This is a genomic window from Arthrobacter alpinus (assembly GCF_900105965.1).
GTDB lineage: Bacteria > Actinomycetota > Actinomycetes > Actinomycetales > Micrococcaceae > Specibacter > Specibacter alpinus.
Genome location: NZ_FNTV01000001.1, coordinates 2643820 through 2759162 on the forward strand (window position 1 = coordinate 2643820; position 115343 = coordinate 2759162).

General features: G+C 59.8%; 96 protein-coding genes, 1 tRNA gene and 2 pseudogenes (2 of these 99 only partly in view). 48 read left to right on the plus strand and 51 right to left on the minus strand.

Going from position 1 to position 115343, the window contains the following annotated elements; all coding sequences use genetic code 11:
* From BLV41_RS12065 to BLV41_RS12085, 5 genes are all read right to left on the minus strand, one after another.
* Positions 1-159 carry the 5' end (the start) of a FecCD family ABC transporter permease gene (locus BLV41_RS12065; protein ID WP_244516881.1) on the minus strand. It extends 918 nt beyond the left edge of the window, so only the first 159 of its 1077 coding nucleotides appear in the window; it begins with the start codon at positions 157-159; its stop codon lies off the left edge, out of view.
* Positions 156-1244: an iron chelate uptake ABC transporter family permease subunit gene (locus tag BLV41_RS12070; RefSeq protein ID WP_074711811.1), complete on the minus strand. Its 1089-nt coding sequence runs from the start codon at positions 1242-1244 to the stop codon at positions 156-158. Before BLV41_RS12070 ends, BLV41_RS12065 begins: the two co-directional genes overlap by 4 nt.
* Before the next feature lie 26 nt (positions 1245-1270).
* Positions 1271-2344 (minus strand): ABC transporter substrate-binding protein, encoded by a 1074-nt coding sequence (locus BLV41_RS12075; RefSeq protein ID WP_074711812.1) that lies wholly within the window; start codon positions 2342-2344, stop codon positions 1271-1273.
* Entirely contained in the window at positions 2341-3417 is a 1077-nt protein-coding gene (locus tag BLV41_RS12080) for an ABC transporter substrate-binding protein (protein ID WP_074711813.1), read from the minus strand. Before BLV41_RS12080 ends, BLV41_RS12075 begins: the two co-directional genes overlap by 4 nt.
* Positions 3418-3566: 149 nt before the next feature.
* A complete protein-coding gene (locus BLV41_RS12085; RefSeq protein WP_211481627.1) occupies positions 3567-4397 on the minus strand; it encodes a helix-turn-helix domain-containing protein in 831 nt (276 codons plus the stop codon).
* Between the two features lie 99 nt (positions 4398-4496).
* Here BLV41_RS12085 and BLV41_RS12090 point away from each other — a divergent pair, with 99 nt between their 5' ends.
* From BLV41_RS12090 to iolB, 13 genes are all read left to right on the plus strand, one after another.
* A complete protein-coding gene (locus tag BLV41_RS12090; protein WP_074711815.1) occupies positions 4497-5285 on the plus strand; it encodes a siderophore-interacting protein in 789 nt (262 codons plus the stop codon).
* 111 nt (positions 5286-5396) lie between these two features.
* Positions 5397-7133: an ABC transporter transmembrane domain-containing protein gene (locus BLV41_RS12095; protein WP_083360754.1), complete on the plus strand. Its 1737-nt coding sequence runs from the start codon at positions 5397-5399 to the stop codon at positions 7131-7133.
* Positions 7123-8949, plus strand: a complete 1827-nt coding sequence (locus BLV41_RS12100; protein WP_074711816.1) for an ABC transporter ATP-binding protein — start codon at positions 7123-7125, stop codon at positions 8947-8949. Before BLV41_RS12095 ends, BLV41_RS12100 begins: the two co-directional genes overlap by 11 nt.
* A 295-nt stretch (positions 8950-9244) precedes the next feature.
* On the plus strand, positions 9245-10267 hold the full coding sequence (locus BLV41_RS12105; protein WP_083360755.1) for a LacI family DNA-binding transcriptional regulator: 1023 nt from the start codon (positions 9245-9247) through the stop codon (positions 10265-10267).
* A gap of 99 nt (positions 10268-10366) precedes the next feature.
* Complete coding sequence (locus BLV41_RS12110; RefSeq protein ID WP_074711818.1) at positions 10367-11686, plus strand: ABC transporter substrate-binding protein; 1320 nt, start codon at positions 10367-10369, stop codon at positions 11684-11686.
* A 93-nt stretch (positions 11687-11779) separates the two neighbouring features.
* Positions 11780-12844 (plus strand): carbohydrate ABC transporter permease, encoded by a 1065-nt coding sequence (locus BLV41_RS12115; RefSeq protein WP_074711819.1) that lies wholly within the window; start codon positions 11780-11782, stop codon positions 12842-12844.
* Positions 12841-13755 carry a carbohydrate ABC transporter permease gene (locus BLV41_RS12120; RefSeq protein WP_083360756.1) on the plus strand — a complete coding sequence of 305 codons (915 nt, stop codon included), beginning with the start codon at positions 12841-12843 and terminating at the stop codon, positions 13753-13755. The genes BLV41_RS12115 and BLV41_RS12120 overlap by 4 nt, the downstream gene beginning before the upstream one ends.
* Positions 13752-15413 carry an alpha-amylase family glycosyl hydrolase gene (locus BLV41_RS12125; protein ID WP_244516883.1) on the plus strand — a complete coding sequence of 554 codons (1662 nt, stop codon included), beginning with the start codon at positions 13752-13754 and terminating at the stop codon, positions 15411-15413. Before BLV41_RS12120 ends, BLV41_RS12125 begins: the two co-directional genes overlap by 4 nt.
* Positions 15414-15680: 267 nt before the next feature.
* The gene (locus tag BLV41_RS12130; protein ID WP_074711820.1) at positions 15681-15869 is read left to right on the plus strand and encodes an antitoxin; all 189 of its coding nucleotides are present in this window, start codon (positions 15681-15683) and stop codon (positions 15867-15869) included.
* A gap of 67 nt (positions 15870-15936) precedes the next feature.
* On the plus strand, positions 15937-18315 hold the full coding sequence (locus BLV41_RS22785) for a hypothetical protein (RefSeq protein ID WP_139244310.1): 2379 nt from the start codon (positions 15937-15939) through the stop codon (positions 18313-18315).
* 30 nt (positions 18316-18345) lie between these two features.
* A complete protein-coding gene (locus tag BLV41_RS12140) occupies positions 18346-19326 on the plus strand; it encodes a DUF4436 family protein (RefSeq protein ID WP_074711822.1) in 981 nt (326 codons plus the stop codon).
* Between the two features lie 398 nt (positions 19327-19724).
* The gene (locus BLV41_RS12145) at positions 19725-20465 is read left to right on the plus strand and encodes a GntR family transcriptional regulator (protein ID WP_044578877.1); all 741 of its coding nucleotides are present in this window, start codon (positions 19725-19727) and stop codon (positions 20463-20465) included.
* A gap of 19 nt (positions 20466-20484) precedes the next feature.
* Positions 20485-21378, plus strand: a complete 894-nt coding sequence (gene iolB / locus BLV41_RS12150) for a 5-deoxy-glucuronate isomerase (protein WP_074711823.1) — start codon at positions 20485-20487, stop codon at positions 21376-21378.
* A gap of 195 nt (positions 21379-21573) precedes the next feature.
* On the opposite strand, the gene BLV41_RS12155 is transcribed toward iolB, so the two are convergent.
* From BLV41_RS12155 to BLV41_RS12205, 10 genes are all read right to left on the minus strand, one after another.
* A complete protein-coding gene (locus BLV41_RS12155; RefSeq protein WP_074711824.1) occupies positions 21574-23010 on the minus strand; it encodes a sugar porter family MFS transporter in 1437 nt (478 codons plus the stop codon).
* A complete protein-coding gene (locus BLV41_RS12160) occupies positions 23007-23882 on the minus strand; it encodes a sugar phosphate isomerase/epimerase family protein (protein ID WP_074711825.1) in 876 nt (291 codons plus the stop codon). The genes BLV41_RS12155 and BLV41_RS12160 overlap by 4 nt, the downstream gene beginning before the upstream one ends.
* A gap of 83 nt (positions 23883-23965) precedes the next feature.
* Positions 23966-24979 carry a Gfo/Idh/MocA family protein gene (locus BLV41_RS12165; RefSeq protein WP_074711826.1) on the minus strand — a complete coding sequence of 338 codons (1014 nt, stop codon included), beginning with the start codon at positions 24977-24979 and terminating at the stop codon, positions 23966-23968.
* 28 nt (positions 24980-25007) lie between these two features.
* Complete coding sequence (locus BLV41_RS12170) at positions 25008-25919, minus strand: sugar phosphate isomerase/epimerase family protein (RefSeq protein ID WP_074711827.1); 912 nt, start codon at positions 25917-25919, stop codon at positions 25008-25010.
* 204 nt (positions 25920-26123) lie between these two features.
* Positions 26124-27635, minus strand: coding sequence for a CoA-acylating methylmalonate-semialdehyde dehydrogenase (locus tag BLV41_RS12175; protein WP_074711828.1), 1512 nt, complete (start codon positions 27633-27635; stop codon positions 26124-26126).
* Between the two features lie 53 nt (positions 27636-27688).
* Positions 27689-29617: a 3D-(3,5/4)-trihydroxycyclohexane-1,2-dione acylhydrolase (decyclizing) gene (gene iolD, locus BLV41_RS12180; protein ID WP_074711829.1), complete on the minus strand. Its 1929-nt coding sequence runs from the start codon at positions 29615-29617 to the stop codon at positions 27689-27691.
* A gap of 42 nt (positions 29618-29659) precedes the next feature.
* Complete coding sequence (locus BLV41_RS12185) at positions 29660-30595, minus strand: Cgl0159 family (beta/alpha)8-fold protein (RefSeq protein ID WP_044578895.1); 936 nt, start codon at positions 30593-30595, stop codon at positions 29660-29662.
* Positions 30592-31608 (minus strand): 5-dehydro-2-deoxygluconokinase, encoded by a 1017-nt coding sequence (gene iolC, locus BLV41_RS12190; protein WP_074713293.1) that lies wholly within the window; start codon positions 31606-31608, stop codon positions 30592-30594. Before iolC ends, BLV41_RS12185 begins: the two co-directional genes overlap by 4 nt.
* Positions 31609-31842: 234 nt before the next feature.
* Entirely contained in the window at positions 31843-32247 is a 405-nt protein-coding gene (locus BLV41_RS12195) for a tautomerase family protein (RefSeq protein ID WP_074711830.1), read from the minus strand.
* Positions 32248-33024: 777 nt separating this feature from the next.
* Entirely contained in the window at positions 33025-34362 is a 1338-nt protein-coding gene (locus tag BLV41_RS12205; protein WP_050070417.1) for a glycoside hydrolase family 27 protein, read from the minus strand.
* Positions 34363-34650: 288 nt separating this feature from the next.
* On the opposite strand from BLV41_RS12205, the gene BLV41_RS12210 reads away from it, so the two are divergent.
* On the plus strand, positions 34651-35667 hold the full coding sequence (locus BLV41_RS12210; RefSeq protein ID WP_044578900.1) for a LacI family DNA-binding transcriptional regulator: 1017 nt from the start codon (positions 34651-34653) through the stop codon (positions 35665-35667).
* A gap of 40 nt (positions 35668-35707) precedes the next feature.
* On the opposite strand, the gene BLV41_RS12215 is transcribed toward BLV41_RS12210, so the two are convergent.
* The 6 genes from BLV41_RS12215 to BLV41_RS12240 form a co-directional block, all read right to left on the minus strand.
* Positions 35708-36922, minus strand: a complete 1215-nt coding sequence (locus tag BLV41_RS12215; protein WP_074711831.1) for an endo-1,4-beta-xylanase — start codon at positions 36920-36922, stop codon at positions 35708-35710.
* Between the two features lie 32 nt (positions 36923-36954).
* Positions 36955-37911 carry a glycoside hydrolase family 43 protein gene (locus BLV41_RS12220; protein WP_074711832.1) on the minus strand — a complete coding sequence of 319 codons (957 nt, stop codon included), beginning with the start codon at positions 37909-37911 and terminating at the stop codon, positions 36955-36957.
* Complete coding sequence (locus BLV41_RS12225) at positions 37908-39470, minus strand: glycoside hydrolase family 43 protein (protein WP_211481628.1); 1563 nt, start codon at positions 39468-39470, stop codon at positions 37908-37910. Before BLV41_RS12225 ends, BLV41_RS12220 begins: the two co-directional genes overlap by 4 nt.
* Entirely contained in the window at positions 39463-40152 is a 690-nt protein-coding gene (locus BLV41_RS12230) for a DUF624 domain-containing protein (RefSeq protein WP_074711833.1), read from the minus strand. The genes BLV41_RS12225 and BLV41_RS12230 overlap by 8 nt, the downstream gene beginning before the upstream one ends.
* Positions 40149-42512 carry a beta-xylosidase/alpha-l-arabinosidase gene (locus BLV41_RS12235; protein WP_074711834.1) on the minus strand — a complete coding sequence of 788 codons (2364 nt, stop codon included), beginning with the start codon at positions 42510-42512 and terminating at the stop codon, positions 40149-40151. The genes BLV41_RS12230 and BLV41_RS12235 overlap by 4 nt, the downstream gene beginning before the upstream one ends.
* 78 nt (positions 42513-42590) lie before the next feature.
* On the minus strand, positions 42591-43451 hold the full coding sequence (locus BLV41_RS12240) for a carbohydrate ABC transporter permease (RefSeq protein WP_244517019.1): 861 nt from the start codon (positions 43449-43451) through the stop codon (positions 42591-42593).
* Here BLV41_RS12240 and BLV41_RS22790 point away from each other — a divergent pair.
* On the plus strand, positions 43393-43521 hold the full coding sequence (locus tag BLV41_RS22790; protein WP_280138650.1) for a hypothetical protein: 129 nt from the start codon (positions 43393-43395) through the stop codon (positions 43519-43521). The genes BLV41_RS12240 and BLV41_RS22790 overlap by 59 nt on opposite strands.
* 1 nt (position 43522) lies before the next feature.
* On the opposite strand, the gene BLV41_RS12245 is transcribed toward BLV41_RS22790, so the two are convergent.
* The 4 genes from BLV41_RS12245 to BLV41_RS12260 form a co-directional block, all read right to left on the minus strand.
* Complete coding sequence (locus BLV41_RS12245) at positions 43523-44557, minus strand: ABC transporter permease (protein ID WP_139244311.1); 1035 nt, start codon at positions 44555-44557, stop codon at positions 43523-43525.
* 77 nt (positions 44558-44634) lie between these two features.
* The gene (locus BLV41_RS12250; RefSeq protein WP_074711836.1) at positions 44635-46305 is read right to left on the minus strand and encodes an ABC transporter substrate-binding protein; all 1671 of its coding nucleotides are present in this window, start codon (positions 46303-46305) and stop codon (positions 44635-44637) included.
* A gap of 453 nt (positions 46306-46758) precedes the next feature.
* Complete coding sequence (locus BLV41_RS12255) at positions 46759-47631, minus strand: SMP-30/gluconolactonase/LRE family protein (RefSeq protein ID WP_074711837.1); 873 nt, start codon at positions 47629-47631, stop codon at positions 46759-46761.
* Between the two features lie 38 nt (positions 47632-47669).
* Positions 47670-48698 (minus strand): LacI family DNA-binding transcriptional regulator, encoded by a 1029-nt coding sequence (locus tag BLV41_RS12260; RefSeq protein ID WP_074713295.1) that lies wholly within the window; start codon positions 48696-48698, stop codon positions 47670-47672.
* A gap of 133 nt (positions 48699-48831) precedes the next feature.
* Here BLV41_RS12260 and BLV41_RS12265 point away from each other — a divergent pair, with 133 nt between their 5' ends.
* Together BLV41_RS12265 and BLV41_RS12275 are read left to right on the plus strand one after the other, a co-directional pair.
* Positions 48832-50745 carry a glycoside hydrolase family 127 protein gene (locus tag BLV41_RS12265; protein ID WP_074711838.1) on the plus strand — a complete coding sequence of 638 codons (1914 nt, stop codon included), beginning with the start codon at positions 48832-48834 and terminating at the stop codon, positions 50743-50745.
* 516 nt (positions 50746-51261) lie between these two features.
* Positions 51262-52455 carry an AI-2E family transporter gene (locus BLV41_RS12275; RefSeq protein ID WP_083360963.1) on the plus strand — a complete coding sequence of 398 codons (1194 nt, stop codon included), beginning with the start codon at positions 51262-51264 and terminating at the stop codon, positions 52453-52455.
* 806 nt (positions 52456-53261) lie between these two features.
* Here BLV41_RS12275 and BLV41_RS12280 read toward each other — a convergent pair.
* Entirely contained in the window at positions 53262-53513 is a 252-nt protein-coding gene (locus BLV41_RS12280; RefSeq protein ID WP_074711840.1) for a hypothetical protein, read from the minus strand.
* 256 nt (positions 53514-53769) lie between these two features.
* Here BLV41_RS12280 and BLV41_RS22935 point away from each other — a divergent pair, with 256 nt between their 5' ends.
* Positions 53770-53928 carry a hypothetical protein gene (locus BLV41_RS22935; RefSeq protein ID WP_170835464.1) on the plus strand — a complete coding sequence of 53 codons (159 nt, stop codon included), beginning with the start codon at positions 53770-53772 and terminating at the stop codon, positions 53926-53928.
* A 718-nt stretch (positions 53929-54646) separates the two neighbouring features.
* Entirely contained in the window at positions 54647-55498 is an 852-nt protein-coding gene (locus BLV41_RS12295) for an NAD-dependent epimerase/dehydratase family protein (protein ID WP_074711842.1), read from the plus strand.
* A 125-nt stretch (positions 55499-55623) separates the two neighbouring features.
* Here BLV41_RS12295 and BLV41_RS12300 read toward each other — a convergent pair whose 3' ends face one another.
* The 8 genes from BLV41_RS12300 to BLV41_RS12340 all read right to left on the minus strand — a co-directional run bounded on the left by BLV41_RS12300 (position 55624) and on the right by BLV41_RS12340 (position 65340).
* On the minus strand, positions 55624-56277 hold the full coding sequence (locus BLV41_RS12300) for a GNAT family N-acetyltransferase (protein WP_244516884.1): 654 nt from the start codon (positions 56275-56277) through the stop codon (positions 55624-55626).
* 522 nt (positions 56278-56799) lie between these two features.
* Positions 56800-58356 carry a glycoside hydrolase family 32 protein gene (locus tag BLV41_RS12310; RefSeq protein ID WP_074711844.1) on the minus strand — a complete coding sequence of 519 codons (1557 nt, stop codon included), beginning with the start codon at positions 58354-58356 and terminating at the stop codon, positions 56800-56802.
* On the minus strand, positions 58353-59438 hold the full coding sequence (locus tag BLV41_RS12315) for an ATP-binding cassette domain-containing protein (protein ID WP_074711845.1): 1086 nt from the start codon (positions 59436-59438) through the stop codon (positions 58353-58355). The genes BLV41_RS12310 and BLV41_RS12315 overlap by 4 nt, the downstream gene beginning before the upstream one ends.
* Positions 59435-60394, minus strand: a complete 960-nt coding sequence (locus BLV41_RS12320) for an ABC transporter ATP-binding protein (RefSeq protein ID WP_074711846.1) — start codon at positions 60392-60394, stop codon at positions 59435-59437. Before BLV41_RS12320 ends, BLV41_RS12315 begins: the two co-directional genes overlap by 4 nt.
* Complete coding sequence (locus tag BLV41_RS12325; protein ID WP_074711847.1) at positions 60391-61347, minus strand: ABC transporter permease; 957 nt, start codon at positions 61345-61347, stop codon at positions 60391-60393. Before BLV41_RS12325 ends, BLV41_RS12320 begins: the two co-directional genes overlap by 4 nt.
* 8 nt (positions 61348-61355) lie before the next feature.
* Positions 61356-62333 carry an ABC transporter permease gene (locus BLV41_RS12330; protein ID WP_074711848.1) on the minus strand — a complete coding sequence of 326 codons (978 nt, stop codon included), beginning with the start codon at positions 62331-62333 and terminating at the stop codon, positions 61356-61358.
* 178 nt (positions 62334-62511) lie between these two features.
* Positions 62512-64188: an ABC transporter substrate-binding protein gene (locus BLV41_RS12335; RefSeq protein ID WP_074711849.1), complete on the minus strand. Its 1677-nt coding sequence runs from the start codon at positions 64186-64188 to the stop codon at positions 62512-62514.
* 81 nt (positions 64189-64269) lie between these two features.
* A complete protein-coding gene (locus tag BLV41_RS12340; RefSeq protein WP_074711850.1) occupies positions 64270-65340 on the minus strand; it encodes a LacI family DNA-binding transcriptional regulator in 1071 nt (356 codons plus the stop codon).
* Positions 65341-65593: 253 nt separating this feature from the next.
* Between BLV41_RS12340 and BLV41_RS12345 the strand changes: the two genes are divergently transcribed.
* Complete coding sequence (locus BLV41_RS12345; protein ID WP_074711851.1) at positions 65594-66169, plus strand: hypothetical protein; 576 nt, start codon at positions 65594-65596, stop codon at positions 66167-66169.
* Between the two features lie 611 nt (positions 66170-66780).
* Here the strand turns inward: BLV41_RS12345 and BLV41_RS12350 are convergent.
* A complete protein-coding gene (locus BLV41_RS12350; protein WP_170835465.1) occupies positions 66781-66963 on the minus strand; it encodes a hypothetical protein in 183 nt (60 codons plus the stop codon).
* Between the two features lie 197 nt (positions 66964-67160).
* Here BLV41_RS12350 and BLV41_RS23040 point away from each other — a divergent pair, with 197 nt between their 5' ends.
* The 6 genes from BLV41_RS23040 (at position 67161) to BLV41_RS22795 (ending at position 74262) form a co-directional block, all read left to right on the plus strand.
* Positions 67161-68945 carry a sigma-70 family RNA polymerase sigma factor gene (locus BLV41_RS23040; protein WP_074711853.1) on the plus strand — a complete coding sequence of 595 codons (1785 nt, stop codon included), beginning with the start codon at positions 67161-67163 and terminating at the stop codon, positions 68943-68945.
* A 554-nt stretch (positions 68946-69499) separates the two neighbouring features.
* Entirely contained in the window at positions 69500-71986 is a 2487-nt protein-coding gene (locus tag BLV41_RS12365) for a DUF7507 domain-containing protein (RefSeq protein WP_074711855.1), read from the plus strand.
* Positions 71987-72098: 112 nt separating this feature from the next.
* A complete protein-coding gene (locus BLV41_RS12370; protein WP_139244313.1) occupies positions 72099-72509 on the plus strand; it encodes a hypothetical protein in 411 nt (136 codons plus the stop codon).
* A 603-nt stretch (positions 72510-73112) separates the two neighbouring features.
* The gene (locus BLV41_RS12375) at positions 73113-73319 is read left to right on the plus strand and encodes a hypothetical protein (protein WP_074711857.1); all 207 of its coding nucleotides are present in this window, start codon (positions 73113-73115) and stop codon (positions 73317-73319) included.
* Positions 73320-73625: 306 nt separating this feature from the next.
* Entirely contained in the window at positions 73626-74036 is a 411-nt protein-coding gene (locus BLV41_RS12380) for a hypothetical protein (RefSeq protein WP_074711858.1), read from the plus strand.
* A gap of 97 nt (positions 74037-74133) precedes the next feature.
* On the plus strand, positions 74134-74262 hold the full coding sequence (locus BLV41_RS22795) for a hypothetical protein (RefSeq protein ID WP_280138614.1): 129 nt from the start codon (positions 74134-74136) through the stop codon (positions 74260-74262).
* Positions 74263-74961: 699 nt separating this feature from the next.
* On the opposite strand, the gene BLV41_RS12385 is transcribed toward BLV41_RS22795, so the two are convergent.
* A complete protein-coding gene (locus BLV41_RS12385; RefSeq protein ID WP_342028198.1) occupies positions 74962-75420 on the minus strand; it encodes an aquaporin in 459 nt (152 codons plus the stop codon).
* 336 nt (positions 75421-75756) lie between these two features.
* Between BLV41_RS12385 and BLV41_RS22555 the strand changes: the two are divergent.
* The 5 genes and pseudogenes from BLV41_RS22555 to BLV41_RS23050 form a co-directional block, all read left to right on the plus strand.
* Positions 75757-75906 (plus strand): annotated as a pseudogene (locus BLV41_RS22555) (IS30 family transposase); the annotation flags it as partial.
* Between the two features lie 96 nt (positions 75907-76002).
* A complete protein-coding gene (locus tag BLV41_RS22940; RefSeq protein WP_342028199.1) occupies positions 76003-76134 on the plus strand; it encodes a recombinase family protein in 132 nt (43 codons plus the stop codon).
* A 15-nt stretch (positions 76135-76149) separates the two neighbouring features.
* Positions 76150-76350, plus strand: a pseudogene (locus tag BLV41_RS22945) (recombinase family protein); the annotation flags it as partial.
* 418 nt (positions 76351-76768) lie between these two features.
* On the plus strand, positions 76769-77425 hold the full coding sequence (locus tag BLV41_RS23045; RefSeq protein ID WP_425284277.1) for an alpha/beta hydrolase: 657 nt from the start codon (positions 76769-76771) through the stop codon (positions 77423-77425).
* Positions 77426-77683: 258 nt separating this feature from the next.
* Positions 77684-78439, plus strand: a complete 756-nt coding sequence (locus tag BLV41_RS23050; protein WP_074711860.1) for an SDR family NAD(P)-dependent oxidoreductase — start codon at positions 77684-77686, stop codon at positions 78437-78439.
* Between the two features lie 52 nt (positions 78440-78491).
* Here BLV41_RS23050 and BLV41_RS12410 read toward each other — a convergent pair whose 3' ends face one another.
* The 3 genes from BLV41_RS12410 to BLV41_RS12420 form a co-directional block, all read right to left on the minus strand.
* A complete protein-coding gene (locus BLV41_RS12410) occupies positions 78492-78986 on the minus strand; it encodes an NUDIX hydrolase (RefSeq protein WP_074711861.1) in 495 nt (164 codons plus the stop codon).
* Between the two features lie 80 nt (positions 78987-79066).
* Positions 79067-80437: an MFS transporter gene (locus BLV41_RS23055; RefSeq protein ID WP_074711862.1), complete on the minus strand. Its 1371-nt coding sequence runs from the start codon at positions 80435-80437 to the stop codon at positions 79067-79069.
* A 46-nt stretch (positions 80438-80483) separates the two neighbouring features.
* Positions 80484-81746: a condensation domain-containing protein gene (locus BLV41_RS12420; RefSeq protein ID WP_074711863.1), complete on the minus strand. Its 1263-nt coding sequence runs from the start codon at positions 81744-81746 to the stop codon at positions 80484-80486.
* A gap of 915 nt (positions 81747-82661) precedes the next feature.
* Between BLV41_RS12420 and BLV41_RS12425 the strand changes: the two genes are divergently transcribed.
* Together BLV41_RS12425 and BLV41_RS12430 are read left to right on the plus strand one after the other, a co-directional pair.
* Positions 82662-83627, plus strand: coding sequence for a DUF2599 domain-containing protein (locus tag BLV41_RS12425; protein ID WP_083360760.1), 966 nt, complete (start codon positions 82662-82664; stop codon positions 83625-83627).
* A 14-nt stretch (positions 83628-83641) separates the two neighbouring features.
* Positions 83642-83896, plus strand: a complete 255-nt coding sequence (locus BLV41_RS12430) for a hypothetical protein (protein ID WP_074711865.1) — start codon at positions 83642-83644, stop codon at positions 83894-83896.
* Between the two features lie 813 nt (positions 83897-84709).
* Here BLV41_RS12430 and BLV41_RS22090 read toward each other — a convergent pair.
* Positions 84710-84859 (minus strand): hypothetical protein, encoded by a 150-nt coding sequence (locus BLV41_RS22090; RefSeq protein ID WP_170835468.1) that lies wholly within the window; start codon positions 84857-84859, stop codon positions 84710-84712.
* Positions 84860-84923: 64 nt separating this feature from the next.
* On the opposite strand from BLV41_RS22090, the gene BLV41_RS12435 reads away from it, so the two are divergent.
* Both BLV41_RS12435 and BLV41_RS12440 read left to right on the plus strand, forming a co-directional pair.
* The gene (locus BLV41_RS12435) at positions 84924-85139 is read left to right on the plus strand and encodes a hypothetical protein (protein ID WP_074711866.1); all 216 of its coding nucleotides are present in this window, start codon (positions 84924-84926) and stop codon (positions 85137-85139) included.
* A gap of 100 nt (positions 85140-85239) precedes the next feature.
* Positions 85240-85866 (plus strand): Helicase associated domain protein, encoded by a 627-nt coding sequence (locus tag BLV41_RS12440; protein ID WP_074711867.1) that lies wholly within the window; start codon positions 85240-85242, stop codon positions 85864-85866.
* Positions 85867-86076: 210 nt separating this feature from the next.
* On the opposite strand, the gene BLV41_RS12445 is transcribed toward BLV41_RS12440, so the two are convergent.
* The 5 genes from BLV41_RS12445 to BLV41_RS22800 form a co-directional block, all read right to left on the minus strand.
* Positions 86077-86562: a hypothetical protein gene (locus BLV41_RS12445; protein WP_074711868.1), complete on the minus strand. Its 486-nt coding sequence runs from the start codon at positions 86560-86562 to the stop codon at positions 86077-86079.
* Between the two features lie 1465 nt (positions 86563-88027).
* Positions 88028-90454 carry a CHAT domain-containing protein gene (locus BLV41_RS12455; RefSeq protein WP_083360761.1) on the minus strand — a complete coding sequence of 809 codons (2427 nt, stop codon included), beginning with the start codon at positions 90452-90454 and terminating at the stop codon, positions 88028-88030.
* Between the two features lie 310 nt (positions 90455-90764).
* On the minus strand, positions 90765-92258 hold the full coding sequence (locus tag BLV41_RS12460) for a hypothetical protein (protein ID WP_074711871.1): 1494 nt from the start codon (positions 92256-92258) through the stop codon (positions 90765-90767).
* 112 nt (positions 92259-92370) lie between these two features.
* Positions 92371-92829, minus strand: a complete 459-nt coding sequence (locus tag BLV41_RS12465) for a hypothetical protein (RefSeq protein WP_074711872.1) — start codon at positions 92827-92829, stop codon at positions 92371-92373.
* A gap of 809 nt (positions 92830-93638) precedes the next feature.
* The gene (locus BLV41_RS22800; protein ID WP_280138615.1) at positions 93639-93767 is read right to left on the minus strand and encodes a hypothetical protein; all 129 of its coding nucleotides are present in this window, start codon (positions 93765-93767) and stop codon (positions 93639-93641) included.
* A gap of 903 nt (positions 93768-94670) precedes the next feature.
* Here BLV41_RS22800 and BLV41_RS12470 point away from each other — a divergent pair.
* The 4 genes from BLV41_RS12470 to BLV41_RS22095 all read left to right on the plus strand — a co-directional run bounded on the left by BLV41_RS12470 (position 94671) and on the right by BLV41_RS22095 (position 101109).
* Positions 94671-96404, plus strand: coding sequence for a type I restriction-modification system subunit M (locus tag BLV41_RS12470; RefSeq protein ID WP_074713299.1), 1734 nt, complete (start codon positions 94671-94673; stop codon positions 96402-96404).
* Positions 96401-97606: a restriction endonuclease subunit S gene (locus BLV41_RS12475; protein WP_074711873.1), complete on the plus strand. Its 1206-nt coding sequence runs from the start codon at positions 96401-96403 to the stop codon at positions 97604-97606. The genes BLV41_RS12470 and BLV41_RS12475 overlap by 4 nt, the downstream gene beginning before the upstream one ends.
* Positions 97606-100803, plus strand: coding sequence for a type I restriction endonuclease subunit R (locus BLV41_RS12480; RefSeq protein ID WP_074711874.1), 3198 nt, complete (start codon positions 97606-97608; stop codon positions 100801-100803). Before BLV41_RS12475 ends, BLV41_RS12480 begins: the two co-directional genes overlap by 1 nt.
* A 159-nt stretch (positions 100804-100962) precedes the next feature.
* Positions 100963-101109, plus strand: a complete 147-nt coding sequence (locus BLV41_RS22095) for a hypothetical protein (protein ID WP_170835469.1) — start codon at positions 100963-100965, stop codon at positions 101107-101109.
* Positions 101110-101521: 412 nt separating this feature from the next.
* Here BLV41_RS22095 and BLV41_RS12490 read toward each other — a convergent pair whose 3' ends face one another.
* From BLV41_RS12490 to BLV41_RS12500, 3 genes are all read right to left on the minus strand, one after another.
* Positions 101522-102493 carry a DUF4238 domain-containing protein gene (locus BLV41_RS12490; RefSeq protein WP_083360762.1) on the minus strand — a complete coding sequence of 324 codons (972 nt, stop codon included), beginning with the start codon at positions 102491-102493 and terminating at the stop codon, positions 101522-101524.
* 453 nt (positions 102494-102946) lie between these two features.
* Positions 102947-103321: a hypothetical protein gene (locus BLV41_RS12495; RefSeq protein ID WP_074711877.1), complete on the minus strand. Its 375-nt coding sequence runs from the start codon at positions 103319-103321 to the stop codon at positions 102947-102949.
* 4 nt (positions 103322-103325) lie between these two features.
* On the minus strand, positions 103326-103640 hold the full coding sequence (locus BLV41_RS12500) for a hypothetical protein (RefSeq protein WP_139244315.1): 315 nt from the start codon (positions 103638-103640) through the stop codon (positions 103326-103328).
* A gap of 318 nt (positions 103641-103958) precedes the next feature.
* Between BLV41_RS12500 and BLV41_RS12505 the strand changes: the two genes are divergently transcribed.
* The 4 genes from BLV41_RS12505 (at position 103959) to BLV41_RS12520 (ending at position 107252) form a co-directional block, all read left to right on the plus strand.
* Positions 103959-104984 carry a DUF4192 domain-containing protein gene (locus tag BLV41_RS12505; protein ID WP_074711879.1) on the plus strand — a complete coding sequence of 342 codons (1026 nt, stop codon included), beginning with the start codon at positions 103959-103961 and terminating at the stop codon, positions 104982-104984.
* A gap of 47 nt (positions 104985-105031) precedes the next feature.
* Positions 105032-105268: a glutaredoxin domain-containing protein gene (locus BLV41_RS12510; RefSeq protein WP_074713300.1), complete on the plus strand. Its 237-nt coding sequence runs from the start codon at positions 105032-105034 to the stop codon at positions 105266-105268.
* A 496-nt stretch (positions 105269-105764) separates the two neighbouring features.
* Positions 105765-105980: a helix-turn-helix domain-containing protein gene (locus BLV41_RS21440; RefSeq protein ID WP_170835470.1), complete on the plus strand. Its 216-nt coding sequence runs from the start codon at positions 105765-105767 to the stop codon at positions 105978-105980.
* A gap of 24 nt (positions 105981-106004) precedes the next feature.
* Positions 106005-107252 carry a tyrosine-type recombinase/integrase gene (locus BLV41_RS12520; protein ID WP_074711880.1) on the plus strand — a complete coding sequence of 416 codons (1248 nt, stop codon included), beginning with the start codon at positions 106005-106007 and terminating at the stop codon, positions 107250-107252.
* A 177-nt stretch (positions 107253-107429) separates the two neighbouring features.
* On the opposite strand, the gene BLV41_RS12525 is transcribed toward BLV41_RS12520, so the two are convergent.
* A tRNA-Thr gene (locus tag BLV41_RS12525) sits at positions 107430-107503 on the minus strand.
* Between the two features lie 186 nt (positions 107504-107689).
* Positions 107690-108589, minus strand: a complete 900-nt coding sequence (locus BLV41_RS12530) for a DsbA family protein (RefSeq protein WP_074711881.1) — start codon at positions 108587-108589, stop codon at positions 107690-107692.
* A gap of 192 nt (positions 108590-108781) precedes the next feature.
* Here BLV41_RS12530 and BLV41_RS12535 point away from each other — a divergent pair, with 192 nt between their 5' ends.
* The 5 genes from BLV41_RS12535 (at position 108782) to BLV41_RS12555 (ending at position 115026) form a co-directional block, all read left to right on the plus strand.
* Positions 108782-110233 carry an alpha,alpha-trehalose-phosphate synthase (UDP-forming) gene (locus BLV41_RS12535; RefSeq protein WP_244516888.1) on the plus strand — a complete coding sequence of 484 codons (1452 nt, stop codon included), beginning with the start codon at positions 108782-108784 and terminating at the stop codon, positions 110231-110233.
* Positions 110230-111030, plus strand: a complete 801-nt coding sequence (gene otsB / locus BLV41_RS12540) for a trehalose-phosphatase (protein ID WP_074711883.1) — start codon at positions 110230-110232, stop codon at positions 111028-111030. Before BLV41_RS12535 ends, otsB begins: the two co-directional genes overlap by 4 nt.
* Positions 111031-111041: 11 nt before the next feature.
* The gene (locus BLV41_RS12545; RefSeq protein WP_074711884.1) at positions 111042-112256 is read left to right on the plus strand and encodes an amidohydrolase; all 1215 of its coding nucleotides are present in this window, start codon (positions 111042-111044) and stop codon (positions 112254-112256) included.
* A gap of 183 nt (positions 112257-112439) precedes the next feature.
* Positions 112440-113540 carry an ABC transporter ATP-binding protein gene (locus tag BLV41_RS12550; RefSeq protein WP_044579011.1) on the plus strand — a complete coding sequence of 367 codons (1101 nt, stop codon included), beginning with the start codon at positions 112440-112442 and terminating at the stop codon, positions 113538-113540.
* A 118-nt stretch (positions 113541-113658) separates the two neighbouring features.
* Positions 113659-115026, plus strand: coding sequence for a DUF4032 domain-containing protein (locus tag BLV41_RS12555; protein WP_044578949.1), 1368 nt, complete (start codon positions 113659-113661; stop codon positions 115024-115026).
* A gap of 179 nt (positions 115027-115205) precedes the next feature.
* Here the strand turns inward: BLV41_RS12555 and BLV41_RS12560 are convergent, their stop codons facing one another.
* Positions 115206-115343 carry the final stretch of an FAD-binding oxidoreductase gene (locus tag BLV41_RS12560; RefSeq protein ID WP_074711885.1) on the minus strand. The gene runs 1257 nt beyond the window's last position, so 138 of the gene's 1395 nt are visible here — the last part of the coding sequence; its start codon lies beyond the right edge, outside the window — the gene reads right to left on this strand; the stop codon is at positions 115206-115208.

Genomic DNA, 115343 nt, shown 5'->3' on the forward strand with positions numbered 1-115343 from the left:
GCCAATGATCAGAATCAGCACCACCATGACCAGGCCCACGGTGAGTGCCCGGCGGTCGAATCGCATCGAGACGGGCGGGCGCGAGGAACGCAGCAGCCATTGCGGGCGGCCGTTTCCTGGCGGTGCATGCTCCACTAGTTGTGTTTGTTCGTGCGTCACAGTCCACTCACCTTCTTGCGCCGTGCCAACAGGATCAAGATGGGGGCACCGACCACGGCGGTCACCAACCCCACGCGCAACTCTCCGCTGGGCAGAATGATCCTGGCAAGGATGTCGGCCAGCAGCAGCAGGATCGGCGAGACCACCAGGGTGTAGGCCATGATCCACCGCTGGTCAGGGCCAACAATCCAGCGAACCATGTGCGGCACCATCAACCCGATGAAACCGATGGGGCCTGCCAGGGCCGTTGCACCACCGGCCAGCACGGTGACGGCCACCACCACCACCACCCGGGTGCCCACAACGCTGACGCCAAGGGCTTTGCCCACGTCATCGCCCATGGCCAAGGCGTTCAGTGGCTTGGACACGAGCAGGGCCAGGACCACGCCGATGAAAATCAGCGGAGCGATCGCAGCAACAACCTCCAGGTCCCGGCCGCCAATTGATCCGGCACCCCAGTACCGCATGTTGTCGAACGCCTGCGGGTTCTTCAGGCTGATGCCCGAGGCCACACCGCCCAGCACTGCACTCAGTGCCACGCCGGCAAGCGTCATCTGAACCGGGTTGGCCACGCCGGTGCCCACCGAGCCGATCAAATAAACCAGCACCGTCACCACGGCAGCGCCCGCCAGTGCGAACCACACGTAGCCGCGGGCGTCGGTGAATCCCAGAACTCCGACGGCGATCGTGACAAAGAAGCCCGCCCCGGCATTGACGCCCAGGATGCCGGGATCGGCCAAGGGGTTTCGGGCGAAGGCCTGGATGAGGGCGCCGGCAAGCCCCAGCGCCGGGCCAACCACCAGTCCAACCACTGTGCGCGGTACGCGCAGTTCCCAGATAATGAGGGCCTCCGTGGTGCCGTCCGGATTGAAAAGGGCATTCATGACGGTGCCCACGGTCAAGTCGCGGGCACCGACCATGATGCTTGCAATGGTGACCACCACCAGCAGGACGACGGCGGCCAACAGGCCCAGCGTCCGGAAGGTGCGGGTGCGCACGGCGCCACTGGGCAGTGTCGTGGACGGCGCTGTTTTGCGGGGCTGTGGCGGCGTGCCTTCACCGGCCAGCGCAGTTGTGCTGCTCACTGCTTGAATCCTGTTCCCTGCATTGGTTACTTGAGCTTGCCGATGGCGTCCGAAAGCGGCTCAACAAAGTTGGCCAGGCCCCATGGAATGCTCAGGGGGCTTGGTGAGGACAAGGACATGGTTTGCGCGTGGTCGCTGGTGACCACCACGGCCCCGCGCTCGACGGGGCCCCAGTTGGCGAAGATGCTGCTGGACGTCAGCGCCTTCTTCCACTCCGCATCGTTTTCAACATTTGTCACGAAGAGGTCGGGTTTCAGGTCCGACATTTCTTCCAGGCTCACGTTGAAACTGGAGGATTCGCCGCTGGCCTTGGCAAGTTCGGGGATTCCCGGGGCCAGCACCATTCCCAACTGCTCCAGGAGTTGCACCCGGGTGTCTGTGGGGCCGTTGAACAGCACCGTGCCATCGTCTGAAGGCACCGTTCCATAGGCGAACGTGACGCCCTGGAACTCGGGGTGGTCCTTCGCAGCAGCTGCGATGGTGTCGTTCAGCGAGGCCTGCAGCTTTCCTGCGCGTTCCGGCACGCCCAGGGCCTGTCCCACGAGCTTGATGTTGTCCTCCAGCGGCGTGGCCCACGGCGTTTCCGGGTAGGCGACGGTGGGGGCGATCGAACTCAGCCGGGCGTAGTCCTCGGCCGTGATGCCGGAATAGGTTGCCAGAATCAAATCGGGAGCGGTGTCCAACAGTTCCTCGAAATCAATCTCGCCGCGTTCCAGGCTCGGCAGTGCAAGGGGCAGCTGACCTTGCAGCGCCTTGACGCCATCGCGGAACCAGGGGAAGTACCCGCCGTCGTCCGCTCCGTAGCTGTTCTTGCCCACCGCAACGGGAACACGTCCCAGGGCCACCACAATGTCGGGCGTGGTCCAGCCGATGACGGCGATGCGTTGCGGCTCCTGGTCAATGGTCACCTCACCCAAGGCGTGTTTGACGGTGACGGGATATGCCCCTGCCTCGGCCTGCCCCACCGTGGCTGCATCGGCTGCCTTTCCGGCGTCGGCGCTGCCTGGGGCGCAGGCGCTCAGGGCAAGGGCTGCAATGAGGGCCAGTGCGGCCAGGGCCTTCTTCTTGGCGCCGACGGCGCGCATGGTCAACGTGCTCATGACTTGCCAATGGTGTCGGTGAGCTGCGGAACCAGAACGTCCATGCCCCACGGAATGCCGAGGACGCTGACGCGCTGCGTGGCGGAAGAGAGGGCCTTGTCGGTGAGCCACAGGTCCTTGCCGCCTGCGATGACGGACCACTTCGAGAAGAGCGGGTTCTTCAGGGAGTAATCCACCTCAGACTGTTCACTGGCCCAGCCAATGAAAATGTCGGCATCCACCGTGTCAAGCTTTTCCAGGCTCACCCCGAAACTGAACGAGTCGGCATCGGCCTTGGCTGCGCCGGCAACCACATCGGGTGCCACAGTCAGCCCAATGTCGCTGATGAACTTCACCCGGGGGTCTGCGGGACCGTAGACGGCGGCCTCGGTTTCGCCTTCTCGCAGGTAAGTGCCGTAAAGGAAGCTCACACCCTCAAATTCGGGATGTCCGGCCTTGACCTTCTCCACTGCGGCCTCGGTCTGGGTGACGAGTTCCGCCGCGCGTGCCGGCCGCCCGAGCGCCTGGCCAATGCTGGTGGTCATTTGCTGCCATGAGCTCGGCTGCCACGGCTTGTTGTCATAGGGCAGGGTGGGCGCAATTTCACTGAGCCGCGCATAGTCCTCCTGGGAGAAGCCCGAGTACGGGGCCAGGATGATGTCCGGCGCCTCGTCCAGGATCACTTCAAAGTTCAGGTCACCGCTCTCGGAATAGAACTGCTTGGTCTCCGGTGTTTCATCAACCAGCTTGTCCATGGCCTGGCGAGTCCAGGGGAAGTAGCCCTGCTCGTCGCCACCCCAGGTCTGCTTGGAGATGGATGTGGGCACCACGCCCAGGGCAAGGGCTGTGTCGGCCGATTCCGAGTCCATGACCAACACGCGTTTCGGCTCTTCCTTGATGGTGGTCTCGCCGAGTGCATGCTTGATGGTGACAGGGAAGGCGCCGTCTTCAGCCTGGCTGGCAGTGGCCGTTGCATTTGCCGAACCGGCGTCGCTGCTGCCTTGGGAGCAGCCGCTGACCGCTAGAACCGCGATGAGGGCGAAGGCGGCCAGGCCCCTCTTCCGGAAGGGTGTGGCAGTGAGAGTGCGGGACATGATCATCCTGTGTTCGAAGTGTCTGCTGTGCGGCATGGCCCGGCAGGTTAGGGCAGGGTTACCTAACATCCAAGCCTATGTTGCCGCCCCTCGACTGTGTGGACAGCAAGTATCGCTTTTCGGACAAGGGTGCCGCATTCACGGCGGACCTAGTCCCGGGCCAGCAGCTCCCCCGGCGTGTAGCCAACAACTTTGCGGAAAGCGGCCACGAATGCACTGGTGGTGCCGTAACCAACCCTTCGACCAACAGCCCCCACGCTCATGCCTTGTGCCAGCAAGCCGTGGGCTGAGCGCATCCGAACCAGCCGGCGCCAATGCACAAAACTCATGGCCACATCAGCCCCGAAGGTCCGTGTGATGGTTCGAGAACTCAGGTTGAGCCTGCGAGCCCACTGCTCCAGTGAGCGGTCATCGGCGGGGTCTTTCAGGACGCTGTCCACCAGTTCCCGAATCCTGGGATCGGAGGGTATTGGCACGGACATGTTGCTGGACTCGACAGGCTCGAGCATGTCGATGCACACCTGCTGGGCCCGCAGCCGCTCCTCCGCGGGCATTCCCGTGTGGGCCAGGTGGACCAGCAGCTGCTGCACCGCCTCGTTGACGTTCACGGCGGTGGTGTTTTTCCAGCCCCGGGTCCACGCTTCCGGCGAGAAGAGCGTGACCCGCGAGGCGACGCCGCCGCCCATGTGGCCTTCGTGCACCACGCCACGGGGAATCCACAGGCCGGTTCCCGGGAGGACGCTCCACATCCGGCCATCCAACAGAATCGTCACCACTCCCCGCGCGGACCAGATCAGCTCATGCTCATCGTGGCTGTGCGGGGGCCACTGGCAGGGTTCTTCCTGCTCCATCATTCCCGTGGTCAGCAGGAACGGATCAGGCACCGCCCGGGGGCCGCGAACTGCGCCCATGGGACGCGCAGACCCCAGCCCCGCCTTCCCGGGCGCAGCAGCAAGGGCAGGGGCAAGCACTGATGTCACGGCACAACCTTCCAAAAACTATTGTTAGGCTAACCTTACTTCATGCGGGGCCCGTGGCGGCTCCCGCGCACCCCCTCCGACGACACTTAAGGACCCATAGTGGCCATCCCCTGCGCACCGGCACGTGTAGTTCACGTGACCCGCCTGTCCCCGCACATGATCCGCATCACGCTCGAAGCCGTGGGCGATTGGCGCTGGCATGTCAACGGCATTGGCGACGAACGCGTCGACATCGCCATCCCCCGCCCCGGCGAGAGCCGCGCCGAACTTGAGACGTTCAACCTGCCGGAGTATGGCCCCGGCTGGACGGGCGAGGAGCCTCCGTGGCGGCACTACACCATCCGTTCCGTGCACAGCGACGGCCGGCGTTTCGACATCGACTTCGCCATCCACGGCCACGGAATTGCCTCTGGCTGGGCCGAGCGGGCTGAGCCGGGCCATGTCATTGGAATTTTCAACGAGGGCGAGAGCCGCTCCTACTACGAGCCGCCGGCCGACGCCGAGGTACAGATCCTCGTCGCCGACCTAACGGGACTTCCGGGACTCGGGCGGATCGTTGAGGGGCTGCCCAGCGGGGTACGCGCCGTCGTGCTTGCCGAGGTCCCTGAAAAGGCGGACATCCTGCCGTTCGCCACGGCCGCGGAGGTGGAGTACCGCTGGCTGGTGGGCACCGGAAACGGGCTCGGCGACAGCGCACTGCCCGGCGCGGTCGCCGAGCTGGCGGAGCCCGATGCACCCTGGTACGCCTGGGTTGCGTGTGAGGCCTCCGCCAGCCGTGCCATCCGCCGCGAGCTGCGCCAACGGCTCGGCTCACCCCGCAACCGGCACCACGCGATCGGCTACTGGGCCAAGGACAAGGCCGGCGACCGCCCGGCCGACATGGACTGAGCCCGGCCGGGTGGCCATGCGGCGGCAAGCTGCGCCCTTGTCCTGAACCCGATACGGGTTGTCCGCTGCAGCCCTTGTTGCCGGATCAGGTTCATTCCTAGGGTTGAAGGCATGGTTTCAACTATCACCGCTCCCCCGGCACCCAGGAGCAAGGCCGGCGGCTCGGCCCCGGGCGCACGCGCCCTGCCAACCACCCCCGGCCAGGCGCTGGCCCACGGCTCGTTCCGCGAGGGCCGCGGCAGGCGCCTGGCCGTGGCCGCCGCCTGCCGCATGCTCCACCAGGTCACCGAGGCATTGGTCCCGGTGGCGATTGGCGTGACGGTGGACCGGGCCATTGCCCCAGGAAATCCTGGTGCCCTAGTCTGGTGCCTGGCCGGAACTGCGCTGCTGTTCGTGGTCCTCACCTCCAGCTGGCGGATTGGCACCCGCCTGAACACCAGTGTTTTCAGCCACGGTGAACATTCGCTGCGTCAGCTGTTGGCCGGCAAGGTCCTGGATCCGCTGCATAGCGGCACGGGCCGCGGGCCGGGCCGGCTGCTGAGTCTTTCAACGTCTGACACCCGCCACACGGCGGGCCTGGCCTGGGTGGTCACCGAACAGCTCAGTGCGTTCGCCGCGCTAATCACGGCCGCCGTAGCGCTTGTGCTGGTCTCCTGGCAGCTCGGCGCCACGGTGCTGGTGGCAACGGCGGCCTTCATGCTGCTCATGCACCTGGTCACCACCCCGCTGGAGCGCCGGGCCGTGGCGCAGCAGGCGGCGGCTGCAGAATCCGCCCACGTGGCCTCCGATTTGGTCACCGGGTTGCGCGTATTGAAGGGGATCGGGGCCGTGGATGGTGCCGCAGCGCGCTATCGCGAGGCCAGCCGCTCCTCCCTGGACGCCGCGATGTCCATGGCACGCGCCAAGGCCCTGTTCACAGGAGTCTCGTTGGGCCTCTCGGGTGCTTTCCTGGCCGCCATCGCCTGGCTCGCCTCCACCATGGCCGCCAACGGCAGCATCACAGTTGGCCAGCTGGTGACGGTGGTGGGCCTGGCACAGTTCATCAAGGACCCCATGACAACACTGGCGTTTCTCAGTGCAGAGATCCGGGAAAAGCGTGCGGTTGCCGGACGCCTTTCCGGCCTTCTGGCCGAGGAAAACGATCTTGACCAGCGGGCATCCGGCACGGATGTGCTGCCCGATGGATTGCCCGACGACGGCAGCGCGGTTGAGGGTGCGCGCGGCCTCCGCGTCGCTTCAGTTTCCGGGAGCCACTTCGTGGTGGATGTGGACGCGGGAAGCATCACTGGCATCCTCGCAACCCCTGCTACTGCCCGCCAGCTCATTGAACTGCTCACGTACCGGCGCCCGCTGGCCCGGGGCGAGCTGTCCCTCCACGGGCACGATGCAATTGACTTGGGCCCGGAAGAAGTGGCGCGGCACGTCTTCGTGTCAGACCACGACGGTGCCGTCTTCTCCGCCAGCGTTCGGGAGAACCTGGCCACGGACTCGGTCGAGGCGGCACTGCTGGCCGCCTCCGGGCTGGATGAGGTGCTCCGGCATCTGCCCGACGGGCTCGATTCGAGGATCGGGGAACACGGACGAACATTGTCCGGCGGCCAGCGCCAGCGCCTGCTGCTGGGCCGAGCACTGCATCAGCCGCAGCCCCTGTTGGTGCTGCATGAGCCCACCTCTGCCGTGGACTCGGTCACCGAAATGCGTATTGCCGAGTCGCTGGACGGGTTGCGCGGGCGCGCGCTTGTCCTGATCACTGACAGCCCGGCCCTGCTGGCTATTTGTGACTCCGTGGTTGACCTTGGCGCGGAACCGACCGCCTTGAACATGGTGGGTGCAGCGGATGCCCAGTAAGCAGGAAACGCGAGCCGAGCCGCTCAAGGCGACGGCCGCCGCAGGACTTCCCATTGCCGGGACCCGGGCCACGTGGAAACACGCCCTGCGGGTATTCTCCCGCCGCAAGGGGCTCCTGGCTCTCATGGTGGCGACGCTGCTGGCAGGATCTGCCACCGGCCTCCTGGTGCCGGCGGTCCTTGGCTGGATGGTGGACATTGCCGGCCGCGGCGAACTTGCCGGGGCGTTGCTGCCGGCGGCCGGGGTGCTGTTGGCCGCGGCCCTTGCCTCTGCAGCGCTGAACAGCTGGGGCTCCATCGCCATGGCCAAGCTGGGCCAGCATGGCCTGGCGGAGCTGCGTGAGGAGGTGTTTGCCACTGCGCTGGCCCAGCCCTCGGAAGATCTTGAGCGCGCTGGTTCCGGGGATCTCATCTCGCGTGTTTCACACGACGTGGAAGCGGTCAATGAGGCCATCGGCTCCATTCTTCCCTCGTTCATCTCGGCGCTTTTCACCATCTCGCTGACCATTGTGGGGCTCGGTGCCATCGATCCGCGGTTTGCCATCGCGGCCCTATTGGGTACGCCCATCCACATCTTCGCCCTGCGCAGCTTCCTGCGCGCCTCGGGTCCGCTATATCGCAGCGTGCGCGTGGCCGAATCCCAGCGCGGGCAGCACCTGCTCGAGGCGACCTCCGGTGTGCACACCGTGCGGGCGCTGGGCCACGGGAGCCGGCACCTGGCCCGGATCGCACGCTCCTCACTGGAAGCCATTGGCCTGGTCATGCAGACGGTGGTGATCCGGACACGGTTCCAGGGTCGCCTGAACGTGGCGGAGCTGATCGGGCTCTGCTCCATCCTGGCTGTGGGCTACTGGTTGGTGGGCAACGGCTCGGTCAGCGTGGGTGCCGCCACGGCTGCGGCGCTGTTCTTCCACCGCTTATTCGGCCCCATCGGCGTGATCCTCATGAACGTTGACGATCTGCAGCTGGCCGGGGCTGGGCTCTCCCGGCTTGTGGGCGTGCTGCAGGGGGCCGTCGGCTCTGCTGCTGACCTCCCGAAGAACGACGGCGGCGCCCTCACCCGCCGCGGTTCCGCACCGGGTGGGATTGTTTTGATGGGCATTGACGCCGGATATCTCCCCGGGCAGAACATCCTGTCGGGACTCGATTTGCACGTCCGCGAGGGCGAACACATTGCCTTGGTGGGCGCCAGCGGTGCCGGAAAGACAACGCTGGCGAGGGTCATTGCCGGTAGCCTGGATCCAACGGCCGGCTCCCTTTCATGGAACGGGGCATCCTACGGCGCCGCCGAAGAATCCCCTGGTCTGGGCCGCAGCGCCGTGCTGATCAGCCAGGACATCCACGTCTTTTCCGGCACTGTTGCAGATAATTTGCGGCTGGCGGCACCCAACGCCAGCGATGCGGAGCTGCTCAAGGAACTTGCCGCCGCCGGCGCCGACTGGGTGGCCGCGCTGCCGCAGGGTCTTTCGACTGTTGTGGGAGGGGGCGGGTTTGCGCTGACCGGGGACCGCGCCCAGCACTTGGCGCTGGTGCGTGCACTGCTCAGTGACGCTCCAGTGCTGGTCCTTGACGAGGCCACCGCGGAAGACGGCTCCAGGTCCTCGCAGCTGCTGGAGCAGGCCGCACTGCGTGCCGTGCGCGGGCGCACCGCCATCAGCGTGGCGCACCGGCTCAGCCAGGCGGCGCAGGCAGACCGAATCCTGGTCATGGACGAGGGCCGCATCATCGATGCGGGCACCCATGCGGAACTGCTGTCGCGAGACGGGCTCTATGCCAGGCTGTGGCGTGCCTGGACCGGAAACCGCGCGGGGGGATAGCCGCCGGCCAGGTCAGGCACTGCTTGCCAAGGGTGCTGGAAAATTCGTTCAAGCTCTCCGAAACCTCCTCCACTGTGTGGGCCCGGACGACTGAGATGTGTCAAGGATCCGGGCCCCGGATGCCGGCTGGACTGCGCACCTTGCCACCGACGGTGATCTTGTTCAAGGCTCAAGCGTGCGGCCGTTTACGAAACGCAATGCGTTCCCAGCCCCAGCACCTACTGTTAACCGAGCACCCTACGAAATCGTTTGCGTAACTCTGCGAAGACGCGTTGGGCAAGCAGCCATCAACTTTATGGAAAGGGATCCAGTGGCCACCATCCGCGATGTCGCCGAGCTGGCAGGCGTGTCTCCGGCGACAGTTTCTCGCGTGGTCAATGGACTCGTGGGCTACTCCGATGAAACACGGCTCCGTGTCGAAGCAGCGGTCAAAAGCCTGAGTTACGAAACCGATTACTTCGCCCGGGGGTTGAAGACCCGGCAGACTTCAGTCATCGGGCTGCTGGCCCCCATGGTTTCGGATGCCCTGACGTCCCAAGTCATGCAGGGGGTGGAAGTTGAAGCCCAGGAACGCGGCTACGCGGTGATGATGGGCCGCACGGGCGCCAAATCGGCCTACATCGCCAGCTACCTGCGGACCTTGCGAACCTACCGGGCCGCCGGCGTCATTCTGATCTCCGCGGTGATCACGCCGGAGACCAGGCAATTGCTGGGGCCAACTGTGCCCATCATCTCCGTCGCCATCAGCGACAAGTCCGGCTCACCCAGTGTTGCCATCGACGACGAGCAGGCAGCCTATGACGCAACCCGTCATCTACTCCGGCTCGGCCACCGCAGGATCGGCCTGCTGGCCGGAAATGCGGCCTCCATCTACGTTGCCCAGCCACGCAAACGCGGCTATGAGCGCGCCATGGCGGAAGCCGGCTGCACGCCTGTCACAGCAACCGGCACCTTCTTCTACGAGAGCGGCGCCGCCTGCGTCGATGAACTCCTGAGGCAGGAACCGGGGCTCACGGCATTCTTCGCGATGAGCGACGAAATGGGTGCCGCCGCCATCAACGAACTGCAGCGGCGCGGCTTCCGGGTGCCCGAGGACGTCTCGGTGCTGGGCTTCGACAACACCTCAACCTCGCTCCATGTAAACCCCCAGCTGAGCACCATGGCCCAACCGCTGGAGGAAATGGGGCGGACGGCAGTGAAAAAACTGCTCCGCGCCCGTGACCTGGGCCCAAAGATCATGGCGCACCGGCTGATTGAGCGCGGATCAACCGCACCGATTGGTTCCGCTGGGCCAACACCCCCGGCACCAACCAGCTAAACACCAGCTAGCCACTCCACTCAACCGACTCCGACGTCGGGCGATTCCCCATGCCACAAAACAGTCACCACAAACCACCCAAACAACAAGGAGCATCACATGAGGCAGCGCCGCCACACCTGGCAAACTCTTCTGACCACCGCCGCAGCACTGACGGTCACGGCCGTGGCCCTCACCGGCTGCACCGGCTCCACGCCGGAAGCCAAAGAAAAAGCGGCGGTCAGCGCCGATTCCTTCACGGGCAAGGGCCCCATCAACTACGTGTCCAACCGCGACGCCTCGGGCGCCGCAAACAAGGTCATAGCGGAATGGAACGCCGCCCACCCAGAGGAGAAGGTCACGTTCATTGAACTGCCCGACTCCGCGGACCAGCAGCGCCAGCAACTCGTGCAGAACGCCCAAATCAAGTCGGACACGTTTGGCGTGCTGAATCTCGACGTCGTCTGGACCTCCGAGTTTGCCGCCAACAAGTGGATCCTGCCGCTACCGGCAGATGCCATCCCAACGGGGAAGATGATTCCGGCAACTGTCAACGCCGCAACGTACCGGGACACCCTGGTCGGCGCTCCGTACTACACCGACGGTGCCCTCCTCTATTTCCGCTCCGATCTGCTCAAGGCGGCAGGCATTGCCACTCCCCCGCAGACGTGGGCCGAGATGAAGAGCGCCTGCGCCGCGATTCTTGGCCTCCCCGAAGCCGCCGGCATGTCTTGCTATGCCGGCCAGTTCGACAAAAATGAGGCCCTCACTGTCAACTTCTCCGAGGCAGTGGCCTCGGCCGGCGGCACAGTGGTCGATGCGCAAGGCAAGCCCACCCTCAACACCCCAGAAGCCAAGGCAGGCTTGAACCTGCTGGTGGATGGGTTCAAGGACGGCATGTTCCCCTCCGACGCCATCACTTTCCTGGAAGAACAGGGACGCCGCGCATTCCAGGACGGTGAAGTTGTCTTTATGCGCAACTGGCCATTCCTCCACGCCTCCCTAAGCGCTACCGACGGATCCAGCAAGGTCGCCGGCAAGTTCGGCATCACCTCGATCCCCGGCGTCGACGGCCCAGGCGTTTCCACTCTCGGAGGTCGCAACCTCGCAATCTCGCCGTTCACCCCCAACAAGGCCACGGCACTGGAGTTCATCAAGTTCTTCACCAGCGAAGAGCAGTCCACCAAGCGCCTCGAGCTCAGTTCCCGCGCACCTGTATACGCCGACCTCTTCGCGGACCCCGCAGTTGTCGCAAAACGCCCCTTCTTTCCCACGCTTCTGACGTCACTGGAGAATGCCCAGCCGCGGCCCAAGGTGGTTCAGTACGGCGCAACCACCAAGGCGATTCAGGAGGAGGTCTACGCGGCCATCACCGGCGCGAAGGACACGGATACGGCCTTGACTGACTTACAGACCAAGCTCACCGAGCTGTCCAAGTAATTTAGGCGGCCCCGCATTGCAGCAGTTCTGACCACGCGCCTGGCCGGCCCGCCCTGCCGGCCAGGCGCACTGCAACTCCAGATAGGTACCAGCATGACGATTACCACTGCCCCGCCCACCGGCCCACAGTCGGGCAATCCACCAAGAACTCAGCAGACCAAGCGCACAAAGCGGTCCCCCGGGGAAGGCCGCATGGCCGCGATGCTGCTCTCCCCCACCATTGTGGTACTTGCCCTGGTGATTATGTATCCGTTGCTCTCCGCCGTGCATCAGTCCCTGTTTCGCGCGGAATCCGGCCTGGACGCTGACGGTTTCGTCTCGGAAGTTGAGTCGTTCGTTGGCCTGGCCAACTATGCGGACATGTTTATTGGCGAGTCCGGCAAGACCTTCCTGAACGCCTTCGCCAACACAACCTTCTTTACAGTCACCACTGTCTTCCTCGAAACCGTTCTGGGGCTCGCCCTGGCGCTCGCCATGAACAGCGCCTTCCGGGGCAGGGCCTTCCTGCGCGCCAGCATTCTGGTGCCGTGGGCCGTCCCTACAGCTGTTTCGGGCCTGCTGTGGCGTTGGATTTTCCAGTCCGATGGCATTGCCAACAATCTGCTGGGCACCGAAATTCTCTGGACAGCCGAAGGCAACGCCTCCAAGCTCGCCGTCATCATCGCAGAAGTCTGGAAGACCGCACCGTTCATTGGGCTCCTGGTCTTGGCGGGCATGCAGGTCATTCCCGGTGAGGTGTACGAAGCAGCCAAGATCGACGGTGCCGGCTGGTGGCGCCAACTCATTTCCATCACCCTTCCCATGGTCAAGCCCACCCTGTTGGTCGCCGTGCTGTTCCGCATGCTCGACGCCCTGCGCATGTTTGACCTGCCTTTCATGCTGATTGGCCCCGGCAAGGACTCCGTGGAAACCCTCTCCATGCTTGCCTGGGATGAATCCAACCAGCTTCGCTACGGCTCCGCAGCCGCATTCTCGGTGATGCTCTTTCTGTACGTCGCAGTGGTGGCCATTGTGTTCGTGAAAGTGCTGGGCGCCGACATCACAGGAGCCAAAGAGTTGAAACTGCTCACCAAGAAGAACCGCTCCGGGACGTCCCGGCGCACGTTGAGCCAAACACCGGCGAACCCTGAACTAAAGAAGACTGAGGCCAGCTCATGACCATCTCCGAGATCCGCAGCGCAGCAAAGTCCTCTGGCGCCATCGATGCCAGCCACCAGGATCCGCCGTCTAACAAGCCAAGGGCCAAACGCACCTGGCGCTCCTACGGCGTCTATGCCGGACTGGCCGTCATCTTCGTCTACTGCCTGGCACCGTTCTACTGGATGCTGGTCTCGAGCCTGCGACGCACCTCGGACATCTTCGACAACACCCTGCTGCCGGCGCCGTTCTCGCTGGAAAACTACGGCAAGGTCTTCAGCGGAACCACCATGTTTGGCCAGGCGCTGCTGAACTCCCTGATAGTTGCAGGCACCACCACTGTGTTCGCCTTGATCCTGGGCGTCTTCGCTGCCTACGCCATCTCCCGGCTCAACTTCCGCTTCAAGTCAGTCATCCTCGGCGTCATCATCGCGACGTCCATGTTCCCCGGAATCTCCGTTGTGGTTCCACTGCTGCGGCTGTTTACCGATATTGGCTGGATCAACAGCTATCAGGCCATGATCGTGCCAAACCTTTCCTTCGCCATCCCGCTGGCAGTCTGGAACCTCACCACCTTCATGAAGTCCCTCCCGTTCGATCTCGAGGAGGCCGCCATGATTGATGGTTGCACCAAGTGGCAGGCCTTCCGCCGCGTGCTGCTGCCCCTTGCCGCCCCGGGCGTCTTCACCACAGCGATCCTGACGTTCATCCATAGCTGGAATGAGTTCATCATTGCGCTGTCAATGATCAACAACCCGAAATTCCAGACGGCCACCGTGGCGATCTCCAAGTTCACCGGCGCCACGGAATTCCAGGCGCCCTTCGGCGAACAGATGGCAGCCGGCGTCATCGTGACCATCCCGCTGGTGATCATGGTGCTGCTCTTCCAGCGCCGCATCGTCGAAGGACTCACCGCAGGAGCAAGCAAGTGAACCCGCACCCGCAAGCTGACATCGTGGCCGGAACCGCAGCCGCGCCGACTGATGAATGGTGGGCCTCCGCCGTCATCTACCAGGTCTATCCCCGTTCCTTTGCCGACGGCAACGGCGACGGCGTGGGCGATCTCGCCGGGCTCATCACCCGGCTGCCCTACATCGCCGCCCTCGGTGTTGACGGGATCTGGATGACTCCTTTCCAGCCTTCTCCCCAGCTTGACCAGGGCTACGACGTGAGCGATTACTGCGGCGTGGACCCACTCTTTGGCACCATGGAACAGTTCGATGAGCTGCTCGGGCTGGCCCACACGCTGGGCCTGCGGTTGTTGCTCGACGTTGTCCCCAACCACTGCTCCTCGGAGCACCCGCTGTTCCAGTCGGCACTCGCAGCTACTCCCGGTTCACCGGAACGGGACCTCTTCCACTTCGTCCAGGGGCCTGCAGGCGGGTCCGACGTTCCGCCGAACAACTGGCAAAGCGTGTTCGGCGGACGGGCGTGGACCCGGGCCGCTCCGGACTCGCAAACGGACACCGATTGGTATCTGCACCTGTTCTCCCCGGGCCAACCTGACTGGAACTGGCGCAACCCCGCCGTCGGGGATTACTTCGATGACGTGCTGCGGTTCTGGTTCGACAAGGGCGTGGATGGCCTGCGCATTGACGTGGCACATGCCCTGTTCAAGGCCGACGGACTGCCGGACACACCCGCCACGCTCGAAATGGTGGACGGGCTTCGGGCCAACCCGCAGGTTTCGGACCAGGAGGAAGTCCACGACGTCTACCGCAGGTGGCGCACACTGGCCAACAGCTACCAGCCACACCGCCTTCTGGTGGGTGAGGTCAATCTGGAACCAGCCCGCGCGGCCCGCTACACCCGGCCCGACGAGATGCAACAAACGTTCGCTTTTGCGTTTGTGAAACTCGGTTGGGACGCCGCGGCGTGGGCGGCCGTTGGCAATGAGCTCGAGGCGGCACGGGAACCCCAGGGTGCCGCACCCACCTGGGCCTTGGAGAACCATGACATTGTCCGCTCCGCCACGCGTTTTGGCGGCGGCGAACTTGGCAGCAGCCGGTCAAGGGCGGCATTGGTCGCGTTGTTGGGCTTGCCGGGCCCGGCGTATTTGTATCAGGGGCAGGAACTGGGCTTGCCCGAGGTCGATGTCCCCCTTGAGGCCCGGGTGGACCCCATGTGGGACAGGGGCGGGGTTTGCCGTGACGGGGCCCGGGTGCCCCTCCCCTGGACAGCTGACCCCGCACTCAACCACGGATTCTCACTGGCGGGGTCGGCAACCGTGCCAGCCGCGGAACCGTGGCTCCCGATCCCCTCGGGTTGGGGCGCGCACGCCATCGAGCTCCAACAGAGCGATGACGAGTCGTCGCTGGCGTTGACCATCAGTGCCTTGGAGCTGCGCCGCAAGTTGCTGGCCATGGGCATCCTTGGTACGGATGACGCCGGATCTTGGCGTGTGGAGGCGGGGAACCTGCTGATCTGCGAACGAAGCACTGACTTCTTCGTCGCCGTCGCCATGGGCACCGAAGCGGTGCGTCTGCCCCCTGGAACCGTGCTGCTCAGCGCCCTGCCCTTGGCGGAGGACGGCTGGCTGCAACCGAACAACGCCGCGTGGGTGTGGCGGGGTGAAGGCTGGGTCAATTGACGAGCTGGTCGCGGCGGCGGTGCAAGGTTGCGCGCCGGAAATTTCAAGGCCACGGACTGCTCGGCTCTTGCTTGTCCGGCCGGGAGGGCCTGCACTGACCCGGCATCGCATCCCCATCCAGTTGGCCGTTTGGATAGAACTTGCCGCATTGCGCCACTGGGCTCACGAAATACGAGCGATGCTCTGGATTTCGTCCGGCTGGTTGGTGCAGAATCAAAATGTCGCCTAATTGGGGGAGACATTCATTGTCAGCGGGGGAAATCCACTATGGGAATTGACGACATCATCAACAAGGCCAAGGACATGCTGGGCACCGATCAAGGTGAACAAATCAGCGACACGGTCCTGGACAAGGCCTCAGATCTAGCCAAAAACGTCAGCGGCGGGAAATTCGAGGGCCAGGTCGAGGGAGTCCGCAACTCCATCGACGGCGCCATCGGCACGGAAGGCAAATAGCCAAGGCAGGTGGCCTGCCCTGCATCGCAGGCCAGGCCACTGTTTCAATTCCCGAAAGTTGCACCCAATGACATTGCGAGGTCTCCGCAATTGCAAGGCAGTGCCGTCCACCGCTGTGGTTCTTGTTCTGGGGCTTGTCGCGTCCTTTGTTGTCATGCTCGTGGGGGCGGGCCCATCAATGGCCATGACGGCGCAGGACGCCTCCGGATTTCCCGGGCAGCAGGTGACGGTATTGCTGTCCAACCAGCAGGCCAACCCTGCTTTTACTTACTGGCAGGTCGCTGCCCCTGCAAATACATCGATTGCCAACGCCCAAGGCAACCAGGGCGGTGGGCTGTCGCCGTTCGCCTGCAGTTTCACGGCCACAGCTGCACAGTGCGGCCCTTCAGGCAACGGCGGCTGGGGAGCCGGCAACACCGTGACGCTGACTCTCACCATCAGCCCGGCCGCGCCGGCGGGGTCCTATGCAGGGAGCACGTCGCTGCCCAACGAAAGCGCAAACTTCACGGTGACCGTCCTGCCGCCGCCTGCCCCAACGGTGGATTCACCGGCGTCAGGATCCCAGACCCTGAACCCCCAACCGCAGGTCTCTGGTACCAAACTGGCCGGCCACAGCCTCCGGCTTTCCCTCGACGGCCAAGCCGCGTGCCTGGTCCCCGCGGATGCTGCCACGCTTTGGTCCTGCACGCCGCCGGCACCGCTGGCACCCGGCCCACACACTGCAAGCGCCGTGCAAGCCAGCCCCGGCGGCAGCACCTCGACGGCGTCGGAAACAGCGTCCTTTGAGGTCTTGGAACCCGCCCAGCTGCTGCCCGGCCATGCCGGGCCGGACACCATCATTCCCGGCCGGACAGTAGCGCATAAAATCAGCTTCACCAACAACGGTCCCGGGACGGCCCGGGGCGTCGCGGCAGGTGCAGCGTCAGCGGACTTTCTCATCGCGGACTGTGTCCTGTCCGGATCCACGGTGCCCTGTTCAAGCCTGGGAGAGGGAACCCTTTCCCTGGGCGATCTCGCCCCCGGCACGGCTGCCATCGTGTCAATAAACCTGACGCTGCCCGCGGACCGGCTGCCCGGCTCCACTGCCACCATCACCGCAACCGCCTCCTCAATCAACGAGGCCTCCTCGCCCGTGGCTGCGTCCAAAACCCTGGCCGTGGTTGCCCTCCCTCCCCCGGCCATCCTCGCCCCTGCCCAGGGAAGCACGTCCACCGAGAGGCGGCCGGTACTGAGCGGCACCGGCGACCTGCTTAGCGCCGTGGCAGTTTCGGCGAACGGTCAGGTGGTTTGTGCCGCGGCCCCGGTGGACGCATCCGGGGCGTGGCGCTGCCCCGTCCCTGCGCCGCTTCCTGTGGGAACTGTTCGCGTCACTGCCAGCCAAACGGACAGCAACGGGCTCAGCTCCGCCGCCACGGAAGGCTATTTTGTGGTGGACATAGCGCCACCATTGGTGTCGTCTCCGCAAGGCGGCGTGCAAACCAGGGAACGCCGCCCGGCTATCGGCGGAAGCAGCGGATACCCGGGCGCTGAGGTCACCGTGACAGGAACGTCGGCGGGGCGCCTGTGCACAGCCACCGTGGCCGGTGACGGCACCTGGTGGTGCACCCCGGCGTCCGATCTGGCCCTTGGGGTTGCACGGATTCAGGCCACCCAATCGCTCAATGGCTTCACCTCCTTGGCATCGCCCGGCGTGGGCTTCACCGTGCTGGGCCCGGTGGCCACCAAACCGGTGGAACCCCAGCCTCCGGCACCCGCCCCCACTCCTGCGCCCACACCGGTTCCAACCTTGGCCCGGCCAGTGCCCGCACCCGCACCACCCATGCAGGGGCCGCCAATACAGGGCCCTCCAACCCCGGGGCCGCCGGCACCACAGCCCGGGCCACCCTCGCCTCCACCGTCTTTGGCCGCCGGCAATGAACCCCTGCGCATGGACATGCGCTTTGGTTCCGGCATCATCATTCCAGGCGAGACCATGCGCATGATGGGAACGCTCGGCCCCAACCGCACGGACTCGGCAGTCACCTTGCTGGTCAACGGGACGGTCAACAAGGGCATGATTTACCGCAGTGTCAGTGCGGCCCCTACGGGGGAATGTGTTGTTGCCACCCAAAATTTCAGCTGCACCATTGTGCTGGAGCCGGGACAGGCCGCGGAACTGACCATCAGGCTCATTGCGGACCTGCTCAATGCACCCGCCTCAGCCAATCAACAGCTCACGGTGACCTCATCCAACGCAGCACAGAACAACTCCATGACTGTCACGTCCGCCGTCAAGGGCACCAGCGAGACAAGTGCCCTTGCCTCCCAGATCAGCGCGTTCCCCGGACCGCTCATCCCCCTCATCGCCTTGTTCCTGCTGGCCCTGGCCGCGACAGAAACCGAGCGTCGAAAATCTGGCCGCCCAATACTGCCAGCCACACCGTTCAACAGCAGAACCAGTAGCTAGAAGCCCATCGTGACGAGGAGATCCACAAACGTGAAGAACACTGAAACATCGCGTGGAACAAAAACATCTAGGCGCAGACGCAACCCTGCCCCCATCATCCTTGGCGTTGCCGCGGCATTGCTGGCTGTCTACTACGTGGTCGTTTCACTGTCCGGGGTCCTTCAAACGTCCTCCAAGGTCAATGTGACGGGAGGTATCGAGCCGGCAGACGGGGATTTTCTGACCCTGCAGATGCGGATCCAGGACGTCGACCTTAGCAACAGGGTCATCCAGGCCAATGTTCTGCCCATCCCGCACGGCTCACTGGTGGGCTCAAAGTCCGGGGAAATGTCCAGAGGCCTGCGCATTGAGCTCTCCAGCGGCGGCGTCACCACCTCCGTGGTCACCTATCCCGGCAAGTCAATTGTCGATCCCACCTCGGTGACCCTAAACCTGGACCGGGGAGACAGTGCCTACCCCTTTGACAAACCCTTCGCCAATGTCCACCTCAGCGTCCAGGACGATGAATTGAACGAGGCTGTGCCGTTTGTCCTGACCGTCGAAAACTCGGCCAGGCCCTGGAATCTGCAGGGGGAATTGGCAGCCCCGGTCTCGGAGGACGGCAAGGTGTCACTGCCACTTTCGCTTCAGGGACACCGGGATCCACTCAGCATCACCCTGGTGGGGTTCTACGTGCTCGCGATCCTGCTGACCACTTTGATGGCTGTGGTCACCATCGGCAGCGCCCTGATCAAGAGGCAGCTGGAGTTTTCCAACGTCATCTGGCTCTCCGCCACCATGATCTCCTTCCCCGCCCTGCGCAGCGCCATGCCGGGGGCCCCGCCCATTGGCACCACACTGGACTTTATCGTGTTCTTCCCCTGCGTGTGCCTTATCGCCGGCATGCTCGTGTGGACAGGCGCCCACCTGCTCTGGCGTGAGAGCGCCCTTCTTCGGAAGCGGCACTTCGAGGACGAGTTGGACGATGAGGACTACTTTGACGAGGAACTTCCCGAGAAGGTCAACGCCTAGCGTCATGAAAGAGGGACTGGTACCTGCGCGGCGCTGACGCGCGGACATGGCAAGGCGTTGATGGCAATCCTTTAGGTTAAAAGAACGCCACCAGCACAGCACTCCAATGGCAAGGTCCTTCGCAAATGCCTGCACCGGAAGACTAACTCGCTAGTGTTCGCCGGGACACAACGTCGGTGTCTTGGATACTTATTCGGCTAACAGGATTCAACTGTCACTCAATAGCCGCTACCTTGTCATGGAGACTCGGGTCACGTGCAAGGTTGCTTGCACGTGGCATAGATCCGCAGTTGTTGCATTTAGTTTGTACTGACAATAAGATATGGTTGACGACACCAGAGGTGCTCCAACTTGGCTGAGTCGCACCCTTCCAACGCGCCGATGCACTAGGAGATCCCATGGATAACTCACTCAATCTCAGCATTGACCGTTCCTCCCCCATTCCGCTCTATCACCAAGTGGTCAAGGGCATAGAAGCGGCCATTCATAGTGGCCACTTGATCCCCGGCAGCAAACTGGACAATGAGATCGATCTTGCGGCGCAGTTGAATCTTTCCCGTCCCACCATGCGCAAGGCCATGGATGAGCTGGTCCGGTCCGGCCTGCTCGTGCGCAAACGCGGCGTAGGCACCCAGGTGGTCGCCAGCCAGGTCCGCCGTCCGCTGGAACTTTCCAGTCTCTTCGATGACCTCAGCGCCCGCGGCAGCAAGCCCAGCACCTCAGTCCTGACGTTCACCCACATCGAGGCTGACCTGCCCACCATTGCGGCGCTGGGGCTTGATGCAGGGTCCAAGGTTTACCATTTCACCCGCCTTCGCAAGGTGGACGGCAAGCCGCTGGCCCTCATGGAAAACTGGGTCCGCGACGACATAACAACAATCGACGAGGCCATGCTGGCCAGCCAGGGCCTCTATGGAATCCTTCGAAACGCGGGCGTGAACTTCCGCCTTGCCAGCCAGAGCATCGGGGCCATGGTGGCCAACGACTATCAGGCACCCTTGCTGGAAGCCGGTGTGGGGTCGGCGCTGGTCACCATGGACCGCACTGCGTTGGATGACAAGGGCCGGATGGTGGAAACAGGCCACCACGTTTACAGGGCAGACAATTACAGCTTTGAAATGACACTCGTGCAACGCTGACAGGAAGACCAACAAATTCATGGCGAACTGGGTATACAAGCTAGATGAGGCACGCGACGGGCTCTGGGATGTTTCCCTGGGCACCAGCGATTCGGCACTAAAGGTGGATGGCTGGGCACACACGGGCCTCAAAGTGGCAACGTTGGAAGCCGGCGGCTCCGTCCAGCTGCCGTCCGCCAGCGAGGAACGGATTGTTGTCCCCCTCAACGGCGACTTCACCGTCATGGTCGACGGCGTGGAGCACCAGCTGGCAGGCCGAGCCTCGGTCTTCACCGGCCCCTCGGATGTTCTTTATTCAGGCATCAACAAGGCCCTGACCATCAGCTCCGGCGACGGCGGCCGGGTGGCGATTGCCACCGCGCCGGCGCACAACAGCTACCCAACACGTCTCGTCACGGCGGCCAGCATCCCAGTGGAACTGCGCGGCGCAGGCAATTGCTCCCGCCAGGTGCACAACTTTGGCACGCCAGGGGCACTGGAAGCGGACAGGTTCATTGTTTGTGAGGTGATTACTCCCGCGGGCAACTGGTCCTCGTACCCTCCCCACAAGCATGATGAGGAAAAAGAGGGTGAAACCGCCCTCGAGGAGATCTACTACTTTGAAACCCAGGTGGCTGCCGGATCGCCAGCGCCGGTTGACGCCGATGCCGTCGGTTACCAGCGCGTGTACGCCTCGGATGAGCGCCCGATCGACGTCAACGCCGAGGTCCGCACCGGCGACACCGTCTTGGTTCCCTACGGCTGGCACGGGCCTGCCATGGCCGCTCCCGGGTACGACCTTTACTACCTCAATGTCATGGCCGGCGCCGGCCCCGTCCGCGAGTGGCTGATCAGCGATGACCCGCACCACGGCTGGGTCCGCCAGACCTGGGACAAGGCGGACATCGATCCCCGCCTGCCCTTCAGTGCCTAGCCGGAACCCAACGGCACCACTGCAAACAGCCCCAAGCCTTAGCGCTATCCTGCCAGTCCGCGGGAGCGCAATGGAAAGCGACGTGGTCGCGATCCAAGGACTTGCCTGAGCATTCCGGCTGCGGCACAAAAGCCAGGTGCCGGCTCCCCTGAGAGGGGCCGGCACCTGGCTTTTGTGCGGGAACTATTTGGCTGTTCAGGGGGTGCGGCTGCCAACCGGGGCTTTGGCTCCCGCGATGTTTTTGAAATAGTGCTCCAGGTCTTCCAGGCTCTTGTCCTTGGTTTCGGGGATGAACTTGGCGGCAAATGCGATGGCGCCAACGCCAAGCACGGCAAATACAAAGAATGTGTTGGACAGTCCAATCCCAGCGAGGAGCTGCGGGAAGCCGAAGCCCACCAGGAAGTTCACGATCCACAAGATGAAGGCAGATGCGCCCATCCCGAGCCCGCGGATTTTCAGCGGGAAGATCTCCGAGAGCATCAGCCAGGTAACGGGCGAGATGGCGCCCTGCTGGAAGGCAAGGAATGTCACGGTCAAGGACAGGATCACGTAGCCGCGCATTGTCCCTTCGGGCAGGATGAGCGAGAAGAGGCCAATCAACAGCAACGCGGTGGTGGTGCCGATCTGGCCGGTGATGAGCATCCGACGTCGGCCCACCTTGCCCAGGAGCCAGATCCCAAGGAACGTGGCCAGCACGGAAATGACGCCGTTGGCGATGTTGGCTGTCAGTGCGGCTTCACGGCCAAAACCGGACTCGGCCAAAATCTGGGTTCCGTAGTACATGATCGAGTTGACGCCGGTGATCTGTTGGATGACCGCGAGTCCGATCCCCACCATGAAGATCCGCCGGAGCCAGGGAATTCCGAGGTCCTTCCAGGAGCCCATCTTGGACTTGTAGTCCTCCACGGCCATGGCTTTGACTTCCTCGAATTCCGCCCGGGCCTCGGTCTGGGACCGGATCCGTTGCAGGACGCTGAGCGTCTCGCCGAAGCTGCCCATGGAGGCCAGCCAGCGTGGGCTTTCGGGCATGAAGTTCATGCCGATCCACAGTGCGATGGCGGGGAGGGTGGCAATGACCAGCATCCAGCGCCAGATTCCGCCTGCTTCGCCGAACGTGTTTCCCAGGTAGGCGTTGAAGATGAAGGCCAGCAGCTGCCCGGTGACGATCATCAGTTCGTTCTGCGTCACGATCCGGCCGCGTCGGGCGCTGGGTGAAACCTCGGCGAGGTACACCGGCACGGTCACCGAAGCGCCACCCACGGCAAGTCCCAACACAAAGCGGGCAGCGATCATCACTTCGGTGCTCGGCGCGAAGGTGCAGGACAGTGTTCCCAAAAGGAAGATGACGGCCAGGACCATGATCATCTTGCGGCGGCCGTGGCTGTCCGCGAGGCGGCCGCCAAACAGGGCGCCGAAGGCGGCACCGAAGAGCAGTGAGGATGTCACCAGCCCCTCGGTCAGCGGCGTGAGGCCCAGGTCCTCCTGCATGTACGGCAACGCGCCGTTGATGACTCCGGTGTCGTAGCCGAAGAGAAGTCCACCGAACGTCGAAATGATGGTTACGGTGCGCAGCGCCCGCTTGTGATTGACCGGCGGTTTGCCGGCGACGTCGTTCGGCAGCGACGCGGTCATGCGCTGACCTTCTGCACGTACTGCTTTATGGTGTCCAGCTGGTACCGGCAGACTTCTTCGGCGTTGTCATCCTCTGCGAAAACGCTCGAGACCATCACGGAATCTTCACGGTCCAGGAATCCGATTTCTTGCAGGCCGCCGAAGAACTCGTCCCAGTTGACGTCGCCGTCGCCGATCTTGAGGTGCTGGTGGACGCGGACGGGGTTGCCGGGCGGGTTGGTGATGTAGCGCAGGCCGTGCGAGGCGTGGTGGTCCATGGTGTCTGAGACGTGGACCAGGCGGAGCTTGTCTCCCGCTGCCCTCATGATGTCCAGGGGCGCGTTTTTCATGTGGAAGCTGTGCGAGGCCACGTAGACCAGGCCCACGTTTTTGGAGTTCAGGCCCCGGATGACACGGATGGCGGCGAGCCCTTCTTCGACGAAGTCGTCCGGGTGGGGATCGATCAGCAGGTCGATGCCTTCGCGTTCGATGATGGGCAGCAGCTCTTCCATGGAGCGGTAGAAGGCACGCTCTGACTCTTCGGCCTTCTCCGGGCGGCCGCTGAATTCGGTGTTCATGGTGTTGACTCCCAAGTCCACGGCAATCTGGATGGCGCGCTTCCAGTAGCGGACGGCAGCTTCGCGGGCGTCCTCGTCCGGTCCGGACCAGCGCAGCACGGGCAGGACGGAGGCGATCTCAATCCCGGCGTCCCGGCAGGCTTTGTTGAGCTGAACCACCAGTTCGTCGTCGGCCTTGGGGTGGTTGTAGAACGGGATGACGTCTGCGTGCGGGGTCAGCTGGAGGTACTTGTAACCGAGGTCGGCGGCCACGCGCGGAAATTCCAGCACGCTGTGGCTGTGGTGGAACGGGGTGGGGTCCAAGGCGATTTTCATGGTCACTCCTTTGTGGTTTGGAAAACTTCGATGGCGCGTGCACAGAAGGCGGCCTGCTTCCGAGATGCCGCCTTCTGTGGCTGCTAGTTGTACAGGTCCGGCTTGGTGTTGAGCTGGACCGCGACCTTTTCGCCCGACTTCTGGGCCTCGACTCCGGCCTCGCAGCAGGCTGCGGTGGCGTAGCCGTCCCAAGCGGTGGGCCCACCGATTTCGCCGCGGCGAGCGGCGTCAATCCAGGACTGGATCTCGACGTCGTACGCCGCCCCGAACCGTTCCTCGAAGCCGGGCGTTATGTGCCCGCCCCAGCGGCCGGCGGACTGGATGTACGGGCCGGCGTCGTTGCCAATGCTCACGATGCCGTCTTCGAAGGATGCCTGTGTGGCCACCTGGTAGCCAAGCTTGGCGTTGACGTAGATCTCGACGTCGGCCAGGACACCGGATTCGGTTTCGAGCAGGACGTGCTGGGGATCGTGCTGTCCAGCCGGAGCGTTCTTCGTGGCTTTGCCCAGACGGACCTGCACCGAAGTGATTTCTTCGCCGGTGAAGAAGCGTATGGCGTCAAATTCGTGTACCACGGAGTCATTGATGAGCATCTCGTTGGTGAAGCCTGCGGGGGTGCTCGGATTGCGGTGCTGGTGGTGCAGCATGAGCAGCTCGCCGAGTTCGTTGTCACGGATCACGGAGCCCAGGGCGGCGTATTCGGCATCGAAGCGGCGCATGAAGCCAACCTGGATACGCTTGTGGCCCAGCGCAGTCTCAGCCTGCACAACTTTCCAGGCGCTCTCGGCATCCGGGGTGAGCGGCTTTTCGCAGAGGATCGGGAAGTCCTTCTCGAGCGCCTGGTAGAGGATTTCCTCGTGCAGGAATCCGGGGGTGGCGATCAGGACCGCGTTGACATCGCCGTTGTTGAGGGCTTCCTCGGCGCTGGCGAGTGCCACGGCGCCGTCGATCCCTTCGATGGCGGCCTGCGCCCGGGCGAGATCGACGTCGACGACGGCGGCAACTTCGGCTCCGTGCATGCGGGTGCTGAGCCTCTTGATGTGGTCGGCGCCCATGCGCCCTGCGCCGATGACGGCAACGCGGAGAATATCAGTCATTGTTTTTGTCCTTTGGGTATCAGTAAAGCTAGTTGACAACGGTGCGGGAGCCGCACGACAGCAGGTAGTTGCGGGTGCGCTTGGCAATGGGCATGGGGACGTCGAAGGCCACCGGGTACATGTCTTGTTCCACGATGCCGAAGATGGGCCGGTTGAGGGCTTCGACGGCTTCGATGACGGCGCGCAGGTCCGGGAGGCCGTTCGGTGGTTCCGTCATGACGCCGGCCAGGTTGGCCGCTGCCCAGGTCATGCTTTCCTCGTTGACCTTCTTCAGGATCTCCGGGTTGATCTGTTTCAGGTGCAGGTAGCCGATCCGGTCTGGGTGATTCTTGATGAGTTCCAGGCTGTTGGCGCCACAGTATTCGGCATGGCCGGTGTCCAGGCAAAGGTTCAAGTACTTGGGATCAGTGGCCGCGAGGAGGCGCTCGATGTCCGCCTGCGCACCCACATGCGAGTCTGCGTGGGAGTGGAACTGCTGCTTCAGGCCGAAGTCCTCCAACAGGACCTTGCCCAAGCGGTTGTGGCCGGCAAAGAGATCACTCCAGGCCCCTTCGGTGAGCTGCCCGCTTTCCACGGCTTCGCCGGTCACATCGTCTCGCCACATGGCCGGAATGACCACGATGTGCTCGCCGCCCATGGCCGCCGTGAGCTCGGCAACCTGCCGTGCCGGTTCCCAGGCGGTTTCCCACTGGTCAAGCCCGCGGTGGAATGCGGTGAAAACCGTTCCAGCCGTGATCTTCAAGTCACGCTGCTTGAGTTCTTCGGCCAGCCGGGTGGGATCCGTGGGCAGGTAACCGTAGGGTCCCAGCTCAATCCACTTGTAGCCGGACTCGGCCACTTCGTCGAGGAACCGCTCCCACGGGGTCTGCTTCGGGTCATCCGGAAACCAGACACCCCAGGAGTCCGGGGCCGTGCCGATAATGAGTTTGTTCTCTGTCATTGTTCACTCCTAAAGATGTGGGTGGCGATGGTTGAGCCCACAGCCGCGAGGGACCCGCTGCGAGCTTGCGAGCGGTTGGGCGGTTGGGTGGGCCCACGCCGCCAGGGTTCCCTGGCCGAGCTTGCGAGCAGTGGGAGCGGTTGGTTGGGCCCACAGCCGCGAGGGACCCGCTGCGAGCTTGCGAGCAGTGGGAGCGGCTGGGGACTAGTTGGAGGGGAAGTTGTAGGAGGCGCCCGAGGCGTGAGTGGGCTCGGGCCAGCGGGACGTGACTACTTTGCCACGGGTGTAGAAGGACACACCTTCGGGGCCATAGATGTGCTTGTCGCCGAACAGTGACGCCTTCCAGCCACCGAAGGAGTGGAAGGCCACAGGTACGGGCAGGGGCACGTTGATGCCGATCATGCCCACATCCACGGAGCGCTGGAACTTGCGGGCATGGGCTCCTGAGGAGGTGAAGATGGCGGTGCCATTGCCGTAGGGGTTGGCGTTGATCAGGGCGATGCCGGCGTCCAGGTCCGCAACGCGGACAACCACGAGGACCGGTCCGAAGATTTCCTCGGTGTAGGCGGTCATTTCGGCCTTCACGTGGTCGATGACCGTGGGGCCAACCCAGAAGCCGTCCTCGTGTCCCGGGACCACCAGGTCGCGGCCGTCCACCACCATGGCTGCTCCTGCGGCTTCGGCTTCGGTGACGATCCGGACGATGCGCTCCTTGGAGGCCGGGGTGATGACCGGGCCCATTTCGGCGTCGGGTTCGGTGCCGTTGTTGACCTTCACGGCCAGTGCGCGGTCTTGAACTTTTGTGACGAGCAGGTCGGCGGCGTCGCCTACGGCTACGGCTACGGAGATGGCCATGCAGCGTTCGCCGGCGGAGCCGAAGGCGGCTGCGGCGAGGTGGTCCGCGGCGTTGTCGAGGTCGGCGTCGGGCATGATGATGGCGTGGTTCTTCGCGCCACCCAAGGCTTGGACACGCTTGCCGTGCTTGGTGGCGGTTTCGTGGACGTACTTGGCGATCGGGGTGGAGCCTACGAAGGAGATGCCGTCCACGTCTGGGTGCGTCAACAGGCCTTCGACTGTTTCCTTGTCGCCGTGCAGAACCTGGAATACGCCGTCGGGCAGGCCTGCCTGCTTCCACAGTTTGGCCAGCAGCATCGAGGCGGAGGGGTCACGCTCGGAGGGCTTGAGGATGAACGCGTTGCCGGTGGCGATGGCCATCGGAGCCATCCACAGCGGCACCATGACCGGGAAGTTGAACGGGGTGATGCCGGCGACCACGCCGAGCGGCTCCCGGAAGGAGTACACGTCGATGCCGGTGGAGACCTGGTCGGAGTAGTCGCCCTTGAGGAGTGTCGGGATGCCGCAGGCGAATTCGATGACTTCAAGGCCTCGGCCAATCTCTCCCTTGGCGTCGGAGAGCACCTTGCCGTGCTCTGCCGTGATCAGTTCGGCGAGCTCGTCGACGTGGGCGGCAACGAGTTCACGGAATTTGAACAGCACGCCGGTGCGCTTGGCCAGGGAAATATCGCCCCAGGAGTCTGCGGCGGCGCGGGCGGCGGCGACTGTGGCGTTCAGATCCTCCCGGTTGGCCAGCCGCAATTCTGCGGAGATGGCACCGGTGGCCGGGTTGTAGACGGGCTGGGTGCGCGTACCAGCGCCTGCGGTTTCGGCACCGTTGATGAAGTGGTTGATGGTGGTTGTGAGGGTCGTCGTTGACATGGTGTTGGACTTCCTTGGTGTGTGGGTGTTTGTGGGCTGGGGCTGATGCGGGCTCAGCCGAGCAGTTTGCGCTGGCGGTTCTTGTGGTCGCTGTAGGTTTTGAAGGCCTGCTGTGTGGAGTCGAGCTCGGAGACCTGGGAGACGGGGACGTCCCACCAGGATTCGGAGCTCGGTGCGTCCAGCAGGGGGTCGGACTCAACGTGGATCAGGATGGGCCCGCTGCGTTCGGGCGCGGCCTTGGCATCCCTGATGGCCTGCTCGAGTTCGGCGATGGTGTTCTCCCCCGGTTCGATCCGGATCACCTTCACACCGAGGCTTTCGGCGTTCAGGGCCAGGTCCACCGGGAGGGTTTCGCCTTCGTCGAAGCTGTGCTCCTCTTCGTTCAGGGCCCGGTACTGGGTGCCGAAACGCTGCGAACCGAGGGATTCGGAGAGGGATCCGATGGAGGCGTAGCCGTGGTTCTGGATCAGCACCACGATCAGTTTGATGCGTTCGGCGACGGCGGTGACCAGTTCAGTGTGCATCATCAGGTAGGAACCGTCCCCCACCATGACCACCACGTCGCGCTGCTCGCCGCCGCGTGCAGCCTCAGCCAGTGCCGCGCGTTTGACGCCCAGCCCTCCGGGGATTTCGTAGCCCATGCAGGAGTACGCGTATTCCACGTGATAGCCGAACGGGTCGCGGACGCGCCACATCTTGTGGAGGTCCCCCGGCAGGGAGCCGGCAGCGCAAATGACAACGTCCTGCGCGTCCATGGCCCGGTTGGTGGCACCGATGATCTCGTTCTGGGCCGGCAGCGGGGTGAAGCGGGTATCAAAGGCTTCATCCACCGTGGCGTCCCAGCGCTTCTTCTCCGCGGCGATCTTGGTTTCGAGGTCCGCACCGACGCGGTAGCCGCCCATGGCCTGGTTCAGCTTGACCAGGGCCTTGCGGGCGTCGGCAACGATGGGCAGCGCGGAGCCGTGCTTGTAGGCATCGATTGCGGCGACGTTGATGTTGATGAACCTCACCTCCGGGTTCTGGAACGCGGTGCGGGAGGCGGTGGTGAAGTCCTCGTAGCGGGTGCCGATGCCAATGATCAGGTCCGCGTCCGCCGCGATGGCGTTGGCCGCCGTCGTTCCCGTGGAACCGATGGCACCGAGGGAGAACTTGTGGTCCCACGGCAGGACGCCGACACCGGCCTGCGTGTTGCCCACCGGGATGCCCGTCAGCTCAGCAAAGACTGCGAGTTCCTCGTTGGCGTAGGCGTACAGGACGCCGCCGCCGGCGATGATCAGCGGGCGCTTCGCGGCACGGATGGCTTCGACGGCGCGGCGGATGTCCTCGTCGTCGGCCTCGGGGCGGCGGATGCGCCATTCGCGTTCGGCCAGGAACTCCTCAGGCACGTCGAAGGCCTCGGCCTGGACATCCTGTGGCAGCGAGATGGTGACCGCACCGGTTTCGGCCGGATCCGTCAGGACCCGCAGGCCGTGGTGGAACGCCGAGAACAACTGCTCCGGCCGGGAAACGCGGTCAAAGAACTTCGACAGTGGACGGAACGCGTCATTGACGGTGATGTCGTAGGCGTAGGGCTGCTCGAGCTGCTGCAGGACCGGGTCCGCGGCACGGGTGGCGAAGGTGTCGCTGGGTAGCAGCAGCACCGGAAGGCGGTTGGTGGTGGCCAGTGCCGCACCGGTCAAAAGGTTCGATGATCCGGGCCCCACCGAGGTGCTGATGGCGAAGGTCTGGCGGCGGCGGGTGTGCCGGGCGTAGCCGACTGCCTGGTGCGCCTGGGCCTGCTCGTTGCGGCCTTGGTAGTACGGCATGATGGTCGGGTCCGCGGCCTGGTACTGCTTCAGCGCCTGCCCCACACCGGCAACGTTGCCGTGGCCGAAGATCCCAAATGTCCCCGGAATCAACCGCTCCCGAAAGTCAACGCCCCCGATGGAATCCACCGTGTACTGCCGGGAAAGGTACTCGACGACGGCCTGGGCCACCGTCATTCGGCGGGTTCCTGCTGCTGTGGTTCTAATCCCCATGGGATGCTACTCCGATGCTTCTGTGGTGTGGGTGAGCAGTGTGGCGGCGGTGGCCACGGCCCCGGCAACATCACCGTCGGCCGGGTACAACAGGGTCCGGCCCACAGTGAGGCCCTGGACCCCGGGCAGTGCCAGTGCGGCCTGCCAGCTGGCGAAGACCTCATCCTGGGTGCCTGCCGGGTCCCCGCCGAGGAGCACTGTGGGCATGGTGGTGGCAGCCATGACGCGTTCCATCTCTGCCACCACGGGCAGCTTCATCCAGGTGTAGGCGCTGGTGGAGCCCAGGCCCTGTGCGATGGCGATGGACTTGATGACAGCGTTGGTGGACAGGTCGTTGCGGACCTTGCCGTTTTCGCGGACGGACAGGAACGGCTCCACCATGGCAATCAGCTTCCGCTCGGCGAGGGAGTCAATGGCCTTCGCTGTCGCTTCCAACAGTGACACGGTGTCCGGGTCGCCCAGGCAGATGCGGGTCAGCATCTTGCCGCCGTCGGCCCCCAGTGCCTGGAGTGCCGCTGCGGTGTGGCCTGTGAAGCGGTCATCAAATTCGTTGACCAGGCCGGCGAGGCCGCCACGGTTCATTGAACCGAAGACCAGCTTGCCTTCGAGGGCACCCAACAGCAACAGGTCATCCATGATGTCCGCGGAGGCGAGCACACCGTCCACGGCGGGATTTGCCAGGGCAATCTGCAGGCGGTCAAGCAGCTGCCGGCGATCGGCCATCGCGACCGGATCATTGCCGACGACGAGTGAGCCACGGGCCGGGTGGTCGGCGGCGACGATGAAGTTCTGCCTGCCTGGTTTGAGCCCGGGGTGGCGGCGTCGCGCCTTGGCGGCACGGGCCACGGCGTCCGGGTCCTCCAAGCGGATGGTGCTCAGCTGGGCGTAGCGGCGCGGATCGTCATCCACCGAGATGCTGGCGGTTCCAAGATTGAGGCTCATAGGGTTGCTCCTTCAGTGGTGAACCCGTTGGGGATCAGGGTGTCAATGACCAGGCGTCCGCGTTCGGTGAGGAGCGAGTTGACCTCATCGGGCGTGGGCATGGCATCGGCACAGGACAACCGGGATGCCACGATGGCACCAGCGGCATTGGCGTAGTCCAGGACCCGGGCAAGCGGCCAGCCGGACAGCAGTCCGTGGCAGAACGCCCCGCCGAAGGAATCACCGGCACCAAGACCGTTGACGGTCTCCACGGGAACGGGGGCCGACACCACACGCTCGGTGCGGGTCTTCGCCATCACCCCATCCGGACCAAGTTTGACGACGGCGATTTCGACGCCGGCGGCCAGCAGGCGGTCCGCCTGCTCATCAGGAGTTCCCTCACCGACTGCGACGGCGCATTCCTTGTCGTTGCCGATGGCAACGGTGACATGCGGCAGGATCCGGGCGACCTGCTCCCGGGCTTCCTCTTCCGAGGCCCAGAACATGGGCCGGTAGTCAAGGTCCAGAATGGTGTATTGGCCGATGCGCAGCTTGTCCCGGTCCCGGGCTTCGTGGGCCTTGACGTGGGCCTCACGGCTGGGTTCCTGGCACAATCCGGTGACCGTGGACCAGAAGATCTGCGCGTTCCGGATGGCGTCCAAATCCAGTTCCGCGGCCTGGATCTGCAGGTCCGGCGCCGTGGGGAACCGTCCATAGAAGTACAGGGGGAAATCATCCGGCGGCTTGATGGCACAGAACGTCACGGCGGTGGGCCATTCCTTGACCGCGGTGACCAATGAATCGTCCACCCCGAACTTTCGCAACTCGCGGTGCAGGTAGGTGCCGAAGGCGTCATCGCCGGTGCGGGTGATCACGGCGGTCCTGCGGCCGTGTCGGGCTGCAGCCACTGCAACGTTGGAGGGGGACCCTCCCAAATACTTCCCGAAGGAATTAACGTCTTCCAGACCCACGCCAATATCGTTTGGGTAGATGTCGACGCTGATGCGCCCGATGGTAAGTAATTCGTGTGACACGGTGATCAAAAACCTTTCTGCAATGAACGTTTCCCCAGGACAGGTAGATCATTGATCCGGCTGAGCCTTGACGCTAACAGTGGCAGTGTGTGCGGCGCCACAGGAACTACTCTGCATCAATTTTCATGTCCTGTCAAAGGTTTGTTCTGACATATTTACAACGTTAAGAATCCAGGACGACGCACACCGCCCACTGGCAAGCGGCTGGCACCTCAAAGGGGTGCAGCATTCCCCCTACTTGCGCGGAACATTCAGTTCCCCGGTTATGTACTGGGCACGGCCATAGCCGAAGGACCAATCGCCAGCCGTGTTTTCCACATAGCCCACGAACACATCCTCGCCAGCAACGCCCGCTAGGGCCAGATTTGCCGAGATGGCGGCAAAAAGTGACTGCTTGGCTTCCTGCGAACGGCCAGCTTGGGTGAAAATCTGAATCATCACCACTCCCCCCGTGCGTTCGAACCCCAGCCCTGCATCCTGGGCAACAATCTGCCCCGCACGATGCTCGGTAAGAATATGGAAATAGTCCCGCTCCGGAATCCCATATTCCGCCAGGATCGCGTCATGGATGCTGCGACTGAGGATTCCCACTTCCCCCACGGTCCGGCCTTCATTGATGTCAATACGAACGAGAGGCATAGTCAATCCTTTGTTAGTTTGTCCTGACATACTATCAAGCATTAATCATTTGCGGCAATGGTTTTTTGAAGGAAGCCCCGAACCCCTCGACTGGCGGGCCGGCGAAGCCCGACGTGTCAGGATGGAGCGGTCCCCCGGTGACGGAGCAAATCAGCTCGATCGCGCACCAGCGGACCGCCCCCTATTGGGTCGTTTACCCAACGCAAGAGCTTGCCTTGTTGGCCGAACACCAGGACGCCTGCAGTCACTGCGAGGGCGGTGAGTTTCTGCGGGAGCAGGGATTGCATTCATGCCAAATGACGAAGTGGCGCAAGTTGCGCGATGCAGAAGTGCTGCAGGGACAGAGGGCTGGCGCGAAGATCGGGACGCTGTCCCGGAGCAGGCGGAAATAGCTCAGCTTCGTAGCCAACTGGAGATGAGTGAGAGCCGATTGAAGCGATCGGAGGCAGCTCTTGGGGTTGTGGGAAACTACACGTGTTCCTGGAGACTCTATCCGAGGATCCGAACGACGATCCGACGTCCAAGAAGCGCCGACGTTCCCTGAGCGCTTCGCCACTCTGGCCGCGGCCTGAGCGAACCAACCCTACCAATTCAATACCAGCACCGACCCTTTGATCCTGGCCCTACAGAGGCGGCATGGATCAACGAACCCAAGGAAACCACCAAAAAGACAAGCAGGTTAACCGCCGCCTACCTCACTTGGTACCGCTTGACTTGAAAAACTCCAAGGAAGGAAGCAGGGAGCACTACCAATGCAGGACACCCTTCGGAGCCCGCTCAATCAGAAGCTGCCACGGGCACAAGTTCGTACCAGCGCACCCCATGGGACGGCACAGCAACAGCGAAACGGCCCTCGGCGTCGAGCTCGAGATTCCGCGCGGGGCTTTGCTCCCAGAGGTCACGGGCGGCCCAGCTGTCCCGCGCGGCGGTGAACCCGACCACCGAGCTCAGCGCCACGGACAGCTCAGAGTCAGCCTCGCCGGTCCAAAACACCGCGACAAAGTGACTTGTTTCGGCGCTGGCCGCCCAAACAACGACTTCACCGCGGCCCTTGCTTTTTGGCTCCCGAATAATCTCGCGGTTGTTTGTTGTTGTGGTGAGGACTCTCGACAGGGCCGGATTTGCAAGGCGCTCTATGGTTGCCTTGTCGGTCGTGGGCAGATCTCCGCCCATCATCAGCGGTGAGCGCCCCATGACCCACAGCGTCAGCAATGTCTGCTGTTCGGCAGGTGTCAGCCGAGAATCACGTGGCTCACCGCGTTCAGCACGGAGACCGATCCGGCCAACCGGAAGCATGTCGGCATCAGCCCATCCGCCGGAGCGTTGCAGTGGTGCCCAGCGGGCGAGGCGGGCGAACTGGGCATGGACGTCATCCCACCGGTCCCAGAGGTCATCGGAAATTCGCCACATATTTGCATTCTCGCGAAGATGGTCGATGTGCGTCGTGGGTAGATTTGTTCCAGGGGAAAGGGACAGAGTTATCTCCCTCCCGCTGCGGGCGATGGCGGTTGCATAGGCGGTGATTTCTTCATCATGGTACGGCGCCTGCATGTCATCGACCTTGAGGAAGTCCACTCCCCAGCGGGCGAACTGGGCAACTTGGCCGTCGTAATACGCTTGAGCTCCTGGATGCCCATGGTCGAGCCCGAAGTTGTCGGGATTCCAGCTGCAGGTGTCATTTTTGTTTGCGATCTGCGACGCTGTCCATTCAGTCCCCTCGACGGGCAGGTTCTGTTCGACGGCCCTGCGCGGAATGCCACGCATGACATGTATTCCAAAGCGCAGCCCCATTGCGTGAATAGCGCTAGCCAGGACAGCAAACCCGGTACTGCCCACCGCCGAGGGGAATCGGTTTCGTGCGGGCAGCTGGCGTCCGTACGCATCGAGCACCACAGGGGCGTCCTCGTTGTATCCGTGGGATCTCGCCGTCGGGTCGTACCAGGCGATATCGACGACGACGGTGTCCCAACCTGAGGGCAGTAGGTGGTCCCGGACAAACTGGGCGTTTTCGAGGACCTCCTCCTCGGTCACCGTTGTGCCGTAGCAATCCCAGCTGTTCCACCCCATGGGCGGAACAGGTGCCAGCCGGGAGACAGCGCGGTTTGTCGAAGACATTCGTTTACTCGTTTCTGGTTTGCGGTGCTCTGCTTGGTTAGTCGTTTCGTGATTAGCACTCGTGAGCCCTCAGCCTGGCGCGGCGGAAGGCTCACTCGTCCTCAAGATAGTTGCTGCACCTTGGCATGTCACGGGCCCACTCGGCAACGATCTCAATTCTTGTTGGTGGTGTCGCTCCAATATCGGCGAATCCTCGGCGGCCGGAGTCGTAACGCTGTCCGTATTGCTGCCCGCCGTAAGTATCATTTAACCCAGCGATAGTTTCGAAGCGACAGGAGGGAAGCTGACATGGTCAAAGGACGCATCACGATTGCTGAGATCGCCGATGAGCTTGGCGTTTCCGTTCCCACAATTTCCCGAGTCCTCAATGGCAGGGAGGATGTTTCCGCAAAGACGCGGATCCGGGTTGAGGAAGCACTGACACGGCATAATTACCGCAAGCCCGTCGCTCCGAACTCCCCGTTTCGATCTGCTGACCTGCTTGATCTCGTCTTTCACGAAGCGGGCAGCGGCTGGGCCCTTGAAATTATTCGAGGTGTTGAGCAGGCCGCGGGACCGGAACACATCGGCGTGGTGCTCTCGCAATTGGGAGGATCGCGCCGGCCCTCCAAGGAATGGCTCGATAGCATCATGGCCCGCCGATCCATCGGCGTGGTGCTGGTGCTCTCCGGACTCGACGAGGACCAACGCCACCAACTTGATGCGCGCTCCATACCCTATGTGGTCATCGATGCGCACGGTGAACCTGCCTCAAATGTTCCTACGGTTGGTTCCAACAACTGGAACGGCGGCCTGGTTGCAACCCGACACCTCATTGGGCTCGGGCATAAGAGAATTGCCATGATTTCCGGGCCGAGTGATGTCCTCTGCAGCAGGGCCCGCGTTGACGGATTCAAGAGCGCCCATGACGAGGTGGGACTCAGCTACGACCCCGCGTTGATTCGTTGGGGAAACTTTGAAAAAGAGGCCGGATATCACCATGGCCTTGAACTCCTCCGGGCCCCGAACCGGCCTACAGCCATCTTCGCAGGCTCCGACTACCAAGCACTGGGAGTGATGCGCGCGGCCCGTGAACTTGGGCTGCTCATTCCCCGTGATCTCTCCATCATCGGATATGACAACCTTCCCGTTTCGGACTGGCTCACGCCGCCGCTCACCACTGTGAACCAGCCGCTCGCCCAGATGGCGATGCTGGCCACCCAAACGTTGATCTCCATGGCCCGCGGGAAGCCGATTGCTTCGCCGAGGGTTGAGCTGGGAACGGACCTGGTCATCAGGGAGTCAACTGCACCTCCTGCTAGCTAGGTTCGGCCTTCCCGTTTTGCCCTGATGTTCGACGCCGTTGCTAGGCTGCCAGCGGTACCTCCAGTTGCACTTCGCCAACGGGCAACTGGACGGTTCCCTTGGATCGGCCTGCCGCAATCTCAAAGAGCCCGGCGAAGGCGGAAAGGCTGATGCGCCCGTCCCCGTCCGTAACCATCTCGACCGGATCCAGCCACCAATCCCCACGGATGAGATTTTGAAGTGCCGTGTAGGCCGGCTTCGGAGAACCGTCGGTCCGGATCAGCCCGCATGGCGCACCGAGCCATGCCGTGGCGTCGTCAAAACCCCAATAGGTAATGGATTGAACCGCTGGGTGCGCCACGAGAGTTGAGTAGTGGCGGACTATTTCCTCGGCCTGACGCGCCTCTCCGGCGGGCGTTGTGGGCCAGTCATCAACCACGTAGTCATTGAGGTCTCCCACATGCGTAGGCATCAAGTCCCCGGAGAGGAGGGTGGTCTCTGTCCAATGCAACGGAAGCCCAAACCTGGCGAATCGCTGGCACACGTCATTGAGCTGGGCTTCCCCACGGAACCCTTTGTGCATATGGGATTGCAGGCCAACGGCATCGACCCGGATGCCGGCTTCGAGGACTTCCTCCACGAGTTGTTCGTATCGCGGCCCCAGATCAAAGTCGTTCAAGATCAGTTGCGCCCCAGGGTTCTGGCTCCGCGCCTCATCAATCGCGAGCGCCACCATCGGCACACGTCCCTTGTCCGCACATAGCCGGGTAATGGCATTCCGGACGCCGTCGGGTTCATTTACAAATTCGGGCATGATGACAACCTCATTGATCGCGTCCCAGGAGTCGATGAGCCCGGCGAAATCCTTGACTTCACGGCGGATCCTCCCCCGCAGCAGTTCCTCGGCAACGGGGAGCGGCAGCGGGTCCACCCACGGTGCCTTGACCGTGTGCCACACCAGCGGGTGGCCTTTGAGCCGCACCCCGCGATTGGCTAGCCATTGGGCTGATTTGAGCAGTTTTTCGCGTTCGGTGACGCCGCGCGTGGGTTCGTAGCGGCCCCAGTAAAAAGCAAGTGTTGCCGTATCAAACAGCCCCTGCCAACGTTCCCTGCTTTGATCTTCTCCGTCGTCCATCGTCGGGGGCGTGCACCCGAAACCGAAGGCATGCTGCAACTGTTTGACCAGTACCGGCTGTCCAGGAATCGGGTTGCCGTGGGCATCGGTGACGGTGATGATGGCATTGCTTTTGCGATGGGCGTAGCGATCGGCTGTCATGGTTTTCTTCCTCGCGGGCATTCGTTGATGGCTCACCGTGGATAAGAAGCATCCAACGTGCGGTACTCGTCCGCTTGGAGTGGGAGGACGGCCCCATGTTTGGTGTTCCCTGGCAAGGTGAAGTCCGGTATGCGCTTCCAGCGGCCCGATTCCAAATTGGTGGTGCTGTAGGCGAGGTACCCCTGCGTCATGTCGGCGTAGCGGTCCACCCAGAGATACCAGCGGTTCTCGTGGTTATTGCGGAAAACCAGCGGCCCTTCCATGTGGGGTGAAATTTCGTGCCCCACGTTCTTGGCCACGGTGATGAAATCGTCGGCAAAAACCGAGGAGCCTCTTTGGTGGAACACCTGAAGTGACAGGGGTGCGTCGTCGTCGTGCTTGGCAAAACGATGGACGCCCGTGTCAGTGACGAGCAAGGTCATGTCAATGACTCCACCGGGAAGCTCCAGGTACACCTCCGGAACGGTGAAGTCCACGAAGTCCTTGGTTCGTGCCACGAGAATTTTGCTGGGTCCTGTCTCGGCCAACACCGGCACGAGAGCCTCGGCCTGCTGCAGCCCGGAGGACCAGAAGACCAGAAAATCGCCGGAACCCGGATCGAAAACCGCCTTGGGCGCCCAGGCCATGCCGGCTCCGTCCGGGGCGATCCTCACGTACCGCGGCTCCGACCAGGTGATCAAATCAGTGGAGTCCCAAATGACCACATCCAGGCTGCCTCGGTGCCTGAATTCCCACCAGTCGGGTCCTTCCGGGCGCCACACGCGCAGATCGGTGGCCAGAATGTGGAACGTCCCATCGGGTCCCCGGACTATGTTGGGATCCCTAACACCACCGGTCCCCTTCGAGGACTCAAGGACGGCTGCACCGCCGTTCAGGCGCCGCCAAGACAGCGGATCATCGCCCACACTCAGTGATAGATAAATCTTCTCTTTGTGCTCCAGCGGGTCCTCAACGAAATGGACCAGCAGATAGCCGAACGCTTCACTCACAGCTCCTCCCGGAGATCCGCGAAGTCAGCGGAACCGCCATCCCCCACAGCCAATGCCCCGTAAGTGACGCCCACGAAGCCGCCGTTTTTCTCGGCGCACAGGTGGGAGATATCCAGCACCTCAGATTGCATCGCTTCCCCATCTTCCGGTTCCCAAACGGCAACAGCACTCGTGCCATGCACCTCAAAGGCGAGAATACCTTTGCCCGCTCCTTGGGGCAGTGTCAGCCATGGGATGTGTCTTGAGCCAACCGAAGCGTCTCCCGAGGTGGCTCCGATACTCAGCGTCCCGCCGCCCGCTGTGACCGCCACAAAGGCCGTGGATGAGTAGCGCACGGCCAGGCCGGCACGTACCCCATCGCTGGCATCGACCAGACGGATCTGAACGCGCGTGCTCAGACTTGCCAATCGTCGGGCCAGAAATGCTGGCCTGGAATCGGTGAGACCATTCCCGGCTTGGAGGCGGAAAGCACCTGTGACCCCAGTTTCCGTGATGATCTCTGCCGGGTGGCGCCGGACGGCAATGACGTCCCCAGCACCGGCTGCAGCCCGGTGGTCGAAAGAGTCAGCAGGCAAGTGCTCCAGGCCGGTCACATCCTTCAGGCCCTTGGGATTTTGGGGCAGTTGCCCTTCGCCCGGGGCAAAGACCGGCCAGTCGTTTTCCCATGTCACCGGAACCAGGAATGTTTCCCTCCCCAGCAGATCACAGCTGTCCCAGGCTCGTGTTGCCAGACAGACAGCCCACCAGCTGCCATCTTGCGCCTCAACGAGGTCTGCGTGGCCAACGTTTGTCACCGGCGTTGCGCGGCCAAGATTGCGGTGCGTCAAGACAGGGTTGGCAGGGTTGCCGACGAACGGTCCAAGTGGTGATTTGGCTCGAGCCACAACAATCGCATGGTGGAAGCTTGTGCCGCCTTCGGCCGCGAGGAGGTACACAAACCCATTGCGACGGAGCAGGTGCGGTCCCTCCGACCAGATGGCTCCGCGAAAGGCGCCGGACCAGACAACGGTCTCCTCGTTATCCGGCACCAGGGTTTCAGTGTCGAGCCGGCGCACCCACACCTCGGTTTGCTGCTCCCATTCAGGCAGCGGCGCCAGCCTGGTGCCGTGGGCCCACATGCTGCCGTCGGGCTCAATCATGATCGAGGGGTCAATGCCGTCCATGTCCCACCAGATGGGATCCGACCATGGGCCGGCAGCGCTGTCCGCCGTCACAACGAAGTTCCCCGAGGCCACTTCGGCCCCGCCAACCAGCGTGCAAACCACCAGGAAGCGGGTTCCGTCGTGGCGGATGGTCGGGGCAAACAAGCCGCCGGAATCTCTCACGGTCGAGAGATCAATTTGGCCGGGGCGGTCGATCACATGGCCCAGGAGTTCCCAGCTGACCAAGTCGCGTGAGCGGTGTACGGGCAGGCCAGGCAAGTACTCGAAGGTGGAATTCACCAGGTAGAACCAGGTTCCGTCGTCCCCATCGACGCGGCACACGGAGGGATCAGGGTAAAACCCCGGCAGAATGGGGTTCGTTCCGCCCCACATGGCAATGGTTTGGCTCTCAGTCATTCTTGGTAAACCTCCGGGAAACGTCTGCGATGAGCGGCTGCACAATGAGCCAGAGAATGCCCATGAAGGCCCACGCGAAGACCAGCAGGGCCAGTTCCGTGCCAAGGTGCACCGTGGCTGCGGCAACGATCATGAGGGATAAAAGGCCAAGGCTCACCTTCCATTGCGCGAAGAGTTCGACGGCGGCGATCCGCATCGAATCGCGGGTGCGGAAGGAGAACAAGGAGGAGACCACCAGCAAATGCCCTGCCCAGACACCGATCAGGCCCAGGACGATGATTCCTGCCGGTCGAAAAGCCGCCCCGAAGGGAACGGTCTCGGCAAAGACAATGTTGACGATCAGCACCAGCGCAACGGCAACAACCACAGCCCACCATTTCATGGTGTCGAGAAAGTTCAGCCGGTATCCACGCCACAGGGCACGCGCCGGTGACAGGTCCGGCGATGCCGCCCAGGCTCTCATGGCATATACGGCCGCCGAGAGGGCAGGCCCCACGGGCAGCAGCGCAATGACAAAGAACGCAGCATTGGAAGCCGCATCGCCCAATACTGTCCATGCCACAAGAGTTGGCCCGCACATCAGAATGAGAAAAAGCGCCAACACCAGAAGCCGATACACGCCGGCCGCCATCCGGGACAGTACGCCGCCGCCAATCTCATGTGCGAGGGCGCTTGAGCTCATCGCTGTTCCCCGTCCGGGGAGGCGGGTTGAACGTGGACGTGGCTGGTGGCCATGAGTTCGCGATCTGCCCCAACAATTTGTTCGCGTCCCACGAGCGTCCGCCGGACCACGGCGTGCACGTCGGTGCTGGAGCGCGAGATGCGCAGTTCCAGATCCCCCGGCTCCACAATCTGCTGGAGCTTGAGCCCGGCGAAGGAGGTCAAATCCGAGTGCAGGGAGAAATTCACCGTTGCGCTCTCGCCCGGTTCAAGGTCCACCCGCTGGTATGCGAGCAGCCGAATGTCCGGCCGGGTCACTTGGGCCACGGGATCATGCAAATAAACCTGCACGACGTCGGCCACCCTCCTTGCGCTGTTGTTGCTGAGTTCAATGGCCAGCGCGGTGCTTTCGCCAATCTGCCATTGCTGTTCCCCCGCGGTCACCTTGCCCCAAGTCAGTTCTCCATAGGAGAGCCCGTGGCCGAAGGGGAAAAGTGCCGTGGGATCGAGGTTTGAAACCCCGTTGAGCATGCCCAGCGGGGGCGCCCAATAGGTCCCCGGCTGAACATGGGGACTGTTGGGAATGCTCACCGGCAGGTGCCCACTGGGGTTGACTGCACCCGTGAGCACTTCCGCGATGGCCTGGCCTCCACGTTGTCCAGGGAAGAAGGTTTGCACCACAGCGGCACACTTCTGCGCCACTGCGCCAAGTGCGTACGGGCGGCCGGAGAGCAAGAGCAGGACAACGGGTGTCCCGGTCGCCAGGACAGCTTCCAGCAGGGCTTGCTGCTCACCGGGCAGGCGCAGATCCGCTGCATCGCAGCCTTCCCCGGATGTTCCGCGCCCGAACAGCCCGGCCTGATCTCCCAGCACCACCACTGCCACGTCTGCGCCGGTCGCCGCATCCGTCGCGGCCGCAAAACCGCTCCTGCCGGCAGCCTTCACATCGCAGCCCTTGGCAAAGGCGATCTCGCTTTGATGTTGTCCTCGCAGCCCCTCGAGCACGGTTCCGATCTCCAAGCCAAGGCCCCGCTCCGGATGCTTGACGCCAACGTGTGCCGGGAATGAATAGCAGCCCAGCATGCCGTAGGCATCATCTGCAAGCGGGCCAACGACGGCGAGGCGGGCATCCGAACGCAGCGGCAGCACGCCGTCGTTCGCTACCAAGACGACGGCTTCACGGGCGATTTCCAGCGCCAGGGCTTGGGATTCGGTGGTGTCGAGCTCCACCTGATCCGGCACCTCCGGCTGGTAGCCCGCATCCAGCAGCCCCAGATCGATCTTCTGCACCAGGACCCGTCGCAGCGCCCGGTTGACGAGCTCCTCGGATACGGCCCCTGACCGCACGGCCTCATTCAGGGGTTTGCCATAAGCAGCCACCGACGGCAACTCAACATCGATCCCTGCTGCGAGCGCCCGGGCGGCGGCTTCGGACTCGGTTCCTGCAACGCGCTGGAGTGTGCGCAGGAACGCGATGGAAAAGTAGTCCGCCACCACAACGCCGTCAAACCCCCACGTGCCACGCAGCAATTCGGTGAGCAGTTGTGGATCGGCAGCCGCGGGCACACCGTCAACCTCGGCATAGGAATTCATCACCGACCGGGCGCCGCCATGGCGCAGCGCCATCTCAAACGGCGGGTAGTAGACATCTGCCATCTCCCGCGGACCCGCCGCGACCGGGGCATGGTTGCGTGCGGCCCGCGAACCGGAATATCCCGCAAAATGCTTGAGCGTGGCAACAACGCCGGCACTTTCAAGCCCTTGAACATACGCGGCGCCCACGGTACCAACAAGGTACGGGTCCTCGCCGATGGTTTCTTCCACCCTTCCCCATCGGTAGTCCCGCACCACGTCCAAAACCGGCGCGAGCCCTTGGTGGACGCCCACGGAACGCAACGACCTGCCAATCTGCGCGGCAATGCGGCCAACCAGCTCCGGATTGAAACTGGCACCCCATGACAGTGGAACCGGATATGCCGTTGCACCCCACGCGGAGAAGCCGGCCAGGCATTCCTCGTGGACCTGAGCGGGGATCCCGAAACGGTTGGCGGCCATGATCTGCCGCTGGGCCCTGGCCAAGGATTTTGCCCCTGCCGAAGGGTCAACCGGAACGGTGCCGAAGGGCCGGGTGAGTTGCCCGAGCCCGTCAACAATCACCTCCGCAAAGACGGGAGTGTCCTGGGTCATGTCGCTTTGGTATGGCGCCACGTCCCCTCCCCCGTCGTCGGCGCCAACCCACAAACCGACGAGTTGGCTCGTTTTCTCCTCCAGCGTCATTTCGGCAATCAGCGCATCGGCCCGATCTGTTGCCGAAAGTGAGGTGTCATGCCATGGCCTTGCTTTCAGGAAATTGGACTGGACCACTGAACTGTCAATTGTCATTCTTTGCAAACCTTCGGATGGAAATGGACCCGGACAGTTAGCCGGGAAACAGCTGTTGGAGAAGGGTCTCGATGGTGGCTAGCCCTTGACGGAACCAAGCATGATGCCTGAGACAAAGAATTTTTGAACAAACGGGTAGATGCACAGAATGGGGATGACTGTAAGGATCATCGTCACCGATTGAATGTTGGCGGAGAGGGCAGCTGCCGTACTGCCGGATGAGGCTGCGCCTTCGGACGCCGCGCTTGAAGCTCCGGCAATCAAGTTCCGCAGGAACAAGGTGACGGGGAAGAGCTCGCTCTTGTCCAGGTAAAGGAACGCGGCAAACCAGTCGTTCCAAAACGCCACCGAATAAAACAAGACCATCGTGGCAATGACTGCTTTTGAAAGCGGGAGGACAATGCGGCCGAAGATCCCGAACCAGCTCAGGCCATCGATCTGTGCTGCCTCTTCCAAATCCTTGGGCAGGTTTTCAAAGAATGACTTCATCACCAGAAGGTTGAACACGGAGATGGCCCCCGGGATGACCAGCGCCCACATGGTGTTCTTCATGCCCAATGAGGAAATCAAAACGTAGTTCGGGACAATTCCACCGTTGAAGAACATGGTGAAGACGGCAATGCCGATCAAGATCTTCCGGCCGCGAAGGTGTTCCTTGGACAGGACATAGGCGAAGGCGGTGGTGAGCGTCATGGCGATGATGGTCGCCACCACGGTGTACAGGACCGTATTGCCGTAGTTACGCCAAAACATCCCGTTGTTCATCACTGCCACATAGGAATTGACGTTGAAATCAACCGGCAGAACATTCACTTGCCCGGCCTTGATGGCCCCAGGGGAGCTGAAAGATTGGGCAAGGACAGTCACAAATGGATACAGCATGATCAAACACAATGTGATCAGCGCCGTGGCATTCAACCACGTGAAAATCCTGTACACGGTGGAGTCCCGGGACCCTCGCGGCCTGCCTGTGCGGCGCGCCTTGGTTCCCTTGGCCAGGTCCGTTTGAATCACCATAAACTCGCTCCTACTACTCGCCGTGAAATGAAGTTCGCGGACAAAACCATGACCAGCCCAATCAGCGCTTGGAACAGCCCGATTGCCGCGGCATAACTGAGGTTGTTGGACACCAGGCCCACTCGGTACAGGTATGTCGAGATGACATCTGCGGTGGAGTAGGTCAGGGGGTTGTACAGCAAGAGGACCTTTTCAAAGCCAACATTGAGGAACGTGCCGATGTTGAGGATCAAGAGCGTCATCATGGTCGGCCGGATACCGGGGAGGGTGACATGCCAGATCTGGCTCCACCTGTTGGCCCCGTCAATCTCGGCCGCCTCGTACAGCGACGAGTCAACCGTGGTCAGTGCCGCCAGGTAGAGGATGGTCCCCCAGCCAACTGTTTGCCACACTTCAGATCCAACGTAGATGGCGCGGAACCACTCAGCCCGCTGCAGGAACGGAATCGCATCACCACCAAATGCGGTGATGATTTGATTCGCGGTCCCTTGCACCGACAACAGCTGCATGACCATGCCGACAATGATCACGATGGAGAGAAAGTGCGGCAAATACGAGATCGACTGCACCAACCGCTTGAAGGCCTTCTTGCGCACCTCGTTAAGCAGGAGGGCAAGAAGGATTGGCAGCGGAAAGCAGACCACGAGTGTCAGGGCGCCAAGGATGACAGTGTTTGAAAAGACGTGCCAGAACGTTGGGTCGTTGATGAACATGGAGACGTACCGCAGTCCCACCCATTCATCGCCAAAGATATTTCCCCCTGGCCTGAATCGGCGGAACGCAATCACGTTGCCGAGCATGGGCGCGTACCGGAAGATCGCAAGAAAGATCAGCGGAACAATCGCCAAAGCGTACAGCTGCCAATCGCGTTGCAACGATTTTCGCAACGGCCTGCGCCCGGCATTTTTGGACGTGCGGAGGGAGGTGGCAGGTCCATCGTGTCCGCCTTGAGCCGAGGACTGGCCCGGAGGCCGGCCGTCAGCCTGACTTGCTGGCTGGTTCACCTGCACCGTGTTTGTGGTTGTCATGTCATCGCCCCATCAGCTCGGTGGCGTGGCGATTCAAACACCCTCTCGCGACCGTGGTCTTCGTGAATTCCAAGGAACTACGCCTTGTCTGCGAAGCGGTCGTGGGCGGTGTTAAGCAGGTCAACGTAACTCGTGAGTCCTTGTCCCTCAAGCTCGGCGACGTACTTGTCCCATTCGCTGAGGTTGCGCTCGCCCAGCACGAACTTCAAGGTGTTGGTATCGACGTTGTCCTTCAAGGGAGTGGCAAGCAAGGAGGACTGCTCCAGTTCTGCCTCTTCCAACGGTGCCGGCTCATCAGGTTCGCGGAAAGTCCTGGTCGTCAGAACAGAATCAATGTACGCCACGGCATCTTTGGGGCTGTAAGACTCTTTCAACTTCCGGCTTTCGGTTCCTTCAGCGGCGAATGTGGAGTATCCAAGGTCCTTCTGAATATCCACGGCACCCTTGCTCGTGAGGTTCCATGCATCAAGCGAGAACCCGTCCTTGAGCTTGATGGCGCCCGTTGCATCCTTTGTGTACTGCTTGCCTTCAACGCCCCACCGCAGCAGGTCCCGTGCATCAGGGTTGTAGAAATACCAGTCAACAAACTGCAGCAGCGCCTGGAAGTTGGGTTCGTCCTTGGCCTTTGAGCTGAGCATGAAACCATGCCAGAAGTTGCGGGGCCCAATGACGTTGCCAGCGGGGCCGCCCGGCGGGGCAATGAGAATGACCTCGTGTGCACCCTTCCCCAAGGTTTTGTCGAGCGCCGTCGAGTATTCAATGACAGTTCCGGTGTTCCCGGACGCGGCGAAGACTTTGTTGTTGGCGAATTTCTCCGAAACAGTGGCGTTACCGCCGCCGGCATCGGCCGCCGTCAAGGATTCCGGATCCAGAAGGCCGTCCTTGACCAAGCCGTGGAAGAACGTGATCAGGTCCTTGTACTCTTTCGATGTGGCGACGGACTTGAGCTTTTTGGTTTCCTGGTCGAGGATTGTGCCGGTTCCGAAACCCCAGCCGGCCTGCGTACCGAAGGCGCGAGCAGCGTAATTGAGCAGAGATTGCCCTTCAAAGCCGTCAGCCAGCGGGTAGGAATCCGGATATTTGGCCTTGATCTTGACCAAGCCTTCCCGCACCTCATCCCACGTATTGGGAATTCCGGCGCCAACCTCCTCGAAAATGTCCTTTCGGATCATGAGCGAGAAGACGGGCACGGATACCTCTTGAAGGCCCGGCAACATGTAGTACTTGCCGTCAGCCTGGCGCAAATTCTCGATCATGGCTTCAAGGTCCCATTCCTTCACGTATTTCTTGAAGTTGGGCATGTATTCCACGTAGTCGCTCATGGGCAAGACCGCGCCGGAGGACACAAACGGCTTCTCATCACCTGTGTAGATGAGCGGAATGATGGAGGGAGCATCGCCGGCGCTGATGAGCAGACTGCGCTTCTCCACTGCGTCGCTGAAGGGAATGTGGGTCAATTCAAGGTTGATGTTGGTTCGGGCCTTGATTTCCTTGAACACCTCCCAAGAGTCCTTCACCGGAAGCTCGGGCCAATCCGTCCAAAGAATAGAGAGGTTCAACGGCTCCGTGGCCTTGAACTGCATGTCTGCCTCGAACCCCTCCATGGCACCGACGCCCTGGGTCGAGATGTCCACGGGTGCATCTGATTTCTTACTGCAGCCAACCAGGGCCACCAGTCCGGCTGCGGCGATTCCAGTGACAAACGCGCGCCGACTAATGGGTGGGTTCTTAAACGTGAAAGGTGCCATTTTCTCTTCCTTGAGTGTGAGCTAAACCTGCGCCAGTTCCGATAGTTTCGGAAGACTTCCGATACTTTTGAAGAGTAATCCAGGTCACAAATGAAGTCAATGGTTCTTGTTTTCCACGCGTATGTGACGCGCCGGCTCAGAGTTGCCAACGGCCACGCATCGGCGTGAGGCAAGGAACCGGCTTGGTGTTACGCGGGCTAAACCGATTACGGAACCGCGTCAGGGCGGCAGGAATCGCGCCTCCACGATGGCGGATGGCTTGGTCCTTCTGGACTGCTCTTCCTGTGCCGTCACGATTCCGGCCGGCGAGGTCACAAAGCGAAGGCCAAAACTGCGGCACCGGCTCAGGCGTAGTTCATCTACCTCGTCAGCGCATGGCCGATCCACCGGTCACTCTCGGCGCCGGCTCGGGTGTTGGTCAGGTGGTGAGGAACGGGTTTGTCGGCGAACTATTTACCCGGCGTATTCGTGGAGGCGGGCGCCGGGCTGCGATGTTTCCATGGCAAACACGGATCCTGCCATGGGCTCGGCATTGTCGGCGAGCCCATCCCTTGAGGTTGTGATGTACAGGGTGGTCATCGTGGGTCCGCCAAAGGCGCATGCGGTGACTTGGGAGACGCCGGGAACTTCAATGATCTCGACCAGTGTGCCGTGAGCGTCGTAATGATGGACGGCGCTTCCTCCCCAGAGCGCAACCCAGAGACCGTCGGCCTGGTCGATTGCCATCCCGTCGGGGAAACCAGGCGTGTTGCGCACCTCGATAAACGCCCTCCTGTTGGACCAGCCGCCGCCGCTCGGGTCGACGTCGAATACGTCCACGCGCCGAGTGGGAGTGTCGATGTAGAAGGCACGGGTTCCGTCAGCGGACCACTGCAGCCCGTTGGAGATGGACACTCTTGGTACGGCGACGTCCACTTCGGTGCGATCTGCCGTGATACGGAACAATGAGCCCTCCCCTTCGGCGCCGTCATACGCCATGGATCCTATGAGGAGGCTCCCGTGTGGATCACATCCGCCTTCGTTGAGCCGCGCTTTCTCATCGTTGAGAAACTCCGGCCCTGGCGAGAACGTATCAAGGTCCTCTTCCGCGAAGACGAGGCCGCGCTCGGTTGCGATGACAAATCCACCTTCGCGTCGACGCCTGACCAGGCATGCTACCGTGCTGGGCACAGGGTGCCGCTGGAGGTTCCCCTCGGCGTCGAGGCTGACCACGGCTCCGGCCAGCAAGTCCACAAGAAGCAGCCGCCCTGTTCGCATGTCCCAGAAAGGGCCCTCGCCGTGATGCGTGATCGGGCCGGTGATTCGAGTGGCCGTGCTGGTCTTCATGGTTTCCTTCGAGAAAAGCGGTGCGGTCATGTCACGGACTAACGGGTGGCCGAGGAAGGCGGTGCCGGTGAGGCGCTGGAGTCCCGCATGATGAGCGAAGGTTCAACTTTCTCGGAACCTTTGGGGACTTGTTCGCCGTTGATCGCGTTGATGATGACCATGGCTGCGCGGCGACCAATTTCGGCGAGGTTGAGGTCGATCGTTGTCAATGGTGGGCGGGCTGCCTCGACCATGACGTCCCAATTGTCGACGCCGACAACGCCCACCTGCCCTGGTACATCGATGCCAGACTCTCGGAGGCCGGTGACGAATCCGCGGGCAATCTGGTCGCTTCCGCAAAATGCGCCGTCGAAATCGACGCCGTCCCGGACAAGTCGTATTGCCGCTTCGCGCCCCCATCGTTCGGACCATTCTCCGAACTGAGGCGCCGCGGCCCATTGGAGCCCGTGAGCAGTCAGCGCGGAGGATGCACCGCGGTGCCGTTCCGCTGTGGCTGCTTGGGACTCGTGTCCTGTGATCTGAACCAGCCGGCGTCGGCCTCCACCTACCAGGTGATCGACGGCGAGCGCGCCAACCTTTTGACTATTCGGAACTATCGAATAGTCATCAGGATCAGTGGATGGTGCAAACGCATAAACCACTGGAACGGATCCAGTGCCCCGAATCGGTGACCTGGCGTCATTGCCGCGGCCGGTGACGATGATTCCGTCCACTCGCCGTCGCATCAGGCTGTCGATGTAGAACCGTTCGCGAAGGGCGTCTCCGCGGCCATCGCACATCAAGACCGTGACCCGTCCCGGCCCGAGCGTGTCTTCGGCGCCCAGCATGATGGGTATGGTGAATCTCCCGAAGCTGTCGGATGTGAGTACGCCGACCGAATAAGCCAGATCAACAGCCGCACCGGAGTCTGCTCGGGTGCGCGGCACGAAACCCAGGCGCGCAGCCTCGCGACGGACCCGTTCCCGGGTTTCGAATGACACCCGGCCGGTTCCGTTGAGTGCTTTTGAAACCGTTCCGATGGACACGCCTGCGGCCTCGGCTACGTGGTTAATCGTGATCGCTCGCATGGCCGCCTCCCTGGGAAAAAATATTCCGTTGAACTTTCCCAACCTTTCTCATACTGTTCAAACCGCGGACCGAAGTCAAGAGTTCCGCCTTCGCGCTTCTTACCTCCATCACTTAATTAGAAGGAGTACGTCAATGCCGACCATCACCGCCGAGCAGTACGGCCCCACCGGCCTGACCCCCTCGAGTAGTACTGCTGTGCGGCCGCTGCCTCGGGGCAGCATGCGGTTCAGCGACGCCGGCTTCCTCGGATCGTGGCAGGAGCTAAACAGAGCCGCGACAATCCCCCATTGCATTGAACAGATCGAAGCCAGCGGAGCCGTGGACAACTTCCGCAGGCTGATCGGAGAGTCGACCGCAGCCTTCCTTGGCCCACCCTTCGCCGATTCGGATGTCTACAAGACACTCGAGGCGATCGCATGGGAGATCGGCAGAACGGGAACCTCGGACTACGACGCGTTTGTCGAGGAAGTAGTCTCTCTAATCGGTCGTGCGCAGGCCGATGATGGCTACCTCAACACGTGGGTGCAGGGTGGCAGCTCGGATCAGAAACTTACCGCAATGCGGTGGTCACACGAGTTGTACTGCCTGGGACATCTCATCCAGGCAGCGATCGCGTTCACCCGAACCACAGGCAGGCGCGATCTCCTTCAGACAGCCATTCGGTATGTGGACTTAGTCGAGCGCGAGCTCGGGCCCGGAGCACGGCCCGGTCTCGATGGGCACCCGGAAATTGAGACGGCCTTGGTGGAGCTCTGGCGGCTCACCGGGGAACGCCGGTTCATGCGGCTGGCGAAGCACTTCATTGACGCTCGCGGGTACCAAACCATGGGTCCGGACCACTTCGGAGCTGACTACTTCCTGGATCATCAGCCGATCCGGGAAGCCACCGACGCGGTGGGCCATGCCGTTCGGCAGTTGTACCTGACAGCCGGTGCCACGGATCTGGTGATCGAGGAGGGCGACGCCGAGCTGGAGGCTGCCCTCGAGAGAATCTGGGTGAGCGTGCACAGCCAGAAGATGTACATCACCGGAGGCGTGGGATCCCGCCATCGGGGTGAATCCTTCGGCGACCCCTATGAGTTGCCGCCGGACAGGGCCTATTCCGAGACCTGTGCAGGGATCGCCAATTTCATGTGGAACTGGCGGATGCTGCTGCGCACGGGCGAGGCACGATTCGCCGATGAAATGGAACGCGGCCTCTACAACGTGATTGCCGCTTCGACCTCCATGTCTGGCACCGAGTTCTTCTACGTCAACAGGTTGCAGCTGCGGGAGGGGCACATCTCCGATGAGAATGCATCCGCGAGCCGACTCTCGTGGTTCGGCTGTGCCTGCTGCCCGCCGAACCTCGCCCGCCTCATCGCCTCGCTCGATACCTACGCGGCCACCAGCGATGATCGAGGTGTTCAGGTGCACCTCTACAGTGACGGGAACTTGGTCTTGGGCAATGATGCGGACAGCCCTGTCGCAGCCGTCAGTACCGAGTATCCCTGGGACGGGCGCGTGAGCCTCACTCTCGATCGCCCCCTCGGCATCGAACTGCGGCTTCGAGTCCCGGCGTGGGCGGATGAGTATTCGGTGAAGATCGACGGCGTATCAGCGCGCCCCGCGAAGGTCGACGGATACTTGGTGCTCGAGCCCAACTCGGCAAATAGTTCCATCGAGCTGGACTTCCATGCCACTCCCGTGATCGACCTGCCACATCCGCGCTTGGACGCATCACGCGGGACCATGGCCGTGCGGCATGGCCCGATCATCTACGCCTTGGAGCAGGCAGACCTGCCCGCGGAGGTTGACGTCCAAGACGTCTACCTGCCCAAGGGAACTCAACTCGAAGTCACTAAGGCACCTGACGGTTTGGACACTCCTGCAATCACCGCAAGTGGAGGAATGGCCCGCCCCTCGGCGAGTGGCCCCCTGTACTCGAGTCAGCGCCATGGCACATCATCGGAGGACCGGGAATTGGGCCAGCTCACGCTGGTCCCCTACTTCAGATGGGGCAACCGCAGCCATGCGGCGATGCGCGTCTGGATCCCTACTCAGTGATCCGACGCGTTCTGCCGTCACAAGACGCGCCTGGAACCGCTCGAGGTTGCTAGTGGAACCGTGATTCAGGTCTGCTTGGGCGTCTTGGGCCCAAGCAGGTTTGAGCCGAAGATCCCCGCTTGCGGTTCAGGGGTCGATTTAGAGTTGCTAATGAGCCGCTTTGGCCTTTTCCTGAATTGTGAGATTGCAACAATACAAGCTACTAAATTGTGGCTGTTCTGCCTTCAAGAGTATGACTTCTGAATGACGTGGTGGGAACTCTCGCCTGGCTGCTGCACGACCTCGAGCGAAGCCCTCATAGCTCGGGAGGGTCACGCAACTTATGGAATTCGAGACGCTTAGGTTTTGAGGCAGTCGACGGGATTTTCTGTTCATTGGCGGGTGACAGCTGAAAAAGGGGCCCAAAGACCAATGTTCAGAATCCGACGAGAGAAATTTCTGCAACCGGGTTCACCGACGATTAGGTGCCCGCAAGGGGAACCTCCTGCAGGTAATCGAGGCCTTAGAGTGGACACCATGAGATTTCGTCCCCTACGTCGACTGGCCACCCGCGGTCCCGTACTAGCTGCGCCATTGAGCGACGTCACCCAACAGGCAGATGTCAACCTCCCCCGTCCACTAGACACGTTGGCGGCACCTGCCAGCCGTGTGGCGTTGCTGTGGTCCAACCCGCTCGGACGCGCCGCGATCCGAGCTGCTCAGCTGCTGCTGGTTTTGGCATTAGTCGGTGTGGCCGTCTTCGGGCTGTCTCAGGTTAGCCTCGCCGTGCTGCCACTTTTGATCGCATTAATTCTCTCCAGCGCTCTGTGGCCGCTGGTGCGGTTGGCGCGCAAGGTTATGTCCGCCATGCTCGCCGCTTGGACCGTGTTTCTGGGCGCTCTGGTGGTCATCGGCGGCGTCGGGACAGGGATAGTCTTTGCCGTCCGGGCCGAGTGGTCCGGCCTAGTGGACCAAGCTGTCCAGGGCTTTCAACAGTTACAGGGCATGGTGAAAGACCTGCCGCTGCAGATTAGCCAGCAACAGATTGACGACGGCGTGAAAGCCGTGACGGACTTCCTCACAAGCAGCCAATTTGGTGCCGGCGCACTGACCGGACTGTCCGCCGCCGGAAGCTTCTTCACCGGGTTGGTTCTGCTGTTAGTGATCCTGTTCTTCTTCCTCAAAGACGGCGACAGGATCTGGGCTTTCTTCCTGTCTTGGATACCGCGCCCGCACGAGGCCAAGTGGCGGGCCAGCGGCACGCGCACCGTTGAAACGCTGGGAGGTTATGTCCGCGGCACGGCCGTCATCGCCTTCGTTGACGCCGCGGGCATCGGCATCGCTCTATGGATCCTGCAGGTACCGCTAGCACTTCCGCTGGCGGTCATCGTCTTCATTACCTCGTTCATCCCGATGGTCGGCGCAACGTTCGCCGGAATCCTTGCCACGCTCGTAGCGTTGGTGGCCAACGGCCCGGTTGTAGCCCTGATCGTGCTGGGTGTGGTCATCTTGGTAAATCAGCTTGAGGGCAACTTCCTGCAGCCCGTGGTGATGGCACATGCCCTGAACCTGCATGCCCTGGTCATCTTGCTGGCACTGACGATAGGTACCGTTTTGGCCGGCCTTGTGGGCGCCGTGCTCTCCGTGCCCTTGACCGCCGTCGCGTGGGCCATCGTCAAGATATGGACCGGCCGTGATACCGAGGCGATCCCGGCGCAAACCAAACACTAGCTCGCCACGATCCACCGGTGAATTGCCTTCCAGTTCCATGCTGCAAGTGCCTTGACTGTTCACCCGTCTAGCCTGAGATCCTAGGCCCTGGGTCCCAACCGATGATGCGGCTATATGACTCCAAATATAGTTACCCCGCGCGGGGAAGATTACGGCGCTGATCCCCTCGCAGCACCGTGGTGGCTCGGCCGTCGGCTTCAATTCCCGCGGAATTACAACCCGGTCTCTCCGGGTAGTTTCTCTCCTAACTATGTCTCGAACTCGTTGGTTGAATGAGTGTATTCAACCCTCGTTTAAGACACGTTGGAGGTGCCCGTGACGAAATTGACCGGCGTCTGAGCCGCGGACCTCTTCGTTGACCAGGACGTTTCTGGAATATGAGCGTCACGGCCTCAATTCGACCGTGCACTCGCTGCCTTGAATGCTGGGGTTACCCTGGTCTTCACCACACTGAATCGACTCCCCCGTCCTCGGTTGGGCCAAGAGATGGAATGGCAGTGCCACCAGGTTCGATGGCACTGCCTACTCGCCAACCTCGGTTGCCATCAATGGTGCGAACGGAGAGACGCCCAGTATTGTCAAGGCCAGCAGGGCTGGCGGGATGGGAATGATCTGTTCGATGACGGCAATACGTTCAACGACTCAGGTTGAACTCAACGGCCCGGCTCCCTCGTTTCTGGTGGGCGCGTGTCTTTCGCTGATGAAGTGACGAGAGGGCCTGTTCACTTGGCTCCGGACAGCGTGCGGGCAGTGCCCGCTCGGACACTACTTGCAAGAAATCCGACGGCAAGGGCTCAGTGAGCCAATCAGTTCAACTGGCGTTTGTAGTCAAAGCTCCAGGTGTTGCCCGCGAACGAATGGCACGCGGTGGTCAAATACCCTTTCTGCGCATACTGGTTCTTCCAGTAAGCGCAGGCTTCATAGGAAACCCGCGGCCAAGCAGTAAAGCCGGCCGGTGTCGCGGACGATGCCGGGGCGACAACCACCCCTAGACCCATCAAAAGACCGCATGCCAAGGTGATAGCTGAGAGGCGCTGGCGGGAACGAGAAGTTTTCATGTTGATTCCTTAATTGATGCTGCGAAAGTGTGCAAGCTCAAGGTGCGCTCCCTGCCGAGTCTATGGACGACCAAGGCACATTGACATGGGCAGCGGTACCCATTCCCAAACAGCCGACTCAGCCCCGGTGCCAGTCTTCCGGTCACTACATGGATCGGTGGGCGCTCGGTGCTGGTTGTGTTGCGCGCAGCGGCTGAAGTGCGGCTACCAGACATCAACTTTCGGTAAGGGGTGCGGCCGGGCAATCACTGAATCGTTGGACGATGCGATACACGGCACCCCGGGCAACCTTGAAAAGTTCAGCGATTTCAGTGGTGGCGTGTCCTCCACCCCTAAACAAGGAGACGAGATTTACTTCCTGGGTCCTGGAAAGTTTGGGCTGTTTGCCGCGGAATCGGCCCTTGGCCTTAGCTAGGTACGTTCCCTCTCGGGTACGGGCGCGCATGAGGTCAGATTCGAATTCGGCCGAAGCAATAGCGTCGGTGCTCGATACTACGGGTCGACGGTCACGTGGCCTGAAGCAGTCAAACGCAACGGGCTTGATCCGAAGCCGTGGATGCAGTGGGACGAACTCGAAACCACCCGGCGTGATACTGCCGGGTGGCGACGGGGAACCTGAATTGGGCAACCCTCATGCCAGCCTTGCAAGAGCCCTCCTAGAAGCGCTCCACGTTGACGATTCCACCCTCTTATTTGCAAGCTGGGCCGGGTGCTGCTCTGCGTTCCCCGGGCCGGTGGTTATGTTCTCTCCATATCAGCGAGACATGGTGCTTTGCTCGGGTTCACTAGTCGATGTGCAAGGAGGTCCGATCGTGCCGGGACGCGTACCCTTGGACTGGTCGCAGGGTGATCTCAGTTGGGGGGGGGTGGCAGGACGTCTATGCACGAAGTCTGATCATCGGCTGCAACAAGAACACCGCACGCGAGTTTCTCGTTTCACCCAAGCCCGATGCATTTGCTATTCGCAATGACGACCCCGTGCTCATCGAAGATGTCTGGCGGATAGTCGGCGACAGCCCCGGGTAGAAGCCATTCCAGTTGCATGTCCCGCAAGAGGTCTCGATCAAAGGCCGAAAAACGCCCAAGTTCACGACGACCATGGCGGCTAGGAGTGGCTCTGGCACGATAGTCCTATGACAGTTTTGATTGTAGGGTGTGGAGATCTTGGAACCGAAGCAGGACTTCGGTTCATCGCGGCCGGACAAGACGTTGTTGCGTGGCGCCGCCAGGCCGATGTGCTCCCGAAAGAATTTGAATGTGTGTCCGTAGATCTGGCCAAGGAACTCCCTACCATCCCTGAGAGCGTTAGAACCGTTGTCGTGGCTGTCGCAGCCGACAGCTACTCCGAGGAGGCATACCGGTTGGCGTACATCACAGGGCTGACAAAGGTACTGGACGCCCTCGACCGAGATCACGTTGAGCCAGAGAGAGTGCTTCTAATCTCATCCACAACCGTCTATGGCAACGCAACGGGAACCGTCAATGAGACCACCATTGCCGAACCGAACTCTTTCAGCGGCAAAATCACCTTGGAAGCAGAGACTATGCTCCACGCCCGATTCGCTGGCACCACCACGAAGAGTATTGTCCTTCGCCTGGCCGGCATCTACGGCCCGGGCAGAACTCGACTCATCGACCAAATCAGCAATCACACAGCCGTCCTCCCAGACACCCCGCGATTGACAAACCGCATCCACCGCGACGATGCAGCAGCAGCTGCAGTCCACCTGGCAACAATCCCCAACCCCGAGCCCCTCTACGTGGGTGTCGACGAACATCCTGTTGACCTAGGAGAAGTCTTGCGCTTCCTTGCTCACGAAATGAGCTATGAGGAACCACCGACAGGATCGGTACCCATCACTCGTGGTGGTGACAAACACTGCTCAAACAGGCTCCTGAAGGCCAGCGGATTCCAATTCACCTACCCCAGCTACATCGATGGCTACCGCGCAGTACTGGCCGGAACCGGCACAAGACACCCCTAAACCGGAAAGGTAGTCGGAGCACTAACACCCAGCGCATGGCGAGGCTTGCATCCCTCCACACAACGGCCTCCCCCGTACGCAGAGGTTTCCACAATTGGAAGGTGCCTCCCATCTAGGCAGGGAAGTTAGCGGAACCGAGCGAAGACACGAATTGGTTCTGGAGCGAAGTTCGATCCTTCGGCAAGTCCCATGGACTCATAAAAGGCACGCTGTTTCGGCTGATCGTCGGTAATGAGGACCGTCTGCCTCACGTGTTGATACCTCTCCGTGACTTGAGCGAACAACCCACGGCCCAAACCGGCTCCTTGAAAATCAGGATTCACCAGAATGTCCTGGACATAACAGATCGTTGCATCGTCGGAGACGGCCCGGGCCAAGCCGATAAGCCGCCCATCTTCACTCCAAGCCGTGACGACAAAAGACGAACCCTTTATCGCCCGACAAAGCAGTTCAGGATTGCTGGCATACGCCGACCAGCCCACGGATTCGTAGAGTGCAAGAACTGCATCGTTGGAAATGATGGCGGACGTGGAGAAACGGAATGGCAACATCGGATCAGTGTTGCACACCAGCATTTTCAAATAGGGGCACGTGCTCCCCGAGCATGAAAGCTCTCGGCCCAGGCTCTGCAGCCGCGCGGGCTTTGATCCCATGGCAAGGCCGGGAGAAAGTTGCGCCAATAGGTGCGCGTGGTCATTTTCGGTGCGGTTGTAGTGAGCCCGAAGTCGTCCCTGAGCTTGAGCGCCGAATTCAAATACTCGATGAGAAGGGACCCCCATGTCTCGAGCGCCTCACTGGCTCTGTCCTGAATGTCGTATGTGAAATCGGTCCTGTCGCCAAGAGACCCGACAAGGTGCAGTGGTGCTCGGCTGTGAAAACGAAGGACAGTAGCGCCGGATGCATGCCGCATTGGGTTCGTCACATACACGCGTCGTGCACCGTAGGCGGGATGTGATGCATCCGGGAGCCAGTCGTACCAGTCGGAGAACTTGGCGACATAGGCCAGCACGATTGCAGCATTCGGCGCATTTGCCGACTTGGTAGACATCCGACTTGCGAACTTGGCCATAAAACACCGTGCCCGATCGGCATCCCAGATGACCTTGAGATCGTAGAAGTCATTAGCCCCCGGTTGGGAAGCGCTGGGCCCGGCTGCCTTGACCCGATTCCTGAGAAGAGTGCCCGGGGCTTTTTGTGGATACGGCGTTGGCGGGAGCGGTGAAGGCAGTGGACGGTGCGATGATCCGGTGAGGGCGCGGCTTCGGCGAAACCGCGTCCTCATCAGAGGTGACGCCCCCGGTCTAGGGAAAGAGCGTCCGGGATTCTTGCTGTGAATCGGCCATGTCCCATGCGTCAAAGCGCACCAATTCGGCTGTCCCTTCGGCGGTGAGGGTGATGGATTCGCCGCCCAAGGTGGGATAGATGCGGCCGGTCAGGGCAACACCGTTGGCGAAAATTTCCACCGCAGACCTGTCCACAATGACACGCAAGTGAACTCGTCCCTCCGGCATGGAAACCGGTCCGAACTTGTCCTCTACATCAACCTCGGAATCGAGGCTGCTGCGGGTGCGATCCAGACGCAGGGTTCCTGCAGCCGATCCGTCCGTGCTGCAACCGAGCTCGATGATGGTTTCTTCTCGAGCGCACCCGGAGTCATTCAGCTCGGCAGAGGCGAGAATTCCGAGCTTGAACACGGCACCGGTCTGGAGCTGAAGATCCAATTCCAGATCGAGTTGGTTTCCGGAGAACTCCCTGTCCAGGGGAAACGAAGCGTCGGTGAAAACCTGAGCGACCACACTGCGGTGAGCCCGGCGCAATTGCTCGATTTCCGGAACCGGAGCGAAGCACAGCGAACCGTCCTTCGCTACAGTCGCGGTCCGGGGCAAGCTCATCACGCCGGACCAGCCAGCTTCCACCATCGCCTCATCGCTGCGGCCTTCTTGCATCCAGCCAAACATCACCCGGCGCCCGGACTCGTCCTGAAACGATTGGGGCGCGTAGAAGAAGCGTCCGCCGTAGTCCAAACGGTGCAGCGCTGTTGGCTCAAAACTGTCTCCGGCGTAGCGGCCTGTCCAGTAGAGCGAGTGGCGGGTGTCGCCGTTGTCCCATGCTGAGAAAACCAACACATCCGGTGAGCCCTCCTCGGCAGCAGTACCCAATGATCCGCCACCTGCGCGAAACAAGTCCACACACTCCCACATGGTCCCGGTCCAGTCTGTGTCAGCGGGGTCACCTTGTGAGGCATCGCCAATGAACAAGGGTCCAATATAGTCCCAAGAACGCAAGTCATCAGACTCGTAAAGGAATGCAGTTCCGCCCCGTTCGCGAATACCGGACCCAACCAGCTGGCGCCATTTGGTGCCTTCACGCCACACGCAGTGATCCCGGTAGGCGGTGACCTCAACGCCGGCGGGAGGCCCGGCAATAACCGGATTTTCGGAAATTTTGGTCCAGTTCACTAAGTCCGGGCTACCCACAGCGACACAGGGCAGTTCGTGTTCGCCGAGGCGTCCCGAGTACACCAAGGTGGGTGTCCCGCCGTCGTTCACTAGAACACCTGACCAGCAGCCCTCGGCGTCCGGACCCGCGGACGGTTCCAAAGCTACCGGGACGTCTTTCCACGTCACCAGGTCCGTGCTGGTGGCGTGTCCCCACTGGATCTGGTGGTGGAAAGCCCCCTCAGGGTTGTACTGGTAAAAGAGGTGGTAGGTACCATTCCACTGGCTGACGCCGTTGGGATCGTTGAGCCAGCCCGCGGGGGAAACAAAGTGAAAGCGCGGTCGAAGCGGGTCCGCCTCCGCCCGTGCGATCAGTTCACTCTGCGGAACGGTAGCGAGCGGGTGGGCAATTGCGGTCATGCGGAAGCCTTCATTTCAGTGTCGTCGGCGGGCAGTGCAGGTTCGCCTGCCAATGCGTGTCCCCCGGCGCCAGCCCACGGACGGTACAGGTGGCAGCGCACCCAGTGTCGGTTCTCCGGATCACCCACCTGGTGGCGGACGGACACTTCGGAAGAGCAGGCCTGGTTCGGGTCGCCTTCGAGAGCACACGAGGTCGACGCCATCACGGCTTGGTGCAGTTCTGCACGACGCAAAGGATCATAGGAACCGGCACGGGACGGATCCGGAACCGCCGAGACCAAAAGTTGGGTGTACGGGTGGGCCGGGTTGGCCAAAAGGTCCAGCGACTCGCCCTGTTCAACAATTTCCCCGGCAAACATCACTGCAATTCGGTCAGCCAAATAACGGGCGGAGGCGAGGTCGTGGGTGATGTATAGCATCGAAATGCCCTTGTCATCGCGCAGTTTACGCATCAAGTTCAGCACACCGATCCGCACCGAAACATCCAACATGGAGGTGGGCTCGTCAGCCAGAATAACTTCCGGTTCCACCGCGAGCGCCCGGGCAATGGCAACGCGTTGACGCTGCCCGCCGGAGAGCTCATGCGGGTAGGAGTTGAGCATGTCCGGCTGCAGTCCAACCGTGGTGATGAGTTCTTCGAGGCGTCGCTGGGTTTCCTTCTCGGAACCGCCGGTTTTGCCGTGGATCGTCAAGGAGCGGCGCAAGAAGTGCTCAATGCGATGAGCTGGGTTCAAGGAGCCAAAGGGGTCTTGGAACACCATTTGAACCCGGGCGCGGAATGCCCGGGACGCCTGGAAGCGATCGCGCTTGAGAACGTCAACTCCGTCCAACAGGATCTCTCCGGTGGTGGGTCGTTCCAAGCGGGCAACACAGCGCGCCAGGGTGCTTTTGCCGGAACCTGACTCGCCTACGAGGGCCACAATCTCGCCACGGCCCAAGGACAAGTCAACGCCGTGCAGAGCACGGACCGATTCGCGAGAGAACAGTCCACCAAGGGGGAACTGCTTGCCCAAGCCACGGATTTCAAGTGCCGGGGTCTCATCTGTGGGCCCAGATGAGGTGGGCATTGCTGAGTGGCTCATTGTGCAGCTCCTTCAAGGACGGCTGGGGTGATCGTCGGAGAGTCGCCGGAGGGGGCCACAAAATGACCGGGGAATACCTCAGCAAGATCTGGGATGTTGCGGAACTTCACGCCCTCGGCCAGGCCGGTCAGCGGAACTCGCGGACCGGTCAAGGGAGGGAAAGCGCCCATGAGCGCTTGAGTGTAGGGATGCTGCGGGTTGGTGTGGATTTCAGATGCCTTGGCCGTTTCCACGATCCGGCCCCCGTACATCACACCCATGCGGTGGGAAAGCTCCACCATCAAGGACATATCGTGTGTGATGAACAGGACCGAGAAACCCAGTTCACGCTGCAGCTCTTTGATCTGGGCCATGATTTCCTGCTGCACCACCACGTCAAGTGCCGTGGTGGGTTCATCCAAAATAAGCAGCGACGGCTTGAGCGCAACGGCCATGGCGATAACTGCACGCTGGCGCATGCCGCCTGAAAGTTGGTGCGGATAGGATTTCAGACGCGAGGGGTTGATCCTCACGAGTTCGAGCAGCTGGCCCGCACGGTGCAGGGATTCTTTGCGGGAGTAGCCGGCGTGGGTGGAGTAGATGTCTGTGATCTGCTCACCAATGGTCAGTACCGGGTTGAGCGAGTTCATGGCGGACTGGAAAACCATGGCCACGTCTTGCCACCGGAACCGCCGGAGCTCTTCGGTGTTCATGGCCAGGACGTCCTTGCCGCCGAAGCGGATGCTGCCGCCGGCAATCTTCGCCGGGTCCTTGAGTAGCCGCATGATCGAGTTGGCAATGGTCGACTTACCGCAACCGGATTCGCCGGCCAGGCCAAAGACTTCGCCGGTGCCGATGCTGAAGGAGACGCGGTCCACGGCGGTGGTGGAGCGGGTGTCGCCGATGTACTTCACGGTGAGATCTTTGACTTCAAGAACTGGCTCATGCGAGCCGAAGGATGTCTGGGAGACGGTCATTTCGTGACGCTCCTTTCGGGGGTGGTTGCCGCGGTTTCGGGTACGACGTCGGCAGCGGGCTTGGGTGCCTTGATCTTGCGAAGGCGCGGGTTGGTGACCTCGTCGACCGCGTAGTTGATCAGGGACAAGGCGAAGGCCACAAGCGCGATGCACAAACCTGAGGGAACAAATACCCACCAGCTGCCGGTCAAGAGTGCGCCTTCATTGCCGGCCCAGAAGAGGTTGTTTCCCCACGAGACGGTGCTGGTGTCGCCCAGGCCCAGGAACTCCAGGCCAGCTTGTGCGCCGATACCGTAGATGACACAGCCCAGCAGGGTGCCCATGACAATCGAGGCCATGTTGGGCAATATTTCGCGGAACATAATCCGCCCGGCGCGTTCACCGGAGACCACTGCTGCTGCAACGAAATCCTTGGAACGGATGGAAAGTGCTTGGGAGCGGAGCACACGTGCAGATCCAGCCCAACCTGTAATGATCAGGACAACAATGACTGTGCCCAGTCCCGGCGGCAAGAATGCTGCGAGGATCACCAACAGGGGCAGTCCGGGCAGGAGCAGGAATACGTTGGTGATCAGCGAGAGGGACTCGTCAATGAACTTGCCGAAGTATGCCGATGCCAGTCCCACGAGGATGCCCACGAAGGTTGAGGCGAAGCCTACAGTCAGACCCACCAGCAGCGAGCTGCGGGAGCCGTGGACGGTCAGGGCCAAAACGTCCTGGCCTTTGGCAGTGGTGCCAAGCCAGTGTGCGGGCGAGGGTTCAAGACTTGCCATGTCCGTGATCCGGGAAGGGTCACCTGGAAACAGGAACGGTGCCAACAATGCCAGAGCAATGAAGATCAGCAGGATGGTGGCGCCGACCATGGCTTTGGTGTTGGTAAACAAGCCGTGAACCAGGCCCTGTTTTGGTTTTGTTTTGCGGAGCTCCACGGTGGGCTCAATAGGTGTGGTCATGATGATCCCTAGCTGCTGCGTACGCGCGGGTCGAGTCGGACATAGAGGATGTCCACCAGGAAGTTGGCTATCAGTACAGCGGCGGTGATGGTCAGGAAGAGTCCTTGCATCAGCGGGTAGTCCAGGCCTTGTACTGCGGTGAGGAGTTGGTAGCCAACACCGGGGTAAGCGAAGACCACCTCGGTGAGCATGGCGCCGCCGACTACGAAGCCAAGGCTCATGCCAAAGCTCGTGACGGACGGGAGCATGGCGTTGCGAGCTGCGTAACGGAACATGATGCGTCCCGGGCGAAGGCCCTTGGCCTCGGCCATGGTGATGTAGTCCTCGGAGTTGGTGGCAATCATGGTGTTGCGCATACCGAGCATCCACCCACCGACGGAGACCAAAACTATCGTCAATGCTGGGAGCACAAGGTGGGCTCCAACGTCGGAAATGAATTCCCACGAGAAGCCAGGTTCCAGGCCATCGCTGAATGCGTGCCGCAGCGGGGCCCATCCCAGAATCACACCGAAAAGGTACAGGGCGCCCATGGCGAGCCAGAAGTAGGGGAAGGATCCGATGAAGATCAAGATGGGAGGCAATGCGGAGTCAACAGTCCCGCCACGTCGCCATGCGGCCAAGATACCGAGAAGGTTACCGAGAACGGCGGCAATCACCAGTGAGGTTCCACCCAGGAGGAGCGTCCAGCCAATCTGTCCGGCGATGACTTCTGTAACCGGTGTGGGAAAGCGGGAAATGGAAATGCCCATGTTGCCGGTGACGATGTTGTGCAGGTAGTCGATGTATTGTTCCCAAATGGGGCGGTCGTCCACACCGAGCAACTTGCGGAGTGCGTCGAGCTGTTCTGGCTGCATCTTGCCCTGCGTGCGGGCGAACATGCGTGAGACGGGGTCGCCCGGCATAAAGCGGGGAAGTAAAAAGTTTAGGGTGATTGAGGCCCAGAAGGCGATCAGGTAGAAACCCAGACGGCGCAGGATAAAGCGCACGGATTCCCTCCGTTCGGTAAGTGCGGGTGGCCGGAACCGCGGGAGTTCACGGCCGGAAAAGATGGCAGACCATTACGCTGTGGCTCAAGAAGTTATGTGTTTGAGACGGTAATGGTGCGCGCCCGGTGGCGGCACTGCTCACGTTCAGTGAGTGGCGCGCCACCGTGCGGCTGTAGTGCTACTTGCTGGGTTCCAAGGTGGTGAGAACCAGCACCGTGGTGGGAGAACGGTCGCTTAGAGTCGCGTAAGGGTTCTCTTCTGTGGGCCATCCGCTGAAGTGGATGTCCGTGTAGTTGCCCCATTCAGGACCGGAGAACAATGGCACCAGAGGGGCGGTGGCGTTGAATTCTTCCTGGAGCTTGTTGGCAATGTCCTTTTGCTTGGCTTCGTCACCGGCGGCAACGAATTCGTTCAAGAGCACATCTGCCTGCTTGTCGCCGAAACGGTGGTAGTTGTCAAAGGTTTTGGTGCCAACAGCCTTGACGGTGGCGCTGCCCATGGCGTTGTTGAAGTACTTGAACGGACTGGGATCGTTGGCACTCCAGACAATGCCGGTGTCAAAGGTGCCCTGTTCGTAGCTGGCAACAACCGAGGCCCAGTCAGGGGAGTCAACCTTGGCTGTGACGCCAACGGTCTGGAGGTTCTGGGCGATCACGTTGGCTACTGAGAGCCAGTCCGAGGAGGAAGAACCAACGGAGATCTTGAACTCGAACGGTTTTCCGTCCTTCAAGGTGCGCTTGCCGTCAGACCCTTTGGGGTAGCCGGCGGCGTCGAGGGCCTTGTTGGCCTCGTCTACGTTCAGCTTGGTCCACGTGCAGTTGTCCTTAACTGCCGGGTTCTTCCACTTGTCATAGTTGCCGGAAAGGCCGGTGCAGTCAGCCGGCTGGGCGTAACCGCTCATACCAATCTTGGTCACCTGGTCGCGGTCAACGGCCATGCTCAAGGCCTTGCGAACCTCGGGGTCGTTGAACGGAGCCTTGGTGGTGTTCAACTGCCAGTTGATCATGGAACCTGTGGGAGGGAACCAGTAGTGGCGGTGATCCTTGTCCTTGGAGATAAAGGTCTTTTCGATGTTCGGGATGTACTGGTTGGACCAGTCCACGTCTCCGCTTACGCTTGCCAAGTTGGCTGCATCGTTGCCTGACATGGCGAGCATCTTGATGCCTGCAATCTTCTGCTTCTCCGGCTGCCAGTAATTGGGATTCTTCTTCAGCACGTATGACTGAGCCTGGAAAGAGTCAACCTCGGTGTACGGGCCGGTGCCAACGGGCTTGGCGTTGGGGTCCTTGCCTGGGTCGGCGATTGCAGACCAAATATGCTTGGGCAGGATGGGCAACTGGCCTACTTCGTAGAGAGCGGGAGACCATGCCTTGTTGAAGGTGAACACAACCTTGTTGGTGCCTTCTGCCTTGGCGCCGACGAGGTATTCGAAGCCACCCTTGAGCTTCTTCTGAAGCTCGAAGGTGTAGGCAACGTCGTCAGCAACGAGCGGCTTGCCGTCGGACCACTTCACGCCGTCACGCAGGGTGAAGGTAATGGATTTGCCATCGGCGGCGGGCTTCCATTCAGTGGCGAGCCACGGAGTGGTGTCTCCCTTGGCCGGGTTGAATACCATCATGGGTTCATAGATTGCCTGGTTGACCATGGGGTTAACGGCCGGGGCAAAGGGGTTGAAGTTCTTGTCAAAGGTGCTCATGTCTTCGCGAGGAATAGTGAGGAATGCACTCGCGTTCGCTGCGGCGTCCGCACCGGCGGGTTTGTCGACGTTGGCCACGCAGCCTGTCAGCAACATTGCGCCGACTGCCAGTCCGGCCGCGGCGATGCGGGTAGACGTCAAAAATCTGAGTTGTGCCATGATGGAGTTATCTCTTTCCTATTCTTCATCAGCAAGGTGAAGGGGTGGGTGGGGTATTGCTCTTCGAAATTGATTTCGCGGTCAGACCGAAGAGCGTTCTAGCAGCGGGCAGTCGACTAATTGCTGGTTGGCAACAATCGGCTGTCCTGCTGTAAGGATGGCGAGCGTTTGGACGCCGAGGGCGCCCATTTTTTGGAAGGGCAACGCAACCGTTGTGAGCTTGGGCCTGAGATAGGCCGCAATGAGCTCTTGGTTGTCGAAACCGATCACGGCAATGTCCTCAGGGATTCGCAGTCCCCTTTCCTTGATCGCGTCGTATGCGCCCATGGCCATACGGTCATTGAGGCAGAACAGCGCTGTTGGGCGGCCTTCTTCCGGGTAGCGATCAAGAATCTGGCACGCAGCGTCATAGCCGCCATCGGCAGTGGCATGTCCGGTCACTACAAGTTCCGGGTCCAGTTCCAGGCCGGCTTCGGCAAGGGCTTCACGGGCACCTGCCAAGCGGCCAACGGAGGCGGGAATGGTGGGATCCAAGTTGATTGCACCAATGCGCCGGTGACCGGCTTTGAGCAAGCGTTCAATAGCCACTCGGCCGCCTCCGTGTTCGTCCGGGACGATCGAGGGGAGTTTGCCGTCAATATCAAAGCAGTTGATCAGCACCGTGGGAACTTCATGTGCGCTTTGGGGAACATGGACACCACGGTGGAACGTTGCAGCGTAGAGCAGACCTTCGACGCGCTGTTCCAGCAGCTTTTCGATTGCCGCATCCTCCATGCCCTTGTTTGGACCTACGGCATCGGCTTGGTCAGAAGGTGCAATCAGGAGGAAGCGGCGGTCCAACCAGGCTTGGTCTTGGGCGCCTTTGATGGTGTCAACGGCGAAGGGGGCAGTCACAATCTCGGTGACAATTCCGTACCAGTCGCTGCGTTGGGAGGCAAGGGCACGGGCGCCGGCGTTGGGTCGGTACCCCAAAGCCTGCACGGCATCTTTGATCCGGGCCCGGGTATCTTCGGAGATGCTGGCGTCTTGACGATTATTCAGAACGAAGGAGACGGCCGTCCTAGAGACGCCAGCACGCTTGGCGACATCCTTCATGGTGACCGCCCGCTGACGCACGGCCGCGGCCTTGCTCAGGTTGGTGGTATTCGCCATTGAAAGCTCCGTTTATCTTCGTTGATGCTGGACGTTGTGCCAGCTTCCAGCAATAGGTATGTTCCAGTAATGCTCGTGTAGTAACGCGCGCAACTAGAGGGTGTGATTTAGATTACGCGCGTTACTTCCGTGCTGTCAAGAGGGCAACGAGACTCATCCAAAGTGCTCCCGAAATGGGGTGCGTACCTCATTCGAGTAATGCTCGCGAAATCTCTCGTGCATGGCTGGGGGCTTTGTTGTGTTGGAGGGATGTATGGGAAGACGAAAGTCTGCGCGTAGGGAAATCTCGAAGAAGGAAGCCGGCGCGAATTGGGCGGCGTCGAAGAAGGCCAAGGGCGAGATCCTGGACCGGTTAGCGGCCGAGGTGGGCTGGTCCGGGGCGAATGCCCTCCGCCAACTCGGCAGGGCATTCAAGCGGCGTGGGTCGGCCCGTGTGGCGGGGCGCAGGCCACGGCCGCCAACGTTTGACCATGACACGGCGAAGGTGCTCCAGCAGGTGTGGGTTGTGGCGGGGCAGCCGTGCGGGAAGTACCTGGCCGCGGTCATGGAATCCACGTTGGCCAACATGAAAGCACATGCACGTGCCGGTTCTTTCGGCAGGGCGTGGGTCCGTTATGGCCCGGAGGTGCATACCCAATTGCTGGCGATGAGTGCGGCGGCGATCGACCGGCTGCTGGTGCCGTTCAAACTCTCGATGCACCCCGAGGGGAAGTCAATGACCCGGTCGCGGCGGAACCAGTCCATGGAGGCGGTACCGATCACGTCCCGGATCATTCAGTCCTTCCTATCCCGCGCGCATTTGCGGAATTCAGCACCTCTCGGTGAATAGCGCTTTCAAGGACGAATCACAGTGTCTACCGAAGGGCATCCGCGGGCTGCGGCCGAGTGACCCACTCTGCCGCAGCGAACGAGTCTGGTCCGCAACCCGGAACATGGGAAATTCGAACCGAAGTAGCCGGTGCTGAACCGTCGGCGCTACAACCGCAAGTAAATACCAACGAATACTATCGCCGCAGGTCAGAGCATGCTGAGAACTGAAAACCCATCGTCACTTATCGACGTTTATGAACCCCGCTTCACCAACAAGCGGCCATTTTGAGCTATCAATAGGCTACTTTTACCTGCTCCTGTATGACGAGGTTGTAACAACGAGTGATACTAAATACTCTCCACTTTGCACTGATTAGGATGAGTTTTGAATGACGTGGTGGGAACTCCCTCCCGACGGCCGCGCGACCTCGAGCCTAGCCAACAAGCCACCGATTCTGTGCTCCTAATTTTACTCTTGATTCCTCCTGCGCCGTCCGTTATTCTCACAGCTTGGATTGATTTCTGGTGGAGCCGACAGGGCAGGAAACCCGACCGCTAGTAGTGCCGCCTGCTGACCTCGAAGATCTTCTTCGCTGCATTCTCCTCGAATTTGCTGACAATGTCCTCTTCTTACAGACGAGTCAGATCGGACACAACACCATCGGTATGGTCGGCCTTGGGACGTTCCCACCCAGGCGCGGTCAGTTGGCTGTATGGCTTGCCGAGGGCATTCAGCGCACTCTTCAACTTGTCGAGGTCGATCGCGGCGGACTGAGCACCGAGCAGCTGGATGATTGGACGCGCCCTTATCACGCCTTCCCTGGTTGCCATAATGACGATGGCGTCAGCGGTTGGAGTGCGCCCTGACGAACTCTCTAGCCGGTCAGGGACCAGGCCGAGTCGCATCTCCTCAGTCGGATACTACGGTTGAGACTCAGCGACCAATAGCATTGGGTCGTTGAATTCTCGGATATGCCAATGACGCGTTTCTGGCTGTGCCATCATTACGTGTGAAGAAAAATTACGAACTCGACGAACCATCGTCGGCGCGTCGAAAGCAAAAGGCATCACTGCCCGATGACGCTGCCAGCGATGGCCAACTGATCGAATTGGTTCGTGCCGGAGGGACCCCCGCATATGAAGAGCTCTATAGGCGACATGTTTCCGTCGCGACCAGTGTTGCCCGGAAGCATGTTGATAACTACAGCGATGCTGATGACGTTGTAGCGGAAGCCTTCGCCTCAGTGTTTGAGAGTCTCCTGGCGGGCAAGGGGCCGGACTGCTTTTTCCGGGCCTACCTTCTTTGCGCAGTGAGCCGCATTTCACACCAAAAAAACAGGGCTAGGGGGAAGACGACACCTACGGATGACCTCCTCATTCTCGACAAAGAGTTCCTCGATGAGGATCCTGCACTGCAGTCGTTTGAAGAAAAGACCATTGTTGCCGCTTTCAAAGCACTGCCAGAGCGGTGGCAGGCGGCACTCTGGTATATCGATATTGAGGGCATGAAACCTGCCGCAGCGGCCCCGCTCCTTGGCCTGTCGTCTAACGCAGTTTCCTCGCTGGTCGGACGCGCAAGGGAAGGACTTAGCCAGAACTACCTCCAAAATCACATCACGAGTACGGCGGACTCCGCTTGCGCCCAGTATGCCGTACAGCTGGGCGCATTCGTCCGGAACGGCCTGAACGGCTCCACAACGAAGAGAATCGACGCGCATCTGGAAAAATGCGAAGAGTGCTCGGCGGTGCTGGCTGACTTGGCGGACGTTCAGTCCAGCCTCAGAGCGGGCATTTTCCCCCTCGTCGCCGGCATGGCTTTTTGGGATCCTAGTACGACAATGCCAAGCGCATCGGCAATCGGGTCGGGTAGATGGCCCGATTTTAAGCATTGGTTGCAACTAAGTGGATCTCCGGCGCTGACTGTAGCCTCGGGGTCAGCGGTGGCAATTGTGTTGGTCGCGGCAGCCACTGCACTAGCCACCCAGGGCTTCGGAGCATGGGCGATCTCCTCAGCGCAGGAAACTTTAGCAGCTGCGCCCGAATCCAGTGCCACAGCCGCGGCGGCTCCCGCAGGGCCGGCCCACGCGGCTGGAACCAGCGCGTCACCGTCAGCACCCCCATCCGCATCGGCGGTTTCGTCGGCCCCATCGTCAGCGCCTGCACCCGCGCCGACAGCAGCGCCAACCTCATCGCCATTCCCGACGGCGCCTGCACCCGCGCCGACAGCACCGCCAACCTCATCGTTTTTCAAGGCGGCGCCCGTACCTGTGCCGACAGCAGCGCCAACCTCATTGCCATTTCCGACGGCGCCTGCACCCGCGCCGACAGCACCGTCAACTTCATCGTTTTTCAAGGCGTCGTCTGCAACCGTCGCCACGGCTATTGGCCCTTCATCGGTGGCTGCGATGGAGTCCGGCCGTTGTCTGACCATTGTCGAGCCAGCTGGCATCCAACTGATAATTGCTGACTGCGTCGACAGCGGCGGGCCTCAGCGATGGGCGTACGACGCTGCGACAGGGACGTTGTCGGCCACGGTTGCTGACGCCACCTATTGCCTGGACGCTGAAGGTAGTGGCACCGGCAATGGCACCCACGTGATCGCCTGGACATGTACCGGCCAACCGAATCAGCGATGGACTGTGGATCAAACCAACAAGACGATCATCGGAGTTCCTTCTGGTCGCTGCCTATCCATCCAGGACGCTGAAACAAGCAATAATTCACAGGTAGAGCTGTGGGACTGCACCGCTAACAGCATCAACCAGCAATGGATGGTCGCTCCGGACCACGACTGACCCGGGGAAGCAGTGGAGCCGTTGCGTGATGTCAATCATGGTTCTGCCCTTTATGTGGTTCGCCAGGTTCCCCGCAATGTGCCTGCCGTGCCGGGCACCCATTCCGATTTCCCCTGTGGTGTTCTTCAACTGGCAGATACTCTGCAGCATTCTGATCTGCACCCTGACCTGCCGGAAAGTTCTGGAGTTGCCGTCCGGATCGTCCAAGCCGAAAGCCACGTCCCGGTGATTCCGGACACAGCGTCAGCACAAACCTCCGGATTTCATGGGTAGGCCGGTGATGTCTGTCGCGGTCGTGGAAAATTTGTTCTCTTTTTGGCGACACGATCGCCGGGTTGATGCCACTTACCTGATAGGCGCACATTTTGTGGTGCCGCCGGCTGTTTGCTGGCAGATCAAATTAGGAGCTAGTTTTCATGAATCGGATGCGACGCATATTTGCGGGTGCGGAGCCAGCGGCCCTCACCAGGCAGGAGCAGAGACATAGTCCGCCAGCTCCACGGCCCACAAGGAAGTGGGCAAAGGTTGTTGCTGCGGCGGCGCTCACATCGGTCATGTTGACTGCTATTGGTGTGCCGGGGTTTGGCGAAGAGATGGCCCACGCAGCCCCCGCTCCTGCCCCTGTCTCAGCGAATTTCCCCTGCCTGACGCCAATGATTTTTGTGGCCCAAGGCAATAATCCCGATGGGTCCGGTCCGACTCAGCTTCAGTCCGAGTCCTATTCGCTGGGGCAGGCCCAGTTCACACCGATCGGCACTCCTTGGGGAGGGATCGGTGGATTCAACAAATACAATGCGATCGGTTTCAACACCGCCGATAACTTCCTCTACGGGATCGCCAACAGCTCTGACGGCGTAAACCCCAACTACCATCTGCTGCGAATCGGTGAGGACGGCGCACCCCAGGATCTGGGCGTCATCGCCGACATGCCCACCGATTCCCGTTTCATCAATGCCGGGGCCTTTCATAATGGCACCTACTACGTCATGTCCGGTGAAAGCAGCGCACCCGAGATTTTCTCGATCGATCTGAACACCGTGACGGCAACGACAACAACGTTGTCAACGGCTTGGACCCCTGCCGATTTTACCCAGGTGGGAAACTACCTGTGGGGTGTTGAAAAGTACAGCGGAACGTTCTACAGGCTTGACCCGACAACGGGTGCTGTCACGACTTTTCCAGCGACGTCCACCTTCTGGAACGGGAATACAAACGCCTCGGCGGGTGCGGCCTTTACGTTCGGTAACGGTAACTTGGGTATAAGCAGTAGCGACACCGGTGTTGTCTCGCAGGTCAAGATCACTGATCCCGGCTCCGCAGCACCAACCTTCACGCTCGTTTCCCAGTCAGCCGGGCCTCAGTCCAATCGTAACGACGGCGCGAACTGTGTTCCGAACCCGTCCAATACCGACCTAGAGATCACCAAGACCGGTCCTCCCCAGGTCCAGACTAACGGCACCATCAACTGGACCCTAGCAGTGAAGAACAACGGGCCCGCCATCAGCTCCGGTTACACGGTCAGCGACACGGTCCCGGCCGGAGTTACCGGCGTGGCTAGTACGACGCCGGGTTGCACGGTGAACGCGAACACTGTCACCTGTATTGGAGGTACGCTCTTGGTCGGGGACAGCTCGACTATCACACTGACTGGTACCGCACCACCGACTGACGGGACGTGTGTCGAAAACCAGGCCACGGTCATGGCCAACGAATCCGACATTGTTCCGGCCAACGACACCTCAGCCCTCGTCCGCACCTGTGCCTCGACTGTTGTTGTGCCGCCCGCGGTACCCGCCCTGTCACTGGTGAAGACCGCTGACGCGACCGCACTGACCACCCCTTCCAAGGTTGGCGACACGATCACGTACCACTTCACCGCAACGAACACCGGCAACACTCCCCTGACCGACGTCACGATCACGGACCCGTTGACCGGACTCTCAGCCCTGGCCTACACCTGGCCCGGCACCGCAGGAACCCTGGCACCGGGAGAGAAAGTCGACGCAACCGCGACGTACCAGATCACCCAGGCCGACATCAACATCGGCAAAGTTGATAACACGGCAATGGCCAGTGGTAATCCCCCCACCGGCCCACCGGCTCCATCCAAACCCGCTAGCACCAGCACCCCGCTGACCGCGGCGGCCGCCCTGTCACTGGTGAAGACCGCTGACGCGACCGCACTGACCACCCCTTCCAAGGTTGGCGACACGATCACGTACCACTTCACCGCAACGAACACCGGCAACACTCCCCTGACCGACGTCACGATCACGGACCCGTTGACCGGACTCTCAGCTCTGGCCTACACCTGGCCCGGCACCGCAGGAACCCTGGCACCGGGAGAGAAAGTCGACGCAACCGCGACGTACCAGATCACCCAGGCCGACATCAACACCGGCAAGATCGATAACACCGCAACCGCAACAGGAAAGAACCCGGCCGGCGAAGCCGTCCCCTCGGGCCCATCCAGCACCAGCACCCCGCTGACCGCGGCGGCCGCCCTGTCACTGGTGAAGACCGCTGACGCGACCGCACTGACCACCCCTTCCAAGGTTGGCGACACGATCACGTACCACTTCACCGCAACGAACACCGGCAACACTCCCCTGACCGACGTCACGATCACGGACCCGTTGACCGGACTCTCAGCCCTGGCCTACACCTGGCCCGGCACCGCAGGAACCCTGGCACCGGGAGAGAAAGTCGACGCAACCGCGACGTACCAGATCACCCAGGCCGACATCAACACCGGCAAGATCGATAACACCGCAACCGCAACAGGAAAGAACCCGGCCGGCGAAGCCGTCCCCTCGGGCCCTTCCAGCACCAGCACCCCGCTGACCGCGACCCCGCCAGTTTTGGTAGTCCCGGTCGTAGATCCACCCGTGATGACTCCGCCTGTTGCAGCCGCTCCGGTAAACCCGGATCTGGCCTACACCGGTGTTGCGGGTCTTGTGATCATTCCGATTGCACTGCTCCTACTCTTGGGCGGCATCTTCGCGTTTGTAACGAGTAAGCGCCGAAAGTCCGAGTCCTAACCAATTGATAGGGCTGTGGTGCCTGCTCCCAACGTTTGGGGGCAGGCATCACAGCCCCGCAAATCCAAGACAGAAATCGGAGACCCAACTTTCGATGAAACGCAAAATCTTCATGCCACTAGTGATACTCGTGATTGCAGGCCTTCTTTCCGGATGTTCAGGATCAACAAACAGTGGCACTAGCCTTGGCTCCCCGACTGAGTCAGACACAGCTCAAGCGGATCCCGGTCAAGGCATCGCCAAGACGACGACACTGGATTCCTGCGACACCACCCCGGGACATGTGACCGCCAAGGGTAAAGTGACGCTCCCGGAGGGTGTCCAAGGTGAAGTGACGGTTTCCATCAGCTGGATCAATTCGACCAACTCATCGGTTCTGGCATCCGGCACGGGCACCCTAAAGAATGCGTCCTCCAACCATCCGACCGACTGGGAAGTCTCCACAGACCTAACAGCCTCCTCTGTCGAGACGGATACAAAGGTCAGCTGCGTCCTTGGTTCCGTCGTCAGAGCCGCCAAGTAGACAGCTCCGATCATCCACCAGCCCGGGCACCCGGCATAATGACACCAACACGAAAGTGCTGGATTCAGGGCGCTTAAGACAATCCAATTCAAAAATGACGTGCCTCAAGCGCCCCTCTGTGCCGAAGACCCCACCATCTCCGAAAACGCGGTGAAAGAACGGGGTCATCCTGGTAACCCACTGCCGGCGGCTACGCACATGCTCGCATCAGATGTTTCTGCAAAGGATCGCGAGGACCCTTAGCAGGTGAAACCCAGCTGATACGACACGAACAGACTACTCACCCGATAACCAGTCTGATTCTTTCCCAGCCCAGGAAAGAATCCCGGGATAGTTTCCTCGGAAGACGGACCTTGACCAAATCCGTAAAGCAGGAAAACAACCTCTGATGGCTACATGGTGACGAGCTGGCACAAGAAATAGTGAATCGAACCTGAAGTCAGCCGATCCAGATTGTCTTGTCCCGTGCCGGCATTCTGTACCTGAGGTCACCCCTTCACATTTTCACCACACGAAACAGACAACGCTGCGGCAATTTGCAAGAACATGCAGCCGGCGATGACGGACAACGTGGGGCCAATGTTTAACTGTTAGGAAAGCATCATGATTACCAACGCCCACCGCACCACCTCAGTTGGGGCAGCAGAACTCAACGAGCTCAAGGAACGGTGGAACGACTACCGCGCCCTGATAAATCCCGGGATAGCTCTTCCCTTCGACCCTCTCGTTGCCTTGCGACTCTGCGGAGCCGTACTGAATGCGGTGCCAAGCGTGCTCGAAACCGCCGAATACACACCCAGCCATGACTGAAAGGCCAGCAGACGTCTGGAATGATTCCGACCCAAGCAAATTGTCGGACTGCACCAACAACTACTGCATCGACGGCTGGGACTGGGACATTGCAGAATCATTCCCAGAGCCTTGCTCCACCTGTTGGCCGGTAGGAGAACCAAATGAGAAAGCCAAAATTCCTACCACTCTTCGAGATTTCTTCGGCCGTGGTTAGAACCCCACATACAGCGCGAACACAAGGTACACCCCAACATAGCTTGGGTTCTAGCGGTAGCCGTCGGGAACAAGTACGAGATATGCCCGCACCACTACAAGGGGAGAATTATGGGCAGTCTGATCAAGACCGTCAAGACCGCAGTACAGCAGCACCACATCTCAAGCGCCACGCGACAGCTTGCTCGCATCACACAGATCTCACATCCCTCCGGTGCACCGGCCGGCGGTCCCCGTGTCTTCACCCCGGCAATGATAGCCGCATGGGCAGCAGGACTCGAGGACCGGGCAGAACTGTGCCTAGGAGTAAACGGCACGGACAGTTTCAAGCTCACCCTCTACGTCTGCCCATCTGACGCGGGAGCAAAAGTCACTGCGATCATCACCGGCCCGGGACTGGGCTGCTACATCAGTGCCCATCACGGTGGGTCAACGGAAGCTTGGGTTGCCTCCCTCATCCACGACGCCAACTACCTGAACGACGAAAAGGATTATCCCGATCCATCAGGATGCCGCGCCTGATTCTGGACCGACGCCTCTCCGCGAAGATGGCGGAGACGACGTCTTCGCGCAGGTAATAGCGGAGGCGTTCGGGGTGGTCCAGTGCATCCAGTCGGTCGTGGACCACGTAGAAGCCGCGGCCCTCGCCGGGGGCGCCGGCGCCGCAGTCGAGTGCATCGACCATGGCCCCGTCCAGGACCTGATCTGGACCGCGTCTTCGAAGGACAGCCAGATCTTCGGGCTGTAATGCGTCGATGAGTGCCGGGAGTGCCCTAACCGGTTGCGTCCACCTCGATTGTAGAACCCGAAGGATGAGCGCGGCCGGACCCTGACAACACCGCCCGGCCGGGCACGGGTCCGGTCACTACTTCCTAACATACGATGGTGCAGCGGGTGCCTGTTAGTCGGTCCCCTGCGGACAGCGTGGGCCGTCACCGAGACCTGTCAGCGGGTGTCCTGTCGTAAAGTTATTCTGTCAATTAGCAATGAGCTTGAACCGGATACCTAGCTACTCCGACCGGCTGCACTTCTCGGAATCCATCACGCAAGAACCATATCCATGGAGAAAAATTAATGTTCGAATCGTCAAACACGCGCGGGTCCCACATCAAAGTCAGTGTGCTTCTTCACTGCTACGGATGTCGCGGGACCGTCTCGTGCTCTCCCGGGTCCCTCAGCGAGGACGGAACTATCGAGTACCGCACATGCGAAGAGGGCCACACAGTACCGGACAAGGCACAATTTGGAAGCATGGAATAGAAAAATGCACGAAATTTCGCGGCTTGAGCCGGTACGTAAAGGGTGAGATTAACCCATGGTGTCGGATCAGTGGACGCATTCGTACCTCACAGGAACATCCCGCTTTGTTTCGATCCGTCCCGTGAAAAATCGAAAATCTCAGGGACAATAGCTCTCACGAGCTTCTACCCCGGTGTGTGGAGTGGAGCTACTTGGCGGCAACCTCTGCGGCAGCAGCTACTGACTTGTCGCCGAAGAGGCTCTGGTAACTCAGGCCAGCAATGGCTGCTCCGATGAGCGGGGCAACAATGAACAACCACACCTGGCCGAGTGCTTCGGGGCCCGCGAACCAGGCCACGCCGATGGAACGTGCCGGGTTAATGGAGGTGTTCGTGATCGGGATGGACACGAGGTGGATCGACGTCAGGGTGAGGCCGATCGAGAGACCGGCAAACCCCTTGGGTGCGCGCTTGTCCGTGGCGCCCAGGATGACGTACAGGAAGATGGCGGTCAGGATGATCTCGGCCAGTAGGGCGGAGATCATGTTGTAGCCATTGGGTGAACGGTCTCTGTATCCATTGGAAGCAAAGCCGGAGGTAACCGCGTCAAAGCCGTCCTCGCCGTCGCGTCCGTAGATGACCGTCCAATTCGTTACGGTTATGCGCAAAAGTAAGTCATGCTCTTGGGCGAGAGCTCTTCCGGTCTCTCCGTTGGCGTGGCGGCGCACGATCTCGATTTTTGGTCCCGAAATCGTACTGCCTTCGGTCTCTTGTCATCAGGGAACCTGGTCCCCTTAGTTGTCATCGTCGATACAATATTTGGACAGGGTGATCCGCGAGGTGAAGAGCCAACGCAACGGACTTCGCAGTGAATCCTTCCTCGAACAACTCGACGGCCGAGACAGCATCAGAACGATTCAACGTGCTTCGCAAATACAGGAGCGGACTCCTTTGAAAGATAGACACCTAATTTCAGAGTCCAACTTTCAGGGACCACTTCACCGCTGCGCCAGTATTTCCCCAAAGGCACTAATTTGAGCATCCACAGTGCTGAGGATCTTGACTGGGTCGGCGCTGAACCCAACGACAGACCACGCAAACGGCTAGAGTTCAAGAAACCGATCGAACTGATCGAACCCCTCCTGTTGCAATGACCTCCAGAATCTGCCGGGGCGAGTTCAGGTGGTGAGTGCAACACCTGAACTCGCCTGTGTGTGAATCACTAGTTATGAGACACCTTGGAGCTGCCCGTGACGAAACTAATCGGCTACGCGCGCAGATCAATGCGACAACAATCCACCAACCGGCAACAAGCTGGCCTTCTCACCGTCGGAGCCCGGGCCGATGACCTCTACATTGACTACGGCGTTTCTGGAGCATGAGAGTCGCGGCCTCAATTCGACCGCGCACTCGATGCACTAATCCCAGGAAATACCCTAATCATCACCACACTGGATTGGCTCGGGCGATCTACCCAGAACCTGCTCAACTTCGCGCAACGGCTGAACACCCCCCGGCGGGGGCTGCGGGTCCTCAATCTTGGCAGCGGCAACGTCGACCACCAAGTCCACAACACCATCCGCCTCATAGAAAGTTGAGAACCCACAGCCGTAGTCACCCGCGAACTCGGAATGTCACGCGCCACCTTCTACCAACGTGCACAAACTCTCGCCCTACCAAACCCAACGCGGAACACCAATGATGCCAACCCCACTCGGCTGAAAGTTACGCAAAGGCATTTAGCCCATACCGTATGATGCCCGCCAGAAAAGCTGAGCATCCGGCACAAGAAACCCCAAGTAGTGTTAGAACGTGAAACCTCTAGAACCGATTATGCAAGCTGTCGAATGGATCGATAGTACGGTCCAGGGACCTCATGGGCCTATACCTGTCCGATTGTATTCGCCGCAAACTGACACTAAACCGGTCAGTGCCACGCCGATCGTGTGGATCCACGGGGGAGGATTTTTCAAAGGTAACCTGGACCAATCGGAGTCTCACGCTGTCGGCCAAGCCATGTCCACAGCAGGATTCCGAGTCATCACCGTCGGGTATCAACTCGCAACCGTCTCGAGAGTTCGTCGGTCGACAAGTGGGTTGCGGTGGGGTCCTGCCGTCCACTATCCGGTACCGGTTGATGAAGTCGTTGCTGTTGTCCGGGAAGTGCAACGCGGGGCGCCCAACGGGGTGATTCTGGGCGGCGCAAGCGCCGGTGCGTGCTTATCGGCCGCAACAGTGCTTCGTTTGGTGCACGAGGGTGGTGACGCTCTAGCAGGCGTCTTCTTTGCGTACGGACTCTTCCACTCCGCCCTGCCAACTCGGTCGCGCGAATTGAGGCGCCGCCTTCGTGGTCTGCGCCGATTAGTCCACGCACCGATGATACTCAATCTAATGAATCTCCACTACGCAGGCCGGCAATCTGCCCTCTCGGAACCCGACGCATTTCCGGGCGGGCACCCTTTGCGGGGATTCCCGCCCGCGCTCATGATTGATGCCGATCACGACTCAATGCGCGCATCTGGCGGTAAGTTCGCCATGGAACTTTCCGCGGCCCGGATCGCAGTGGACTACCACGTACTGCCCGGGGCATGTCATTCCTTCCTTAACCGGCCACAAGACCCTAGCTTTGCAGACAGTCTAGATTTGTTTATCGATTGGGCCCGGGGACTATAAGACGTGATGCCGCGCCGGCTAAAACTGGCTTCAGAGCCAAGGTCGCGCAACTGCGCCAATGTTGGGCGCCGACTACGCCACCGTGCTCGGAGCGGCCATTCGAATTGGTTATAAGGGACGCCCGGATGGCGGCATGATCAATCACCACAGTAGCCGTGCCTTAGGAAGCCGGATGTTTCAGCTTGCGTGCCAAAAGTGACCTTTTCCGACACCATTTCAGGTAGACAGCAAGTTGCAAGTTCCATGTAGAGTCCTCTCATGAAACGAGTCCTAATCACTGGAGCTTCAAGCGGAATCGGTGAAGCTACCGCACGACTTTTCGCCAAACAAGGGTACGAACTTGTCCTCGCATCACGTTCGACGGCTAGACTTGATGCCCTCGTTGAGAGTGTGCGTTCTGTCGGCGGGATTGCCCATTCAATTGCCTGCGATCTATCGACACCAGAGGGCTGCGAGCGACTAGTACCTGAAGCTATGAGCCTAATGGGTGGCATAGATGCCTTGGTCAACTGCGCCGGGGCGACCGGTGCACACTCTATTGAGTCAAGCACGCAAGAGGTTCAGTATCTAATAAACCTGAATTTGACCGCACCGATTCTCCTCATGCGCGACGCTATTGCTGCGTTCAAAATTCAGGGTCACGGGACGATTGTAAACGTCGGTTCGATGGCAGGTGAAATTGGAATCCGAGGAACATATTCAGCTTCTAAATTTGGCCTAAGAGGAGTTACAGACTCCGTTCGGCGGGAAGTCGCAGGAGACAACATCAACGTCTCCCTCGTAGTTCCGAACAGGGTCCTAACTTCCATGAGTTCAGGGCGAGGCCGCGGATTAGTTGGTGCCGAAGTGGTTGCTCGGGCCATTGAGCGGGGAATGCACCGCACGGCTCGCCGCATAGTGATTCCCCGTTCAAGGCGCCTTCAGATTCTTGTGGAAGCCGTTTGCCCTTGGCTAATCGACCTCGCCACCAACACGAGACCCACCAGAAAGACGCTAAGTCAATCCGACTTGTAGATGGAGCGATTGCTCAGGACCTCCCTCCAATCCTGCCGGTATAAGGGTGTCGCTACCGACTGGCAGAGAAATACCTGCACAAGGCCGACAGCGTGGCTGCGTCCTCGATAGCGCCAGCGGCTATTAGCCGGTGCACTTCGGCAACAGAAAGTAACTCGCTTTGCCAGTTCTCTCCAGGCTCAAGGGCAGACGATCCACGGGAAGTGATTTTTGCCTGGAAGATGTGGCACCGGGTAGAACTTATGGCAGGTACTTGTAATACGTGGCCTAACGACTGGGTTTCCGCCACGCAGTATCCGGTCTCCTCCCGGCACTCACGAATTGCGGCGTCCTCGGGATTCTCTCCCGTTTCCACTATTCCGCCTGGCAATTCATAGGATTCCCGAGGCCCACCTCCACGGCGCCCTCGTATGAAGAGGATCTTCTCGTTGTTCGTCGTGGCCAATACGACCGCAGTATCAGCGGCGTGAATTCTGAACCACGATAGATCTCCCTGTGATTGTTCGGTCACCCTGAACCAGGGGTTTTGATGTACTACGGTTTCCATCGAATTGATTCCTTTACGTTGTATCGGGAGCGAGACGCGACATGCTCTCGGGGCCCAGTGGACTAGACCTTGTCAGACCGCTATTCGAGGGTCGCTCGTCGGAGTGGTTTAAGGGTGAGGGCGTAGCAACCCGTCAGCGATACAAGAACCCCACTGCACAGAAAAGCAAAGCTTGCCCCTGCGAATTGCGTAATAAGTCCCGTTGCGGCGTACGCAATTGGTGCAGCGCCGATGCTTGCAAGTGTTACCACGCTCAAAACCCTGCCGAGTTGGGAAGGGTCCGACATTGTGATTACGAAGGTTTGGATCAACGTCCCACAAATACCACCGCAAAAGCCCAAAACTAATCCTGCTCCGGCTGAAAGCCAAACTTCCGCCGCAGCTCCAACGACGATAAGGGCCGGGCCCATGAGCACGACAGAACCTAGTGCGTAGAGACCTGGATGGGGTAGCTTTGGCCCGAAGGTTAAGTAAAGGGCAGTTGTCATCGCACCAATGCCAACACAGGCAAGGACAGTGCCTACTCCTTGCGCCCCCCAACCGCGGTCATCCGCAAGCGCAGGTATTCCGGCCGCGATTGGGCCGGCTATGGCAAGCTCCGAAAGGGCGATGATCATAAGCATTGGCCTTAGGACGGGATGCTTAGACACGTAATCCAGCCCCGTCCTAGCGTCGCGAATGAGGCTGATGCGCAGCATTCTGATCGTATTCTTGCTGCTTCTGGAACGGGGTGTTCCGCCTAGGCTGTCCCCGCAAGGTGTCTCAGCTTCCGACTTAGCTGCAGGCGAAGAAACGCGCGTAAAGAAGAGTAGACAAGTCGAAAGCGCGAGGATGGCCGAAAGTATAGCGAACGTAGCTCCCTGGTTAATATGCGCCAGGAGAAAACCAACCAAAGGAGGCCCCGTCGCCATGGCTAGCCGCTGAAGAAGCGACCGCGCGCCTTGTAGGCGACGCAAAGACGATCTATCAGCAATGTAGGCAGGGAGAGACGCGACAGCAGGGAGAAAGAGTGCGTCAGCGATTCCGAAGGCGGTTGTAAGCAGAACCAGCAGTGCAATATCAGAAGCGCCAGACGATAGGCTAATGGATATGGCTGCAATGACAACCGCACGTCCCGCGGAACTGACGAGCGCCGTCCACTTCGGACCGTATCGATCGGCGACGGCGCCGCCGAAGAGGAGCAGGAGTGCACGCGGTACCGCTCCAGCAGCAAGGAGAAAACCTACCTGAGCTGGCGTTGCGAATCGAGTGGCAGTCCAGGCTAGAGCGACGAAGTACATCTGATCACCAAGGACGCCGCTTCCGTAGCCGGCCAACCAGAGCACGATGTTGGTTCGCCGTGATCGCTTCCTCAGTTCAATATCTTGGCCTCTAGTGATGAGTGACCTCATCCATCCTACTAACTTGACTCGTTCTTCGGCTTCTTTTGGCTTTAGTGACTGCAGGTGCATCCGGGGCCTTCACGTCGTTCCAAGTGAGCATAAATCTGACTTTCATTTATTTCGCTGCCGTAACTAAGATGCGATTCCGTTTCGCTTTAGCGGACTCGATACTCAGCGCCGCTATGGTCTGCGTGGCGATATCATTGGGCAGCGATGGGGTACCGAACCTAGGTGAGAACGACCACGCAAAGACCCAGTCGGAAGCCTGTTTCTGGATCTTCAGCCGAATGGGAGTCAACGACGTGCCGCCTGACGGTTGATACTTTGGTTGAACCGGTGAGGCGGTAAATCCGTCAGACTTCCAATTAGCAGGATTAAATGAACCAAAGAAGTTTACGAACGCGTGTCCACTAATTTGTTGCTGAAGCGGCAGGTTTGGTTGGTTCCTTACCCTTTGAAAGCTTGCCGGCCATGAGTCCGCAGCCGCCTTCGTAGCTTCGACATCTGCTGCATGATTTGAATTGCTGAGGATGAACGGCAATGCATGAGCCACCCAGCCCCCGGCGCCTCGCCGCAGCGAATCATGACGGCCGTGCGCTGCAGCGTCAATACGAATAAGGTCTAACGAAGTGGACTCCTGTACGGCTTGTGCTAAAGCTGAAATTACAAGCCCCTCGTCGAAGTTTGACGCGATGACGGCTCCGTTGATCCTGTCGATACGTTGCATCGCAGCAGACCCCTGATTGTCATCAACCGTCTGGAGTTGCGGCATTTCCGAAATGCCGGCCCAAGGACGCTGCAACCACCAGTTCACATCCGCTCCAGGGGTTCGCAACCATTGGGACTCTAGCTCACTAAGAAACTCAACATAAGTATCTTTCATGCTTGGAGAGCATCGCTCCCGTGCGTACGAGCGCGTGAAAGTTCGCACAAATTGTGCTGCTGAGACGAGGTCTGCTAAGACATGATTGAAAACAAAGACAACATAGTCACGATTGTCGCCTCTAATATGAACAGTTCCCCACGTCTGGCCATCCACAACGTCGAACTGCTCAGCCATTGCTCGGACGTGTCGATCCATCACGTCTTGGATGTCGTCACCATCCGGAAATACGGAAACATGGATAGCCCGGCTTTGGCCACTGACGTGATCAGACACCACTTGCCGTGATAGAAACACAGATGTCAACGACGTCAGCGAAGTTCGAAGAGCCGGATGGCTTCTTTCCATGTTCTGAGCGGCGGCTTCAATCCGCCTACGGTCAAGATGTCCTGGTGCCGTAATTGCCATCGCTATGACATATCTGTTCGAGTAATCTGGGCCATATGTGCCGCGGACTAGATCTGACTGGCCTAATGTAAGTACTTCAATCCCCATTGTGAAATGGTAAAACAAAAATCGCCCTTAGTCATACCAAGAGCGCCCACAACCTAATTCATCTAAACGAGATGGCGCCAAATTAAGCTATACGGTTAAATTTTTCGCGAAATGTTAGTAAGAACACTATATTATCGATTCAAAAAAGTCGAATACTATCCCTTTGGATAGGTGGAGGGCTATAAGCGACTATCCGATTGGACATGTCTGACGGACATCTACCTGCGATATTACTGATAACGACTATCCTTTCGTTCAAATTATTTACGCTTCCAATTCCAAGAAAATGAATTTCCAGCTACCGTGTGGCATACTATGAACCCAACTACCGTTCTATAAAATCCGAATATCGAAGTACAATGGGTCCTGCGCGGAACACACCGCCGAAACGTAACGCACCAGTCAGGGCTAATTCACAACTCCCCATTTGGGCGCAGATGTGGTCAAAGGGCCAGTCTAGTGGGGGACTTGTCCGCATGACTGGGGCACTCTAGGCGGATAGGCGCGGTCTTTGAGCGTCATTGCTGGTGAGCGTAGATCAAGAGACCGAGTAAATTTTCCCTCTCCGATCCGCGATTCCACGCCAGCTATCCTAATGGTCACCCTATTCCGGGTCATCGCGTTTTTGGTCGCAGGAAAACTGGTCAGGAAACTCTTCGAGATTATTAAAATTTCCTACCTTGCGAGACAAAACCCACAAATCAAATGCGAAATAAACGAATGATCAGATTCGAAACACATAGGTCCACAGCTGATTCTAAATCACGCAATGTCAACACGCTTCGAACATTAGAGATGAGCTGGACCTTGGGGCAACACTTACGCTAGGCTCCTGATTCATGCGCTGAAAACGCCGATGTATTTACGGCGCTAGCTAAACGTAGACAAAGCACGCTCAATAAAAAATGGGGTAAAATGAGAAAGCACATGATTAAGATTAGCTACGCGGGGGTGGCTGCGGCAGTTTTGCTGGGTGCCGTTGGTATGACCCCCGCTACCGCAAGCAACAGTTTCGATCCGATTGAATCGATCCTCAATGCAGCACCCGAAGTTCTCAAAGATTCCACCACAGCTTCTTCCTCCGATCTCAATCGTGAGGTGGTAAGCCGTACAAATATTTCGACTGGGGCCAGCGTTGAGCTATCCGCGCAAGCATCCGCCGGAGTAACGCTCAAATCAAGCGATGGAACCTCGATTTCCATCGGGTTGCCGAGCACAGACAAAGAGCCGGTAGTTAAGAAAGTCCGAAACCAGATCGCGTATGACAACCGCGACGGCTCAACAACTGTGCCTATTCCGAAGGCCGACGGTTCGGTTCAGATTACGACCGTGCTGGCTGACTCCTCTGCGCCGCTGAGGTACGAATACGAGCTGGGCCTCCCCGAAGGTGCTCGTCTTCAGCTTGAGCCTTCAGGGAGTGTTTCCATCGTCAACAATGAAGGCATATTCGTTGGGGGTGTTTTGCCGGCATGGGCAAAGGACGCCAACGGTGAAAGCGTGGCTACAAACTATGAAGTATCGGGAAACAAGCTTGTTCAAGTGGTCACACTGAGCGGCAATGAAGTTTTTCCAGTCGTGGCAGATCCTTGGCTAGGAATCGGACTAATTGACAAGGTCGAGAAGAGCACTGTTGCGGGCATGGGTTCTAGATACCTAGTTCATCCAACCATCTGGGGCCGCGGCGGCGCCGGGATCGCAGCCCGTTGGGCTGCCTGGGGCGAAGCTGCGGAGAAAGGCGTGCCCCGGACCGCGACCTTGGAGAATCAATTCCTTTGTCACTACGACGCACGCCCTGTAACGACCTTCAAGTCGAGTTGGAACCTCGAAGCCTACACCCCCGACAAAGGCTACCTAGGTTTTGTCGGCAACATGTGCAACTGAGATGAGAGCCTGTTATGAAAACTGATGTGAAAAAAGTAGCCACTCCATGGATAATCGTTGTAATTCTTGCAATAGTGACCTTAGCGCTTGGTCTCGTCGCCGGATATGCGGCAGACGAAGTTGCAGGGTCGCCCATAGGCTCAGCTGAGTTGAATCCCCTCCTGAGTGCCTCTGTCTGGATCTTTCTCGCCGCGACTCTTCTAGCGCTGGTCTGGGCCATTTACAAGACAATACAATTTGCCTCGAAGAAGCCGGCCAACGGCTCGTAAATTGGTATGAGTGAGGGGCAGCTCCTCGCCCCAGCACGCCGTGGCGACCCTGTTTTCATGCCTGCAGACAAGGCATGAGAACAGGGTCGTTTTTTGGCGTTGGGCGCCACTACTCGCGCACGATCCCGTGCGGTTGCTGTCGCGGAATTTCCAAGAAGAATGATGCCAGCGGGAGTACAGTCGGCTAGATCCGTTCAGTTCGGGCTTCGTCTGGGACGGCTGGTTCGGCTGCCCAAGCTGTTTCGTGAGGGCGAGGATTTTTGACTCTGCAGAGGATGTAGGTTCGTTCTGAGCCACGGAATTCTAGAATCGCTCTGGCCACCTGATTGGTAAAGATGATCTCGATGACGGCAGGGGAAGAACTCCAAGTCGTATGAGCCCAGGACAGCCCCACTCACCCGCTCCCCCATGTACAAATGGGTTCACACCTAGGTAATCAACTTCTCAATCTTGGCCAGCGTTCCTTCTTACTGATGGCAACCGTATGTAGAGCCAGTAGTGCCATTTGAAAACAGGGCCACTGGTTGTGTTTCTCGCTGTACAGTCCGGACAAATCGTCCAGAACGGCTGGCTTACTTTTCGGCCAACACCGACACCCTTGAACATTCCATCGGCGCTTGCGCCCCTTTCCAGGAGCCCGTAGTCATCGGTCTGGCAAACATCACACCAGATACTCGAAGCGGAGATATCGTCCATGCTTAGTCACTCGGTTCTCGTCCGAGCAGGGCTTGGTACAAGAACTGGTGACGCCATTTTAGGACTCTAGGCTCACGCCTTCAAGACAACGCACTGCCACTTAACGGATAGGTGCAACTACCTCTCAGGTCGAACACTGACCAACCGAGCGCGCTCGGGCATTGTTCGTTTGAGCTGCTCGAAACCTTGGGTGTAGTTCTGGCATTCGACCGTTGTGGTCTCGATGGCGCCCGTCTCGATGGTCTCGAACATTGCTGTGATGATCATGCTCCAAGGATAGGGCAACCCGCCCACTATGTTCTATGTCAGACCATGAGCGCATAATGTTCTAGTGAATAAGTTCGATGCAGGCAACAACCTGATCCTGATGGCGATCATTGATGCCGAGACCCGCCACCCGAAACCATCCGACGGGCCGACTAAGCGCTTCCCGATTTGGAACAAACCCCTGGTGAAGGTCAACACGATCTACGGCCACGCTTTTGGCTACACGCACTCTTACGGGCTCATTGGATGGTGGGACAACACCGGTAAGCACCACCGGTAAGCACCACATGGAATGGTTCCCCGCCGACCTCATCCAGCGGGTCAAGCGTGCCGATTGGAATGGCACTGACTATGAGGGGCCAATAAGCTAGCGTGGACGCATGTTGCGCTGGGATATCTCGTTGCACCCGTCGTGGGATCGCATGTACAAGTCTGGGATGACCGTGCGTGAGATCTCCGACTTCACGGGCCGGCCGCTCTCGACCGTGCAACGTCACCTGCAGGTCCGGCAAACCTACGACGATGACATCCGTCCCATTCATGATGCAGCCAACGCGGCACGCGGCCCGGGCTGGCCCACCACACACTGGCAACGACGCTATAAAGCTACCCAAATCTTCCTTGCGGCAAACGGCAGGCTACCCGCTGTCGGTGGTGATGAGGAAGAACCTTCGTTGGCCCGTTGTGTCGCCCACCAGCGCGCTCTACATATCCGTGGCGAATTACCCGACATTCAAATCACGCTCATGGACAAGCTGCCCGGTTGGACACACCGGGAGCCCTCAGTGAATCGCGACGAGCATTGGCATGAACGTCTCGAAGATCTACACGCATTCGTCATGGAGACAGGTGCAATGCCACGCTACAAGCGCTACGACGGCGAAGAAGAGCATAGCCTCGGCGTTTGGCTCCACACCCAGCACCAGGGCCGAGCAGAAGGACGCCTAAAACAATGGCGCCTTGAAGCTCTCGATGCGGCCCTGCCGGGCTGGCGCAGCAGGATGTGAGCCACACTCCCCCGGAGCAGTACCATGCGTACATTGGCTAATTGGCACAAGTCTCGCCGGTCATGGACGTTTTGCAACCGTCGAAAATGTCATTTAGGGATACCCGCGACGCCAGCAAAAAGTCGCGTCGGTGACTGTTTCAGTCTCTGCGCTATAGACACCGAACAGCACATCCTGCGCCGACCGATTTAGTCGATCACCTCCAAGAGACTACGCCGAACGCAGATCCCCCAGTCTTTTCACTTCAAGCTCGAGCATGTTGACCTTTGTTGTCAATTCTTGGATGAGAACGAGCAATTGGTTGCTGTCAGGTGCCCCTTCCGGGACAGCCTGACGAGAGGAGGCGCTTTTCTTGGCGTGGGGAGTTGCAGAAACCCTGCGCGCCTTTAGTTCATCTCTGAGATTCTCAGTTACCGATACCAGTCCACCATTTTGTTGAATAAATTCAGACATGGCGGGGATGAGAACTTCGGCGTCCCACAGGAGGCGAACGAAGGGAACACCCTTCCCATCGAGATCAGGTTGCTCACGGGCCAGTCCCATCTCCAAGGCAGGCGCCGCACCAGGGCCTTCTGCGTCGCGAAGGCCCATCAGTCGTAGGCAGAGGCCGGCCTCATTCGAATTCCAGCCAAACCGTATACCCAAGTCAGTCATGACCAGCCAAGACTCCGAGACGTGACTACTTCCAGCAACCATTTCTTTTCCTTTCCTTCAACACCGATGAGGTCCCTCTCAACTTATCCGAGCACACCGACATTCCTCCGGGAAGTGGCAGGTTGGACTGCGAATCAGCAGCCCTCTACACGCAGAATCATGCTCGCCACGCGATCCCTTGTTCAGAGACACCAGATGATTCATCCTGGTGCATTCATCTGAAATACCGCGCTAAACCTGTCATTTGCACAAGGTCATTTGGTCCCCAACCGCGACAATATCTCAGCCGGAGAACATCCTCTTGGCCTTGAAGGAGCCCAATTTCTGGGATACCACCCATACTCGCTTCTCAGATAGGGCTGGGGACGCGGGCATGGCCATCTTTGCAGGACGCGGCCAGCTAGACGCAAGCTTCTTCCCTTCCCTCCGGGAAGTGCGACGAAGAAGGAAAAGGACTCCCTCGTGGCCATACCTGGTGACGGAGACGAAGCATCTAGCTCCAACCAAGACGATGAAAAGCCAGGCGTCAACCTCCACAGCTAGGACCAACCTAGATTGGCTTGCGGAAGAGTGGATCCCCTTTGCTACAGGAGGCCCTTAGCTCTTTCGACGGGACTGCCCCGGCCTTCGCTGACTCTTTAATTCAAACCTTGGGCCGACCCAGCAGAACACCATGGGTCCGAGAATGTGGCACCAACAGCAAACCGGGCCGCAGGGTATTCGAACCGATACTGCCGCAAGGGATAGTCAGTCGAAATTGCCCGCTCCAACGCATCTGAAAAACTATCGCCGCAGGTCAGCAGCGTATTTGGCACCTAACACTTCCTGACAGTTTTCAGCGCTTATACCCCCGCTTTACAAGTATCGGGTTGTTGCCACTTGACAATACCTTGCATTCGCCCATTTTTCCGCGGATATAGTGGAACAATGGCAGGTACTAAACACTCTCCAGTTTGCGTTGATTCTGGAGAGTTTATGGCGAGTCGGTTGAATTACCCTGTCGACAGTTATTCAGATTCCCCGTCCTAGCAAAAACTTCACCCATTCTTGCTCGTCCGAGGACTGGCCTCACTACTTTCGATGGCACCGCTTTTCCGCGAGGCGACGGCAGGATGCGTTGAACCAAACTCCGCCACGACAACAGGATCATCATCAACGGGCCACCTACCACCCCTTTGACCATGACGCCACGAATATATTCTTCGAGACCGTCTCAAGCCACTGCGAACGCGCCTCGATGGTCGTGGCCTGGAACCTGCCCTTCTCACGCAGAGGTGAGATCTTCAGATACCTTACTCAACGCCCCAGCTATGATTGATAGAATCTTTCACCACGCCGACGTGACCAACCTCAAAGGCAACATATGCCGACGACGAAGACACCAAACCGCCAAAACAACGACACAATAGAAAAACCAACGGCCCTGTTTTCACCTAGTACTCCATCCCTCTATTCTCAGGTAGCGTTGGCATTCAACAGCCTAGATTCCTCGCTCATCTTGTAGCCGCTATTCCCAGTGACGTCCGGAAACGCGAAAGAGTTGCCAATCATAAGGATATGTTTTGCTCCCATCATGGAGATCCTTTTCCCAGAGCGGCCAAGCTACATCAAGCATTTTCCGAAGCTGAGTTTGGTCGCGTGGGATTTTACGCTTCTCAGAGGCGTGACGCGCGATGGAATAGGAGTTCCAAATTGTTTGACCTCCGGAACGCGCGTGATGGAAAACGCAGGCAAAAAAACAAGCCACGGAGTCGTTCACTGGCGCTGACGTGGAAAGAACCGCGCGTGCGCCCTTCTCCAGAAATGCAATGTCCAGAGGAATAGTCTCCGCCAGCTGAAGTTCGTGGAAGGTGCCGCGGCCAGTTGAACAAGCAGATAGGTACACAAGATCTGTTGCAGATGCATCCAAGTCTAGGAGTATGCGGGCTGAAGACAACGGCTCGCTGGGGTGTATGGCTAGTCCAACTTCATAGCTCCGCGCGCCAGAATACCCGTGTCCAGCAAGATGCACTGTTCGAGGCAATTTGGTCGGTAGAAACTCTACCCGCGTTGAATGGTAGATGTTGTCTACGAAATCAAGCTCTGTGTCGACAGCTTTGATTAGGTCCTGCCCTTCGCCAGGAAAACCACACGTAACGCCGAAACCTTCTGCTGGACGTTCCCTATGCCTGAGACTCGCCGCACGGTGGGTATACGAAACCTCTATAAATCCGAGCCTCAGAAAGGCTTCATGATAAGTCAGATTGTAGGCCGTCGAGTGTGCATTCACAACCAATTTATTGATGCCAGCATCCAAGAGTTCCTTGAGCCCATCGAAGCCTTTCGAAAGTTCTTGATTTTGCTTTTCGTAGGACCACGATGTGTCGAAAGGACCTGCAAATTCGTGCGATACCACAGCTACGGTCAAATCCGCATTCAGGTAGGCAGCATTTGCGACTAGCAAGATAGGTGAATCTCGAGTCATTGTTATCTGGACATACCCGCGCCCCGGACCAAGTTCTGACAAGTCTAGTTCATCGATATGCTGACTTCCCGATGATGCGATGGCAATGAGAAATTCCTCTCGTGCCTCCCGTGGCGGATTGGGGTCTACAGGATATCCACTAAAAGTGGCCAAGGTCGTGGCATCGATTATCTCGAGATAGTGACGAAAAGCGGTATGGAGATCGGAGCCGGATTCTGACATGAGTCCTTGTCGGACCATCTCAAATGATTGCTGCTCGACGTGAGCCATGGAGCGTAGTCTCTGTATCTGACTCAGAGGCGTGAACATCTTGACGTCATCGATGTTGGGCTCGTTCTCGGCCAAGTGCTTGTACGCAATTCCCACAAGTTCAGGAGGAAGGCGGCAGCCAAATGAATAAACATACTCCAACGAGGCATGGGCATCAATTTTGTATATGTCAATTCGAACTGCGCCTATAGATAGTAAAGTCCTCAGGCTATTTAGACTCCTTGAGTCCTCAAGATCGAATGCCCAAGTGGCTCTAACCACATCGACAATGCCGGATAGAGTGAGAGGGATTCCAAGAAGCACTACATTTTCTCCATCGATGCCGTGAAAGAACGTAGGCTCATACGACCATTGACGAATGGCCTTCATCTGGTCCTCCGACTCAGCGACAATCAACCAACTGGGAACGAACCCTGATGATGCATCACATATCCGAGCGCCGCTAGTCGCAACTGTGTCCGCGACCCATCCTGGAATGCCGCTGGGTGCTGAATTTGGCCACCCTCCGTGCATACTCTTGGGCAGCAATATTTGATTGCTAGATGCTCGGAGCGCATCGCACTTCCACTCGTCTTCCGCATCATCAGGCCAACATGCAAGAAGCTCTAGCCAAGTAACATGTTTAGAAATACCGTCGCGATCCAATTTGAACAGCCCACGGAGCATAGACAGGTGACTTTCACTGCAGTCGAGATCGACGGAAATATCTTTGGGCAGCGGCAATGGGACAACTGGACCAATTACCAATAGATAACGAATTAATACGTCCGAATAATGTGGCTCGAGATTTACTTCCGTTGAACTTCGCTCCCGAGCACCAAGCTGCGATTGATGCAGGAGAACGAGAAGTTCAGGACGCACTTGTCCCAGATCCCGGCCCAAACGGTAGATGCTCTGCCAAAGAACGAGCAGATGAGTAGCGAGCCGGCGATCAAAATGACCCTCGCGCCAATGCCGGCTAATAATCTGCTCCACCTCTACCTTTGATAGAAACCCTGCAACTTCGGCATCACTGTCTAGAATTCCATAAATATGGCCAAGCCCAACATGAGTAGTCAGAAGCGCCATCTCCGCGGATGACAGGTTAGACACATTACTCGAGAAAGTCCTCCTAACGCGACTGTCTACGATTCGCTCCACTATAGCGTTAAACCAGACACGACGACCGCTAAGGAAATCATCAAGGGGAAATGAATTCATAAAACACCAACTTCGCCTACTTTAGCTCAAAAACCCGAACATTGCCTCACATCGAAACTGACTCCAGCCAGTCAAAGAGTCTGCAAATCGACGATCCATAGCCAGCGAAAATATCACTTCAAAAAATGGCTTGCATCCAAAATATTAGGCGGCGCTCCCGATATAGAAATATGAATTCCGGAACGGAGAATACCGCTTCAAGCGTCTACCTTCGAACGGCGAGGCAATTACATCCCATTATTCCGCAGTGGCAATTTCCCCGCAATTCCAGCATTAGAAATAGGCGGTCACTCTGGCGCCTTGGTTTCCGTCATGAATCATACTCGTCGATTTCAATCGTCTGATCAAATTCAGGAGAATCATAGTCACTCTTGTCCAATGCGGAAATAACTCGTGCATCAAGTTCACTTGTGTCCGTTATTCTATTATGAAGAAGTAGTCTAATTGAAGCCCGCGCATGGCTCGCCAAAGTATCGGACGACGAGCTAGTCACCAGCATTTCCGAAAATTCTACGAGAGTTGTAGATTCATCGCTCTCCAAGGAATTTTGAATTTGGATACGAGGCACATAGAAACTCTCATCCAAGGCATCGGTAACTGATGATATGTCCCCATAGATGTCGCCGGACTTTTCAGCTGAAATGGAAACCCGCCGAGACAGGCCATGTAGATCAACTGCTTTAATCTTGAATGACGGAAGTATTTCGGCCAGTTGCTCCCACTGAGGGATGGTCCCGCCAGACATACGGCCTTTCAGTTTGCGGGCGTCATCCGCAAACAGAATTCTCCAATCCTTGACGTCAAGGGCAACCAGTCCTCGCCAGAGCTTCCAAAGCGGTTCTTCATCAGGCTGGTGACCCTCGGAATCGCCTGCGCGCCCCGCAGCCACTTCACTAGGAGACGCCATATTCATGACTACCTGGCTGCGTTTCGCGGTCCACTTGGTGATGTTTGCATTAAGCAAGGGAGAAACATCCAGGGTTTCAAGGTCAACGGCTATGTCGAAAAGGTCTGATAGAGACATAACATCTCCAAGCTCCTCCCAAAGATGTTGCGTTTCACGCGCATCTGGATTGCCCAATAGAAGGGGGAGCACAGTCCGTAATTCAGCTTGGCTGAATTGTCCAGCGAGTGAGAGTTCAGCAAAATTGCCTCGCATGACATCCCGCACAAGTCCAGTCGATCGCTTCAGACGCAGTGCAGCATCTTCCATGAAAAACTGATCGATGGCACTGTCGAATTCTTCGAAGGATTCAGATGCATCAGAAAGGACGGACGCGGAAGAGATAGTCGCGGCTTCGTGCTGCCCTATATACCCGCGGCCTCCGCTCAAGAAATTTTGCCCGACAAGCTTCGAAAAGTCATAACCGTTTGTGAGATTTCCGCCCCTTGGTGTAAGCGTTTGGAGAGAACTAGTATCCGTGATTAGGAGATCCACACGTTTGATCTTCTGCTCCACTTGAATAGCTTCACGTGCCACTTGTCCAGAGCTGTGCTCATCGACAGCAATAATTAACGGAGATCGGGTAATCAATCCATGTATGTCAGCGGCTATACCCGCCGGGTCTGTGTCGGTGCGAACAAAAAGCGGTCGCTCTTTTCGCTTTCCCCCTTCTTTCCAAGTTAGAACCATATCCGGCATGTAGGAATGATTAAAGTAGTCAGTGAAAACGACATCCACTCGCTCGTCTAGCTCAATGAGCTTTTCAGCGACAGCAGTCTCGACACCCGTTATCACTGATTGTGGGGAGCTGTTATTAAGTGCTGATAGGACTTCCTGTTGGAAATCTCCTGACTTAGTCATGACGCCTTCCTCCCAAGTACTTCTTCAATGCGATTAAGCTCGGAAGCGGTGAGCATAAATCGCTCTTGGCGTTCATTAAGTATCAGAAGGTGAACAAGTTCTGATGTATCCTTCAATATGTTATCGTCAATCTCAGCACCATTAAGTACGCTACTAAACTCCCCAAGGCCTCTCTGATTCGAGAAGGTTTGAAGTTGTCCACCCATTTGCCGATTCCAAAAGGGTGGGTTGTAACGAACATAAATTCGGCACGCTCGGACGTGTTGTTTTTTTTCGCTAGAGCAGTCGCACTATAGGCGTGGGCCAAAAATTCCCTATAGTATGCGTCAAGTTTACTGGCATTTCCATCATAATTCTTTGCTTCAACATAGAGGGGTACATTCGATTCTCCAAAAATGAACCCAAACATATCAAAAAGTTTGCTTCCTTGGAGCAGTTGAACGCGACAGATGGAGTCGTTTCTGTATGCATTGAACGGAAGCTCAATCCAGGTCGTACTTTCAAGTCCCCGCTTCGCCAGTGCGACGCCATCAATGCCCTTCTGCTGTATAGGTTCAGCGGCTAGCCCCATTTGTGCCCCAATCGTTGACTCTAAGTAATTTGTCGTGAGTATACACTGAGTTGCGCCGACGTTAGTTGTTGATTTCTAGCCCCAGATTGTCCGCTAGAGCAGTGACTCGCACTTCACTTGGGTCCAAGTTTCTCTGTCCGCTGTTCTGTGCGAAGCTACGATGGAATGACCGTCGCGGCGACTGGACGGCTCAAAAACGAAATCTATCCCAAAGTTGCAGAGTTTGCCTCCTGCCAAGCATTGCCAGGCCCGAGGACAAGGAAGCTACACTACCGCCGGATATCCGCGACCACCTCACTGTGGACATCGAGCTGGGCCTTTTCCTCGCTCATCTACCTCTACTTGGCCGCCCCGACCATCGCAGCCGTCAAGCAGCACAACGGTGAAATCATCGGCCTCCCCATGAAGCACTTAGTTGGCAACACCCACGTCAGCTGCGGGCTGATCACCTTGGCCAAACCTGGCTGCCCGGTCGCCAAATATCTCGCCTCCTCAGCCATATCCGCCGCCATATCCCATACATCGCAAACTGCTGCTGACACGCCTACTGCCTCGAACGCCAATCTAGATTTGAGTTCACGTCCACTAGGCAGCGGCCAACGTAGGCGTTCCAGATCCCCAGCCGCCCTGGCATCATTATCGTTAGGCTGGGCTAGCTGGTAAAGACTTCTCATTACGTTTGGGAAAATAGCTCCCTACTCTCTTGGTCGTGGGTTCAATTCCCGCCCGGGGCACCATGTGATGTCTCGGGTCATAGTTCCCACTATGTCTCGAGACATCGTTCCCACCTCGTGTGGGAGCAATATTGGTTACACCTCGGTCTTCGGATCGGGGTGTTTCTTTTTTGCCGTCAGGCGTGTGGGGTGACGCCCAGGCAGCATGGAATCAGGCCCGCAATTGCTGGTGATACGGCCCTGGGTGACACCATGCTTGCCCATAACCTCTCCTTGCCATGAGGCGCTGGTACTGGTTCACGGCGATTGCGTCTAATCGCCGATCGAAAATGGTGGGAACTATGTCTCGAGAAATCGGGGAAGTATCACCTGGGAACTATGTCCTGAGATCACACACCGCCCGGGGCACCAAAAAGTGGCTCTGACCTGCAGTTTCATTCCGCAGGCCAGAGGCGCTTAAGGCCAAAATCGGCCCAACTCCCCCTTTACTCCCCCAATTCAGCAAAATTTTCTTCAGAAATCACTCCCCCTTTTCAGCAGGGTGAGCTCCCCCTTTTCATCCGTACGTCGTCGTCTCCGACGCCCTTGACAGCCTATGCGCTCAAAGGCGGGAATATCATGCACCTTGTCTCTAGCCACCGCCGCCGCCAGACTCTGGGCTCGTCTGCTTCGCCCTCAAGATTCACCCAATCCGAACTGGGATTAGCATTTTCCTGCCCTTAGGTCCCTGTCGGTGTCATGACGCCGTCTGAATTCACTCCAGGCGCACCGATTCGTGACGCAAACTGACCTCAGGTAGTAGCGCAAGATCAATGCAACTGTTCACTACGTGCGGCCAGCTCGATTTCCTGTCTCTGCCTCGCCCAAGGACCATACCCTGACCGCGAACTTAGAATCTGTTGATCCGTCTGGTCCCGCGCGAGGAAGCCAGAAAGTACGAAGGGGAGTTTGAGCCGGTCCCGCCGCGCCGTCTTGGAGACCGCCTACGAAGCCGTAGGGTCGTTGTGGCAGGAACGCTCCGACTGGATCGACGTCGCCGACTCCACGCGAGAACGGGAGTTCGGGGCATGGAAAGGTGACAGCACGAGTGTCATCTCTGCTTTCATCAATCCCCTAGTAACATCAGACAAGTCGCCCACCATACAACTGATAGAAGCAGGAAAATGCATGAGTAATCTGGGTCCTTTCGTCTGGTCAATTGCTGACCAGCTCCGCGGGGTCTACAAGCCCCACCAGTACGGCAGCGTCGTCCTGCCGTTCACGATCTTGCGACGGCTGGACGCGATGATGGGCTCCAGCCGGGACAAGATGCGTACGCTGGCGACGAAGCACACGGGTGGGATTCTAGATGCGCAGATGCGCAAGGCCACGAGGTTGTCGTTCTACAACACGAGCCATTATGACTTCGCGCGCCTGTTGGAGGATCCAGACCAGTTGCGTGAGAACCTCATCGAGTACGTCACGAGCTTCTCGGCAAACATCGATGTGTTCGAGCAGTTCGGGTTCGAACAGGTCGTCAACACACTCGATGAGAGCAACCGGCTATACCTTGTAGTGGAGAAATTCGCGGGTGTGAACCTGCACCCCAAGGTGGTCTCCAACGCCGAGATGGGGGACCTGTACGAGCACCTCATCTACAAGTTCGCTGAGGCCTCGAACGAGGAAGCTGGCGAACACTACACACCCCGCGATGCGATTCGCTTGCTCGTGGATCTACTGTTCGCCGAGGAGCAGGAATCCCTCATGGGCGACGGTGTCGTTCGCACTGTCTATGACCCGACAGCGGGTACCGGCGGTATGTTATCGGTCGCCGAGGAAAGGCTGCACGAGCGCAACCCGAACGCGAGGCTGACGCTGTACGGGCAGGAGATCAATGGCCAGTCGTACGCGATCTGCAAGTCCGACATGATCTCCAAGGGCCAGGACATCGGCAACATCCGTCGCGGCGACACCCTGATCGAGGACAAGTTCTACGGACGCACCTTCGACTTCTGCCTGTCCAACCCGCCGTACGGCGTTGATTGGAAAGCCGCGGAGAGCCTCGTGAAAGAAGAGCACAGCACTGGCGTACTGGGTCGGTTCAAAGCGGGCCTTCCGCCTGTCAGCGACGGACAGATGCTCTTCCTCCAGCACCTCGTCAGCAAGATGCGACCGGCACACGAAGGCGGCGGCCGTGCTGGCATCGTCTTGAACGGGTCCCCTCTTTTCACTGGTGCCGCCGAGTCCGGGCCGAGCAAGATCCGCCAGTGGCTGTTGGAAGAAGACCTCGTGGACGCGATCATTGCCCTCCCGTCGGACATGTTCTTCAACACCGGTATCGCAACCTACATTTGGGTACTCGACAACAAGAAACAAAAGGAACGCAAAGGCACAGTCCAGCTACTTGACGCTACAGGGATGTGGAAGAAGATGCGCAAGGGCATGGGCTCGAAGCGTCGTGAGATTCCTGGAAAGCGCCGTGACGAAGTCGTCTCGCTCTACGACGCCCACGAAGACAGCGAGAAGTCGAAGATCCTCTCCACGAACGAGTTCGGTTACTGGACGATCACCGTCCAACGGCCCTTGCTAGATGAGAACAAAGAGATTGAGCGCGACCAGAAAGGCAACCCCAAGCCCGACAGCAAGAAGCGCGACACGGAAAACGTGCCGTTCACCTACGGCGGCAACACCGCCGGAGCCAGCGGAAAAGACTCGACCATCGAGGCGTACTTCGCCGCCGAGGTGGCCCCGCATGTCCCTGATGCCTGGGTGGACCATAAGAAGACCAAGGTCGGCTACGAGATCCCCTTCACGAGGATCTTCTACAAGTACGTCCCACCTCGCCCGCTCGAGGAGATCGACCGAGACCTCGAGGCGCGGATCGCAAAAATCCTCACCCTGCTCAAGGCGGTTGAGGCGTGACAGTCGTGAGGTGGCCCGCGGTCACGGGCTTCGAGGAGATCGCATTCGGTCGCATCTTCGAGAAAATTGAGCGCCCAGCAGCAATTGGAGCACCAATGGTGACTGCATATACCGATGGTGAAGTCACACTTCGCTCGCGACGTGACAAAATCGGTTACCACGAAGCAGCCAACATGGACGGTTACCAGGGCGTGGAACCTGGCGATTTTGCCGTCCATGGGCTTGACATCCTGCGTGGTTCCGTCGGCATTTCTGATTCCTCCGGGGCGATCACAAAAGTCTGCTCGATCTGTCGGCCGATAAAGCGCGTTGACCTTAGGTTCGTCGCACATGCGATTCGGGCCCAGGCACGCAGTGGATTCATACGTGCAATGGCCCGGGGAATTCGAGAAGGCGGCGCTGACTTCCGCCGCTGGGGAACTCTCGCTGAACTCCCGATTCCGTTCCCTCCCTTCTCCGAGCAACAGGCGATTGCTGACTACCTCGACCGCGAGACTCAGCAGATCGACGAGCTAATTGCCGAGCAGCATGGCCTCATCAATACACTGCGGGAACGCCGAGAGGCCGTGGTCGACTCTGTATTCGGCGTTCACGACGCGAATAGTCGTATGTACGCCGCATGTATCGATGTGGTGGACTGTCCCCACACGACACCGGAGGTCGAAGTAGATGGCGGGTATGAAGCCGTTCGTACCGCTTCAGTGCGAAGCGGAAGATTCAAGGCGGGCCAAGGGATTCGAGTATCAGAATCCACGTGGAGCGACCGAAACGCTGCGGGTGCACCACAGATGGGCGATGTACTGTTTACTCGCGAAGCTCCCGCAGGCGAAGCCTGCATGGTTCCGGAGACGAACGTCTGCCTCGGGCAACGGATGGTGCTACTCCGCGTGGACCATTCGCGGGTAGAAGGTCGGTTCCTAATGTGGCAGATCTACGGACGGGTTGTGCAGGACTACTTCCGGACTCACTCGAACGGGTCGACGGTGAGCAATGTTCGGCTACCGATCCTTCGTGGTTTGCCTATTTGGTTGCCATCGCTTGACGAGCAGCGCAAGGTCGCCGCTTACCTCGATGACCAGACGTCCCTCATCGACGGGCTCATCGCGGAGTCCGAGGACCTGATCACACTCTCGCAGGAGCGGCGCGCGGCACTGATCACCGCAGCGGTGACGGGCCAGATCAAAGTAAGGACGGTGGTGTAATGGCGCAGCACAATGAGATCGAGTTCGAGCGCGAGCTGTGTGAGTACCTTGCAGCGAACGGCTGGTTGTACTCCGAGAACGATGATCTGTATGACGTTGAGCGTGCGCTCATCCCCGAGGACGTGTTCGCCTGGCTGCAGGAGACGCAGCAGGTAGCGTTCGATAGGTTCGTGAAACTGGGTTCGCCGGATGAGGCAAAGCTCCGGCGGCTGCTGCTGGACCGTCTTGCGGCCAGCCTGGACAAGCAGATGACCGACCGCGAGGGTGCGCTCCGCACTCTCCGCAAAGGCTTCAACGTGGCAGGCATGGGTGCCGGGTCAGCGAAGTTCGATATGATGCAGGCCCGACCTGAGACAGCGCTCAACCCAGCGACGCATATCCGGTACGACGCGAACCGTCTACGCGTGATGCGCCAGGTGCACTACGGCGATGGCAACAAGTCAATCGACCTGGTGTTCTTCCTAAACGGCGTGCCGGTAGCGACCGCGGAGGTCAAGACCGAGAACACCCAGACTGTCGAGAACGCGAAGGCTCAGTACAAGGCCCGCTCGCTGGGTGAAAAGGGGAGGAAGCCCTACGCGCTGCTCGGTAACGGTACGCGTGCGCTGGTGCACTTCGCCTTGTCCGAGGACGAGGTCTGGATGACCACGAAGCTCGACCGGCTAAAGACCCGGTTCCTGCCGTTCAACCGTGGGACCGAAGACGGTGGTGCCGGCAATGCGCTGAACCCGCATGGACAGAGGACTGCGTACTTCTGGGAGCAGGTGTTGCAGCGCGACGCATGGCTCGCGATCCTGTCGCGGTTCATCTGGATTTCCGAGTCCCGCACCAAAGATCAGACGGGCCGTCAGAAGCGCTCCTACACGCTGATCTTCCCGCGCTTCCATCAGTGGGATGTCGTGGAGAAGCTCGAACGCGCTGTGACTGCACCGGATCCCGACCGCCGATTCCTCATCCAGCACTCGGCCGGGTCTGGCAAGACGAACTCGATCGCTTGGACCGCGCACCGCTTGGCCCGACTGCAAGTCGACAACCAAAAGCTGTTCGATTCGGTCATCGTCGTCACCGACCGAAATGTGCTTGACGCGCAGCTGCAGGAAGCCATCCGGCAGATCGACACCGACAACCAGTCGATCGTCGCCACGATCGACGACAAGACCATCCGTGACTCCGGCACCGGGTCTAAATCCGGCGCTCTTGCGCAAGCACTGGAGTCGGGCAAGCTGATCGTCGTCGTCACGATCCAGACTTTTCCGTTCATCCTCGACCAGCTACAGAGCGCCGATGCGTTTGCGGGCAAGAAGTTCGCAGTTCTCGCCGATGAGGCGCACTCGTCCCAGTCGGGTCAGACCGCTGCGAGGCTAAAAAGCGTCTTGACCGCCGAGCAACAGGAAGAGCTCGCCGAGACCGGCGAGGTCGAAGTCGATGCCGAGCAGATGATGATTGATCGGTTGCTCGCCGGTGACATGAAGGCTAGGGCGAGCCACGAAGGTATCTCGTTCTTCGCGTTCACGGCGACGCCGAAGAAAAAGACACTTGAACTCTTCGGGCATAGTGATGGTGACGAGGCCGAACCGAAGCCGTTCCACCTGTATTCGATGAAGCAGGCGATCGAAGAGGAGTTCATCCTCGATGTGCTGCGGGGGTACCGAACGTACAAGATGTACTTCGATCTCGCTGAGCGCATCGAAGGCGCTCTGGACACCGAAGTTGACGAATCGAAGGCGAAAAAGGCCGTCATGCAGTGGGTGCGGGTTAATCCGACCACGATTGCGCAGAAGGCGGCGATCATCGTCGAGCACTTCCGTGAGAACGTTGCCCATCTGCTCGACGGGTCCGCCAAGGCGATGGTTGTCTCACCGAGCCGGCTGGGCGCGGTCCGCTACAAGCGAGAGATCGACAGGTACATCAAGGCGCAAGGCCTAGACTACGGAACGCTCGTGGCGTTCTCCGGCACAGTCGAGGACGGATCAACCAGTGCCGAGCTTGGTCTGGAGAATCTGACCGAGGCCACCATGAATGGTGCTGCGCGTGACCTTCGCCAGGCGTTCAAGAGTGACCAGTACAGGATCATGATCGTCGCCAACAAGTTCCAGACGGGCTTCGACCAGCCTCTGCTCTCCGCGATGTATGTCGACAAGAAGCTCTCGGGCATCACTGCGGTGCAGACCCTCTCTCGGTTGAATCGCACCCACACGACGACGGTGGGGACAAAGAAGACCGCGATGACGACGCAGGTCGTGGACTTCGTGAACGACCCGGCCGACATCCAAGAGGCGTTCGAGCCTTACTACAATGTCGCTCGTATCGATGAGTCAACAGACCCGAACCTAATCTGGGACATCCTGTCTAGACTCGATGCCGCAGACATCTACGAGGCTGAGGAGATCGAACAGGTCGCACACGCGTTCCTCCTCGAGGGCACGGGGAAGGGATCAAAAGTCAACGGAAAGATCGCCGCTGGCTTAGGGCCTGCAAAGAAGCGCTACAGAGAACGGTTGAAGCATGCCCGGCTGCGAGGGGACCGGATCGAGCTAAATGAGCTCGAACTGTTCCGCAAGAACGTGACCTCCTTCCTGAGCTTCTACGACTTCATCACACAAGTCGTCGATTACGAGGATCTCGACTTGGCGAAGAAGGCGATCTATCTGCGACTGCTCGCATCGAACCTGCACGACGTCGAGGTGTCAGCGTCGATCGACCTCTCAGATGTCGAGCTGACCAGGTTGCAGCTCGTTGAAGAACAGCCCGTCGACATCGACATATCCGCGGGCGGCACGGTTACCGGTGCGTCAGCGGTCGCAAGTGCCGAGGCTCGGGATCCGAATATGGTCGCTCTGTTGGAGGTTGTGCGGGAGTTGTCAGCACTGATCGGAGAATCGGAACAGACGACCAGTGGCGCGGTGGCGACTATCATGTCGAAGCTCGGCGAAGACGAAACACTCGTGAAGCAGGCGCGCACGAACAGTGAGAGCCAGTTCGAGGAGAGCCCCGACCTTCATGCAGGAACCGATGACGCTGTCCTTGCGGCCGGTGATGTGCTGAGCCGCTTCAGCGAGGTTATTTTTGCCGGAAACGAGGCCTCTGAACGAGCCCGGCATTTGATCGCACGGGCTTTTTACAGGACCCAAAACTCCGATTTGTCCGTCGTGAACGAAGTGGCAAGCTCAGCGGGCCATCGACGGCTTGTTGAATAGCGCCCTTATTGATCGCCAGAAAACGACACTGTTGTACAGAGCACTACCAGTCTAGGCAGGTCAAAATGGGCGAACGATTCGGCTGACGAGTGCATGTCAGTACTGTCCGATATCGTGACGCGTGTAGAAGTTAACGACAAGAGGAAAGGGGAATGGACCATGACCGATCTGGAATTCATCAAGCAGATCGAAGCCGTGATCCAGGCAGAGGAGGACGCCAAGTCGAATGCAATGCGGTGTCCCTCAAGCGGTCAAGACGTTGGTCGGATAATCGAGAATTTCATCAGCGACAAATGGAAGATTTAATGTCCGACCTGCGGATGCTGGTGGTCTGGTGGAAGCACGGTTCTGGCCGATCACGACCGCCGCAATTGACGAAATGTGTAAGAAATGACGCTTCGCGATAGCTAGATCAGAGCGCTTCCGATTCAACGTCCAATAACGACACTGCGGCTACGCCTAAGTCCTTGGCTAACGCATCCACTGATCCAGCGTCAGATTCCGCTACGCGCGCTCGATCCCATCCAGATTGTCGACGCCTACCGGCCCTTCTACGGGTTGACTCACGGCATGATGGTGTCTATCGGTGAAGATACCCCATGGAAATAGTCTCCTTGAGGCCGCTTCACTTGAGGAGCTCTCATATGTTGGTGACGCGAATTACTTCCGGAACTTCGTGTGTCTCGTGTCTGGTTCAATCTGACACGCACATGAAATTTCAGAAGTTTTTCGCCATGGCTACCCTCAGCATCCGTTGCAGGTCCAGGTTGCCCGCCATAGATTTACTGAGCAAGGGTTTGGAAGACTCCCATCCTGGAGCGTGTGCAACGAATTCTCTGGCTGCGTAGACGCTGTCCCGATTGAAAGCTTCTGCTTTGAGTGCCTTTTTTGTTGTTCCACGATGTAGGTAAACACCTAATGTCGGCGTAAGCGCCATGGTTACTCTCGCGCTTTCGTTTAGAGGCACCCCAATTCCATGTTTTGCCCAATTCTTTTGTACTGGATGATATTTGTGCCGTTGTTCGACCCGGATTCCACTCTGAGCGGCGAAGGCGTCAGAGACCACTAAGCTTGGCTGTTTGAATCTCACCAAGTCCCATCTGAAGGCCATGAGCTCGCTTCCAAAGGGACTATATCTATCCTTGTAGTGAGAATCAGGATCTTTACTGGCCATCCATGCGTCAAGGTGGGATCGTGTGGATGCCATCAAGAGACCAGTCTGAGTCTCTTCTCGGGTCAGTCCAATTGGCCCACCTTCCTGTTCGGCTTGTCTGGAAATATAGCCGAACGTGAATCTGCTGCGAGCTGTCTGAAGGCCAGCAAACCACCGGAGAACGTGTCTGTGTTCCTCAGATAATTCGGAAGCTCCTGCTGGCGATGCCAGCTCGGAAATTACCAAAGCGGCTTTGGCTTCCAGTCCGCTCATCATCGATTCGAGGGTGGTACGATCTTTACCCCCGTCAAAGCTTGGACCGTAGAGGGTATGTCCATCATTCCGGTGGCCTGTCTTCAGTACCACGGCTGGAAAGCTCCCACTTTGATCGAGCCGATGGACGACCAATTGCTCTTTGGCATCGGCAAAATTTCGCAATAGAAACTGCGGGACGTAGTGGTGCTTGACTGGGGCTTTCACATTTCTCCTTCTTTGAGATAACCATTGCTCAAGTCCGCACCAAGTCGGTGTAACCATGGACCAATATTCGCCTACTCGCCTGGGCTATCAATCCAAGTAACCGGCGCCTGCGGTATTCGTCAAGTATTCAATATTCGCCGCCATGAGATTCTGGCTGCACCTCTGAAAGAAACTTCGAATGAGGAGCTAGGCCATTCAATCGCCGCCAAAGTGAAATGATTTGCGGCCATGGCCCTGCCGTGGATCACCAGCGTGTATGACCCGACAAACGGTGAGCAGACGACCTCTACCCTGAGCCGCGAGACTTTCGCTGAACGGCTCAAGGTTACACTCGACCAAGAACTGAAGCACACGACCTCTTGAACGACGAAGTGTCGGCCTCAGTTGAACTTGCCTTGGATCATCAGATCGAAGGATCGGAATAAATAGTGACGGCCGTAGTCGCCAGTTCGGCACGTCGAGGCTGAGTTTCCATGGGGTCTCCAGCCGGCATGGCGCCGTGCTGAAGGATCATTCCCATGGGTATCCACAGACTCCCCATATTTTCTTATTGGCCGCCCCATGCATGTCATGCAGTTGCTGGGGAAAATCCTCCCCAGCGCTCATTACCTCTATTGCTTGCTGCCAGAAGTCTGCCTGCTCGGCAAAGCCATCTCCCAAGACACCGTCGATGCTTTTGGAGAAATCTAGTAGGTAACCCACTTGGTACCGCCCTGCCGCCTCGGACACCGCTCCACGGTCAGGGCTGTTGACATACATGTCCTTGTACGCCCGGCAGGCCTCACTGGTGCTCATTGACTCAGGGGCACAGGATGCCAGGAACGCGGCCAACAACACGATGGTGCCCGCGACAACCGACTTCCTGCCCCAACTGAAAAGATTCATGTCCTCAGGCCATCCGGTGGGCGTGGCTCTTGCCGGCAGGGGTAGACGCGTCGCGAACTGGTACTGACCCCTCCCCACGGGTTCGCTTCGTGCTACCCGCCAGCGCAGGTCCCCGACCTTCAGCTTCGCGCTGCATCCCACGAATTTCCAGCCAAGCCACAGTAACCAGAAAATCCTTCACAAATCTTTCACCCAGAGCGCTTATCTCTTTTACTTCGATATCCAGGCGGCCAGCAATGTTGCAGAAGCTAGCCAGGCCCATGAACATGTGCGAAAGCGAACAGGCGATCACAGCGGCAGTGCCGTCGATGGACGTCAAGCGGTCAGCCCAGAAGAATGCCTTCGTCAATGGAGCCATATGAACACATGCCGATCCACGTTGTGCCTTCTGGTACCCCATCATCGCTGGGCGGGTCCTCCACGCAACCAGGGCGCTGCGCGCCGGCCACTCCTCCAAAAATTCTTCCTCGGCGCTCCTGCGTCGCTTATTTCCTCGAAACAATTTTTGCCCCGTGCCCGGTACCCCAAGTTGCCCTCCGACCCCTAAAACCCAGCGGTGATTCCTCTTACCAGAAGACACCAACAGAGCAGGCGGCCGCGAACAACCAGCCACCGATCACCGAAGAGGAGCAAGGCAATGGAACCAATCAGAATCAGCAGCCCGGCCGACGCCATCAGCTACATCGGCCACAGCCTCGGCTACTGGCCCAAGGAAAGCCTCGTCTGCGTCGCCCTCGACGGCAAGACATTGGGCCCCACTCTCCGCGTCAGCCTCCCCGGCACCGAAGACGTCAGTGAGAGCTACGCCGAGCGGGTCGCCCACGCCGTCGGCTTCGACCTCGACGCCACCGCCGTCCTCATCGCCCTGTTCACCCACCAGCCATGGGGCCCAGAACACCCCAAGCCCTTCGCTGCCATGATCCAGAGACTGAAGCGGCGGCTCATGGCCACCGGGCTGTTCGTCCATGAGGTGTGGATCGTCGGTCCCGAATCCTTCGCCACCTACGACGGCGCCAGCCCCGCCTCGTGTGGCCAGGAGACCCCGCTGGCTGCCATTGATTCCTGCCTCCTGAACGCCGAGCTGGTCTACCAGGGCAGCGCCGTCGCACAGAGCGAGCCACCCACCATTCCGGAGTTGTTCACCGCTGTCGACCACGACGCCGTCGAGTCAGCACTGCAGGACATGGCTACCAACCCGGGCAAGTGCCTTGACGCGGCCTACCGGTTGTGGACGGAACTCATTGACCACGGTACCGAACCCACCCACGAGCAGCTGGCAGAGGTCCTGGCCGGGCTGCAGCATGTCGGGCTCAGGGACCAGATCCTGGCCGATATGCCCGGCATCGATGAGCCCATGGGAGCAACGCTCTTCGGCGCCACGGACGAAGCCCCGCAATGGCACCGGATCGACAACTCAGAAAAGCTGCTGCGCCAGCTGGTCACCATCGCAGCCCCCACCCACGCGGCAGCGCCGTTGACGATGCTCGGCCACATCTGCTGGTGGAAGGGCAGGGGAACGGCGGCCGCGAACTACCTGCACGTCGCCCTGACCTTTGACCCCGATTACCACCTGGCCAGGCTGCTGGACCAGCTGCTTGGCGCCGGCGTTGTGTCTGGCTGGGCGCAACACAAGAACACCGCGTACCGGAACAACCACCAGTGATTCCACGCGATCCAGCACCGGAAGAATCAGAAAGTGAGGTGAGGGCCATGAACGTCACGGTCTACAGCAAGCCCGGATGTCAGCAATGCAAGTTCACCTGCCTGTCCCTGGACCATGCCGGCATCCCCTACGATGTCGTCGACCTGACCACCACCGCCGCCGCACTCGAATACGTCCAGGACCTCGGGTATTCCCAGGCCCCGATCGTCGTGGTCAGCGATCACCACCACTGGTCAGGATTTAACCCCACCGAAATCGAGCGCCTCAAGCAAGCGATCCAATAATCACCCCCAGTAGGAGATCTAGTGCAGCATGAAAACTTCATGCGGCACTCCCCTGCGCCACCACAAACCCACGAATTTTTCCCCCACCCAGCACCGCAGCCAAATACCACCAAGGCCAGTCACTCTCAACAATTTCGCCCCACCCCACCTGGAATTGCCGTACCAAAAACTCGTTCACACATCTGGCATCCAAGGTTTCGGCGTCGTTTTAGAGCACGTCGCTGACTGATGCCGACCTTCAAATGGCCGTGAGTTTCTCGTCGGGATTTGATGCCCACATGGGGAGCACCAGTCTCGGAACACAACGAGCCGCGCCTTCTGCCCACTGAGCTGCAAGGGGAACTCGTTGGCTTGTTCGGCCGCTCAGAGAGCAATTCGCTTACGCAATGTCCGTCTATGACCAGCCAAGTCACCACGAGTAGAATCCGCATAAATGACGTCGTTTAGCCTACGAGACACCATGAACAGGGTACGAAGGAAACCAGAGGAGGCTGACATGTATGAGCAAGTAGTAGCTGCTGATCCGACCACGGCAACAATGGATGAGTGGCTGACGCCAAAGGAGATCTGCAGTCTGTTGCAAATCCCGGAACAGACGTTTTACCAGTGGCGAGCCAAGGGTGTGGGACCGCATGCATACCGGATCGGCCGGCATTTGCGCGTCACACGACAGGATCTGAATGCGTGGCTCGCCCAGCGTTCGGAATCCTAACCGCACCGAATAGGTGGTCCAACGATGAGCAGACAACCGCTCCCCCTCGGCGCGTGGGGAACCATCCACACCAAACGCACATCGGCCAAGACTTCGCTCGCTGAGACCCGCTATCGTGACCTGGACGGAAAAGTCCGACGGGTGGAGGCACGTGGCCCGTCCGCGGCTGCCGCCCGCCGGGCATTGCAACAGAAGCTCGCCAACCGCAAGACGCCGCGCTTCGGTCTGATCACCAGTACCGACAAGATCGACCGCCTAATTGAGATATTTCTTGTGGATCTGGAGTCGTCCGAAAGGGCTGCACGCACCAAGGACAAATACGTCTATATGGTGAACAAGCACATCTCGCCCAAGATCGGCTCGATCAGAGTAGGCGAGGCAACCTCTGGTCTTGTTGACCATTTCATTCGCTCCGTTGTTGAGGACTCGGGGCCTTCCACTGCCAGGACTTGCGGCGCCGTGCTCTCCTGGATGTTCAAGGTTGCCTTGCGCCACGACGCTGTGGTCGTGAACCCGGTTCTCGGGGTATCGATTCCCCGGCTTCGGACGAAGAAACCTCAGGCTCTGGATGTCGTGCAATATCAGGACCTCCGGAAGAAACTCATTGCGTGGGAACAAGCGCCCGCACTCGGCAGGCCACGTTCACAGGAACTCCACGAAATAGCGGACGGCTTGGTCGCCCTGGGTGTCCGTCCAGGAGAACTCTTCTCACTTCTCTGGGAAGACCTTGATTTGGAGGCCAAACCGCCCACCATCTTTGTCCACACCACTGTCATCAGGACCTCCAACGGCGGAGTCACAATCCAGGACCATCCAAAAACCAGACACGGCATCCGCCAGTTAACGGTCCCTGACTTCTTGGTCCAGCAACTTCGTGATCGCCGCCTCCGGCAGACAAAATCAGCGGTACCCAACCCGCTGGGCTTGATTTTTCCGTCCTCCACCGGCACTGTGACCGATGCGAACAACGTTGGAAAAATCTGGCGCGAAGCTTCGGACTCGATCGGCTATGACTGGGTGACACTGAAGACGTTCAGGAAAACTAATGCGACACTCATTGCCAGGACTCTAGGCCCCGAGGCCGCCGCCTACCAGGCGGGTCACTCGAAGGTTTCCATGACGCAGGAACACTATATTGAAGAACGCCGCGGGGCGCTGGACACCAGAGCCGTGATCGACGCCTTCAAGCCAAAGGACGGGTCTCGACAGGCTCCGCCAGCGGAGCATCCAGCCCCGAAAGCTGGGGCGCAAGGTCTCACCGCCGCAGGCTGACAAGTCTCCACTTTTGGAGGATCATGAGCCTCATGAAGACCCTCCAAAAACAGCGGAAACTAGCGGCAAACAACGAAAGTGGAGAGTCAATCTGGAGAGTTTGTGGAGAGTTAAGGACGAATGGCCCCTTTCGGGGCCATTCTCACATCCAAAATCCCTGTAAATCCGGGCTTTTTGGGCCCCCTATCAGATTCGAACTGATGACCCCCGCTTTACAAGAGCGGTGCTCTGGCCAGCTGAGCTAAGGAGGCAAACGCAATCAAGCGCTAGACAAGGCTACCGTACGCTTTGTTGAAAATGAAAACCGGCTCCCCCAGGTAGCAAAACCACCCAGGAAAGCCGGTTTCACGCCGTCGGCGTCAACGCCGTCGTAAGCGACGCCGTCGTCAATAACTGCGAGCGCCCACACAACGTGCACGGCCCGCAATCAATACAAGTTACTTCTTTGCAGCCAAGATCCGTGCGGAGAAGTCTTCGAACTTCTCAGTTGAAACCCACTGCTCGCCGTCCATGAACACCGTGGGTGTTGCAGAGACGCCGTGGGCGGATGCCAGCCCCGTGGTGTTCGCAACGTACGGGCGGAACGTCTTCTCATCAACACAGGAGCTGATGTCCGCCGCACCTACTTCGGTGGCGTACTGCTTCAGCTTCGCGTTATCCAGGCCCTTGCTGTTTTCAGCGGGCTGGTTGGCGAACAAGGTGTCCAGGAATGCCTGGTACTTATTGGGCGTGGTCTCGGCGACACAGGCCGCAGCAGCACCTGCACGTGAGGAGTAGTTGGTGCCACCGGAGAAGCGGTCAAGGAAGCCCAGTGCGCGGTACTCGACAGTGATCTTTTCCTCGTTGGCCAGCGCCTTCAGCTGAGCGCCGTAACTCGTCTCAAACTGGTTGCAGAACGGGCACATGAAGTCGAAGTAAATGACCATCTGGACGGGCTCGCCGGTGCCGGTTGCCTTGATGCCGATCGCCTCCGGGTCAATAACCTTCTCAGCAGCAGCCGTAGGAGCAGCAGGCAGGTTGTTGATGTCCACGGTCTTTTCCGTGGTGGTCGGTGCAATAACCGCACCATCCTTGCCCAGCGTGATTCCACCGTAAGTGTTCATGTTGGTGGGCACCGGGCCGCTATCGGCAACAGGCGTGTTGGCCTTCTGGGTGTTGATAACAATCAGGGCAATGATGACAACAATGGCCACGGCCGCTACCAGCACACCGCCCTTGATCAGCCAGCCGTTGCGCTTTTGCTTCTTCAGCTGGGCATCGCGAATAATCCGTGCCTGTTCGCGGGCTTGTGCCGTCCGCTCAGCTTTGGACAACCGCGGTTCATTGTTGGGGCTCATAGTTCCTCAAGTCTTTGGGCATGAAAAAGGGCCGAATAACGGCAAGTTCTCCCTCATCCTAGGTGAGAAACCTTGGAGAATACCCAAAGATTGCGCCCCTGCATGGCCGTTCCGGATTACCAACCCCAACGCACGTAACCCACACCACAGGCTAAGCTGGCACAAACCCGAGTTCTACCCAGGGAGTTGCACGTGCCAGAAGAAAAGATCGGCAAACCGGCCCTCCACCCCGGCAGTTCCGATTTCATTGTTGTCTCCAACCGCCTGCCCGTGGACAGGATTTCCACAGAAGATTCCGACGCCGGATGGCGCCGTTCCCCCGGTGGCCTCGTCACCGCCTTGGCCCCCGTCATGGCCACGCGCGACGGCGCCTGGGTCGGCTGGCACGGCGCCGCAGACGAAGAGCTGGAACCCTTCCACCACGAAGGCATGGACCTGATCCCGGTCCCCCTGTCCGCGGACGAGGTTGAGCTTTATTACGAGGGCTTCTCCAACGCCTCCCTCTGGCCGCTCTACCACGACGTCATTGCCCCTCCGGAGTTCCACCGCACCTGGTGGGACGCCTACCGCACTGTCAACCGGCGCTTCGCTGCGGCCGCGGCCGGGGCGGCAGCCCCCAACGCCACCGTCTGGGTGCAGGATTACCAGCTCCAATTGGTTCCCCGCTACCTCCGCCAGTTGCGACCCGATCTGCGCATCGGCTTCTTCAACCACATCCCCTTCCCTCCCCCGGAGATCTTCGCCCAGCTTCCTTGGCGTCGCGAGATCATTTCCGGGCTGCTCGAGGCCGATCTCATCGGCTTCCAGCGCCCCAGCGACTCGGCCAACTTCCTGCGTTCAGCCCGCCGGTTTGTCGGTGCCGGCGTCAAGGCTGCCCAAGTCCAGATCAAGGACCTCGACGGCAAGGTGGTGCACATTTCCCGCGCCGCCCCGTTCCCCATCTCCATCGACGTCGCCAAGATTCAGGAATTGGCCGTCCGCCCGGACGTGATTGCGCGCTCCAAGCAAATTCGCGAGGACCTGGGCAACCCCGAAACCATCCTGTTGGGCGTGGACCGGCTCGATTACACCAAGGGCATCACCCACCGCCTCAAGGCATACGGTGAACTCCTCACCGACGGCGCCATCACCGTCGAGGACGCCGCCCTGATCCAGGTGGCAAGCCCCAGCCGCGAGCGCGTGGAGTCCTACCGCCTGCTGCGCGATGAGGTTGACGGCATGGTGGGCCGCATCAACGGCCAGTTCGACACCACCTCCAACACCGCCATCCGCTACCTCCACCACAGCTACCCTGTGGAGGAAATGGTGGCGCTCTACCTGGCCTCCGACGTCATGCTTGTCACCTCCCTGCGCGACGGCATGAACCTCGTGGCCAAGGAATACGTCGCCGCCCGCGGCAACAACACCGGCGCCCTGGTCCTGAGTGAATTCACGGGTGCCGCCGATCAGCTCAAGTCCGCCCTTCTGGTCAACCCGCACGACATCGACGGCCTCAAAACCGCCATCATGCGCGCCGTCCGCCTCTCCCCCGGCGAGTCCAGCCGCCGCATGCGCGCCATGCGCCGGCAGGTCCTGGCCCACGACGTCCAGCGCTGGAGCGAAGAGTTCCTCTCTACCCTGGCAATGAAGGCCGAACCACAATGAGGCAACCTCTGGCACAGTTGCCAGCCGAGCTCGAATCCGCCATCCACCGCATCGCCCAAACGCCGCACCTTTTGCTAGCCCTGGATTTCGACGGCACCATGGCCCCCATCGTGGAGCACGCCGCGGACGCCCGCCCCCTCCCACGCACGGCGGCAGCCCTGGCTGCCCTGTCGGCTTTGGAAGGTACGACGACGGCCCTCGTCTCGGGGCGCGCGCTGGGAAGTTTGCGCATGGTCGCCGCTCCTCCGGCGCCAACACTCTTGGTGGGCAGCCACGGCGCGGAAACCTGGCTGGGGCCGGACTCCCCGCCGCTGGTGCTCACCGCCGAACAGTCGGCAACGCTGGAACTGGCCCGCGCCGCCGTCGCCCAGGCCACCTCCCTCTATAAGGGGACGGTGGCCGAGGACAAGCCGGCCGGCGTCGCACTTCACTACAGGCTGGCCAGCAAGGCCGACGGGCACGCCGCCGTCGAGCTTGTCATGGAAGCCCTCTCCGGTAACCCGGCCATCCACATCTCCACGGGCAAAAAGGTGCTGGAGATTTCCGTGATCAAGGCCAACAAGGGGCAGAGCCTGGCCGCACTGCGGGAGTACACGCAGGCAACAGCCACGTTGTTCGCCGGCGACGATGTCACTGACGAACACGGCTTTGAGGTGCTGCGGCCCGGCGATGTAGGCATCAAGGTTGGCAAGAGCCAGACCCACGCCGAGTTCCGCATACCGAAGCCGCAGGATTTGCCCATGGTTCTTGAACTCCTCCTTGCGGCCCGCTCAAACGGCCGCCCACACACCACCTGAAAGGCGCAACCTTGTCATCCTCCACCATTCGTGAAGTCCGCCCGTGGGGTGGGGAACTCAGCGATCTCACCGTGACAGACGGCCACATCAGTGCTGTGACAGCGCACAACCCGTCCGCCGTTGCCGCCGGAACGGTCGTTGAAGGCCGCGGCCGGTTGCTGTTGCCGAGCTTCTCCGACGTCCACGTACATCTGGACTCCACCCGCCTGGGACTGCCGTTTCGTGAACACACGGGCGGCCCCGGCGTCTGGGCCATGATGATGAACGACCGCAACAACTGGCGCAACGCAGAGGTGCCCATCGGCGAGCGCGCCGAGACCACGTTGCGCATGATGATCGAACGCGGCACCACCCGCGTCCGCAGCTACGCCCAGGTGGACGCAGACTGCGGGCTGGAACGCTTTGAGGCGGTGGCCGCGGCCCGCGAAACCCACAAGGATCGCGCCGAGGTCAAGATCATTGCCTTCCCCCAGGCGGGCCTGCTGTTGGAGAAGGGTTCCGCCGAGGTGCTGGAGGAGGCACTCAAGGCGGGCGCCGACGTCGTGGGCGGCATTGATCCCTGTTCTCTGGACCGCGACCCCGTACAGCACCTGGACATAGTGTTTGGCCTGGCCGAGAAGTACCAGCTGCCCATCGACATCCACCTGCACGAACCAGGTGAGCTGGGACTCTTCAGCGCCGACCTCATCGCCGAGCGCACCCGCGCCCTTGGCATGCAGGGCAACGTGACCATCTCCCACGGCTACCCGCTCTGGGGTGTGAGCGAGGCCCACACACGCAAGCTCATCGAGACCTGGGCGGAGCTGGACATTTCCACGGCAACGGTTGCTCCGGGCACGGGCCACCGCCCTCCCCTGGCGCAACTGGTTGAGGCCGGCGTTCGCGTGGGCCTGGGCGAGGATGGCCAGCGCGATTATTGGTCGCCCTACGGAAACGCCGACATGCTTTCCCGGACGTGGCAGCTGGCCTTCGTCAATGGTTTCCGTGCCGATGAGCTCATTGAACACGCGGTAGCCGTGGCAACCATGGGCGGGGCATCCATCCTCGACCGTTCCACACCCAGGCTGCGCTCGGTTAGCGACAGGCCGGGAACCCAGGTGTCCGACGTCGCAAGCTTCGTCCTGGTGCCCGGAGACTCCGTGGCGGCGGCAGTCATGGACAAGTCCGAGGACCGCACGGTGCTGCATCGCGGTCGCGTAGTCGCGGATCAGCTTCAGCTCGTGTAGTAATGAAGGTGCAGGAAGTAATAAATGGGAGAAGACACCTTTTGTGACATCGGTCATAGAAAATATGTGTCATACTTCATAAGTCAGCCCACCAACTGCCTTGGTGGTTTTTGGGCTGCTGCAACACCAACCATTCACAACGGATCGTTCGGCACGTACCTGCCGATGAAGGGATTTATTGCTGTGGCTACAGTAACTTTTGACAATGCAACCCGAATTTACCCGGGAACCACCAAACCCGCTGTTGACAAGCTCAACATCGACATCGCCGATGGCGAATTCTTGGTTCTCGTTGGACCCTCCGGTTGCGGTAAGTCCACCTCACTTCGCATGCTTGCCGGCCTGGAAGATGTCAACGCCGGCCGCATCCTGATCGGCGACCGCGACGTCACTGACGTTCCGCCGAAGGACCGCGACATCGCCATGGTTTTCCAGAACTACGCGCTGTACCCCCACATGAGCGTTGCCGACAACATGGGCTTCGCCCTGAAGATCGCCGGCGTCTCCAAGGAAGAGCGCGCCAAGCGCGTCAAGGAAGCCGCAAAGCTTCTTGACCTCGAGGCATACCTTGACCGCAAGCCGAAGGCACTCTCCGGTGGCCAGCGTCAGCGTGTTGCCATGGGTCGCGCCATTGTGCGTAACCCCCAGGTGTTCCTCATGGATGAGCCCCTCTCCAACTTGGATGCCAAGCTCCGCGTGCAGACTCGTACGCAGATCGCATCCTTGACCCGCCGCCTGGGCGTCACCACTGTTTACGTGACCCACGACCAGGTTGAGGCCATGACCATGGGTGACCGCGTTGCAGTCCTCAAGGACGGCCTGCTGATGCAGGTTGACACCCCGCGCAACCTCTACGATGCCCCTCAGAACGTGTTCGTTGCCGGCTTCATTGGCTCCCCCGCCATGAACCTGCTGGAACTGCCCGTTGTTGATGGCGGCGTGAAGTTCGGTGGATCAATTTACCCCGTACAGAGCGCAGTCCTCGGCGAAGCCGCAGGCAACACGGTCACCGTTGGTGTTCGTCCCGAAGACCTCGAGATTGTTGGCGCCGGCGAAGGCCTGGCAGTAGAGGCCGACGTCGTTGAAGAACTCGGTGCCGATGCTTACGTTTACGGCCACGCAGTGATCGACGGCAACGAGCGCGACATGGTTGTTCGCGTTGACGGCCGCCGCCCACCGATGAAGGGCGACACCATCCACGTCCGCCCGCAGGTTGGCCACGTCCACCTCTTCGACGCAACCTCCGGCGCCCGTTTGGGCGACAAGTCTGTAACCCGCAGCTAGTCCCCACCTGGGCCCCAGCCTCGTAGCTCGGCTGGGGCCCAGTCGACTGAGGCGCGGCCGTTTGCTGGATATTTCCAGCAGGCGGCCGCGCTTCATCATTTAAGAGAGAATTTGTATTATGACTGAGCAACCAGGCGCCAAGTGGAACCACGAGCCCACCGACTTTGACCAGATCGGCAAGCTCCCGCGGCAAAGTGCCCCGCCAGCGGCCGTAATGGGTTCGCTGAACATCACGGCCGCCAGCGCCGATCCCGGCCTGCTGGACCTGCCTTGGCACATCCGCCTTGAGGAGTGGCCGTCGGAAAACCTTGCCGCCCTGCCGCGCGGCATCTCCCGCCACGTGGTCCGCTTTGCCCACCTCGACGGCTCCGTCATCGCCATCAAGGAAACGTCCGAGCACGTTGCCCGCCACGAGTACCACATGCTGCGCAAGCTGGCCCGGCTCGATGTTCCCTGCGTGGAACCCGTCGCCGTCATCACGGGCCGCACCACACCCAGCGGCGCCCCCCTGGACCCGGTGCTTGTTACCCGGCACCTGAAGTTCTCGCTGCCGTACCGTGCACTGTTCTCACAGAAGCTGCGCCGCGACACCCTGACCCGCCTCATCGATGCCCAGGCCCTGCTGCTGGTGCGCCTGCACCTGGTCGGTTTCTACTGGGGCGATGTCTCCCTCTCCAACACCTTGTTCCGCCGCGACGCCGGCGCCTTCGCCGCTTACCTCGTTGATGCCGAAACGGGCGAGCTGTACCCGGATCTGTCCACGGGCCAGCGCGAATACGATCTCGAGATCGCCCGCGTGAATATTGCCGGTGAACTCATGGACCTGCTCGAGGGCGGGCTCATCGAGGAAAAAGTGGATCCCGTGGCCACCAGCGAGCTCATCATGGAAAGCTACCGCCGCCTGTGGGCAGAGCTCACGGAGAAGGAATCCTTCGAGCTGGAGGACAGGTGGCGCGTGGGTGCCCGCATCCGCCGCCTGAACGAGCTGGGCTTCGATGTCGAGGAATACGCCATCAAGACCACTCCGGACGGCTCCACCATCCAGCTGCAGCCCAAGGTGGTCGACGCCGGCCACCACCAGCGCCGCCTGTTGCGCCTGACCGGCCTGGACGCGCAGGAAAACCAGGCCCGGCGCCTGCTCAACGACATGGACTCGTTCCGCAACGACGTTGCCCCTGACAAGGACGAGGAGATCAGCGCCCACGAATGGGTCAGCTCCGTCTTTGAGCCCATTGTCCGCTCCATTCCGCGCGAGCTCGGCGGCAAGCTGGAACCGGCCGAGGTGGTGCACGAGGTTCTGGAGCACCGCTGGTTCAAGTCAAAGGATGAGGAGCGCAACGTCCCGCTGGCCGAGGCCGTGCAGTCCTATGTGGACAACATCCTGCGCTTCCGCCGCGATGAGGACGCCATCATGCTCAGCACCGACACGGACACCATCAAGATGCTGGAAGGCGGAGTCCTCCCCGACGCCGCCTTCGGAGAATAGCCCCCCTCTTTCGACGCTCGCTCACATCCGGGGCTTTTTCTCCCGACGCTCGCTCGCTAGAGGGGCACTTTTCGGAAACGCTCGCTCACCAACGACTCCGTTAGTGAGCGAGCGTTCTGCATCGTCGCCCCGAAGGTGAGGGAGCGTCTATTGAAACCGCCCCGTATCTGCGCAAGCGTCTATGAAGCTGCGGGGATGGCCTTGCCTGGGTTGAGGATTCCTTGTGGGTCGAACAACGCCTTGATGCTCCGCTGCAGTTCAAGCACCTCTTTGGCCTGCTCCAGCGGCAGCCACCTCAGCTTGTACTGGCCAACACC

Bases quoted from the DNA above. Each gene is read 5' to 3' on its own strand.
- BLV41_RS12075 (WP_074711812.1), bottom strand. From the start codon at position 2,344: ATGAGCACGTTGACCATGCGCGCCGTCGGCGCCAAGAAGAAGGCCCTG.
- BLV41_RS12080 (WP_074711813.1), bottom strand. From the start codon at position 3,417: ATGTCCCGCACTCTCACTGCCACACCCTTCCGGAAGAGGGGCCTGGCC.
- BLV41_RS12095 (WP_083360754.1), top strand. From the start codon at position 5,397: ATGGTTTCAACTATCACCGCTCCCCCGGCACCCAGGAGCAAGGCCGGC.
- BLV41_RS12100 (WP_074711816.1), top strand. From the start codon at position 7,123: ATGCCCAGTAAGCAGGAAACGCGAGCCGAGCCGCTCAAGGCGACGGCC.
- BLV41_RS12105 (WP_083360755.1), top strand. From the start codon at position 9,245: ATGGAAAGGGATCCAGTGGCCACCATCCGCGATGTCGCCGAGCTGGCA.
- BLV41_RS12110 (WP_074711818.1), top strand. From the start codon at position 10,367: ATGAGGCAGCGCCGCCACACCTGGCAAACTCTTCTGACCACCGCCGCA.
- BLV41_RS12115 (WP_074711819.1), top strand. From the start codon at position 11,780: ATGACGATTACCACTGCCCCGCCCACCGGCCCACAGTCGGGCAATCCA.
- BLV41_RS12120 (WP_083360756.1), top strand. From the start codon at position 12,841: ATGACCATCTCCGAGATCCGCAGCGCAGCAAAGTCCTCTGGCGCCATC.
- BLV41_RS12130 (WP_074711820.1), top strand. From the start codon at position 15,681: ATGGGAATTGACGACATCATCAACAAGGCCAAGGACATGCTGGGCACC.
- BLV41_RS22785 (WP_139244310.1), top strand. From the start codon at position 15,937: ATGACATTGCGAGGTCTCCGCAATTGCAAGGCAGTGCCGTCCACCGCT.
- BLV41_RS12145 (WP_044578877.1), top strand. From the start codon at position 19,725: ATGGATAACTCACTCAATCTCAGCATTGACCGTTCCTCCCCCATTCCG.
- iolB (WP_074711823.1), top strand. From the start codon at position 20,485: ATGGCGAACTGGGTATACAAGCTAGATGAGGCACGCGACGGGCTCTGG.
- BLV41_RS12155 (WP_074711824.1), bottom strand. From the start codon at position 23,010: ATGACCGCGTCGCTGCCGAACGACGTCGCCGGCAAACCGCCGGTCAAT.
- BLV41_RS12160 (WP_074711825.1), bottom strand. From the start codon at position 23,882: ATGAAAATCGCCTTGGACCCCACCCCGTTCCACCACAGCCACAGCGTG.
- BLV41_RS12165 (WP_074711826.1), bottom strand. From the start codon at position 24,979: ATGACTGATATTCTCCGCGTTGCCGTCATCGGCGCAGGGCGCATGGGC.
- BLV41_RS12170 (WP_074711827.1), bottom strand. From the start codon at position 25,919: ATGACAGAGAACAAACTCATTATCGGCACGGCCCCGGACTCCTGGGGT.
- BLV41_RS12175 (WP_074711828.1), bottom strand. From the start codon at position 27,635: ATGTCAACGACGACCCTCACAACCACCATCAACCACTTCATCAACGGT.
- iolD (WP_074711829.1), bottom strand. From the start codon at position 29,617: ATGACGGTGGCCCAGGCCGTCGTCGAGTACCTTTCCCGGCAGTACACG.
- BLV41_RS12185 (WP_044578895.1), bottom strand. From the start codon at position 30,595: ATGAGCCTCAATCTTGGAACCGCCAGCATCTCGGTGGATGACGATCCG.
- BLV41_RS12195 (WP_074711830.1), bottom strand. From the start codon at position 32,247: ATGCCTCTCGTTCGTATTGACATCAATGAAGGCCGGACCGTGGGGGAA.
- BLV41_RS12205 (WP_050070417.1), bottom strand. From the start codon at position 34,362: ATGTCTTCGACAAACCGCGCTGTCTCCCGGCTGGCACCTGTTCCGCCC.
- BLV41_RS12210 (WP_044578900.1), top strand. From the start codon at position 34,651: ATGGTCAAAGGACGCATCACGATTGCTGAGATCGCCGATGAGCTTGGC.
- BLV41_RS12215 (WP_074711831.1), bottom strand. From the start codon at position 36,922: ATGACAGCCGATCGCTACGCCCATCGCAAAAGCAATGCCATCATCACC.
- BLV41_RS12225 (WP_211481628.1), bottom strand. From the start codon at position 39,470: ATGACTGAGAGCCAAACCATTGCCATGTGGGGCGGAACGAACCCCATT.
- BLV41_RS12230 (WP_074711833.1), bottom strand. From the start codon at position 40,152: ATGAGCTCAAGCGCCCTCGCACATGAGATTGGCGGCGGCGTACTGTCC.
- BLV41_RS12235 (WP_074711834.1), bottom strand. From the start codon at position 42,512: ATGACAATTGACAGTTCAGTGGTCCAGTCCAATTTCCTGAAAGCAAGG.
- BLV41_RS22790 (WP_280138650.1), top strand. From the start codon at position 43,393: ATGATCAAACACAATGTGATCAGCGCCGTGGCATTCAACCACGTGAAA.
- BLV41_RS12245 (WP_139244311.1), bottom strand. From the start codon at position 44,557: ATGACAACCACAAACACGGTGCAGGTGAACCAGCCAGCAAGTCAGGCT.
- BLV41_RS12250 (WP_074711836.1), bottom strand. From the start codon at position 46,305: ATGGCACCTTTCACGTTTAAGAACCCACCCATTAGTCGGCGCGCGTTT.
- BLV41_RS12255 (WP_074711837.1), bottom strand. From the start codon at position 47,631: ATGAAGACCAGCACGGCCACTCGAATCACCGGCCCGATCACGCATCAC.
- BLV41_RS12260 (WP_074713295.1), bottom strand. From the start codon at position 48,698: ATGCGAGCGATCACGATTAACCACGTAGCCGAGGCCGCAGGCGTGTCC.
- BLV41_RS12265 (WP_074711838.1), top strand. From the start codon at position 48,832: ATGCCGACCATCACCGCCGAGCAGTACGGCCCCACCGGCCTGACCCCC.
- BLV41_RS12275 (WP_083360963.1), top strand. From the start codon at position 51,262: ATGAGATTTCGTCCCCTACGTCGACTGGCCACCCGCGGTCCCGTACTA.
- BLV41_RS12280 (WP_074711840.1), bottom strand. From the start codon at position 53,513: ATGAAAACTTCTCGTTCCCGCCAGCGCCTCTCAGCTATCACCTTGGCA.
- BLV41_RS12295 (WP_074711842.1), top strand. From the start codon at position 54,647: ATGACAGTTTTGATTGTAGGGTGTGGAGATCTTGGAACCGAAGCAGGA.
- BLV41_RS12300 (WP_244516884.1), bottom strand. From the start codon at position 56,277: ATGGGGGTCCCTTCTCATCGAGTATTTGAATTCGGCGCTCAAGCTCAG.
- BLV41_RS12310 (WP_074711844.1), bottom strand. From the start codon at position 58,356: ATGACCGCAATTGCCCACCCGCTCGCTACCGTTCCGCAGAGTGAACTG.
- BLV41_RS12315 (WP_074711845.1), bottom strand. From the start codon at position 59,438: ATGAGCCACTCAGCAATGCCCACCTCATCTGGGCCCACAGATGAGACC.
- BLV41_RS12320 (WP_074711846.1), bottom strand. From the start codon at position 60,394: ATGACCGTCTCCCAGACATCCTTCGGCTCGCATGAGCCAGTTCTTGAA.
- BLV41_RS12325 (WP_074711847.1), bottom strand. From the start codon at position 61,347: ATGACCACACCTATTGAGCCCACCGTGGAGCTCCGCAAAACAAAACCA.
- BLV41_RS12335 (WP_074711849.1), bottom strand. From the start codon at position 64,188: ATGGCACAACTCAGATTTTTGACGTCTACCCGCATCGCCGCGGCCGGA.
- BLV41_RS12340 (WP_074711850.1), bottom strand. From the start codon at position 65,340: ATGGCGAATACCACCAACCTGAGCAAGGCCGCGGCCGTGCGTCAGCGG.
- BLV41_RS12345 (WP_074711851.1), top strand. From the start codon at position 65,594: ATGGGAAGACGAAAGTCTGCGCGTAGGGAAATCTCGAAGAAGGAAGCC.
- BLV41_RS12365 (WP_074711855.1), top strand. From the start codon at position 69,500: ATGTTGACTGCTATTGGTGTGCCGGGGTTTGGCGAAGAGATGGCCCAC.
- BLV41_RS12370 (WP_139244313.1), top strand. From the start codon at position 72,099: ATGCCACTAGTGATACTCGTGATTGCAGGCCTTCTTTCCGGATGTTCA.
- BLV41_RS12375 (WP_074711857.1), top strand. From the start codon at position 73,113: ATGATTACCAACGCCCACCGCACCACCTCAGTTGGGGCAGCAGAACTC.
- BLV41_RS12380 (WP_074711858.1), top strand. From the start codon at position 73,626: ATGGGCAGTCTGATCAAGACCGTCAAGACCGCAGTACAGCAGCACCAC.
- BLV41_RS23045 (WP_425284277.1), top strand. From the start codon at position 76,769: ATGTCCACAGCAGGATTCCGAGTCATCACCGTCGGGTATCAACTCGCA.
- BLV41_RS23050 (WP_074711860.1), top strand. From the start codon at position 77,684: ATGAAACGAGTCCTAATCACTGGAGCTTCAAGCGGAATCGGTGAAGCT.
- BLV41_RS12410 (WP_074711861.1), bottom strand. From the start codon at position 78,986: ATGGAAACCGTAGTACATCAAAACCCCTGGTTCAGGGTGACCGAACAA.
- BLV41_RS23055 (WP_074711862.1), bottom strand. From the start codon at position 80,437: ATGCACCTGCAGTCACTAAAGCCAAAAGAAGCCGAAGAACGAGTCAAG.
- BLV41_RS12420 (WP_074711863.1), bottom strand. From the start codon at position 81,746: ATGGGGATTGAAGTACTTACATTAGGCCAGTCAGATCTAGTCCGCGGC.
- BLV41_RS12425 (WP_083360760.1), top strand. From the start codon at position 82,662: ATGAGAAAGCACATGATTAAGATTAGCTACGCGGGGGTGGCTGCGGCA.
- BLV41_RS12430 (WP_074711865.1), top strand. From the start codon at position 83,642: ATGAAAACTGATGTGAAAAAAGTAGCCACTCCATGGATAATCGTTGTA.
- BLV41_RS22090 (WP_170835468.1), bottom strand. From the start codon at position 84,859: ATGATCATCACAGCAATGTTCGAGACCATCGAGACGGGCGCCATCGAG.
- BLV41_RS12440 (WP_074711867.1), top strand. From the start codon at position 85,240: ATGTTGCGCTGGGATATCTCGTTGCACCCGTCGTGGGATCGCATGTAC.
- BLV41_RS12445 (WP_074711868.1), bottom strand. From the start codon at position 86,562: ATGGTTGCTGGAAGTAGTCACGTCTCGGAGTCTTGGCTGGTCATGACT.
- BLV41_RS12455 (WP_083360761.1), bottom strand. From the start codon at position 90,454: ATGAATTCATTTCCCCTTGATGATTTCCTTAGCGGTCGTCGTGTCTGG.
- BLV41_RS12460 (WP_074711871.1), bottom strand. From the start codon at position 92,258: ATGACTAAGTCAGGAGATTTCCAACAGGAAGTCCTATCAGCACTTAAT.
- BLV41_RS12465 (WP_074711872.1), bottom strand. From the start codon at position 92,829: ATGGGGCTAGCCGCTGAACCTATACAGCAGAAGGGCATTGATGGCGTC.
- BLV41_RS22800 (WP_280138615.1), bottom strand. From the start codon at position 93,767: ATGGGCAAGCATGGTGTCACCCAGGGCCGTATCACCAGCAATTGCGGG.
- BLV41_RS12470 (WP_074713299.1), top strand. From the start codon at position 94,671: ATGAGTAATCTGGGTCCTTTCGTCTGGTCAATTGCTGACCAGCTCCGC.
- BLV41_RS12480 (WP_074711874.1), top strand. From the start codon at position 97,606: ATGGCGCAGCACAATGAGATCGAGTTCGAGCGCGAGCTGTGTGAGTAC.
- BLV41_RS22095 (WP_170835469.1), top strand. From the start codon at position 100,963: ATGACCGATCTGGAATTCATCAAGCAGATCGAAGCCGTGATCCAGGCA.
- BLV41_RS12490 (WP_083360762.1), bottom strand. From the start codon at position 102,493: ATGGTTACACCGACTTGGTGCGGACTTGAGCAATGGTTATCTCAAAGA.
- BLV41_RS12495 (WP_074711877.1), bottom strand. From the start codon at position 103,321: ATGAATCTTTTCAGTTGGGGCAGGAAGTCGGTTGTCGCGGGCACCATC.
- BLV41_RS12505 (WP_074711879.1), top strand. From the start codon at position 103,959: ATGGAACCAATCAGAATCAGCAGCCCGGCCGACGCCATCAGCTACATC.
- BLV41_RS12510 (WP_074713300.1), top strand. From the start codon at position 105,032: ATGAACGTCACGGTCTACAGCAAGCCCGGATGTCAGCAATGCAAGTTC.
- BLV41_RS21440 (WP_170835470.1), top strand. From the start codon at position 105,765: ATGTATGAGCAAGTAGTAGCTGCTGATCCGACCACGGCAACAATGGAT.
- BLV41_RS12520 (WP_074711880.1), top strand. From the start codon at position 106,005: ATGAGCAGACAACCGCTCCCCCTCGGCGCGTGGGGAACCATCCACACC.
- BLV41_RS12530 (WP_074711881.1), bottom strand. From the start codon at position 108,589: ATGAGCCCCAACAATGAACCGCGGTTGTCCAAAGCTGAGCGGACGGCA.
- otsB (WP_074711883.1), top strand. From the start codon at position 110,230: ATGAGGCAACCTCTGGCACAGTTGCCAGCCGAGCTCGAATCCGCCATC.
- BLV41_RS12555 (WP_044578949.1), top strand. From the start codon at position 113,659: ATGACTGAGCAACCAGGCGCCAAGTGGAACCACGAGCCCACCGACTTT.